Below are 105,357 nucleotides of genomic sequence, written 5' to 3'. Positions count from 1 at the left end.
GGCGATAATATCGGTGTAACTTTGCTGTGTACTGTCCATGCCGTGCCCGTCAATCCGCACTTCCCCCTGATTGACATCAAACCCTTTCAACCGGCCCCGCTCCATCAGGGCTTGTCCGGTGGTGAGCGTGGTGCGATGCGCGTTAATGAACCCGCAACCGTTACAGGTGATGCCCGAAGGATTGGCAATAATCACCTCGGCTTTATGCCCGGCCACTTCAATCCAGCCGTTGAGGTGACTGCGGTTATGGCTGTTGACCTCATTGAGGATAACGCTGGCATCCCCTTTGGCTAACCACGGATTGCCCGCCACCATGCCGCCGAGTTGCGTCTGGGTGGCCTGATGGCTGTTATTGAGGATCACCCCCTGTTTATCCACATCAAACTGGCGATAACGATTGTGGGAAACGCCGTCGGCGCCCGGCGTCTGGATATTAACCTGTGGTGTGCCGTTGGCGCTGCGAATGATCGTCGGTTGCTGGCGCCCCGGCGCCTGTCCATCGGCCACAATCGCCGCCTGTGCGGTGAGTGAAATCCCGCCAAGGGCGAACAACACCCCAAACCGTAGCGCAGTGAGTCGGCAACGACGCTGTGGGGAAGAGGGACGACGCGTGCGGCGTCCGGTTCGTCCCCGTCCGGCCCGCGCTATCTCGGCCACCACCATCCACATCTGACGGGCCTGATTAAAGATAATACGATATAACTGCGTGTTCATGACGTTTGCTCCACACAACACTACCCACGGGCAGCTTTGTTATTTGAATTAATACTGCCAATACAGGTTGAAGCCGGCCGTGACCGGGGAGGTTTGGAAACCGGCGGTTTCCGGTACAGACAGGTGAACCTCCGCGGGCGGCGGGGCTAATTGCGCTTCCAGGGCTTGCTGGCGGGCCTGTTGATGAATGAGTTGTTGATCTGCGATATCGGCGGCTTGACTGCCTGAGACTACGCTATAAAAAACCGTTAATACTAAAATACTGCTTTTCATTGACTTTCTATTCCACAATGTCGAAACAGCATTAACCACGAATTTAACTTAGCGATCAATATTTGTGGTTGATTATCAACCGGGCAACTAAAATAGGGAGTTGGTTAAGATAGCAGCAAAAACAAGAGGTTATATGACAAAGCAAAAAACAGGCCAATGTGATTATTTTGTAACGGTATTGTATAAAAAATAGATTAATATTAACCATTTAATAATCAACATTAATAATTTCAAATTAATTTTATTGTTTTATTTTAATAATGTGATTTACATCACATTTATGATGTTTGATTTCAGTATTAAATAACTTTAAAAGTGAATATTGTCGTAAATCTGTGATGGGATGCTACCTTTTATGATTAGGTTAGAGGGTTGCTTTTAGCTCAGTCGGCAGGACAGGCTATGTTATTGCGGTTGGAAGATAACCATTAGACTCCGTAATTAACTCACAGATTGGAAAAAATCATGAAGCCTAATGAGACAAAGATCTCTAGGGAGGATTTATCCATGCCAGTCTTGTTTTTACCTGCCGCTCGATCTGCCAGAAGATCAATTAACCTAAATCCTTTATAATTATATGGGATAAATAGCATGATTTGTTAGCGTCATTCTCCGTAATTGGAGAGCTAAACGTAGTGGCGATTGGGAAGATGATACTATATTTAGAGTTCGCAGAGCATGAACTAAATTAGAGCCGTAAATTTACTTTTCTCACCCTTATTCACCTTGGGAAAGGAGGGACCAATGAAAATATCAATGGGTTAATCAGGCAGTACTTTCCAAAGGGAACCAATTTTAATGAAATCTCTGAGCAGGAAATAGATTTTGTGGTAAACCGATTAAGTAATCGCTCCTGCAAAACTCGGGGTGGTAAAACACCCAATGAATTATTTAAAGGAATACAGATATATTTACTTCCAGAGTAACGATGTTGCACTTATTATGCGAATTTATCCTACACTATTAATAAGGTCATTCAGACTTAATCGTCTTAATAAAAACCTACTTTTTATTTTAAGAAAAATAACTTCCTCACCAAAGCGATTATATACCCTATGGATTTCAAGATGCATCGCGGCGGCAAGGGAGTAAATCCTCGGGAGCATAGCAAACTATGTGACCGGGGTGAGCGAGTGCAGCCAACAAAGAGGCAACTTGAAAGATGACGGGTATAAATTAACTTATAAATCACACTCAGTAATAATCAGTATAAATAATCCAGTTATTCTCTAACAGAACAATGGACTGAGAAATAATAATAATATGAGATACCGAATTATAGTTATACTCAAGAGGCAATTAACCAAATAGGAGAATGAAAATGTCCATATCCCTTGAGTATTTTCAATCTGCAAAATTTGACGGTAATTTATATCTTAAATGTCACGGTGAAATTAGTAACGATACAGAAATAAAATACACCGTAACCAATTCAAACACAAAAGAGATATATGAATGTTATAGTGAAGATAATCAACTCATCTGTTTGACTTCACTTAAACCCGCAAATTATACAATAGAAACTACCATTAAAAAAGATGGTAAAACAATTGCCGCGCTTACACCAGAAGATATAGAAATAAAAGAATCAGACTTTCTATTTGATATCGATAAAAAAATCGATGAGATAGATAAAAACAAAACTGATAATATCAACATTAACCATATACCACTGAAACAGATACCTTCCAAAGAAAACATTATCTCTTTAAAAGGAAACAATGATATCCCAAATAAGAATTTGAAATATAACCTTGAGATTATGTTTTCCCCTGATGGATTTAAAAAATTTAAAATAGAAAAAGATAATTTATTACCTGCTTTTAATTCATATCAACACTCAATAGAGATAAAACCTGTTTTTAATCAAGAAGATTTAGATAAGAAAACCTGGAAAACACCAGAATTCAGTAAATTAACTCATCTTTATAAGATAGATGCTGATATTAATCATGCTGATTTAGTCAAGTTAGCCAATGAACTGGAGAAACTGGATTACGTCGAATTTTGCTCTCTTACGCCGATTTTGAAAGAACTACCGCCACCGCCTTTACTTCTATCCAAAGAGGAAACGATAATTCCTGAATTTGATACTATTCATATCGTTACACCTGATTTTTCACATCTACAGGGATATTTAGACGAACACAGTGGTATGAATATTAGAAAGGCCTGGGATGAAGGTTATAAAGGCAAAGGCGTCACTGTACACCATCTTGATTTTGGCGTTTATAGAAACCATGAAGATTTAGTTGGTAATATTACGGTTATCAACAGCCGCCCAGAAACACAAGATTGTAATCACGGCACAGCAGCCACCGGCTGTATTGCTGCAAAAGATAATAAATTCGGTGTGACGGGTATTGCTCACGAATGTCAATTCCGTTTTTATGACGTCGATGATTTTGATAGAATAATATATAGCTTTTTACCAGGAGATATTATTAGTTTAAATATTCAAACTGTAGCCAATAATAGATATTATCCTTTTACCTATCTCAAATCTAATTGGCAAAGAATAAAAAGTTGTGCTGATGCAGGGGCAATAATTATTTTCGCTTCTGGTAATAGTGGTATTAATTTAGCCTATGACTTCACTTTCCCTAATTATGGCGATCCTGGCGGTATTATGATCGGTGCCTGTACATCAATTAATGGACACAGGTTAGGCTTTTCCAATCATAATCTTCACACCAGTTTAAATTCTTGGGGTGAGAATGTCACAACTACTGGGTATACAAACTTACAGTACCTACCAGGAAATAATAGAAATTATACACGCAGTTATAATGGAACATCCAGTGCTACACCTTTAGTCTCAGGTGCATTAGCGCTTATTCAGTCCTATGCCAAATTAAAGTATCATAAATATCTTAATTGCACTCAAATAGCAACACTGGTTAAAAGTAGTGGTTTTACAATAGGAGAATTACAAGGAATCGGCACACGACCAAATGTCGCAAATGCTTTCAAATTAGTTGATCGCCTGTTTTCTTAATTAAGGTAAATGATTTCAGATTAAAGTAGTGATGCTTTATCAGGGCCACCCGTTATTCTACGGGTGGCCTTATACCCGTCATCTTTCAAGTTGCCTCTTTGTTGGCCGCACTCCCTCACCCCGGTCACATAGTTATCTATGCTCCCGGGGATTCGCTCCCTTGCCGCCGCGGTGCATCTTGAAATCAATAGGGTATATATCAATTAAATAATTAATGCAGTTTCAATCGTGGACGGATAACACGGTTAATTCCGCCAACAAGCATCATCAAGCCAGTTTTAATATAACCATGTAAAGCCACCTGATGCATACGATATAAAGAGATATAGACAGCACGGGCTATACGCCCTTCGATCATCATTGAACCACGCATCAAATTGCCCATCAAGCTACCCACCGTACTGAATTTAGATAATGATACCAATGAACCATGATCTTTGTAGGTATACTCTTTTAACGGTTTATCATGCAACAAGGCAATAATATTATTGTAACAGCGGCTAGCCATTTGATGAGCCGCCTGTGCCCTTGGCGGAACAAAGCCACCTTCCTTCTTCGAGCATGATGCACAATCACCAATGGCAAAAATATGATCATCAAGTGTCGTTTGCAGAGTTGCCTTTACCACTAGCTGATTAATCCGGTTAGTTTCAAGACCGGCAATATCTTTCATAAAATCAGGTGCTTTAATACCGGCAGCCCATACCATGAGATCAGCTTTAATCAGCTCACCTTCTTTAGTATTCAACCCACGTTCATCAGCGCTGGTCACCATAGTTTTGGTTAATACATGAACGCCAAGTTTTGTGAGTTCCTGATGTGCCGCAGCAGAAATACGTGTCGGCAATGCAGGCAAAATTCGTTCCCCTGCTTCGACTAATGTCACGTTCAACGCTTCTGAATTCAGCCCTTCAAAACCATAACTGTTAAGCTGTTTTACCGCATTGTGCAATTCCGCTGATAACTCAACACCTGTCGCACCACCGCCAACGATAGCAATATTAACCTTATCTTGCTGACCACAGTTTGCAGAATATTTAAGAAATAGATTCAACATTTCATTGTGGAAACGGTGAGCCTGTTGTGGGTTATCCAGGAAGATACAGTGCTCTTTCACACCTTGTGTATTAAAATCATTAGATGTACTTCCCAAGGCCATAACTAAAATGTCATAGCTCAATTCACGTTCAGGAACCAATACTTCGTTATATTCATCCCTGATCTCAGTCAAAGTAATTTTTTTGCTATCACGGTGAATATCAGTCAACGTCCCTAATTGGAAACTGAAATAATGGTTACGGGCATGAGCCAGATAACTCAACGCATCAACCCCATCGTCAAGGGAGCCTGTTGCCACTTCATGTAATAACGGCTTCCATAAATGACTTTGGTTACGATCCACCAGCACAATTTCTGCTTTCTTTTTACGACCTAACTTATGCCCCAGACTGGTTGCCAGTTCCAAACCACCAGCACCTCCACCAATGATAACAATTCTCTTCTTTGGTGTTGTCATGACTACTCCACTAAAATGTAAACCAAATGTTATTTAAGGGCAGTAAAATAATACCTTTAAATAACATTTAGTTTTATACCCGTTATCCTTCAAGTTGCCTCTTTGTTGGCTGCGCTCGCTCACCCCGGTCACATAGTTTGCTATGCTCCCGGGGATTCACTCCCTTGCCGTCGCGATCCATCTTGAAATCCATTGGGTATATACAAATAACTGATGTGATAATTACAGAATATCATGACTGGTTAGTGGGTCATACCAAAATTGAACAACATCAAATTCTTTTGAATAAATAAACATCAATCACAAAATTTGTCAATTTATTTTCAGTTGGTTGGATTCAGCTCTTATTTGTTTCATCTTCTTATTTACATAGGAAATAAAATATGCCTCAAAAAAGAGGCCTTAAAAAACCGGATATCAAAGAAATTTCAGGAATGTGACCATGCTATGTATACAAAAAAGCGGGATATTTTCCCGCACAATTAACGCTAAAGGTCATCTATTTGGCAGTAACACAAACACTTTACAAATTACCGTGCGCAATCCTGCCATTGTTCATACAAAGCCGTTAGTGCTTTATTAGCCTGCTGCCAACGTTTTGAATTCTTTAACTCTTTCAGATTGTATTGACCACCTCGATGGTACAATTCTGATAATTTTTCCACTTTGGTCAACGGCAGATTATCAAGCACGCTAACCGCGCCATCACGGTTATTACATATCAAAATCATGTCACAACCTGCATTGAGTGCAGTCTGCCCGCGTTCAACGTAACTTCCCATCATCGCGGCTCCCTCCATAGAGAGATCATCGGAAAATATCACGCCATTAAAGCCCAATTGCTGACGCAACACTGATTTTAACCAGTATGACGATCCGCTGGCGGGATGCTTATCTACCTGAGGATAGATCACATGAGCCGGCATAATCGCATCCAACAAATTGCGCTGGATAAAATCACGAAAAATAGACATATCATGACGACAAATCATTTCCAGCGGGCGATCATCACAAGGAGTTTCTTTATGAGAATCAGCATTAACAGCCCCATGCCCCGGAAAATGTTTACCTGTCGATTTCATTCCGGCAGAATGCATGCCTTTGATAAAATGCTCTGCCATCATCTTGGCTTGTTCAGGGTCTTCATGGAATGAACGCTCACCAATAGCCGCACACTGGTGACCTAAATCCAAAACCGGCGCAAAGCTGATATCGATATCCATAGCAATCATTTCAGACGCCATCAACCAACCCGCCTCTTCCGCCAATTGAGTGCCATTGAAATTGTCACTCAATCCAGCAAAAGATTGAGCTGCCGGTAAACAAGTGAAATCTTCTCGAAAACGCTGAACTCTGCCGCCTTCTTGATCAACAGCAATCACAAGACGATGACGAGAAGCCTTACGAATCTGACGGACTAATTCTCGTAATTGCTCAACATCATAAAAATTGCGGGTAAACAGAATTAATCCGCCCACTAATGGATGTTGCAAAATTTCCTTTTCTTCATTATCCAATTCATAACCGACAACATCTAACATAACCGGACCCATAACATTCCTCGCTTATACCCGTTATCTTTCAAGTTGCCTCTTTGTTGGCTGCGCTCGTTCACCCCGGTCACATCGTTATCTATGCTCCCGGGGATTCTCTCCCTTGCCGTCGCGATGCATCTTGAAATCCATTGGGTATATATTCATATTACTGCAATCAATGCAGCTTAAAACGTTAAACCAAAAGAGAGACGCAACGGTTGTGCTAGTTCTAAAAAGTGTGGATCACCACTCTGTTCCCAGCGCACTTCAAACCACATTAAAATCATGTAATCGACCCAAGGTTGCCAATGTTTAATCTGACGTTCTAAAAGCTTTCGATTCAAATATCCTGATGGCTGGCTACAATAGTAATTCAAAAAATCCTGCTGCTGCGACTCATCCCAATGATTAGTGCGAAACAGTGTCGCTAGCGCAAACCCAATATCGGTATCAATTGCATATTCCCAATCAATGAGTTTCAGCCCCCGATAAGTATTAAGCAAATTACCGTAATGCACATCCATATGAGCAGGTGATAATTTTAGTATTGAAGGCATCGGAGACAACATAAAACGTTTATGTAGCCGCAACCAACAGGGAGTAAGACGCGCTTTATCAATTTGCAACCAATGGCTTTCTAGCTGATGCCTCAATTGAAGCCGGTAACCAAACAGAGGCTGATGGTGCAAAATAGCTAATAATGCCGCCAATTTTTGCAAAAAGTCAGGCTGAGAAAACTCATTTTGCCCAATAATATGACCGGGCAGCCATTCCAACAACAGCCAGTGAGGAACCATTGCTATGACTTGCGGAGCAATTTTTACCTGGCTGAGATGGCGCAGAATGGCGCTTTCACGCTGACGATTAACGCCAAGCTGTTTCCCCTGCTGCCCCTGCCTGCGGCCGACAATATGATATTCACCATTGGTGGCATAATAACTCTCATTCGTCAGCCCACTTAACGGTCTTATCCTCCAATCGTTTACTGCGGTATGCGGCCATTGTTTGCACAATGCCTGCAATAAACAATTATGATTATTTAACGTCACCGTGCCCTGACCAAAGAATCTCGCCCGTCTTTACCAGCATCAGTTGCATGACGATATCACGCTTATCACTGTTACCTGAAACTATGGAATAGAGAACATAATCCGCATTCAAATAACGCGCCAGACCAATCGCTTTACTACGCAATCCCAAACTATCTTCTTCAGATAAGCCCAGAGATTGACGGGCATTTTGCACCTGATTTTGTGGTACTAATTCAAAAACATGCTCGCTACTGACCGCTTGACGCAAAACATCAGTTGCTTGTGTGGTTTGTAATGCACCGTTAGTATTGTTTTTCACTGTATCAACTAATAGTAACTTCCCGTTTTCCAACCCATGAGCCTTAACGAGTTGCTCTACTAATGGTTGCACTGTACTTTCCCAGTCAATCGCGCTCATTTTAGGAGGCTCTGGTACCTTTTCAGATGGTGGTGTCGGTTTTTCCGATGGGGTCACTGGTACAACCGGAGTCGGAGGTTCAGGCTGCTCTGGTGGCAAGGATGGACATCCCGCCAAAAACATAACCGATAGTGCTACAAAAAGAATTCTTCTCATCAACCTATTCCAATTACAGAGTCTTAAAAAAACAGATAAGTTTTTGCTGTGACACCAGCAACATATTATCGGTTCAACTCCAATGATAAATTTGCAGCATTTATACCCGTTATCTTTCAAGTTGCCTCTTTGTTGGCTGCACTCACTCACCCCGGTCACATCGTTATCTATGCTCCCAGGGATTCGCTCCCTTGCCGTCGCGATCCATCTTGAAATCCATAGGGTATATTACAAAATCGAGATATTCGGAGCCAGTTTAGAATAAACATCCCCCCAAATATCTGCCTATGTCTATGAATTTCAGTACTTCACATTGACTTCATCAACAATGGTCCTAAATGACGACCACCAACCAAATGCATATGAATATGATAAACCTCCTGCCTCGCATGGCGATTACAGTTCACAATCAAACGATATCCATCTTCAGCAATGCCTTCTTGTTCAGCAATTTTTGCTGCAACCGTCATCATTCGACCTAATGCTGCTTCATGCTCCGGTTTAACATCGTTCACTGTTGGGATCAGAACATTGGGAATAATCAAAATATGAGTCGGGGCCTGTGGAGAAATATCGCGGAATGCAGTGACTAGATCATCCTGATAAACAATATCAGAAGGTATTTCACGGCGAATAATTTTACTGAAAATAGTTTCTTCTGCCATTACATTTTCCTTATATTCAAAAAATAACAGATATATGAGCGCCTACAAGCCAAAGATTCAAGTTGATAAATCAAATTTTGTCTACATCAACATGAAATAAATTGCAAAAATTCTGTGTGGTCACTTCTGCCAATGCCTCAATACTCACTCCCTTAAGTACAGCCATATATTCCGCAACATCACGCACATAGGCAGGCTGGTTCTCTTTACCACGATGAGGCACAGGTGCAAGATAAGGAGAATCGGTTTCAATCAGAATACGATCCAATGGTACATATCTTGCCGCTTCACGAATCTGCTCCGCATTACGGAAAGTAACAATACCAGAGAATGAAATATAGAAGCCTAAATCCAGTAATTCTCTCGCTGTATCTTTATCTTCGGTAAAACAGTGCAAAACACCACCACATTCTCGCGCCTGTTCTTCACGTAATACCCTCAAAGTATCATCACGGGCACTACGGGTATGAACGATAACAGGCTTGTTGAGTTTGCGCCCGATACGGATATGTTCACGAAATGAGGTTCGCTGTAATTCAGCATTATCCTGTTGATAATAGTAATCCAGCCCAGTTTCACCTAGTGCAACAACTTCATTCCCGGCCGCTAAACGCGCCAACTCATCAAAATTATAACCTTCATCCAAGTTAAGCGGATGAATACCACAGGAAAATACGATATTTTCCCGTTCACCAATGAGGGTTTTCATTTGCTGGAAACCAGGTAGCGTCGTCGCTACTGCCAGCATAAATTTAACCTCCCGATCTGCCGCTTTCGCAACAACATCATCTACATTTTTATGTAGGTTTTCATAATCGAGACAATCGAGATGACAATGCGAATCAACTAACAACATATTTAAACTCGTATACAAAAAGATTTCAGGGTTATGAAATAAACTGTTTTTCCCAATTGAGCAACTGTTCTGCCAGTAACAATTCCCAATTTACGCCCATGACTGAAAGCAACTGATGACGACAAGACATCCAGTCATCAACGCCTTGCAGTAAAACAGCCAGAGTATGCATGGAACTCAATTGATAAATCAGCGTTTGTTGATCCTGATTGATACAATAACGCTGTAACTGCTGTTGCCACTTCACCGCATCAAATAACAAACTGATAAGCCAATGAAGGCGTTGCGGCGCATTTTCATGATTCAGTTGGGGTAAAAGTGACAAAGCATCACGTTTATCCAAAGCCTGTTTAACAGCCTGGCAAAACTGTTCTCGTATCTGCCATTGCTCTGGTTGCAACAATTGTTCTGCTGCTACAGGTGCTCCCTGAGACAGTTTCAACGCTGTCATTGCATCGACCGAAGAAATTAAAGGCAACTGTTTTTGCAACCAGTAAAGGCTACTTTCCGCCTCAGGTACCGGCAGAAAATAGCAAAAACAGCGGCTGCGTAAAGTAGCCAAAAGACTCGACGGCTGCCGACATTCCAGAAGAAAATAGGTATGTTGCGGCGGCTCTTCCAACGTTTTCAATAATGCATTGGCGGCAGCATCTGTCAGACATTCGGTCAAAGGTAACCAGACAATTTTTACCCCACCTTGCTGAGAACGGCTATAGAGCTTTTCCGTAATTTGCCGTACCGCTTCCACACCAACACTGGTTTTACCCTTCTCCGGTGACATAATATGCCAATCAGGATGAGTTTCTGCCATCATCAAGTGACAACTATGGCACTTCCCACAACTTTTCATCCCCTGTCTATTCCGACACATTAACCATCGGCTTAATCCATAGATCAACACATCGGCCCCAGTACCAGCATTAGCATGAACCAATAAAGCATGATGGCCTCGTCCTTGCTGATGAGATTCCACCAACTGACGATAGGCCTGATTAAGCCAAGGATACCAATTCATTAGCCATTTTCCTGCTGCTTTAGCCATTGCCCAAGTACCTGATAAATATCTGCTTGTACTTGCTCTATTGGTTGAGCTGCATCGACGGTCACAATACTCTTATCCTGTGCGGCAAACTCCAAGTAACGGCTGCGCGTACGATCAAAAAAATCTATCGACTCTTTTTCAATTCGGTCTAACTCTCCACGTTCACGGGCACGCAGTAAACCAATTTGAGGAGGAAGATCGAGATAAATAGTCAGGTCAGGACGAAAATCACCCAGCACAGTATCACGTAGCGAAGTCATCAAGTTTTTATCAATACCACGTCCTCCCCCTTGATATGCCTGGGAAGAGAGGTCATGACGATCACCCACAACCCATGTACCGCGGGCCAAAGCAGGTTTAATCACATTTTCGACTAATTGAACTCTGGCTGCATATAACATTAACACCTCTGCTTTATCCGTCAGAGGTTCACCTTCAACACCTTGTTTGATTAACCCACGTAATTTTTCTGCCAGAGGTGTTCCACCCGGTTCACGGGTAAAAATTAAATTCTGAATACCGTGCTGCTGCAATATTTCAACGACTGTTTTCATCGCTGACGTTTTTCCCGCACCTTCCAGCCCTTCAATAACAATAAATTTGCTGTTCATTTGTCCTGTTTTAACCTCTGACGGTAAATATTTACCGCCTTGTTATGCGCAGCCAGATTGGTTGTAAAAGTATGACCACCTTTGCCATTCGCCACAAAATAGAGCAATTCGGTTTTTGCCGGGTGTGCAGCCGCTTTTATAGAAGCAAGGCCAGGCATTGCAATCGGTGTAGGTGGCAGACCATTAATCATATAAGTATTGTAGGGCGTTAATGTTGTTAAATCTTTACGAAAAATAGTGCCTGTATATTTTTCACCTAAACCATAAATCACTGTCGGATCAGTTTGAAGTCGCATATTCAACCGTAAACGATTAATAAATACAGAAGCAATTTTTGTCCGCTCAGCCTCAACACCGGTCTCTTTTTCAATAATCGACGCCATAATCAACATTTCATAAGCATTCTTATAGGGCAGATTTTTGTCGCGACCTTCCCATTCCTCTTCCAGCGTCATTTTCATCTGTCGATATGCTCGTTTCAGCAATGCTACATCGCTTGTGCCTGCCGTATAGTGATAGGTATCAGGATAAAGCCACCCTTCCAGAGTATCTGTATCTTTAATATCGAGTATTTCAGCCAATTCCTGAGCATCTTTATTATCCAATTCATGTTTAAGATATTCAGATTGCTGTAGTATTTTCCACCAGTCAGATAAACGGCTACCTTCAACAAAACGGACCGTAAATTGCGCTTCTTTACCACTAGAGAATAGTTGCAACATTTCCCGTAAAGTCATTTCTCGTGTTAATGGGTAAGTTCCCGCCTTGAACTCGGCAAGTTTTGGCTCCAACCTTAATAACCAAGGGAAAATATGACTATCTTCAATCAGGTTATCCCGAACCAGTAACGCTTCCAAACCATGACGACCAATACCTGCTGGCAGGGTAAATATTCGATCCTGTTTAATTGTTAGTGTTTGATCTGCAAATTTTTCAACTTTTTCATAGCCAGCATAGAGTAATATTGCTGCCGTAATGACAATCAAAGACAATAGGGCAAAAAGGCGTTTTTTCCATTTCATCAATTAATCTAATCACTTAAACACATTGTTCACTTAAACACAGTTCACTTTAATACATCGTGAATTACAACTTCAAACATTCAGGAAGCAAATACTCATACAGTTCCCTTGACTGATATTTCCATCTGGGCTGATTTTCATGAACTTGAATTTCTCTGACAGGTATCATTGGCATTAAAGAATTACAGACCATCACCTCATCTGCATCAGCCAATGTTTCGGGATAACAGCTTATACAAGAAAAGTGATAATCGCTTTCCGATAATAACGCGATTATTCTTTCCCGCATCACACCTTCGATACCACAGCCTCGTAAGTCAGGAGTATACACATCTTTTCCTTTACGCCAGAAAATGTTTGCAGTACAGCATTCAACCAGCAAGCCATCAGTATCAAGTACCAGAGCTTCATCAGTATTTGATTTTTCGATAAATGTTTTAATCAATATCTGTTCTAATCGATTAAGGTGTTTAATTCCGGCAAGATAGGGATTTATTCCCATCGGTACCGGACTGAGCACCATAGATAAACCTTTCTGACGCTGTTTCAAATATTTATCGGGATAAGGACTCAGAGACAATATCTGATTAGATTGCGTAAACCCCTGAGCACTATAGCCACGCCCTCCGGTTCCACGGGAAATAATAACTTTAAGTACACCTTGTTCAGTCGTGGAGACAATCTGTCTTATATGGCTTTCAAGCTGTTGCCAATCAGGTTGTGGAAGATATAACCTTTCAACGCCCTTTTGTAATCTTTGGATATGTAGCGACAGCAAAGCGGCCTGCCCCTGTTCTATTTTTACTGTTGTGAAGCAACCATCACCGAATTGAACTGAACGATCATTGGCAGGTAAATAGTCGCACCGCTCCCCATTAATCCAATACATATAATTTTGTTCTTAATTACTCAAAAAAGGCATTTCAATGCAATTTATCAACAAACAATATCATAGTATATCGCTGATACGAGTGCAAAAATGTCCATGATTCTTGCCACAAAAAAGCTCCAATAATTATTAACTATTGGAGCTCTCTATACTATCGCCTTAAAGTAGGAATTCAACCGTATTTTTCTGTAATATCAAGCTCTACCTGTTAATCAGGTTTAATCTTACGGAAAATCAGTGAGCCGTTAGTGCCACCGAAACCGAAAGAATTACACAATGCATATTCCATCCCTTCTACCTTACGGGACTCATTTGGCACGAAATCCAGACGGCAGTTCTCATCCTGGTTTTCCAGGTTGATAGTCGGCGGAACAACTTGATCACGTAATGCCAGGATAGTGAAAATAGATTCAACCGCCCCCGCAGCACCCAACAAATGACCCGTCATTGATTTGGTGGAACTCACTAAAACATCAGTACCTTCACCAAATACTGACTCCACTGCATGGGCTTCCGCTAAGTCCCCAGCAAATGTTGAAGTACCGTGAGCATTAATATATCCCACTTGCTTAGTAGTGATACCGGCATCTTTCAGAGCATTTTCCATCGCCAACGCAGCACCTGCACCATTTTCTGGTGGTGACGTCATATGATAAGCATCGCTGCTCATGCCAAAGCCAACGATTTCTGCGTAAATTTTCGCACCACGTCTCTTCGCATGCTCATACTCTTCCAGTACCAAGATACCTGCGCCATCCCCCAGAACAAAGCCATCGCGCTCTTTATCCCACGGACGACTTGCACCTTGTGGATTATCGTTACGGGTAGATAAAGCTCGGGCAGCACCAAAACCACCAACCCCCAGAGGAGTACTGGCTTTTTCTGCACCACCGGCCAGCATAATGTCAGCATCATTATAAGCAATAATACGGGCTGCATGACCAATATTATGTACACCTGACGTACATGCTGTGGCGATAGAAATACTTGGGCCACGCAAACCGTAAATAATACTCAGATGACCTGCTACCATGTTTACGATCGTAGAAGGTACGAAGAATGGGCTGATCTTACGAGGACCACTCGCCACCAACGCCCCGTGATTTTCTTCAATCAGACCCAAACCACCAATACCAGAACCAATAGCAGCACCAAAACGACTAGCATTGGCTTCTGTTACTTCAATTCCAGAATCTTCAATGGCTTGCACACCAGCTGCAATACCATATTGAATGAAATCATCCATTTTTCGTGCATCCTTGCGCGAAATATTGAAATCTTCATGATTAAAATCTTTAACCAGACCAGCAAACTTAGTTGCATGGTGACTGGTGTCAAAATGGTCAATAAGGCTGATACCACTCTGTCCGGCACAAACAGCTTTCCAAGAAGATTCAGCTGTATTACCGACAGGAGATAACATGCCTAGTCCGGTCACAACTACTCGACGCTTAGACACGCTTATCCTCCAGGGAGGGAAATTATTTAGGGCAGAAACATAGGCGGTCGAATGACCGCCTAGGTGTGTTCACTTATTCGCTTTGGTTCTGGACGTAATCAATAGCTGCCTGAACTGTAGTGATCTTTTCTGCTTCTTCATCTGGAATTTCGATATCGAACTCTTCTTCCAGAGCCATTACCAGCTCAACTGTGTCAAGAGAATCAGCGCCCAAGTCATCTACAAAAGAAGCTGAATTAATAACTTCTTCCTCTTTAACACCAAGTTGTTCAACGATGATTTTTTTAACGCGTTCTTCAATAGTGCTCATGCTATTAAATTTCCTATCAAAATTCGCTTTCGCGATGGTTTTCGTAGTTTATAAAATACAGGAAAAGATGCAACCCAATCCCGGCTGGTCGAACCACAAATCTTGCTCTATTTTGCGTTATTTGACACAAAAAATGCAACTGGTTCGCTCATTTTTTAGTTCATATACATGCCGCCATTGACATGTAATGTTTCGCCTGTGATGTAAGCCGCTTCATCAGAAGCAAAGAAAGCCACAGCACTAGCAATTTCTTTCACATCCCCAAGCCGCTTAGCGGGGATATCATTCGAAAAGTTCGCCAACTGCTCCTCTGGCAACGCTTTTAGCATATCAGTTTCAATAAGCCCTGGCGCAACAACGTTAACAGTAATACCACGGGAAATCACTTCGCGAGCCAATGTTTTACTGAAACCAACAAGCCCCGCTTTCGCCGCTGCATAGCTTGCCTGCCCAACGTTCCCCATCGATCCAACAACAGAACCAATAGAGATGATACGACCATAACGTTTTTTTATCATGAAGCGCATTGCCGCTTTTGTCATACGGAAAACGGATGAAAGATTAGTGTCAATAACATGCTGCCACTCATCATCCTTTATGCGCATCACCAGGTTATCACCGGTGATACCTGCATTATTCACTAAAATGTCAAGCCCGCCACACTCTGTTCGGATGGTAGACATAAGCTGTTCAATCGATTCCGGATCAGTGACATTCAGTACAAAACCTTTACCTTTTTCACCGAGGTAAGCACTGATGACTTCAGCGCCTTTATCGCTTGTTGCTGTACCAATGATATAGGCTCCACGCTCTGCTAATAGCTCAGCAGTTGCACGGCCTATCCCACGGCTAGCACCTGTTACTAATGCAATCTTTCCATCTAATCTCATATTGCCCTCAATTATTTTCCAATGCAGTTATTAGTGAAGCTGTGTCATTAACTGCTGCTGCGCTTACGGTATTGACAATTCGTTTAGTTAAACCTGTCAAAACTCTACCTGGCCCTATTTCTAATAGCTGCCCAACACCCTGCCCAGTGATAAATTCGACTGTTTCTCTCCAACGGACAGGGTTATAGAGTTGTCGTACCAGTGCATGACGGATAGCTTCAGCAGACTGTTCTATTTTCACATCAACATTATTTACCACCGGGAACTGAGGATGGCTAAATTCAATTCCTTCCAAAACAGCTGCCAGCCTATCTGCGGCAGGTTTCATCAGTGCACAATGCGACGGTACACTGACTGCCAAAGGCAACGCGCGTTTCGCACCTGCGGCTTTACATGCATCACCAGCACGCTCTACCGCCTCTTTCTCACCCGCAATAACAACCTGACCAGGTGAGTTAAAGTTAACAGGAGAAACAATTTGCCCCTGAGCAACTTCTTTACAGGCACGATCAATGGATTCATTATCTAAACCAATAATGACATACATTGCACCAGTGCCTTCAGGTACAGCTTCTTGCATCAATTTGCCACGCAGTTCAACAAGTCTAATTGCTTGTTTGAAATCAATGACACCGGCACAAACCAGTGCGGAATATTCACCAAGGCTATGTCCAGCCATCAGTGATGGTGCTTTTCCACCTTTTTCCTGCCAAGCCCGCCAAATAGCAACCGATGCGGCCAACAACGCGGGTTGAGTTTGCCATGTTTTGTTCAGTTCTTCTTCTGGCCCCTGTTGAACCAGAGCCCAGAGATCATATCCCAGCACATCAGACGCTTCAGCGAAAGTTTGCTCGACAACCGGGAACGCTGTAGCCAAATCGGCCAACATACCAAGGTCTTGAGAACCCTGACCAGGAAATACCATTGCAAATTCAGACATAGACATGTTCATCTTCCTGTCAAATTAAAAACGTATCAGTGCTGAACCCCAAGTAAGGCCACCACCAAAAGCCTCAATTAAGATTAACTGACCACGCTTAATCCGGCCATCGCGTACTGCTTCATCAAATGCTGTGGGTACCGATGCCGCAGAAGTATTACCGTAACGATCCAGCGTTACTACTACTTTATCCATTGTCATATTTAATTTTTTAGCTGTCGCCGCGATAATACGCAAATTAGCCTGATGAGGTACCAGCCAATCCAACTCACTATATGGTAAGTTATTTGCTTCTAAAGTCTCATCAACTATGTTAGCCAATTCACGGACTGCAATCTTAAATACTTCATTACCGATCATACTAGCATACGCGGGTTCTTTTAGATTCTGACGCTCCTGATAAGGCAATACCAGCAATTCACCATAGCTACCGTTTGCATGAAGGTGAGTTGAAAGAATTCCTGGCTCATTAGAAGCCCCTACCACCATAGCACCCGCACCATCGCCAAACAGGACAAGTGTTCCGCGATCTTCTGGATCAAGTGTTCTGGTAATAGAATCAGAACCAATAACCAATGCATGTTTTGCTACACCGGTTTTAATAAACTTATCAGCAATACTCAGTGCATAAACAAAACCAGAACAAGCAGCAGAAATATCAAAAGCTGCTGAATTTTGGGTACCCAACATGTGCTGAATTTGGCACGCCGAACTGGGGAAAGCATGGGTGGATGAAGCTGTTGCAACAATGATTAAATCAATCTGCTCTTTATCAATGCCCGACATTTCAATTGCTTTCTTTGCAGCCCGGAACCCCATAACCGCAACAGTTTCATCATCAGTAGCAATACGACGTTCGCGGACACCTGTACGGGTAACAATCCACTCATCAGAAGTATCCACCATTTCTTCTAAATCAGCATTAGTACGCACTTGCGCAGGCAGATAACTACCTGTACCTAAAATTTTTGTATACATGTATGTTCAGTCACTCTTGGGTAATGCTGTTTCCAGGCGTGCAGCAATTCTATCAGGAACCTGCCTTTCAACGGCCTGAACAGCCTGTTCGATTGCGGCTTTAAACGCATGCTCATTAGCCGCCCCATGGCTTTTGATTACAATTCCATATAATCCTAACAGACATGCGCCATTATACTGGTCAGGGTTCAGGTGACCGAAGCGTTTTGTCATCCGTTTTTGTAGCCACTTCTTGACTATTTTCAACAACCAGGAAAACTTTTTCTTTTGTCCATCCGATGATTTAAGCAGGGATAAGATAACTCTGATCGCCCCTTCCATCGTTTTTAACGTCACGTTACCTGCGAAGCCGTCACATACCAATACATCACTCTTACCTGTCAGTAATTCGTCACCTTCCAGATAACCAATGTAATTTATCGTCGGAATGTTCTTTAAAATAGTGGCGGCTTCGCGGATATTATCCAGCCCTTTACTCTCTTCCGTACCAATGTTAAGCAATGCTACCGCAGGATTAACCACCCCCACGACTTCCTCGGCCATCACTGAACCCATAATGGCGAATTGTACCAACATGCGGCTATCGCAATTAACATTGGCACCTAAATCCAATACGACAGTTTGCCGCTGTTTCAGGTTTGGCAACACGGTCATCAAAGCAGGTCTTTCAATGCCTTCTATTGATTTTAGCATCACTTTAGATAACCCCATCAATACTCCGGTATTTCCTGCGCTGATACACGCCTGCGCTTCACCTGATTTCACTAAATCCAGGGCAATACGCATTGACGTTCCTCGGCTATTACGAATCGCTTGCGACGGTTTCGCATCATTAGCCACAATCCGTTCAGCAGGAACCAATTGTAAACGACTGAGCAACTCAGTATCACTATTTACAAGTATCGGAGAAATGATATCGGGGATTCCGACCAGCAATAATTTAAGTCTAGGGTTAGACGCCAGTGCCTGCAATGCAGCAGGCACCGTAACGCGAGGACCAAAGTCCCCGCTCATGGCATCTAACGCTAAAGTCAGATTAGTCAAGGTATTAACTTGCTAATGACTGGCGGAGATTATTTGTTGATGACTTTGCGGCCACGGTAGTAGCCATCAGCAGTCACATGATGACGCAGGTGAGTTTCACCAGAAGTTTTATCTACAGATAGTAATGGTGCAGTCAGTGCATCATGAGAACGACGCATACCACGTTTAGAACGAGTTGGTTTATTCTGTTGTACGGCCATTGACCTTACTCCTTAAGTACTTTTCTTTAAGCTGGCTAATACGGCAAATGGGTTTGGTTTTTCAGCCTCTAGAGGTAATTCACCAAACACCATGTCCGCTTCGGACACTTCACAGTGTTCAGAATCATGTACCGGAACCACCGGCAGAGAAAGAATTATTTCATCTTCAATCATTGCCAGCAAATCTATTTCGCCAAATTCGTTAACGTCAATTGGCTCATACTCTTCCGGTAATGCTTCAGCCTGTTCATCATTGACGACCGGGCTAAAACAATATGTTATGTGAACGTGATGGCTGAAATTACCGCCACAACGCTGACATTCAAGCGTAACATCCACCTCGGAATGCCCACGCACAACCGCCAGACGTTGGTTATCTATCTGAAACGATAAAACGCTGTCTACATCATTGTCCACGCTAACCACAGATTCCGCGATACGCAAAACTTGCTCAGGTGAATAACTACCTGCGTAGTCTAATCGTTTCTGAGCTGCGCGAAGCGCATCAATGGTCAGGGGTAATTTTACCTTTTGCATAAGGCGCGCATATTATCTTTGTAATGAGATATAGTCAAAGAAAAAGGCCACACATCTGCACCTTTCCGCCAAATATTCGCTTATTAAGCTGTACCTAGTTTAAAATGCCTGCAATTATTTCGCCATGTCTTTTGGAAAAATTATGACACAAATCATTTTAGCTTCCACATCAGCTTACCGCCGCATGTTACTGGAAAAACTTCGTTTGCCCTTTATATGTGCAGCTCCTAATACTGATGAAACACCTCGAATGAATGAAAATGCAGAACAGCTCGTTATGCGTTTGGCACAAGCCAAGGCACAGGCATTACAAACAAAATATTCTCAGCATTTGATTATTGGTTCTGATCAAGTTTGTGTTATTAATGGCGAAATCACTGGCAAGCCCCACAGTTTCGAAAATGCATTTAAACAATTACGACAAGCCAGTGGTCATTGCGTCACCTTTTATACCGGCATTTCTCTCTTTAACAGCAAAACAGGAATAACCGATACCCGTTGTGAATTATTCAATGTCTATTTTAGAGAGCTGGCTGATGATGAAATCTGGGCTTATTTAACTGCGGAAAACCCGCTTAATTGTGCCGGAAGCTTTAAAAGCGAAGGGTTAGGAATCACTTTATTTGAACGACTTGAAGGGAAAGATCCGAATACGCTGATAGGTTTACCATTAATTACATTGACTGAATTATTAATCCGCCAGGGGGTAAACCCACTGACGGCGATAGGTTAATTACTGTGATTCTGACGTAGCGTGTTTATACAATAGCGCAATTGCTCATCCATCGGTGCTTCAAGACGTAATGTCTCCCCCGTCGAGGGATGAGTAAATTTTATCGCACTGGCATGCAAGAATAGTCGGTTAAGACCCGTATCTGACAGTTGCGAATCAAAAACTTTATCCCCATAGCGATCATCAAAAGCGATCGGATTCCCAGCATATTGAGTATGAACACGGATTTGATGAGTCCGACCCGTTACCGGACTGGCTTTCACTAACGTTGCATTGGCAAAACGCTCTTCTACTTTAAAACGCGTTTCAGAAGGCTTACCACCTTCACTGTTTACTTTAACAATCCGCTCACCACTTTGCAGGATATTTTTCAGCAATGGAGCCTGAACAACCTTACAATGTGATTGCCATTGTCCTCGTACTAAAGCCAGATAATCTTTCTGCATCTGTTTAAGGCGTAATTGCTCGTGCAAGGCCCGTAAAGCTGAGCGTTTTTTAGCAATTAACAAAACGCCAGAGGTATCACGATCTAAACGATGCACTAATTCGAGGAATTTTGCTTCTGGACGCAAAACCCGTAATCCTTCAATAACACCAAAACTTAAACCACTACCGCCATGAACGGCTGTACCAGAAGGTTTATTGAGCACCAGAATATGGTCATCTTCATATAAGATACAATCGTTTAATGCAGCGACTTTATCCAGTTTAGCTGAAACTGGCGCTTCTTGCCGTTCTGCAACCCGAACCGGCGGAATTCTGACAACATCTCCCGCAGACAATTTATACTCAGGTTTTACCCTGCCTTTATTTACCCGGACTTCCCCCTTACGCACAATCCGGTAAATCATACTCTTAGGAACACCCTTCAAACGCGCTAATAAAAAATTATCAACTCGCTGTCCAGCTTCATCGTCATCAATAGTGACAAATTGTACAACTTGATTATTCGTTTTCATGATAGCAATTTTAATTATCACTCAAGCAGAGTGCTACTCATTTTTAAATATGTGTAAAAATCACGCACGCTTTGCGGTTGTTACCTTCCCTACTTTAAGATAAAGATTAAATATTAACTATTTCTTCCTATTTCATCAGAAAAACCGCTTAAAGGCATAAAGTCACCTTGCTATCACCCCAACAGCAATGGAATAATGAGTAGCCACCATCAGTTTTTTAATCCTGAATGGCGAAGTTAAACGTTTGTTCTTCATTTGATTGCACAAAAACGCAGCAATGGCGTAAGACGTACTGGGAAATCAAATAATTAGCGGGCTACGGGTAGCAGATTACTGGAATCGGATCAAATCAGCTTCATTTATATTTGCAGATTATTCCTAGAAAAGGGTACTGTTTTCTAAGTGAAAATTCAGACCTACCGAAAATATGCGTCTCTATACAAACGACAACCGGGAGGTTGGCGGATTTGTAAAAGACACGAGACCATCGGTTACCAGTCGCTCATCTATATTTGCCCGTAGCTCTATAACTAATGTAAAAAATAATGAGTAAGTTACAATGAAAAGAATGCTAATCAACGCAACTCAGCAAGAAGAGTTGCGTGTTGCTCTGGTTGACGGGCAACGTCTTTATGATTTGGATATCGAAAGCCCAGGACACGAGCAAAAAAAAGCAAATATCTACAAAGGTAAAATCACCCGAATTGAACCTAGTCTGGAAGCTGCTTTTGTTGACTACGGCGCTGAACGGCATGGTTTCCTTCCTATTAAAGAAATCGCCCGCGAATATTTTCCCAATAACTACCATCCTCACGGTCGCCCTAATATCAAAGATGTTTTAAGGGAAGGCCAGGAAGTTATCGTTCAAGTCGATAAAGAAGAACGTGGTAATAAAGGGGCCGCCTTAACCACTTTTATCAGTCTGGCGGGCAGTTATCTGGTACTTATGCCTAATAACCCTCGCGCGGGCGGTATTTCCCGCCGTATCGAAGGAGATGACCGCACAGAGCTGAAAGAAGCTTTAGCATCGTTAGAAGTGCCAGAAGGAATGGGACTGATCGTCCGCACTGCGGGTGTCGGTAAGTCCGCAGAAGCCCTACAGTGGGATTTATCATTCCGCCTTAAACACTGGGAAGCGATCAAAAAAGCCGCCGAAAATCGCTCTGCTCCCTTCTTAATCCATCAAGAAAGCAATGTTATCGTCCGTGCTTTCCGCGACTATTTGCGCCCAGACATCGGTGAAATCCTAATCGACAATCCCAAGGTTCTCGATCTGGCACGGCAACATATCACCGCACTTGGCCGCCCGGATTTCACCAGTAAAATTAAGCTGTATAGTGGTGAGGTTCCCCTGTTCAGCCATTATCAGATTGAATCACAGATTGAATCTGCATTTCAGCGTGAAGTTCGCCTGCCATCAGGCGGCTCCGTGGTTATCGATACCACAGAAGCATTAACTGCGATCGATATTAACTCTTCCCGTGCAACACGCGGAGGAGATATCGAAGAGACGGCTTTTAATACCAACCTTGAAGCAGCGGATGAAATTGCCCGTCAATTACGCCTGCGTGACCTTGGTGGTTTGATTGTTATCGATTTTATCGATATGACACCAGTACGTCATCAACGTGAAGTGGAAAACCGCCTACGTGATGCTGTTCGTCAGGATCGTGCTCGTATCCAAATTGGCCGTATTTCCCGCTTTGGTCTATTGGAAATGTCCCGTCAGCGCCTGAGCCCATCACTCGGTGAATCCAGCCACCACGTTTGCCCACGCTGTAGCGGCACAGGGACTATTCGTGACAATGAATCCCTGTCTCTATCCATTTTGCGTCTGATTGAAGAAGAGGCACTGAAAGAGAACACGCATCAAGTCCATGCTATTGTTCCAGTACAAATCGCCTCATATCTACTGAACGAAAAGCGCCAGGCAGTCAGTGCAATTGAGCGCCGTCAGGGAGATGTTGGCGTAGTGATCGTGCCTAACGATCAAATGCAGACGCCTCACTTCTCTGTTCTACGTGTGCGTAAGGGTGAGGAAATTTCTGCACTGAGCTATCTGCTTCCTCAATTTCATGAAGCAGGAGCGATAAATCCTCAAGAAGATGTTCAACCTGAACGTAAGCGTCCTGAGCAGCCCGCTATTTCTGCTTTTGCTTTGCCAGCCGATACTCCAGCACAGCAACCATCACATAAAGCAAAAGAGAAAAAGCCAAACCACACTGCTCAGACTATAACGGAACAACCGGGTCTCTTAAGCCGCTTCTTGACTGCTTTGAAAAAAATGTTCAGTACAGAAGCAGAAGAAGAAAAACCGACACAGAAAAAAGAGAACAAATTATCCGGTCATGATAACCGTCGCTCCTCTGAACGACGCAATCAACGCCGCCAAAATTCACGTAAAGATCGTGATGATAATAATCTGCGTGATGAACAACGTAATAACCGTGATCGTGACGAACAACGGAAAAATCGTAATACTCAACAGAAAAATGGCACTCAAGATAACAACGTGACGATAGACACTGCTGCTCATGAAACCCAACAGCAGCAACGTCGCGAACAACGTGCAGAACGTCAACGCCGTCGTCAGGAAGAAAAACGCCAGCAGCAACTTGAACCCCAGAAGCCAGAAGTCGTTGAAAATGAGGTTGAAGAACGTCTACCGGTTATACCACGTCGCCAACGTCGTCAGCTTGAACAAAAAATTCGCATCATAGATGAAGTGAAAGAAGTGACAACTGTCGCCTCGCTGCCCGTATCTGTTGTTACCGAAGAGCAATTACCAGTACCTGTTGAAATACCGCTAGAAACAGCTCAGCCGCAACAATTGACTGAAAATAAAGAGCAACAAGATAATGTTATGCCACGCCGCTCTCGTCGCTCACCTCGTCATTTGCGCGTTAGTGGTCAGCGCCGCCGCCGTTACCGCGATGAGAGAAATCTACTTCAATCACCGGCACCATTATCTATGGCTGTTGCATCACCAGAAATGGCTTCCGGTAAAGTTTGGGTTCGCTATCCGGTGGTTCCGATTTCCATAGAAATACCTGAGGAAATTTCTATGATCGAACAGCAAGAACAGCAAAATGAGGTATTACCAGCAATAGCAGCAGAAACAGTACCCGCAATCATCGTTGTTGCAGAATCTGAACACACCATCATTGAATCTCCTAAGGTAGCAGAGACGCCAGCAGCTCACCAGAATGGAATCAAATCTGCAATAGGCATTACAGAACAAAATGACATTGTTCTACAGCAAACTGAATCAAGGTCAGCTATTGAACTGGTTGCAATAACACCGATTATTCCTGAATTTGAGCAGCAATCTGAAGCAGAAGAAGACATTGTTGTTTCTGAACACACTGTTATTTCTAAAGAAATTGCAGCAGTGATGATTATTGAAGAGAGTAAAGAGGAAATGGTTAAACAACCTGTTGCTATTATAGCCAAAGTTCATCATTCTTATGCGCCGATGACCAAAGCGCCAGCCCCTGAGATGATTGAAAAACCTATTGTTATCAGCGAATGGCAACGGCCTTTTTCTCATTTTGAAGGGAAAGGGGGAGCTGGGGGCCATTCAGCCACTAATGCAGCTACTTCACCAATGGCTAAACCGCAATTCTTTGAATAAACAACATTATTTAATATTAGCAGAATGGCTCTTTTTAGGGAGCCATTTTTTTTGCTACTAACCCCACAAAAATACTCACCGTTAATTTTATTCTATCCACATAAGGGTTAGTTTAAACAGTCATTACCGTGACCCTGTTCAATTAATTATCATTCGATTTCTTATTTAACCAGGAGCATAACCTATGAAACCGTGGCTTATTTTTGGTGCAGGTAGTGGCATTGGACGTCATCTCGTGACTGTCGCACTGCAACAAAAACGTCCCGTCATTGCGCTTATCCGCAATTTTCAGCAGGCTACTGAACTGAGTGCTTTAGGTGTCAAAGTGATACAAGGTGATGCCTGTAATGCTGAAGATGTTGAAAAAACGGTACAACATGTAAGTTCAGAAGCAATCGTCTTTTCTACTATTGGTGGAATTGATTCAGATCTCTTTGGCAATATGACTATCATTGATACTATTGAGAAAACTGAAATAACACGTATGTTACTCGTTACCTCAATAGGCTGTGGCGAAGGTTGGAAAACCCTGTCACCCAGAGCTAAATCATTGTTTGGTCAATCTGTCAGACGTAAATCAATGGCAGAAAGCTACCTTCAAACAAGTTCCTTGAATTACACAATTATTCGTCCAGGAGGCTTAACGGATAAACCGGGAACAGGCCATTGCCAAAGATATCAGCATGAAATTCATGGTGCGGTTAGTCGCCAAGATGTTGCACATCAACTGGCAACTATGGCAGAAGAAGAATCTTCATATCAGCAGATTTATACCCTAGTTGATCCAGAGCTTAAACCTGATTGGGCTGTTGCGTAGTCGGTAAGAATAACCACGCATTCATGCGTGGTTATCTAATGATGCTATTTGAGTTCACCCATTGTTTTAAGCTTTTTAGACAATTCACGACGCTCTTTAGAAAGATCCGCATTTTTAATTATATGATCATCTATACGGTCTTCATAATCACTTCTCATATTCATAATGATGCTCTGAATATCCTCAATTGACATACCAGGTTTGATGTATTCGCTCAAGTTATCAAGCAATAAAACACGCTTCTGGTTATCACGTATTTTCTTTTCATTGTCTACAATTTCACGCTGCAACTTATTCTTACGACGAAACATACGTACAAACTCCAGCACATTGTGGAATGACGGCTTATTTACGTTGTCCATTTTCATACCTTTCTTTAACTCAAACGTACAGATTATCCAATTGGACTACACAATACAGCTTAAAGACATTAATAGACAAGTTAGTTTCCGTTCTTTATTGATTTTAATTGATTACATAAACCTGCTAGCTTCCTGATGAAGAGTTCGGCATATTGCTTTAATTGCAAGCAATTGATTAATATCTGATTAATGCGGGTGAATAATGCAGAGCCAATCTTTTACCCGCAAAAGCACCGTTTTTACTCCCCTCAGCTCTTCCTTCCAACGCCCAAATACAATGATCGTTGATCACCATAATCTCCGCAGTTATTAAACCCTATGGATTTCAAGATACATCGCGACAGCAAGGGAGTGAATCCCCGGGAGCATAGGTAACTATGTGACCGGGGTGAGCGAGTGCAGCCAACAAAGAGGCAACTTGAAGGATAACGGGTATAAAATAAACTAAACCCATAACTGAAAATACACACAGAGTACCAATTACTGCCTGTATTATATGCACCACGGTGTTCATCAATATGCTTACTATCTTCATTGATCTAACCCTACAGAGAATTCATCAAATATTTCATTAAATAAATTAAATTTGACATATTCACCTCGTTTATTTTCTCAATACTTCAATGCATGCTGCGGTAGGCAGGTCAATATTGTCAAGGGTAAATGGCCTTAAAACACACAATTTTTTATTCCAAGTACCCAAAATGTTAATAATCCGCTTCCAATCGCGGAACAGAAAGTAGGAAAACCTGTAGACAATATTGATTGCAATTACCTAGATTCTCTAAGATAGTAAGCAACGATTATCTCTATTTTATGTTTATGGCAAAAATGTCATCCATTCTTTGAAAAAGCAGAAAAAACAAACAATTAACATCATTGGACATTGAACAACAGTGAAAAATAGTAGCGAACAACCCACTTTCTACATCCACGACTACGAAACTTTTGGTCAACATCCGGCCTTAGACAGACCGGCTCAATTTGCTGGTGTTCGTACTGATATGGATTTCAATATTATTGAAGAGCCATTAGTTATTTACTGTTCACCTGCTGATGATTATCTGCCGCAACCAGAAGCTGTCATGATTACAGGTATTACGCCTCAAATTGCATTAGAAAAAGGGGTCAATGAAGCGGAATTTGCCCGCCAGATTCATAATGTATTCAGTGTACCGAACAGTTGTATCCTCGGTTATAATAATATTCGGTTTGATGATGAAGTCAGCCGGAATATTTTTTACCGCAATTTTTATGATCCATACGCTTATAGTTGGCAAAAAGGTAATTCCCGTTGGGATTTACTTGATGTATTACGTGCCTGTTATGCCTTGCGCCCCGAAGGTATTGTCTGGCCAGAGAATGAAGATGGTCTGCCTAGCTTTAAATTAGAACATCTGACCAAGGCAAATGGCGTTGAACATTCACATGCTCACGATGCTATGTCCGATGTCTACGCCACAATCGCAATGGCAAAATTACTCAAAGAAGTACAGCCAAGGATGTTCAATTATTTCTTTCAGTTAAGAAATAAGCAGAAAATTAGCGCCCTCATCGATATTCCCCAAATGAAACCGCTGGTTCATGTTTCCGGGATGTTTGGCGCTGCTCGCAGTAACCTCAGTTTGGTTGCACCTCTTGCCTGGCATCCAGTAAATCAGAATGCCGTTATTATGTGCGATTTAGCTGGAGATATTTCACCATTATTGGAACTGGATGCAGATGCATTGCGTGAACGTCTATATACCCGCCATGATGAATTGCAGCCAGATCAACCACCAGTCCCGATAAAACTGGTTCATATTAATAAGTGCCCGATAGTCGCCCCCGATAATACTTTGCGAACAGAAGACGCTGAGCGTATCGGTTTGGATCGTAATTATTGTGAAAGAAATCTGGCTATTCTGCGAAATAATCCACAAATCAGAGAAAAAGTTGTAGCGCTATTTGCAGAGGCAGAACCTTTCCCTGAATCCAATAATGTTGATGCTAAGCTGTATGATGGCTTTTTTAGCAGTGCCGATAAAGCAGCAATGAATATTATCCGTGAGACACTGCCCCAAAATTTACCTGCACTCGATCTGACTTTTCAGGACTCTCGGATTAAAACGCTGTTATTCCGCTATAGAGCCAGAAACTACCCTAATACTCTGACCTATGATGAACAACAACACTGGTTACGTCATCGTCAAGATGTCTTAACTCAAGATAAGCTCAGTGAGTATATATTTATCATTGAGCAGTTCTTCATTGAACACCAAGGCAATGAAGAAAAATGTCGTCAGCTTAAAGCACTCATGGAGTATGCAGTGCAACTGGCTGGATAATTAAACGGGTAGTGAATAAATATAAAACGGCGAGTCATATATACTCGCCTTTCTGATAAGAGTAACTTTCTCATCCATTTTTACACTTAGTACTAACATAGCATTGTCACTACTGAGAATATTGACATTAAGATCCTTCGCCCCAATTTTTTAGCTTGGATGTTTTTCCAATTCCTGGGTTGAGAGTATTAGTAGGATCGGACATCCGATAAAAAGCCTTAAGTTGAGGTTTAGCCTGATATAGATGACCCACATTATGCTCTGCGGGATATTCCGCTCCTCGTTTATCAAGCAGCTCTATCATTCTTTCTTTCAATGCCTGTACGTCCACCCCTTTTTTCACAATGTAATCCTGATGAAACACGTAGCACATAAAATGTCCGCAATAAAGTTTATGTACCAATACATCATCAAACTCTGGGGGTAATTGTTCAAACCATTCACGATCATTGCGGCGCAGAGCGATATCAAGTGACAGGATATTCTCTACTTCGTTGCTATGCACCGCTTGATAACGGATCGCTGAACCACCAGCGGAAAAACGATGCAAGAACGCTTTAGCACCTTCCTCCGGCGTACAAGCAAAGCAATCCCCTTCCACCCGGCTAAAATAGTCTTCCAACCAGCTTCTAGCTTCTTCAACCCCATCACCTGACATTTTTAATATCAAATGGTGCTCAAAACGATTACGATATTCTTTCAAACGTTTAGGCAGGTGGGAAGGAAGTAAGCGACTTAATCCCTGCATAATGCGATCGATAAGATTGGTAGGCAAGAATGGAATTCGGTTGAAAATAGCGTCCATTCTCCCTTTCAAGGTAAAATAAGCCGGCATCTTGTCAGTACCAAGCTTATCAATCATGATGAAAGTATCTTTACCGTAAGTTTCCGCAACATCGAAAATATCCCGGTGCATATATTCACCCGCTACAGGTAAATTATGAAAATTTGCTAATATATGACGACGCAATTCCGTCAATACGCCAGTTTGGTTGGTACCGATATAAAATACTTGAGACAAAGGCTCTGCCGGAAAAGTATCGAGCCTGACAGCAAACACAACCAACTTACCCGCACAACCTGAAGCTTCGAATAAACGGCGCTCGTCAGAATTGAAACGAGATGGAGTATCAGCATCTACGTCACGTACTCGTTGGACATAGTCATGATCAGATGCTTTACGCTGACCCCGCTCTATATCCTGATCACTGTAACGCCGTTCTTCCAGACAAGAGAGAATCTCTTCTGGTGTTTCTCCCAAATAGATACCCAGATGATTAATCAATTCTGGCTTACCACACTCATTAACACGTCCATACAATGCCATTTCAGTGTAAGCCGGCCCACGATGAACTAAAGAACCTCCAGAGTTATTACAGATGCCCCCAATCACGGAAGCGCCAATGCAGGAAGAACCGATAACTGAATGAGGTTCACGTCCCAGCGGCTTGAGCGCACGTTCAAGTTGCCATAATGTACTGCCAGGTAACGCAACTACCTGATTACACTGTTTTAACATCTGAATTTTATTCATGCGCAGCGTGCTAATAATCACTATGTCACGATCGTAATCCTTACCATTTGGGGTAGAACCTTCGGTTATACCCGTGTTAGCCGCCTGCATTAAGATGATTTTATCTGCTTCAACGCAGACCTTAAACACACGCCACTGTTCCACCAGCGAGCCGGGAAATACAACAGCTAAAGCGTCTCCCTTGCCGGAGCGAAAGCCTTTACGATAACGTTCAGTTTTATGGGGAGCCGTCAGGATATGAGATTTACCGACAATATTGGTCAGGGTAGTCATGAGTTGCTGATTTTGAGAGGTCTTTGCATCATTCATAGTCTCTTCCTTAATATACAATCACCTCTCAGAGCATAGATTGTTTTTCTCCGTTTACCGTTGAAATTTTGCTTATCTGTAAGCGACCTCGCTGTTTTTTTTCTTAAGCTCCTTTTCCTTAACTATTACGGTAAAATTAGCAACATAGTAAGAATAATGGCGCCAAATTCGGCGCCATTATTCTTTTGCTAAATATTAAACCATTTCAGAACATTGAGGCATCGGCTGACGGAAGCGACGGGTCAGGAATACCATATAAACCAGACCAATTGCTCCCCAAGTTAGCCCCAATTCCATAGAACTTTGCTCCAGATTCATCCATAGTACGCTAACAGTACAAGCACCTATCACAGGTAATATCAAGAAATTAATAGTATCTTTTAATGTACGGTTACGACGTTCACGGATATAGAATTGAGAAATGACTGATAAGTTTACAAAGGTGAACGCTATCAACGCACCAAAGTTAATCAGAGCTGTTGCAGTAACCAGATCAAAGGTAATCGCAGATAACCCTATGGTGCCTACCAGCAATACGTTGATTACCGGAGTCCGCCATTTTGGATGAACATAGCCAAATATTTTCTCAGGAAATACACCATCGCGCCCCATAACATAGAGTAAACGGGAAACCCCCGCGTGAGCCGCCATACCAGAAGCCAAAACAGTGACACAAGAGAACACCAAAATAATAGATTGGAACAGAGTACCTGCTACATACAGCATAATTTCTGGCTGAGATTCATCTGGGTTCTTGAACCGTGAAATATCCGGAAAATAGAGCTGCAAGAAATAAGAAACCGCAATGAAGATAACACCACCGATTAATACTGTCAGGAAAATCGCTTTCGGAATCACCTTACCAGCATTCGGCGTCTCTTCGGACAACGAACTAATGCCATCAAACCCTAGAAATGAAAAGCATAAAATCGTCGCCCCAGTAATCATTGGGATTAAATGGGCATCCTCAGAAACGAATGGTTTCGCATTCCATAACGTTCCTACTCCTTCTCCGTTGTACACACCGTGGATCAGTAAACCCACAAATACAACCATAATGGCCACCTGAACAATAACAATACCCGTGTTGAGATTAGCAACAACGTTAATGCCACGCAGGTTAAAAGCTGTCATCAGTAATGCAAAACCCACAACGAAGATCCACGGATCTACGCTAGGAAAAATGGCCTGAAGATAAATTTTCGCTAATAAGACATTAATCATCGGCATGAACATATAGTCCAATAGCGATGACCAACCCACCATAAAGCCAACATGCGGACTAATGGATTTTTGTGCATAAGTATATGCAGATCCAGCAGATGGGAAACGTTTTACCAACTTCCCGTAGCTTACGGCGGTAAACAGAATTGCGATCAAAGCAATAGCGTAGGATGTCGCTACATGACCGTCAGTCAAACCAGAAACAATGCCGAAAGTATCAAAGATAGTCATAGGTTGCAGATAAGCAAGACCCATCATCACTACCTGAACCAAGGTCAGTGTTTTTCTGAGCTGAACACGATTGTTAGCACCCGTCTGGTTGGTGCCTAGAGTGATTACAGTATTATGAGACATGAGCGAAACCTCCCATAACTCCGATTCGTGTTATAACACTACTAAATCGACAGTTACTGGGAAGACTTCGCTTCTGCCTATAGGCAGTAGAATTAGAGGCTGGATTATATGCAGAGCTCAATGCTCCATAGTCATCGATGCAGCAGCATGTGCCGATTGGCACAAGTGCGAAAGGAAATAATTGCTCCATATTAGCGTTCCTCATTACGGCAACCGACTCTCGTTGCGGTTGATCGTGGGCCAATTATCTATCCGGCTCAGAGTCCGGCCTCTGGTATAGTAAAAAATAAGTCAAGGCAAAAAAAATAACCGACACATATAAACGCATCAGTTATTTTCCAGTGGGCGAATTCTGCACTTGAAGACCTGAAATAGCAATACTCGCCGCACTAAAAGTTCATTATTTTTTACCACACTCATCGATGACGCTATGGAATTTTACGGTGTCATATACATTTCTTTGACATATACCCGTTATCTTTCAAGTTGCCTCTTGGTTGGCTGCACTCGTTCACCCCGGTCACATAGTTACTATGCTCCCGGGGATTCACTCCCTTGCCATCGCGAAGCATCTTGAAATCCATAGGGTATAGTTAGTTAGAACGCATTATCAAAAGTCGTAATTGATACCAATGTTATAACGACGGCCATCCAAGACTATATCATGGGTGTCTTCAGTCACTTGTTTTTCAAAGACATTATATACCCCCCCTACCAAGCGTAAACCTTCAGCCAGATAATAGCTGACACCAATATCCACAAAGGTATAAGACGGTGTTCCCGTCCCCATAGAGGTACGTGATAAATAATTCGACGTTTTACCACGGTAGTTAACACGGGTCCAAGCTTGCATTTCTGGTGAAGCCTGCCAGTTTAAGGTGGCATTCGCCATATGTTTAGGCATCTTATTCAACGGCTTCCCTTTGAAGTTACCGCTCTTTTGCTCAGAATCAGTATACGTATAGTTTGCAGCCAATACCCAGTTATCAACAATATCCCAGTTCATCGTCGCTTCTACACCACGCATATTGGCTTTATCAATGTTCACACGGTCACTGATAAATTTATAAGCAGTGCCATCAATAACACATTTGCCCTGAGATTTACCACTTGGATCGGTACAACGACGTAATTCAGTAATTTTGTCTTTAAATTCGGTGTTGAATATTGTTAAACCGACATTAAAGTTATCCCGATTGTTCCAGATAACACCAATTTCCTGATTGAAGCTCTTCTCCGGTTTCAAATCCGGATTACCGACGATAATCGCTGGATCACCACCGCCACCCGTAATCTGCCCCCAATTAGATGCCGCCTGACGTAATTCTGGTGAACGATATCCTGTAGAAACGCCACCTTTAATCGTCCATTGTTCATCAACATGCCATACACCGTACAAACGTGGAGTCCAGTGGTCACCGAAGTTTTCGTCTTTATCCATACGGATACCACCGGTCAGAGCAAAGTCATTGGTCATTTGCCATTCATCTTCAGCAAATAACGCCCAACTCCAACGGTTCAGCTTATTGATATTTTTAGCAGAAGCTAATTGATTCCCGCCATCGCGTAAATCTTCATAACGATACTGACCACCTATGCTCAATGAATGATCATCCAACATAAATACTGTATGGGTATTGAACAGGTTATCGTAATATTTCATATCACGACCAGGGTTACGTGATTCATCACGCTGGAAGTACGTTGTCGACGTTCCAAAATCGTAAACGCCATTATGAGTGACAGAATAATTATTTCTTTTATATCGACTTTCGCTATTACCTGGAGATCGCCAACTACTTGTTTTTGTTTTCCCTACAGTAGAATCACGATCTTGCTCATAACGTCCCGCTTCAAAATCAAAAGTATTCTGCTCATCGGGAGTGAAAGAGAAAGTGGCTGAACCATTACGCATTTCCTGTTTGTTAAAACCACCGATAAATTTATCTTCATTACGGTGAGAATACAGGCCGCTCACTTTCAGCCCTAATAATCCATCAATAATTGGACCTGAAGTATACACACTACTCTGATGACTATTACCTGATTTAGAACGCTCCTGCAAAGTGCCATCAGCGCGGAAGCTGGTTTTCCACTCTTTCTGTGCCTTACGGGTAATGATGTTAATCACCCCGCCCATCGCATCAGAACCATAAAGAGAAGACATAGGACCACGAACAACCTCGATACGTTCTATCGCGGCCAATGGCGGCAGCCACCCCTGTTCAATCCCCGAATTATCACGGTTTGGACGAGTACCACGGGTATCAACACGCTTACCATCAACCAGAATCATTGTATATTGAGACGCCATACCGCGAATACTGATATCACTGCTGCTAGCACCACCTGTAACAACGACACCCGGTACATCTTTCAGTGCATCAGTCACATCACGATAAGCCTTAGTTTCCAATTGCTCACGGCTCACCACAGAAATAGACGCTGGCGCATCTTCAATTTTCTGTTGAAAACCTGCTGCCGTAGTGACAAGAATAGTGTCATTACTACTACTAGCCGCAAAAACTGAGCCAGATGAGATTGTAGCAATAATACCTAACGCGATTTTTCTTTTATTAAAAACACCCATTCCCGATTCTCCAAGAGATATATACCCGTCATCTTTCAAGTTGCCTCTTTGTTAGCTGCACTCACTCACCCCGGTCACATAGTTATCTATGCTCCCGGGGATTCGCTCCCTTGCCGCCGCGATGCATCTTGAAATCCATAGGGTATAATTACACTTTATTTATCTATAAATTTATCTATAAAAATGGATAATCAACATGTGCTCAAATAACGAGGATAAAATATTTACCTCTGTGTAGTTTTATTATTTTATAAGTTAAAATGAATTCTCACTCACTAGCTTTGAAACCAACCCATCAACTAATACCTGAGGAATGCCCTGAGAACAACGTTCAATTCTGCCTTTGACACCATAAACCTGTGCCAGACTATCTGGCGTAATAACCTGCTCAGGAATTCCCTCGGCAATTAAATGCCCTTTTTGCAACATTAATACATGGTTACCATGACGCAAAGCGATATTAATATCATGCACAACGACCACAGTAATCATATTCCGCCGATAAGTTTCTTGTGCCACCAACGCCATTACGTGATATTGATAATTTAAATCCAGCGCACTAAGTGGTTCATCTAATAATAATAATGTTGGTTTACGAATTAACGACTGTGCCAATCCGACTAATTGTTTTTGACCGCCAGATAACTGATCTAAATAACATAACGCCAGGTGCTCAATCCCCAACTGACGTAACAACAACATCACTTCTTCTTCACTGGTTTCAGAATGACGCCCTCCGGATGCCCGTTGAGCAACGATAATCGACTCCAATACATGCAAATGAACACCAGCAGGTAAGCTCTGTGGTAAATAAACCACATTTTCCGATCGCTGGACAAAACTCATCTTCATCAAATCTTGACCATCAAGCCAAAGCTGACCTCTTGCACGATTTAAGCCCGCCAAAGAACGCAAAAGTGTTGATTTACCGCTACCATTTGGCCCCAACAATACTGTAATTTTCCCACGAGGCAACGGAGCAACATTCAAATTTTCAATAACTGAATGTTTCGGATAACCCGCAAAAAAATTGCTAATGGTTAATCCCGGGCTCATATGTTCCCCCTATGGCGTAAAATTATACTAAGGAAGAATGGAACCCCAACTAACGCAGTAACGATCCCAACAGGAATAACAACACCTGGGATCAGGTTCTTCGAGGCGATGGACGCCATAGAGAGCACCAGTGCACCAATTAGAGCACTGGCTGGCAAATAGAAACGATGATCTTCACCAAACATCATGCGGGCAATATGTGGCGCAATTAAACCGATAAAGGCAATTGGCCCAACAAATGCAACTGCTAAAGCGGCAAGAATACTGATACGCAATAATGTCCCCAAGCGCAGACGACGAACATCAATACCAAAACTGATTGCACGATCCTCACCCAATCGCAGCGCTGTCAGTTTCCAAGAATTCATCATTGAAATAGGAAAAACGGCTGCAAACACCAACAACATAACACCCAGTTTTATCCAGGTTGCTCTGGCAAGACTGCCCATTGTCCAGAGCACCAGCCCCTGAAGGGTATCTTCCGTTGCAATAAACTGCATCATGGAAACCAATGCTTCAAAGGTAAAGACCAATGCAATACCAAATAATACGACCCCAGACGTAGCAACGCGTGTCCAACGAGTGATCGTATCCAGTACCAATGCAGCCAACAAAGCGAAAATGAAAGCATTCGCAGAGATGAACCATTGATCAGGCACGCCTGGAATACCAATACCAGATACAATCGCCAACGCAGCACCAAATGCAGCCGCTTGAGCAACCCCTAAAGTAGAGGGGCTGGCTAGTGGGTTATTTAAGATCGTCTGCATTTCCGCGCCAGCCAGCCCAAGAGACAAGCCAATCACTACCGCCATCAAGGCATAGGGTAAACGGATATCCCAAACAATTACCCGTGTACCCGCATCCACACTCTCTGGCGACACTAAAGTCTGCCAGAGAGAGGACAAAGATAAACCTGATGGCCCTATCGTAAAATCTAATACCAGTGAAATACCAATAATCAGCACGATGAATACCATCATCACAATACGGCGGTGTAAAATATATCGGTAATGAACTTTTACACTGCTGTCATCTAATTGTTGTTTCACCATTGGCATCGGCTCGGTAGTGGCACTCATTATTCCCGTTACCTGACTTACTGATTACTTTTCACTGACCCAATAAACCCCTGATGGATCAACTGCCAGGAATTTACTGTGTAATTCATTCAGTGTCTTCTGTGGATCTAAATCTGCAAATTGCTTAGGATAGAACCATTTAGCAAATACCTGAGTCGCTACCACATTATAGGGAGAGTTGTAGTAGTTATGCCAAATCGCATAATCTCTGCCCTCTTTAACCGCAGTCAACGAGCTAATACCTTTACGTTCAGTCATTTGTTTCAAACTGGCTTTTGCTAGTTCAGGCGTAGATTGCGCTCCCAGTTTTACACCAGGTTCATTACTGTCTGGTGCTTTCGCCCCACTAGCAATGTAAATATAAGGGTCAACTGCAATAATTTTTTCGAGGTTCATATTACCAAGTGCGCCTGGCAGAACACCTTTAGCAATGTTTTTACCACCGGCTAAATCGATAAAGTTACCCATATTGCCATCACCGGCAGTCGCACAGCAGTCTTCAAAAGCACCCGCTCTCAAATCGATAAATACGGTTGGTTTTTTCCCTTCCGGGATTTTATTGGTGATATCAGTCACCAGTTTTACATTTTTCTCGTAAAAATCGGCATATTCTGCCGCTTGTTTTTCACGATTTAATACCTTACCTAACATACGAATGCTCGGCAGCGTGTTCTTTAACGGCTCAGTACGAAAATCGACAAATACAACCGGAACACCAGCCTTTTCAAGTTGGGCGACCAATTCGCTGTCTTTACCAGGGCCATGACCAGACAAGCCAAAAATGGCGATATCCGGGTTGAGAGTTAATACTTTTTCAGAACTGACACTCTCAGCACTGGTGTTACCAATCAAAGGAACCTTATCAATCTCAGGGAATTTAGCTTTATAGACGGCGTAAGACTGTGGGTCCAGTTTGCGGAAATCACCTTGCCAACCCGCAATACGGGCCAGTGGTTTATCACCTTCAAGTAAAGCGATAGCGTGGAACAAACGGCCTTCGCCCAACAAAATACGATTTACATTCTCAGGAACTTCAACAGTACGACCAACGATATCGGTGACCGTTTCAGCCCATGATGCGAAGCTTGCCATAACTGCCGAACCCGCTAACAGGCCGACACTGATACTCTTTGCTATGGATCGAGACATAAATTTCATTTTGTTAGCCCTTTCATATTAATAATTATGGCACTAACAATAGGACAAATGAGAATACTTATCAATATGATCTACACAAATTTTGGTAAATTACGTGATTAATTGTATGAATTAACACTATGAAAAATAAAAAATACCTATTTGATCACAAAACGGAGGTATCCTTTTAATTTCTTATCAAAAATGGCTTATCTACTCAAATAAATAAAACATTAAGATAATAATAAATTAATCGTGAATCGAATTAAAAAAACCATAAAACCAAGCCAGTAGGAATTTTTTCAACGATTTCTACCGGCCTGTTAATCACAATATTAACGTATTTACATTCACTGATCCGCGATATCAGGAAATTTCATCTCGCTATATTTGATAAAGTGAGTTTTCCTAGCTAATTTGTAACCAAACCAAATCAACAGGAAGAGTGGAATACCAATATAAGTTGCAGTTACACCATACCAGTCAATTTTATCTTGTAGAAATGCCTGATAATTCTGTCCTAATGTGATGGTTAGACACAAAACAAACGCAAAGATTGGGCCAACCGGGAAAAATCCTGAAAGATAAGGTAATTTACTTAAATCCAACCCCTGAGCGACATAACCACGGCGGAAACGATAATGGCTAATAGCAATCCCCAACCATGCAATAAAACCAGTCATCCCAGAAGTATTCAACAACCACAGATAGACGTTCTGGTTACCGTACATTGAACTGAGGAAACACAGCGCAGCAACCACCGTTGTTGCATACAAGGCATTACGCGGTACACCACCTTTGGATAATTTGCCAAAAATCCTCGGTGCTTTACCCTCTTTTGCCAATGTGAACAACATACGAGTCGATGCATACATACCTGAATTACCCGCAGACAACACAGCCGTCAAAATAACCGCATTCATCATAGCTGCGGCGGATAACAAACCCGCATTTTCAAATACCAACGTAAACGGACTAACACTGATATCACCGACCTCATTACGCAGTAGGCTTGGATCAGTATAAGGAATAATCAGACTGATAATCAGGATCGCAAAAATATAGAATAGCAGAATACGCCAGAATACCTTACGTACGGCACTGGGAACATTTTTTGCCGGATCTTTTGACTCACCCGCCGCAATGCCAATTAGCTCAGTTCCCTGGAAAGAAAACCCAACTATCATTGCCACGCCAATCATGGCAGAGAAACCACCGGCAAAAGGTGCATCACCAACAGTCCAGTTATGCCATCCAGCACCTTCTGCCCCTTTCATGATGCCGGCTATCATCAGTAATCCGACCACAATAAAAACAATAACCGTGCTGACTTTAATTAAAGAGAACCAGTATTCAGCTTCACCAAATCCTTTCACTGAAATAAAATTCAGTAGGAAAATCAGCGCGAGGAATAGCGCACTCCAGATCCAACCCGGCATATCCGGCAGCCAATAACCCATAACCAATTGGGCAGCAACTAAATCCACCGCGATAGTCACCGCCCAGTTGTACCAGTAGTTCCAACCCAGAGCAAAACCAAACCCTTCTTCAACATATTTGGAACCGTAAGTTGAGAAAGAACCGGAAACCGGCATATAAGCGGCCAGTTCACCCAAACTGGTCATCAGGAAATAAACCATCAAGCCAATTAATGCATAGGAAAGTAATGCTCCGCCAGGCCCTGCCTGTGAAACTGTCGCACCTGAAGCCACGAATAACCCAGTGCCGATTGATCCGCCAACCGCAATCATCGCCAGATGCCGAGCTTTCAATTCACGTCGCAAATGTTGCGTTGCTGGTTTCCGGGAAACACTTTTTTGTTGTTGAGACATTCTGTTCCTATTAGCTGCGAATAAATCTGATGGCGGATTGTAACAAATCCTCACTATCAAAATAGCGAGGAAGCGCTGTTATAAGATACCTTCATAATTTAGAGAAAATTATAAGTAACACAGCTAATTTTGGATTTTAAACAGAACGTCAAATTTACCGGCAGTAACTGAGCAATTTTTGCAGTGCGATAGACATATGCTTTTGCCGATGATGAATCAGGTACAATGTTCTGAAAAGTCTTAATTCTGGCACTTTTAACTCCAGTAAAGTACGATTTTGCAATTGCTCTGCAACGACTCGTCTGGACAAGCAACTGATGCCCATACCAAATTTGACCGCATGTTTTATCGCTTCAGAATTTCCCAATTCCATCAGAATCTTGAACCCAGGTAAATGGACAAACAACAGATGATCCAGCACTTCTCTTGTACCCGATCCCCTCTCCCTTAATATCCATGATGCCTTAACTAAATCATCCAATTTTAGATCCTGTTTAGCTAGCGGATTTTCAGGAGAAGAAAAAACAACCAACTCATCCTCCATCCATAGCTGAGTTATCAACTCAGGACTATGACAGGAACCTTCTATCAAACCAAGATCAACACGGAATTCCAGCACAGAATTGATGACATCCTGCGTATTACTGATATTTAACTCTAGTGGCGTATCAGGAAAATCCTGACGATAATTTGCCAGCATTTCCGGCAACATATAATTACCAATGGTACTACTGGCAGCGATACGTAACGCTCCTAACTCCTGTTTGAATAACTGCTGAATTTCCCCTGCTTGCTCTAGCAATGCCAACGCCTTGGGATAGAGTAGACGGCCATGTTCATTCGTCACCAACCGCTTTCCTACTCGATCAAAAAGCTGTACGCCAAGTTGGCTCTCCAGATCCGTTAATGAAGCACTCACTGCGGACTGAGATAGTGCCAATTGCTGAGAGGCTTGCGTCGTTGAACCGCTTTTCAATACCTCAGTAAAAACTTCCAACTGCCTCAATGTGATGTGCATATTGCCCCGCAAAATATGGTGTCAGTCAAAGTTAGCTTGTTTTAATTTTATACGGCAATAGACAACTTAACAAAAATCCACTTTCTTACCAATTTTTTAGATTATATATAAAAATATTATCAATTTTAATGATAAGACGGTCTGCTATATGCTTATGTTTAAAACATATAAGAAAAGTGAGAAATATCTATGTCTGACATTGGTGCCAAAAAATTCAGCAAACAATCATCTATTCCCGGTATGAAATTAATACTTGGATTAATATTAGCGGCAATACTTACTGCAATTTCAATATATGCCGGAAATATTCCTTGGTTTATTAATATGGGACTGGGCACATTAACACTGGCGATCCTTGCAGGGATCATTGTCGGTAATACTGTCTATCCTTTACTCAAACCTTATTGTGATGAGGGTATTCATTTCTCAAAACATTATCTTCTGCGGGCAGGTATTATTCTTTATGGCTTCCGTTTGACATTTCAACAAATTGCCGATGTTGGCATTACCGGCCTTCTGATTGATGCTGCTATGTTGTCTTCCACTTTCTTTATTGCAATTTGGCTAGGCAAATCACTCTTTGGATTAGATCAGCAAACGGTCATATTGATTGGTGCCGGCAGCAGTATCTGCGGTGCAGCCGCTATTATGGCAACAGCGCCGGTAGTGAATGCCCCTGCCAGTAAAGTTGCTGTTGCGGTATCGACAATTGTCATCTTTGGCACCATCGCTATTTTCATTTATCCGTGGTTTTATCAACTCAATGAGCACTATCAGTGGTTACCACTTACTCAGGAAACTTTCGGCATCTTTACTGGTTCCACCCTTCACGAAGTTGCTCAAGTTGTTGCTGTTGGGCATGCTATTAGCGATCAAACGGAAAACGTAGCCGTTATCAGTAAAATGATCAGGGTTATGATGTTGGCGCCATTCCTGTTGTTATTATCCCGTTACATTAGCTGTGCCTACACTAAAAATGGCAGAAACCATCAGCAAAAAACACCAATGACTATCCCCTGGTTTGCGGTGATTTTTATTGCAATGGCGGGTTTTAATTCTTTCAATTTACTACCTGCCGCAATAGTTAATTCTCTGATTAATATTGATACTATTATGCTTACTATGGCAATGGGGGCGCTGGGTTTAACTACTCATGTGAGTGCCATCCGTCAGGCCGGATTTAAACCCATTTTATTAGCTCTCATTTTGTTTGTATGGCTGATGGCGGGTGGTCTTTTGATAAATCTTGGCATTCAACATCTGTTTGGCTGATCAGAATCCACTCGGAGAAATTTTATTTCAGCAACATATATACCCGATGGAACGGATATAACCTTCCGTTCTTAAGGTGCATTGAATGATTAAACAATGCCATAATGACGTAAAGTAAGTAAGGAGAAAAATATGAAATTTGTTGGAGCACATGTCAGCGCTGCCGGCGGAGTTGATCAAGCGGTTATCCGGGCGCACGAACTAAAAGCTAGCGCCTTTGCCCTATTTACAAAAAATCAGCGCCAGTGGCATGCTCCACATTTAGCCGCTGACGTTATCGATAAATTTAAAGAAAACTGTGAACGTTATGGATATGGTAGCCGACAAATTCTCCCTCACGACAGCTATCTGATTAATCTTGGTCACCCAGAAATTGAAGCACTGGAAAAATCCCGACTGGCTTTTATTGATGAGATGCAACGTTGCGAACAATTAGGGATCGATTTATTGAACTTCCATCCTGGCAGCCATCTTAATAAAGTGGATGTGGATAAATGCCTGGCGCGTATTGCGGAATCTATCAATATTGCTCTCAATAAAACCCAGGGAGTCACTGCTGTTATCGAAAATACGGCAGGTCAAGGCACTAATCTGGGTTTTAAATTTGAACATCTGGCAGCAATTATTGATGGAGTTGAAGATAAAAACCGAGTGGGTGTCTGTATTGATACCTGCCACGCCTTTGCTGCTGGCTACGATTTACGTACAGACGATGTTTGTGAACAAACTTTTCAACAGTTTGAAAAAATTGTTGGCTTTCAATATTTATGCGGAATGCATTTAAACGATGCCAAAAGTGCATTCGCCAGCCGTGTTGACCGACATCATAGCCTGGGAGAAGGAAATATTGGTAAAACACCTTTCAGTTATATTATGAAAGATGCTCGTTTTGATGGTATTCCACTCATCCTTGAAACAATAAACCCAGATATTTGGCCGCAAGAAATTGCCTGGCTGAAATTACAACAAAATTAATGATTCTTTAATTAACGCATTATCTAACGGGTATCAGTTCAACTTTAGCCATCATGGCCGCTAACTCAGGACGATTGCTGATACCCACATTAGGCTGGCTAACGGCAAGTGCAGATACAGCGGTCGCCAATCGCAACGTATGTTCACTGGATTCCCGCATCAGCAAACCATAAACCAAGCCCCCAACCATTGAATCACCAGCCCCAACAGTGCTGACGACTTTACAATGTGGTGGTTTCGCCAACCATGCTCCAGACGCATTAACCCATAATGCCCCCTGCTCACCCAAGGATATGACAACATGAGCAATTCCCTGATCCCTAAGTTGATGTGCCGCTATGATGATATCGGATAACTCAGGTAACAGACGCCCCGCCCATACTTCAAGCTCATGGCGATTCGGCTTCACTAGCCAAGGGGATGCTTTTAACCCTGCAACCAATGCTTCTCGGCTGCTGTCAAAAATAATGCAGGGACAAAGCTGACGTAAACAGGCCATCCAGTTGGTAAACGATTCAGCAGAGACACCCGCCGGTAAGCTACCACTAACAACAACCATATCAAACTGTCCAAGCCATGAAAGCGAATCATTAACAAATCCCGACCATTCAGCTTCACCGACATAAAAACCAGTGAAGTTAAAATCTGTCACTTCACCGCTTTCTTCTGTCAATTTGACATTAATCCGTGTTCTGCCTGGTACTAAATGAAAACGATTTACCATACCATTTTCATTGAAGAATTGTTGAAATCCTTCCTGATTTTCCTTACCCAAAAAACCACTCACCGTGACATCAATACCTAAGTCACGCAAAACTTTAGCAACATTATTGCCTTTCCCAGCAGCGTGTAGTCCTGCGGCTTGTACTCGATTGATCGTCCCCTTCACGATTTCCGGGCACAATCCTACCAAATCATAAGCAGGGTTTAGGGTGATAGTGGCAACTCTACGGCTCATTTTGCCCGATGTCTCCTAAGTAGATAATCATCATTATTATGAATTTTCAGTTCTATTTATATCACTAAAATTGAATCGTTTCAGTTAAATTCCATACTTTATTGATTGTTGTCTTAAATTGATTTCCGAATAAGAATAGCATTGAATTTTTCTCAAAAAGAATTGCTAATTTATTGAAATTTAGATGAAAGGAATAAACCAAATGTCTGTCATTGTGGGTGTTGGCGTGGTTATTGTGAACGAATATGGTCAGGTATTACTCGGAAAACGTAGCAGTAAACATGCTCCATACTGGTCAATCTTTGGTGGTCATGTTGATGCCGGAGAAACTTTTGAACAATGTGCAATCCGTGAAATCGAAGAAGAAACGGGTCTGACGATTCAATCACCAAAGGTCTACGGTATTTGTAATAACCTTCAAACTTACCAACAGGAAGGAAAACATACTATTTCAGTCTGTTTACTGGCAAAACATCCAGGTGGAGAACCAAAATTGATGGAACCAGAAAAATGTGAACAGTTTATGTGGTGCGATCCCGATAATCTTCCTGAACCTCATTTTGAAGCCAGCCGGAATGCAATAAAAATGTGGCAAGAAACTAAATTTTATCTTACCGAATGAACTAACTTATGTTAGTTCAATTTCAAATAATCCTTTTTGACATCTATTTACACTCTATAGACAAAAATGTATCTTTAAGCTAGTACAAAGAAACAATATACCAGCAGGAGTTAATATGTCCACTGAGACACCCCAGAGTTTAAAGCGCCCACCCATACTGGGTGGTGCAATGATCATTGCCGGAACTGCTGTTGGTGCAGGAATGTTCTCTACTCCTGTGGCAACTTCCGGTGTCTGGTTTACTGGCTCAATTATTCTGCTGGTTTACACATGGGTGTGTATGTATTTTTCCGGCTTGATGATACTAGAAACCAACCTGAACTACCCATCAGGTGCAAGCTTCCATACCATGACTAAAGATTTACTCGGTAAAGAATGGAATGCAATCAATGGTATTTCTATTGCATTCGTACTTTATATATTAACCTACGCCTACATTTCAGCGGGTGGCTCAATTATTGCCCACAATTTTAAAAATATTATTTCGATATCACAGGCAAATGCTGGCTTTATTTTCGCTTTTATCGTTGCATTTATTGTCTGGTTATCGACTCAAGCTGTCGATCGTTTGAGCACAATTTTGATCGGCGGTATGGTTATTACTTTTTTTATGTCCGTTGGCGGTATGTTTACCGAAGTTAAATATGTCATTTTGTTTAATCAGACGGATACTACATCAAACGACACGGCAACAAGTTATATATCTTACGCTTTAACCGCTCTGCCCTATTTACTCGTTTCATTCGGATATCACGGTAACATCCCAAGTTTAGTAAAATATTATCATAAAGATAGAAAAGCCGTTATTCGCAGCCTGTTATTAGGTACATTAATCGCATTAACTATTTATATCCTATGGCAATATGTCATTCAGGGAAATATTCCCCGCGAAGCATTCAAACAGATTATTGCTGATGGCGGGAATATCGGTGATTTATTAAAACACATGGATAATACAACAAACAGCAAAACCGTTCACCAGCTTCTAAATGCCTTCTCTTATATGGCATTAGCAAGTTCATTTCTTGGTGTCTCTTTAGGGCTATTTGATTACATAGCCGATTTCTTCGGTTTTAAAGATAACAACACCGGCCGGTTAACATCTGCATTAGTGACATTTATTCCGCCAACAGCGCTAGCTTTACTGTTCCCCAATGGTTTTCTATATGCCATTGGCTTTGCTGGATTCGCTGCAACCATCTGGGCTGTCATTATTCCAGCACTGATGGCTAGGGCAAGTCGCCAGCGCTTCCCTGAAGCCAGTTACCGAGCACCAGGAGGGAAATTCCTCATTGGGTTCGTCATTCTGTTTGGTTTGATAAATGCTATAGCCCATATTTTGTCCTCTCTTGATTTATTACCTGTGTATCATTGACATATAAAACATTCTTACTACAACCCCAATGTAAAAAAACAGTGGGGTTTTTTAATCCCCACTTGCCTAATGTCTTGACTGCGAGTAATTTTGTTGCCGATTATTCTCTTATGGTTTTATGGAAGGTTACATATGGCTAAAGCCAACGAAATTAAACGCGGTAGCGCCGTCAGTTATAATGGTAAGTTACTGCTGGTTAAAGATATTGATATTCAATCACCAAGCGCCCGGGGAGCTAGCACATTATATAAAATGCGCTTTACTGATATCCGAACCGGTCAGAAAGTGGAAGAACGCTTCAAAGGCGATGATATCCTTGATACTATCAGCCTAACTCGTCGTAGCGTTAATTTTTCCTACATTGATGGTGATGAATATGTTTTCATGGATGATGAAGATTTCACACCTTATCACTTTAAAAAAGAACAAATCGAAGAAGAGTTGTTATTTATTCCTGAAGGTGGCCTGCCGGGTATGCAAGTTCTGACAATAGAGGGACAAGTCATTGCCCTTGAACTACCACAAACAGTCGATATGGTTATTGAAGAAACGGCCCCTGGAATTAAAGGCGCTTCAGCCAGTGCACGAACAAAACCAGCCAAAATGAGCACCGGACTTACCGTGCAAGTACCTGAATATATCAGTAGCGGGGAAAAAATCCGTATTCATATTGCAGAACGCCGCTATATGGGGCGTTGCGATTAACAACATTAGCTAATTCTGAGTTGCCCAGTATATACCTTATGGATTTCAAGATGCAACTTGAAAGATGACGGGTATAAAACAGGGTAACTCACTTTTCACCTATTCCATTCATTAAATCAGCTACTTTCCATTAGCATTTGGGCATAATTTAAATTCCTAAATAAAATAAAATATAAATCTGTCACTCATTCATTTTAGCAATGACAGATAAAATCCCGACTCTTCTTCGATTAAACATTGAATAAATAACATGTAAAATTTTTCTTAACATCAATTATAGAAAATTGTAACAACGCCAATTTTCTCTTTTCCTTTTATCCATTTAATCTCTGTTACACCGATTTGGTGTGGTAAATAAAAATAAATATCATTTTGCAAATCGAGCTTTCGTCGTTGGGTAATCTTATGTCCTTTTCGCCAACATGTGGTGTCAGCCCAGTTATCACGCCAATCAAAACGACACGGTGATTCAACGATCGCACCAGAAAAGCGAATAACCCCTGTATTTGATGTTGTTTCTGTCTCACTATTGACAAGACCAGAAATCATCAGAAAAAAACAACCCATTATAACCCGAAACATAGACATAAAGCTCCCACCATAAAACAGCATCATTCGCTGCAATTTCCAAAAATGAAATCAATCTAGAAATCGGAAAAATTTATGATTCTATGTATTGGTAACGGCTATTTTCATTGTTTATTTATAATTTTTAGCGATTAAAACTGATTAAGATATTTATATCTTACAATATTAGAATTATCAGAAGTAATTCTCAATAAATTAAGAATTTACAACCTTAAACACCCCAATATCACTCAATAAAATCCACAGAATTGAACAGGAATAGTTACCAAAGTAAATAAAAAAATGCAGAAAAAGCACAACAAAGTAGATAAAAAAACAACAAATTAACTTATGATTAAGAACTGTGACATTATTACTCAATATTTGTTATATTAACCTACATAATTGTAAGTTTAGTTACCACTTATCTTATTTTTAACAAATAGGTCTCCCATGACACGCAGTCATCCATTTGCCATATTCATACTGAACCTGTTAGGGATCACTTTATTTCTCTCTTGGTATTTACCAGAGCATCATGGTTTTTGGTTCAAGATCGACTCTGCAATCTTCTACTTCTTTAATGAGAAATTAACATCAGGCTCAACATTCACAGAATTTGTAGCATTTGTGAATATCAGGGCCTTCGATGTCATTTCACTTTTATGTATGGGGTTGCTGTATTACAACGCTTTTCGTAAACAGAATTACGATGGCAAACGCAGATTATTTATGATTGGTTTGGTCATGATAATAAGCGCAGTTATACTTAACCAAATCGGTCATCTACTCCCTGTTGTCCGTCCAAGCCCAACATTAACCTTTGATCATATCAATCGTATTAGCGAAATGACCAATCTGGTAACAAAAGATGCATCAAGCGATAGCTTTCCAGGTGATCACGGATTAATGCTCCTAATTTTCAGCTGCTTTATCCTTCGATATATCTCAGGTAAAGCATTCTGTATTGCATTACTCATTATGGTAATATTTGCGTTACCTCGCATCATGGCAGGAGCTCATTGGTTTACTGATATTGCAGTCGGTTCTTTATCTCTGGTGCTAATCGGAACAAGTTGGCTACTATTAACACCATTAAGTAACATAATGATTAACTGGCTGGATAAGAATCTACCGCAAATTGGTCGCCCAATTTAAACTCTTTTTACTGAATCATATTGGGAAGGTATTTAACCTTCCCAATAGTTCATAAAACCCACATAAATTAGCAACACTCCTGATCTCTCCTACTTAGAAATTTAATTTTTTGTAAATTATGTCATTAAATACTCGCCTTTTCCTGATTGTTTCTGTACTCTCGATCTGAATAACATTTATTGTAAATATCGTTATAAAACGTGGCATCAGACGCGTTTTTCCACTAAGCGCGTTGTTTACTCATTGTTTTTTCTAACACCAGGCTTTGAAGCGTTTGATATTTTTCAATAATAGCGACCAACTAAGGTAAGGATAGCAAGGGAAAACAAAAATAATGGTCAAGTCTCAACCGGCACTGAGATACATTACGCGGCTGATACCCGCTCTGTTCGTAGCGATCACCTTATCCGCGTGCAGCTCACCAGATTCATCAAGGTTTCGTAACACACAAACTGATACGCATGCAGTAAACAGTAAGAACGGCTTCTTACTTCAAGCGTCTCAGGATGAATTCGAAGCGCTCGTTCGTAATCTGGACATAAAATCCAAAATTCTTAGTCAATACAATGGCTGGAAAGGGGTTGCCTATCGACTCGGTGGTGATACTAAACGCGGTATAGATTGTTCTGGCTTTGTTCAACGCACTTTCCGTGACCAATTTGGTATGGAACTGCCACGTTCAACATTTGAACAACAAAATATTGGCAAAAAAATCGACCGTTCAAGATTACGCCCTGGCGATTTAGTTCTATTTAGGACAGGTGCCCGTACCAGGCATATTGGTATCTATGTTGGCAATGATCAATTCGTTCATGCCTCTACTAGCAATGGTGTAATCGTTTCCAGGTTAAGCAGTACATACTGGAGCAAACGTTATTATGGCGGTCGCCGAGTCATCAGCAATAGTATGACACCTAACGGTTAAAAATTTTTCCCTTGCCCACAAAAAAGCGCTCCCATCAAAGGAAGCGCTTTTCGCATTTATACCCGTTATCTTTCAAATTACCTCTTTGTTGGCGGTACTCACTCACCCCGGTCACATCGTTATCTATGCTCCCGGGGATTCGCTCCCTTGCCGTCGCGATGCATCTTGAAATCCATAGGGTATATATCAAAATGGATAAAGTGCTGTTATCTTTTCAGCAATGGCAGCGCCAAGTGTCTTCAAACGACACATAACCGCACTTTCATCTTCACTATTAATAAATAAGCACGGCTGACCTTCCAATTCAATCACAGTGCTTCCAATTTGCATATCAGCTAGTGATTGCTGTAATTTTTGCATAACATTCCACGCAGCCCCGCTTTCGTGGCTGAGTAGCTTCAACCCCATCAGGCTGCTTTCTGCATTCACTTCATCAACCGGAAGCGGCTCAACTTTGATACCCACAAAACCGGGTGACCACCTATAACTTTGCGGCAGCCGATGTACTACCGAAAGCTGAATATTATTCACGAATCATTCCTACCTGAAAAAACATAGATACAAAAGTTAAAGTTAGAGGCTATCTTCAGGTGTTCTACTCGCCAAAACCGAATAACTAGCCCCCAAAAAAGTAAACGAAAAGTTAAATTTGTGTTTATAGTATTACATTAATTCCAAATTTCACCTTAGAAAAAGTGGGATCAATCTCTCATTTCTCATATATTTATACTTTTTTTAAAGAAAACTCAACTAATTTTTATGCAAAAACCCAACTTTATGTTTAATGATTGTTTACATATTTTATTTTTTCAACTCAACACTTTAACATAAAAATCAAATAAGAACTGTAAAAACAAATAGATAACAATGTGTTTTATAAGGTATAATTAATGACAACCTAATGATAACGCCATTTAATATTTTTTAATTTAACAAAAATACAACAATGACGTATAATCACTATCAATGCATTAGTAACCATTTATTCACATCGCAAAACCTTTCGGAATTTCCTTACAGTAAAAAGTTATCTTCTCAACTCAACAGGAATATAAAAATCAACAAATTGCCGTCACGATGTATCTTGAAATCCATAGAGTATATTATGCATAACCAATTGTTCAATTTCCCTGAATATTCATAAAAAATATTCTTTTTACTAACATTATCATTTTTAATAATAATGTTAGTGATACAGAAAATGCAGCCAATACCACAAAGCTATTAAAACCTCATTACTTAATGGCAACTCTTAGAATAACAAAAAATAGCACAATTTTCTGTTCTAACTGGTTATTTTTAATAAAAAACATTAAACCTTACCTCTGTCAATCAAGAATATATCAACGAAAGTAGATATATATTTTAGAATAAAAAAACTCCTCAACAATCTCACATAAAATTATAACCAGACAACATCATCAAAAATATTTTTCGCTTACCCTAATTTTCTTTTTAAGAAAAGGCTGCACATGAAAACAGCCTTCTGTGTTTTATTTACCGCCTCTTTTTTGCATATATAATAAGCAACACAGCCAAAATAACAGATAAAACCATAGAACCAACCATTGGCCAGGCATTACGTGCAGGTAACATGGCAAGTAATATACCAACCAAGGCACTGATACCAAAACGAACTGTACCTGCCAATGAAGACACCGTTCCGGCCATATGTGGATAATCATCTAAGACCACGGCCATGACATTGGATGTAATCATTGCAATACCACATACATAAGCTGCAACACCAATGACCAGAGCAGTAAAGCCAAAATCGAGGGCGGTAGACAGTAACAACCAGATCCCCATCATAAATTGCACACTCAAACCAAAATACATCATCTTCAACGCACCAAAGCGCCGGACATAACGGCTATTTATTGTCGTCATCACAAACAGAAATACGATGTTAAGCGCAAAGTAATAACCAAAGTGCTGAGGCGAAACACCATTCAACTCAATATAAACAAATGGCCCTGCACTGAGAAAAGAGAACATTCCCGCAAATGAAAAACCGCTAGCAAGCATGTAGCAAAATACACGACGCTGGCGAAATAACATAATAAACTGGCTTACGGTTGTACGAAGATGAAATTTTTGTCTTTTTTCTTTTGGCAAAGTCTCCCTTATAAAGAAAGCGACAAGAAATACAGCAATAACAGAAGTCGCCGCAATACTCCAGAAAATCGCATGCCATGTGAACCAAATCATTATCATGCCACCAAGAATTGGAGCAATTAATGGGGCAATGGTCATTACCAATATCACAAAAGACATGCTACGCGAAAATTCATCTTTGGTGAACAGATCTCGCATTAGCGCATTAATGACAACACCCGCTGCGGCGGCGGAGAATCCATGCAAAAAGCGCATATAAATAAAATCATCGATATTCTGAACCATCGCACACGCAGCTGAAGCTAGGGCAAATACAGTAACCCCACCCAGAATAACCGGCTTACGCCCCAAACTGTCAGCCATTGGACCATATACCATCTGACCGATAGCAAAACCGAGAATATAACTGCTCAGCGTCATCTGAACCTGTCCGCTATCTACCCCGAAATCCTCGGCAACAGTCGGCAAACTCGGTAAATACATATCAATGGCAAGGGGCATTAACATAGAAAGTAGCCCAAGGATTAAAATCAGTCCCAAATAGGGTGATCGTTGTTGCACGTATATTGCTCCAATAATTTAAAATAATTAACTAAAACTAGGATTAAGGAAGAGTGACACTGGCAATTTCTTGCTCAGTTAAGGATCGGTACTCGCCTGGCTCCAGTTCAGGAGCTAAGATGATTTCACCGATTCGCTCACGATGAAGCGCGGTTACCCGATTACCTACCGCTGCAAACATGCGTTTTACCTGATGGTAACGCCCTTCACTAATCGTCAGACGGGCTACTTGAGGTTCCAGAATTTCTAGCTGGGCGGGTTTTGTCACTGTTTTTTCACCATTAAGTTGCACACCTGCAAGAAATTTATCTGCCGTCTCTGCTGCAATCGGACATTCAAGTGTGACTAGATAGGTTTTTTTACAATGATGTTTCGGGGAAGTAATACGATGAGACCATTGGCCATCATCAGTTAGCAAAACCAGACCGGTGGTATCCATATCCAACCTACCCGCCGTATGTAATTTATGCGCTGCCGGCTCATCAATAAAATAGAGCACCGTTGGATTTATCGGATCATCGGTGGAACAGACATACCCCTGTGGTTTATTTAGCATAAAATAACGAGGCCCTTGCTGCTGTTCCAATAATGAACCATCAAACATGACCTGTTGCTCTGGAGTTAATTTATAAGCTCCGGTTTTTACAATCTCATCATCAACAGTGATACGCCCCGCACGCAACTCGCGCCCTACGTCATTCCGACTGATACCAAGCTGTTGTGACAAAAATTTATCCAATCGCATGGATGAAGACACCTGTATTAATTAATTTAAAAATGAACGTGATCCACTCCTATTTTGGCACTACCTCGGCACTACAACACAGAGCCACCAAAAAAGAAGATATGAAATGAGTCCAAAAGATTTCAAAGCTAATCATAACTATGTTTACTATAAACAACAATTATCTATTTATTATAACCAGTCATAGTTTCACGCAATCAGATAATTATCTGACTTTGACCTCCGTCCACAGAAAATTGATAAGAAAAATGTTACTCTTTTGCGAATATTTTTCGGGTGCGGAACGATTATGACTTTTACTTTACGTCCCTATCAGCAAGAAGCCGTGGATGCCACCATTAATCATTTCCGGCACCATCATGAGCCCGCGGTCATTGTGTTACCAACTGGAGCAGGTAAAAGCCTGGTTATTGCTGAACTGGCAAAATTAGCTCGTGGGAGAGTATTAGTATTGGCTCATGTAAAAGAATTAGTTGCACAGAATTACAGCAAATACTGCGCATACGGTTTACCAGCAGATATTTTTTCCGCCGGATTGCAGCAAAAACAAAGTGCAGGAAAAGTCGTGTTTGGTAGTGTGCAATCTGTTACCCGTAATCTTGAGCATTTTGATAATCAATTCTCTTTGCTAATAATTGATGAATGCCACCGTATCAGTGATGATGAAAACAGCCAGTACCAGCAAATCATTCATCACCTTTGGCAAAATAACCCACAACTACGTATTCTTGGCTTAACAGCAACACCTTACAGACTGGCTATCGGCTGGATATATCAATATCACTATCACGGCATGATCCGTGGTGATGAAAGCTGTTTTTTCCGTGATTGCATCTATGAATTGCCCCTACGTTATATGATTAAACACGGTTTCCTCGTCCCACCAAAACGGCTAGATATGCCCGTTATGCAATATGATTTCAGCCAAGTTCGCTCCAGTCAGCAAGGCATCTTCAATGAAACTGATTTAAACCACGAAATCAAACGACAAAAACGCATCACACCTCATATTATCAGACAAATCATTGAATATTCCGCTGACCGCAAAGGCATTATGCTTTTTGCTGCCACTGTCGAACATGCCAAAGAAATTTTTCAATTACTCCCTTCCAGCCAAGCCGCATTGGTCAGTGCTGATACATCAACCGCTGATCGTGATCTGTTTATCGAAGCCTTTAAAACTCAGCAATTGCGCTATATGGTTAACGTCGCCGTATTGACAACCGGATTTGACGCTCCCCATGTTGATCTGATTGCCATTCTGCGTCCTACTGAATCCGTCAGTCTATATCAGCAAATTATCGGTCGTGGTTTACGATTATTTGCTGGCAAAAAAGATTGCCTGATTCTCGATTATGCAGGAAATCCTCACGATCTCTACACACCAGAAGTTGGCAGCAATAAACCGGATAAACAGAGCCAACCGATTCAAGTATTCTGCCCTATCTGCAACTTTGCCAATATATTTTGGGGAAAATGTACCTCCGACGGTGAAATTATTGAGCATTTTGGCCGCCGCTGTCAGGGCTGGGAAAACGATCAATACGGGAAACGCCATCAATGTGAGTTCCGCTTTCGTTTTAAACTCTGCCCTCATTGCAATGCAGAAAATGACATTGCAGCGCGGCGTTGCCACAGTTGCCAAGAGGTGCTGGTTGATCCCGACGATATGTTGAAAGCCGCATTGAAGCTCAAAGATGCACTGGTACTACGTTGTGGTGGCATGCAACTCATCCCTGAAACTGACAGTAAAGGCGAATGGCTGAAAATCATCTATTACGATGAAGATGGTGCTGATGTTTCGGAACGCTTTCGGCTTACAACACCGGCCCAACGACTAGCCTTTGAGCACCAATTTCTTCGTCAGCACCAACGTGCCCCGGCTATACCTTTTAACTGGAAAACTGCCTCAGATATCGTTCACCAGCAACCTTTATTACGCCATCCAGATTTTGTTGTCGCCCGTAAAAAAGGTCGATTCTGGCAGATTCGTGAAAAAATCTTTGATTACCAAGGACGTTTCCGACGAGCGGACGAATTGTACTAATAGGTTCAGATTGACCTATTCCATTTGCTGTAACCGCCATTTTTCGCTAGAATGCCGCCCGCTTGACACTAGCTCTATGTTAAATGTTAAGCCAAATCTCGAACCTGCTGCTGGGTCGCCTGTAGCAGGATTTATTTTCTTCTTAAAGAGAAAAAATAATGTTTACTATTAATGCAGAAGTACGTAAAGAGCAGGGCAAAGGTGCGAGCCGCCGCCTGCGTAGAGCTAACAAGTTTCCAGCTATCGTATACGGTGGCAACCAAGAGCCAGTTTCAATTGAGCTGGATCACGATCAGGTTATCAACATGGAACACAAAGCTGAATTTTATAGCGACGTTCTGACCCTGGTTATCGATGGTAAAGAGACTAAAGTTAAAGTGCAGGCTGTACAACGCCATCCGTTTAAACCAAAACTGGCACACATTGACTTCCTGCGTGCTTAATTAGCCACAGCCGAGCTTTTCGGGACGCCGAGTAAATAACGCCGCATTTGCGGCGTTATTTATTTTTTAGCCTCAATGACCACTGCTACGGCGCTGTAACTGGTCACGTAAATTTGGTGGCGTGCCTTTAATGGTTAAAGTATCCGTTGCCGGATCCCAGAAAATTCTTTCACCAAATAACATCGCATCAAAATTGATTGTTAATCCGCCGCCACTGCCGGCAAATTTAGTCAACTGACGCAACGTACTGCGATCAGCCGGGAAACTCTCTTCCAGTTCATATTCCTGCTCTTGAGAAAACTGCTGAAAATTCTGCTCTCCAAATGTAGGTAATGCCTGAGACAACGCCTTAATTTCAATTTCCTCTCCCGCCTGCAATTGTTCATTACAATAGCTGTATACTTGCTGACGATACGCTTGACGCTCATTCTTATTAAGCTCACCAGATTCACAATAATCATCAACGGCTTGTAGCAAGCCTTTATTCTGAACTTTAGCATTCATACCTTCACTAGCAGCGAGAAAGTCCATAAAGAAATCTGAAACTTTACGCCCTACTCGCCCTTTCAGGAATGTTAAATAACGGCTTGATTCAGGATTAGTTTCCCACTCCGTCAAATCTATACGAGCAACAATATCTGCATGAGGAATATCCAGATAATGCGTAGTATTTAAATCCAAATTATCGTTAACAGACATACTGTTACAGCTATTAAGCACAGCAATCAATAAATACTCTACCGCCAGATAGCGATACTGACAAAACAGGACCGTCCCTCCCTCAGCAAACGGATATTTCGCCAGTTCATCCCTCAAACGTGCCGTTGCTGCACGGCTGAACCCAAGAAAATCGTCATCACCTTTACGCTGATGTCTGAGTGCTTCTGCCAATTCACTCTCTTCATTAAATAAGCCGTAAGCTTTACTTTTTGCGCTGTATACTCGGTGTAATTCAGCCATCATATCTTCCACCACTTGATCGGTGGCGAGCAAAGAATCACGCAACACAACATCTAATGTCTGTTCATCACGCTTGATTAATTGATGCAAGGCAATCTGGTCTATTTGCAGACTCATTCTTTCTACTCCTTTCGGCTGACTTCATGCATTTTTAAACACGCATTCAAACACCGATAACAAACGACTGCAATAAAAAACCCCCAAAAGAAAATAACGTTTCATCATCTGCCATCAACTATAATTTGCTGACAGATATCAAAAAATTGCCAAAAATAGGCTATTACTGCAACATAATCTTAACCGTGAATTAATTTGCCACAAAAGAGCAGAAAATCACGCATCTATACGGTAAGATAATGTGCTTTGTTAGTTCAGGAAGTTTAAATCTATGCCACAGTCATCTCGTTACAGTGACGAACACGTTGAACGTTTATTAACAGAACTCGTCAGTGTTCTGGAAAGAAACCGTACCCCGACAGACCTTTCTCTAATGGTACTGGGCAATATGGTGACAAATTTAATCAATACGAGTATATCGCCTGCACAGCGCAGACATATTGCTGACTCGTTTGCACATGCGCTTAAATCTTCGGTAAACGAAGATAAAGCCCATTAATTCTTTAACTAAGACTACAACGTAAACAAAATATGGTGACTAGCCGTCAGCGTTATCGTGAAAAAGTTTCCCAAATGATTAGCTGGGGGCATTGGTTTGCCCTATTTAATATTCTGCTTAGTCTTGGATTAGGTAGCCGTTACCTGTTTGTTTCTGACTGGCCGAGCTCACTGTTCGGCCGAGTCTATGCTTTGTCCAGTTGGCTTGGGCACTTTAGTTTTATTGTTTTTGCCGCTTATTTGCTGGTTCTGTTTCCACTGACATTTATTGCCATGTCGCAGCGCCTGCTCAGGTTTCTTTCAGCCATTTTCGCCACAGCCGGGCTGACGCTGTTAATATTCGATATTGCCATATACAACCGTTTCCACCTTCACCTTACACCTTTAGTTTGGGATTTAGTCATCAATCCTGATCAAGGGGAACTGGCGCGAGAATGGCAACTTATGTTCATCTGTATTCCAGTCATTTTTCTGATACAGATGTTATTTGGTACCTGGAGTTGGCAGAAACTACGCAGCCTGAATCGGCAACGGTTTGGTAAGCCGCTGGCTGCTGTCCTTATTTCGGCTTTTTTAGCTTCCCATTTGATGTATATCTGGGCTGATGCTAACTTTTATCGCCCGATTACCATGCAACGTTCTAACCTTCCGCTCTCCTATCCAATGACAGCGCGTAAATTTCTTGAAAAACATGGTCTGCTGGATCAACAAGAATATCAGCGCCGCCTTATGCAACAGGGTGATCCTGCTGCACTGACAGTGGAATATCCACTTAACGATCTGACTTATCAGGATAAAGGACGCGGATACAACCTGTTAATACTGGTAGTGGATAAACTGGATAATAGAGATATTACCGAGAATATGCCTGTACTCTCTCATTTCAGAGAAACAAACATTCGGTTCAATCAGCATTTCAGTACCGGGATTCAAAATGATACCGCTCTATTCGGATTGTTTTATGGCATTTCTTCTGGTTATCTGGATGGAATACTGGCTGGACGTAAATCATCAGCCCTGATTAATGCACTGACCCATCAGGGATATCAATTTGGCCTATTCTCTTCTGTAGGGTTTGGTACTCCGCTTTATCGTCATGCATTACTTTCCGACTATTCACTGCCCACTGAGGTCAACCAAAGCAACCAACTCACGGTAGAACAATGGCAGCAATGGCTAAATTTACCCAATACTCACGCTCCGTGGTTCTCCTTCTTGAGGCTAAGTGGCTTAGATAAAGCAGATTCAGTAGGTAATGCTGCGGCTCTGGATGGTCCGATTAATACCGTACTAGAGACACTAAAAAACAAAAATGCATTGAACAATACTGTCATTGTTATTACCGCTGAACATAGTGAAATCGCCGCTACACATCCCCCTAGATGGATAAACAATGGCAGATTTAATCGTGCTCAGATGCATGTTCCGCTGCTAATTCATTGGCCAGGAACACCATCACAGACAATTAGTAAACTGACAAGTCATCAGGATGTCATGACAACATTAATGCAACGTTTGTTGCATGTCAGCAATACGCCTGCTGATTATTCTCAAGGCCAAGATCTATTTTCAGCACAACGTGATAATCCGTGGGTGATTACCGGTGATGATGGTTCCTTGATCATTACAACCAGCGAAAATACCTTGTTCTTGGATAAAAATGGTGACTATCACCTATATGACCTGGAAGGCAACGAAATCAAAGATGCTAAACCCAATCTGGCACAACTGTTACAGATACTAACCGAGGTTAAACATTTTATAGCCAACTAAATGCTTAAAAATCAATCGGTCACAAAATTCAGTACTTGCTTTTAGATAAAAAATCAGTACTATAATACGAATTATCGGCATGTAGCGCAGCTTGGTAGCGCACCGTCATGGGGTGTCGGGGGTCGTAGGTTCAAATCCTATCATGCCGACCAAATTTCCCCAGAAAAACCAACCTGTTAGGGTTGGTTTTTTTATGGCTGAGGGTTTGGTTGGTGTAAAACTCCGCTTGCCCAACTTCATTCATTTGGGCATCTGCGGCCACTTAGTACTACAGCCGTACTTACTTCTCTCAATAGAAAAGACACTCATAGAAAAGCTTAATTCATGCGGTTTCTCAGAGTTATGAGTATCAAGGAAAATGCAACTTTCTGGTATCTACGGCTGTAGTATTAGAGCCTATCTCAATAGGCGTAATTGTTGCAGGCCGTTCTTATCAATGAACAGTGAACACGGACAGCGCGGAAAAACCGGAGCGTACACGTAGTACGTGAGGATTTTGAGCACTGCCCAGGTTCGCTCTTTATGGCAAAGAAGGGCAAATAAAATAGCCCTATTGGGATAGGCAGTTAATATCAGACGCTTGTAAAATATTTACACAAGTGAGTAATACTCTGTATTTTTTCCAATCCAGCAAAGCGGCTTTTTCTGCTTCGGTAGCCATTTTAAGGTCAACCAAGTCTTGCAGCAATGAGAGCGTTTCATTTGTGACCTCGTCTTTAAAATACAAAAAAACCGCAATTAAGCAGCTAGGATTGGTAGGATAAAACTTAGATTTACTTATTCTGATGAGTTTTCAGCGTGCACTTGTTCAGCGCTAACCATGCCCTTGCATAATGAATGAAACTCTTTGGTACTGATACCAGCTTGTTTCGCCATTGATTTTATCAAGTCTCTGGAAAACGGCGCATGGTGTTTATCGACAGTGACTAGCCATTTCCCGCCCTCAGTTTTCTTGACCCATTGCTCATGAGAAGTCCCCCTTTTAGGTTTCATCTCAAAACCAAGAGCAGTAAGCCCTTTAATGACTTCGGCGTATTTCAACGGCGTTAATTTCTTAAAAAACATAACACCACCCTACATCAAGCGGGTTCACACTGTTCATTAAAAACTTTAGCTAGGCCACTGTCTTTTCTGTTCATGAAAATTCGAAGGGCAATTCGCCAATATTTAAACCACATAGATAGCGGTGCTTTTCGGCTTAACATCTGTTTTTCGTACTGAGGTTCTGATTTCACCTCACTGAGGTAATCTTCAATCTGGGCTTCGAGTTTATTTACTGCTTCATCTATATTGTCACCCTGTGCAGCCAAAGAAAGATCCAAACAGGCAGCTACATACATCCCATCTTGACGATAAGCCATGCAACGTAATCTCATTTCTCTTCTCCTCTGTATCGGGCAACTAGATCTATACAGACCGTATAGAAATGATTGTAATACGTTTAATATTGACTAAGCAAGTTCGGAATGTAATCCATCCCTGGCTTAGGGTTAGAACGGTAGATTTCCAAATCTTAAGCTGTTTAATACTCGCCAGTCACTACCGGTAAACGATGCGCACTCAATATGCGCCGTTTCTCTTTCCAGTAATCGCCGGACTATGTTCATGTTTCGTGGATATTCATGTGACATTGAATAATATTTACCTTCAAGCCTATGTTCCGCAGCTCTCAGAATGGGATAAACATCAGATATTGAACTAATCATCTCGACAGCATCTCGCCATAACCAGCAAAGACTACACAGCTCATCATCAGTGAATTGTTGTTTATATTGTTTAATTTCAAGTGCTGGTAACTCGGCTTTACCAATAGATTCATCTTCGAGCACAAGCTTATGAACATACTCGATAGCTTCAGTGATTTTATCCATTGGCAGTTGATCAATATGAGATATATTAAAACGTTGATGGATGAAACTGTATGCTTCTGAACACATCATCCCACGTTTACCAACAAGCATATTTACAGCATCACGTAATAGAGTGTGTTCATCAGTTATGATTTTAGGAGAGTGATAATTCCCTACTTTCCTAATTGATGGCAAAACTTCATTTGTGACCCACTTACGGAAACGGTGAGGAATAGAGCCTTGCTTAATTGCATCACGACAACGAAGTACTAAAGTATACATTCCAGATTCACTGACAATATTAATATCCCCCTGACGCCCTATATTAAACATAGACCGCTCATCATCATCCAATCTCCCAATGGCTTGCGTGATGCTTCGAATTTCCAGAGTAGAGCAAACATCATGAGCAACAAACCACGGCTCACCATCTTTATTGATAACGTGGATTTCATGAGACCCGAATTTGAATATAGTGAAATTACTCTCAGAATTAATTTTAACTAATGTGCTCATGTAATCACCTCGCTAGCGTCTTGATATTTTCAGTCACAAGAATTTGCTCACAAATGCTCTTTGAACCATTACCTTTGACAACAACTATAATTTTACGTTCAAGTAAATCTTGCTGAAGTTTACCTTGATAACCAATCCAATTCTTTATTACCCGATGGACGATAGAGCCACTTCTTAGCTATTGTCCAGCAAAATACCTGCGTGATTACTTCCAAATTATTTAGCCGCTTCAATTCGTTGAGTTTCAAGCATTATCGGTGTGTGGTGATGTCCAGTAACCGCGTACATAATGGTTCCGGTTACTTTCACGCGGTGTCCGATAAGGCTTCGATACACTGTATAAAATTCCTCCTGAACCACCAATTGCATCAGACTACGATCCCCCCATTCTGGTGCACCCTTGGCACATTTTATCGTCTTATCCGGTTGCAACACCCAATAAGTTTCAGGGCTATCCCCGTTTTCCACGCTTTCATAATTTGGCGGGCCGGGGTAGGTGATCCTTAATAAGGTGCCATCAAGCGTAATTTTTTGTCTTTCTTTATAGCAGTTCTCTGTTGTTTTAATCGCAGCAATTTTTTTGTACATTTCAGATGACCGTTTATACCAATCTTGAAGGCATTCAACTGCCGCGCATTTCTCGCGAAGTTCCCAATTCTGTTTTACCAGAGCCTTAAAGTCTGCATTGTTGCCTGTAGCCAGTTTGGCCTGAAGGTAATTAATATATAGGTTGTCGTCAGCTTGGGATAATGCAGGGGTCGAACAGATTAACTTTTCAGCCTTACTGGTGGCTTTTGCGCAATCAAAACTCGCGCCGAATGATAGGAATGACATACTACACAGTATTAATGCCAAAAAACCTATTAGTGTTTTCATACACTACTCCTATTGGTGATTTTTCAACATTATTTTAAATACATTAAAGTTAAAATTACAACCTATACCCGTCATCTTTCAAGTTGCTTCTTTGTTGGCTGCACTCACTCACCCCGGTCACAGAGTTATCTATGCTCCCGGGGATTCGCTCCCTTGCCGCCGCGATCCATCTTGAAATCCATAGGGTATATATTTTTTCTAACTTACAATCCTCGCCTCAGAAAAATAATGGTATTCATTGACCATGACAACCACCATAAAGCCACATTAAAAAATCCGACTCCTGTTGAGAACAAAACTAGGGCGTCAATAGCCGATTATTAACAACAACTATTATAAGAATGGCCTGTTTATTCAGGCCACTTTTATTATTTTGGTTGTTCCGGCCATTCAATATCAAGAGCCTGTGAAATATCAATCCTGTTCAGCATTACTCTATATTTTTTCCATACCAATAGAGCCGTTTCCTCTTCTTGAGTCGCAATCCCTAAATCAACAGCATCTTGTAATGGTGCTATTTGCTGGCTAGCCTCTACAATATATTGTTGCTTTTTATTTTCAATATACTGCTGCAATTCTTCTTTTGTTGGTGGAGGAATATCAGCCCATTCTGGTAAACCATTTTGGCCTGCTATACGATATTTTCCTTCTGGTACATTATTCGCAGCGTATTCTTGATAAATATCAAGACTAACCTCAATAATATCATCTGGCAATGAACCAGAAGCAATATAATTCTGTTGCAACTCTATGGGATAAAATGCGTTTGTTTTGGCACTATAATAATACATTTTTTCTTCTCCTTAATGACCAATAGAAAAAAAACAGACACTACTTACGTCATTATCGCGGTAATTTGATGAAACAGAAACATGTATCTGAGACTTATTTAATGATTTTCCATAAGCAGAAGTATCAATATTTTTGTTTGGTACTGATGAAATAGCTGTTACATGAAGCGATAATAACTCATTTGGAAATGAAATAGGTAAATTTACAATTTTTCCCTGATTATCATCAATAGGTACATTACCCCATTGATAAATCATTCCAGTATCACCACATCTCCACCATCCATTTACTGATAATATCGCTTTATTACGATCATCTTCCGTTAAAATTCTTTTTTTACCTTTAAACTTACCATCTTTGTCAAATGCGTACGTATGTATTCCAAACCCCTCTTGACCTCCAGATGTACTACCGTATTCAAACGAAATTCCTCTTGAGTGCTGAATCCCCGCACCAGGGTGAGCTACATGAATTGCCAAACCACCTAAGTCCGCCCAACCATTTGGACGCAAGAAACCTGACAATGACAAATCCCGCAGAGATTGATCGTCAGATAAATTTGCTGTCTTAGATAAAATACAACCAGATGTTTTTGTATTCGTATTTAACCGAATAAATCGATTATCAGATTCTACTTCTACTTTGATTTTTTGTTCTAATGCTTTGTTTAATTGCGTAGTAAGTTTCGCTATATTACCATCATCCAAAACATCACTGTTAGATTCTGTCGCAATAAAATCGGCTACAACAGATGATATAGTTGATGCTTGACGTAATGCCTTATTTAATATGTAATTATCAATAACCTGCTTGTCTGGAAACCCTTTCAGCAAATCCGTAGATGCTTCATAGAATGGTTGACTGGGAACATTAGCATTACTAACAATAGCAAAAGCTTTAAAATCATTTTTGGCACTCATATACATTTCCTTAAATTAAATAACATGATTTCATCATAAACATATTTAACTATCACTAAAGATGATTTCTCATAATTCACATCAATAATAGACTATTCATAAAAACAACAATGAAATATTTTTATAACTAAAAAGATTAACTATTTTTATATAATTGGCAACAATCAATAGCCGCCGAATTATAATCAAAATATTCCAAAACTCATTATATTCAATTTCATAAATTAATATTTTTCATTTGTTTAAATTTCACCTTAAGTTATTTTTTAAGTTGCAAATATAAAATCACAGCATTTAAATTATAATACTAATAAAACTGACTGAGTAAAAACCACCTCGCCAAGAGGTGGTCTTAGGATAACAACTGAAAATAAAAAACATTTATTTTCCCACTGTAAACATATATCAACATTCTGTTAAAAACCAAAACGTAGATATTTACTTAGGGCATGTTTAATAATTAAATCCCGTTATAAACAATTGTCTTCCAACAATATTATATACCCGTCATCTTTCAAGTTGCTTCTTTGTTGGCTGCACTCACTCACCCCGGTCACATCGTTATCTATGCTCCCGGGGATTCGCTCCCTTGCCGTCGCGATGCATCTTGAAATCCATAGGGTATATTCTGCCCATTATCGTTATTTTGGTTGTTCCGGCCATTCAATATCAGGAACCTGTGAAATATCAATCCTGTTCAGCATTACTCTATACTTCTTCCATACCAACAGAGCCGTTTCTTCTTCTTTAGTCGCAATCCCTAAATCAACAGCGTCTTGTAATGGTGCTATTTTCTGGCTAGCCTCTACAATAAATTGTTGCTTTTTATTTTCAACATACTGCTGCAATTCTTCTCTTGTTGGTGGCGGAATATCAGCCCATTCCGGTAAACCATTTTGACCAGCTATACGATATTTTCCTTCCGGTGCATTATTCGCGGCGTATTCTTGATAAATATCAAGACTAACCTCAATAACATCATCTGGCAATGAACCAGAAGCAATATAATTCTGTTTCAACTCTATGGGATAGAATGAATTTGTCTTTGCACTATAAAAATACATAATTAATATCCTATCGCCAAATATCTTACAAAATTACCTTCTAACTGGTATGCAGAATTTCTGCATGTCACAAGAAATTGACTTGCGGAAACAGGTAAAGCAGCAACTCCAGCGCCAAAACTATTAAACTCAGAATATGTTGCAACGATCTGGAAACAAGCATTAGGGAATGGAATCGGGAAATATCTGTAATCATTTATAGTCCCGCAGCCGTTTGCCTGGCCCCACTGAATAATTATTCCAGTATCACCGCATTTCCACCAACCATTCACAACCTTATTAGCTGTATTCACATTAAGATTACAGCACTTGGCAATTTTTTTGTCTAATACGCTTTTGAATTGTGCGGAGATTTTAGTTACATTGCCATCATCCAAAACATCAGTGCCAGATTCTGTCACAATAAAATCAGCTATAGCAGATGATATAGTTGATGCTTGACGTAATGCCTTATTTAATATGTAATTATCAATAACCTGCTTGTCTGGAAACCCACTCAGCAAATCCGTAGATGCTTCATAGAGTGGTTGACTGGGAACATTAGCATTACTATCAATAGCAAAAGCTTTAAAATCATTTTTGGCACTCATATACATCTCCTTAAATTAAATAACATGATTTCATAATAAACATATTTAACTATCACTAAAGATGATTTCTCACAATTCACATCGATAATAGTCTAGTTTAGAAAAACAATAATGAAATATTTTTATAACTAAAAGGAGCAACTATTTTTATATAATTTTAAATAATAAATACTCCGCTGGCACGAACAATAATCCCATCATTCCATAATCCTGAATGACTTGTTTATTCCGACCATTTTTTCATTATTTCGGCTGCTCCGGCCACTCAACATCAGGAGCCAATGAAATATCAACTTTGCTCAACATTACTCTATATTTCTTCCATTCCAGTAGAGCTGCTTTTTCTGCTTCGGAAGCAACGCCTAAATCAACAGCGTCTTGTAGTGGAGCGACAAGATTATTAATTTTAGTCAATAACTGAGATTTATCATATTCTGCTTGCTGTATTAACTCCTCTTTGGTTGCAGCATAAATACTATCAGATGCTGCTTCCATATTCTCCCCAACAGCCTTGTCAGAGGGTTTATTCAACGAGTTATATTCTTGCGCCCAAGGCGTCCACGGACTATCGTGGAATTGGCTACGCGTATATACTCGACTGCTGTTATAAACAAAATAACGCTGAATAACGCCTGCCGCTTTCAACACAATAAGCGAACCTGCGAACGGTTCAGGGTAATTCGCACCATTTTTGGCATGAGCATTATACTCTTGATAATAAATCCCAGGTGTTTTATAACTATTTAAATCCGCGTTATCACCTAAATTAATCGACTGCCCGGCGAAAATATCTTGAGAAGTAATATTAATATCCGCAGCCAAAGCTTTTCCATTAATTTTACGGAGCCCTGTGATATATCGAGCATCAGACTCTGCTTTTGCATATGCTCCAACTTCTCCGGCAGTAGGTCTATTCAGTGTGTTATATTCTCTCGTCCAAGGCGTCCACGGGCTTTCATGAAATTGACTACGTGTATATACCCGACTGCTGTTATAGACAAAATAACGTTGAATAACTCCGGCCGCTTTCAATACAACCAGCGAACCGGCGAACGGCTCAGGGTAATTATTACCATTTTTGGCATGAGCATTATACTCTTGGTGATAAATCCCCGGTATTTTATAATTATCCAAATTGGCATTGTCACCTAAACTATGAGCCTGTCCAGCAAGGATATCCTGAGACGTAATATTAATATCCTCAGTTAATACTTTCCCATTAATTTTTCGTATGTTTGGTATTCTGGTATTAATACTTTCACGTAATGAATTTACTATTTCCTGAACCAGCTTTTGCGTAACCGCTAATGTATCACTATTACCCACTACATCGGTAAGCTGAACAATACCTTTTCGTGTTAATGAGGCATTTGGAACTTCTGCTGCAATCTTTTGTTCTAAGGCCCTATTTAGTTGATCGGTAAGTTTAGCTATATTACCATCATCCAAAATATCATTACCAGATTGCGTTGCGATAAAATTAGCAACCACAGATGATATTGTTGACGATTGACGTAATACCTTATTTAACAGATTAACAGGAATATTATCTGGTGGAAATCCAATCTGTAAGCTCTGGTTTTCTTCATACTTTACTTGACTCACTACATTAGCATTATCACTAATAGAAAAAGCCTTAAAATCATTTTTGGCACTCATATACAATCCTCAAATTGAATCATATTATTTTGAGAGGAAATTCAAAAATAAAAAAATCTATTTTTGCATTGCAAATTACATATCAATATCCTATTGCAAACCAAAATGCAGAGCTTTCAGTCTCGTATGCCCAATAACTAAATCCTGTTACAGACAATTGTCTTGCAACAATATTATATGATGATTCCAGGTTAGATTTATCACCTAATGTCAACGAAACATTTACACAAGCATTAGGAAACTGAATAGGAAAATTAACTGGTGTATCATATGCTGCCCAATTCACAATCCCCCATTGATAAATTACCCCTGTATCCCCACATTTCCACCAACCATTCACTGATTTCAACGCTGTATTTTTATTTCCTTTAGCATTAACGAGGTTATCGACTTCTGCTTTTGTATACCCGCTAATAACCCTGTCAGCAGGTTTATTCAATGTGTTATATTCTTGGGCCCAAGGTGTCCATGCATTATCATGGAATTGGCTACGTGTATATACTCGGCTACTATTATAGACAAAATAACGTTGGATAATTCCAGCCGCTTTCAATACAATAAGCGAACCCGAAAGCGGTTCAGGGTAATTGACACCATTTTTAGCATGAGCATTATAATCCTGATAATAAATCCCGGGTGTTTTACAGTGATCCAAATTTACATTATCACCTAAACTAATTGCCTGCCCATTCAAAATATCCTGAGAAGTAATAGTGACATCCGTAGCTAAAGATTTTCCATTCACCCTGCGAATTCCCGCAATATATCGAGAATCAGATTCTATTCTTGTATATGCGCCAATCTCATCAGCAGTCGGTTTATTCAGCGTATTATATTCTCTCGTCCAAGGTGTCCACGGATTATCATGAAACTGGCTACGTGTATATACTCGACTACTATTATAGACAAAATAACGCTGAACCGTCCCAGCCGATTTCAATACAACAAGAGCGCCGGCGAGAAATTCAGGATAATTAAGGCCATTTTTGGCATGAGCATCATACTCTTGATGATAAATTCCCGGTGTTTTGTAGCTATTCAAATCTGCCTTATCACCTAAACTAATCGCCTGCCCACCCAAAATATCCTGAGAAGTAATGGTGATATCTTCAGACAGTAATTTTCCATTAATTTTTCGGGTATTGGGTACTTTAGCATTAATACTTTCACGCAATGAGTTTACTATTTCCTGAGCAAGCTTTTGCGTAACCGCTAATGTGTCACTATCGCCCAGCACATTAGTAAGCTGAACAATGCCTTTTTGTGTTAATGAAGCATTAGGAACTTCTGTTGTGATTTTTTGTTTTAAAGCCTTACTTAATTGCTCGGTAAGTTTAGCTACATCTCCATCATCCAGAACATCACCGCCAGATTGTGTCGCAATAAAATTAGCCACGACAGATGCGATTGTTGACGATTGACGTAATACTTTGTTTAGCAGATTGCTAGTAATATTATCTGGTGGAAACCCAGCCTGCAAACTCTGATCTTTTTCATACTTCTCTTGACTCACTACATTAGCATTATTATTAATAGAAAAAGCTTTAAAATCATTTTTAGTACTCATATACACCCCTTAGATTAAATATCACAATCAATATATTGAATTATTATTAAAGTAATCATTCATAATTTACAGCAGCCATAGTTTAATTCATAAAAATAATAATAAAATGTTCTTCTAACTTAGAAGAATAATTATTTTTATATCATTGACGGCAAGAAAAAAATCAACAAATTTCAACTGATAATATATTCAATCCATTCATATTAAACATCTAAAATTATTTCACCTTGTCATTACTTGTTTTATATTTCATATTCAAAACTAAATTTTTTAGTATTATAACTCCAGCATAAATAAAACCACTGTATATACCCGTTATCTTTCAAGTTGCCTCTTTGTTGGCTGCACTCGCTCACCCCGGTCACATAGTTATCTATGCTCCCGGGGATTCACTCCTTTGCCGTCGCGATGCATCTTGAAATCCATAGGGTATAATGTTTAGCAATTCCTTCAATCTCAAATCCAAATTTTTTATGTAATGCGATAGCAGCATCATTAAACCCTTTCAATACGGTTTTGTCTCACTAGATTGATGCCAAACCGATAACGACTGCTTAGCTATCATGTTCCATTGTCCTCCCATGTAACAACTGCCAACTGAATTTGTAATCTTAAAAGCAATTGTCAGTCATATCGCTTGGTATCCTCTCCTCACAAGATACGCTCACTTCATCACCTAAAACACCCGATACAAAATTATTTTAATCTTTAAAATAATTTTTAAAAACTGCTTGACTATGAAGTTTTTCTGATTAAAATCTCAGCCACAATTTAGATTTTCGTGAAACAAATCACACTTTACCAATAAAGAGAATTCATCATGAAATCTGTTACATCTTTCATATCAAGTGTTCATAGCGTTGTTGTCTACTTGTCAACGCCTTGTTTTATCTAAATTTTTACCGATCGCGTAAAAAGCCAGTTTTAAGCTGGCTTTTATGAAGATAAGATTGAGCACTGTCTGCTATAGAACGAGTTCTCACAATTTTAGCCCGAACCTTTAGTAGCCATAAGATTACATGTACTTATGTCACTCAAAACCAGAATATTAAATCGCCCTAATTTATTGCGTTGCAATTTCATAGGATACCTGCCCTTTGAGCAATGCCTGAACTGAACTGCTATCTCCTCCTCCCCCAGCTAAACCCCACGTCACCACGCGACCATCCGCAGTTAACGCGGTAAACGCTGTACTACTCCCGTAGATAGCACGAACATTTTTCAACTGCTCTGCTACAGCACGGCTATCTCCTCCCCATTCGCTATCACCCCAAGTGACGACAGTTCCATCACGGCGCAACGCAGCAAACGCAGCCTTCGAGCTTGTGACTTGAATAATATCTTGCAGATTTGAGATAGATTCTGGAACTTTTCCTCCCCTATCAACATCCCCCCACGCGACCACAGAGCCATTCGCACGACGGGCTGCAAATGCATGCACTGTTGCGGTCACTTCAACAATATCATTTAATCCTGCTATATCTTTTGGTACCACTCCCCCATAACTGTCTCTTCCCCAAGCCACCACTGAACCATTCGACCGTAGAGCCGCAAAAGCATTGTTCGAACTGCTTAACTTAATAATATCCCTCAATGCACTGATTTCACTCGGAACGACACTACCAAAATCACTACCATATCCCCATGCAACAACAGAATGATTGGCACGTCTCACAGCAAAGGCCCAAGCAGCCTCCGCAACTTCCACAATATCTGTCATTGCCGCAATTTCCGGCGGCAATGTTCCTCCCTTATCACCGCTTCCCCAAGCGACTAAGTGACCCGTGGCTCTCCGGGCCACAAAAGCACTACCTCCTCCCCACACATCCACAATATCTGTCATTGCCGCAATTGCCGGTGACACTAATCCACCATGAGCGTGACTTCCCCAAGCAACAACTTGCCCGGTAGCCCGACGAGCCGCAAATGCTCCTGCCGATCCCACAATATCGACAATATCACTTAATCCAGCAACTTCCGTTGGAACAACCCCACCATATTCTGAATTCCCCCAAGCAACGACATGACCATTGCTTAACCGTGCTGCAAAGGCATTTACTGTACTCACTATCTGAACAATATTATTTAAAGTTGCCAAAGGAGCCGGGATGTTGCCGCCAAACCCAGCGTCTCCCCAGGCAACCATATAACCGCTATCCCGCCGGGCAACAAAAGCAGCGGTATAATCTCTACCCAACCCATTTCCAATCGCGTGCCAGCCATTACCTGCAATATTACACGGGTTCAAAGTCACTAATTGATTAGCCAAACGCACACGCAAAGGACGATACGGCAAAATATCTTGAAAATTGCTGCCAACAACCCACTTCTGTTCCCCTGCATATTGCCATTCGGCTAGCACAGGTCGCAAAGTGTTGGCATTCAGCGCACTAATATAGCAAGGAGGAGTAGCCCCAAAGTTATAAAACCCCTCTCGCGAATAACGAGCGCCTATTACCAACAATTTAGCCCTTTCCCCAATTATGTAATAATCCACTGGCTGTGATCGAGCCAATTCTCCCGTTGCCCGAGTAATATTGTAATTCAACCGGACATAGCTCCCAGAATATTGTTCTAATACAGGAAAAGGCACGATGAAAGTTAGAATCTTCCCTCTTTTTTCGCGTGTCACCGTATCCTGTAATATATAGGGGCTACCAAATTCTCCTTGCCAAGATAAAGTAATCTTATCCCCTGTCATCATATTTGGGTACGGATTAACATAGATCGTCGCACCATTGATATCAATCACCTGACTTATATCTAATTGCCATTTATTATTAGCCTCTGCTATCCACGGCGCAGGCAAAAGCTCATATACTTGTTTGAGTTCATTCTGAGAAACACTATATGATGTTGACATATATTATATTCCTTTCATAATTAAAGGTGATAAAAATTTAACGCTGGAATGGAACAAACTAATAATCAACCATCTAAATAAACATTTAGACAAATTGATTAGCAGAGATTCAATCATTTAGCTTTCGTTATTCATTTAAATATTAACTTGAATCTAACCCCCTACTCATATTATCTGGAATATATTCTTATCCTGATATTCAAGGATAAGAATATATGAAATAACAACCAACAGATATTAATAATTCAATGCATCGAGAAGTCGTTTTTTCAATGATGCAACATCATCCACATTATTTTGAACCAGTAGAGTAAGATTAGCTATATCACTTTCCAGAGATTGAACCTTCTCTTCCAACTCCTTATTCTTTGCATCTAATAATATATCAATCCTTGCCGATTCAGCATGTAACTGCTGACCATTAACCGCCTCAGTACTGTGATTTGAAATATCCCCAGCCGCAACATGTATAATCTTACGTTCATGGCCGGTTTTTCCTACAGAAACAACATTCGGTTTATTCGCAATAGAATCTGCACCTAATGCAATGCTCCCTTTTTCTGTTGCAGAAGCGTGTTGACCAATCGCCACGGCCTGAGCCGCACTCGCAGTCACCTTTTGTCCCAAAGCGATAGAAGCCAAGCCGTTGGATACAGAATCAGCACCAATCGCAATGGGCCAAACGACTTTCGTATCACCCTGTTTACCCGCAATTTGATTTTGCCCAATGGCAATAGCCGCTTCACTGATGGTTTTAGAATTTCGGGGTGAAGCACCAATTGCAATAGAATGTACTGCCGGTGCTTCTGCATGTCCAAGTACAACTGAATCTTTACCAGTTGTTTGTTCAGCTATATCGGTATTTTCAATAGACATATTAAACCTCTTAATTTATAAATTAAATAACCATGCGTTGTTTGAAACTTAATAAAATGTGCAACAGAATATGATATGGATTACGTGAGCTAGTTTCACATATCAAAGCTTAAATTAACGTTATATTTATTCCGCCGACAATATTAGATATAAATCCCAGCTTGTAAATAAACTAAAATTATTGGATGGTGGAATATATTGTATGGAATTTATTTCATGTATTATCAAACTTTATGGAATATATATCCGATAAAGTTCATCATAACCAATTAATTAATCACCTCAATATTAATTGGTTTTTATATACTTAATCCAAGTAAACATATGAGAAAGCTTTATTATTAACCTTAAATTATTTGAAAAATAATTATCCAGTATACTTTTAACACCCAAAAAATATAATTACATTTGGCTAATTATAATTTTAATAATAAATACTCTCAATGAAAATTTTTACCACTGATGATTTCTCAGCCTTCATGGATGGCAATTCACCAACTCAAGACATTCCCAGGAAGTTGTTGAAAGTTTATGATCTATTAGCCAAAAATTTTGTTAATATCAATGACAAGAATCTTGAAGGCAACTTATACCCTATGGATTTCAAGATGCATCGCGGCGGCAAGGGAGCGAATCCCCGGGAGCATAGATAACGATGTGACCGGGGTGAGAGAGTGCAGCCAACAAAGAGGCAACTTGAAAGATAACGGGTATATCATCTGATTTATTAATCGAGGTAACATGTAATGAGTGATAATCGACTCATCAAAATGCAGAAAATGGCTGAGCGTTTTCATCAATCGGGCACAGTATCAAATATCACCATGAGAGAAATTAATGCATTGGTTAAACAAGATAAAAACATGAATCACTCTTCATCTAATGTGATGACCGGAAAACACATAATTAAGTGAAAACATATTTTACCGGCCGCATTTCACTAACCGTATCAGCCAGTTCAATTAATTCAATAGGGTAATCTTGTCCGGTAATGATTACCGTCTGATTAATTGGCCGTTCGCTTAATGCCTTGATAATTTCGTCGAAAAATAGATAACCGTTATTTATCGCGCAAGCCAATTCACTAAGCACGACCAATGATAATTCAGGATCACGCATCATGCGCAGCGCATGCCGCCAAACCTCAGTACAAGCGGCAATATCCTTAGCACGATTCTGCATTTCTCCAGTCAAGTTCATTGATATTAGTTGAAATTCTACCCCATGCGGCTGCAACAAAGTACGCTCGCCGACTGACCATTCATCCCTAATAAACTGGATAACGCCAGCCTTTAATCCATGACCCAACGCTCGTGTAACCGTTCCCATTGCTGCGGTGGTTCTTCCTCTGCCATTACCGGTATAGATAATGACAATCCCCCGGTTTTCTTGAGCGGCTGCAACTTGTGCCATAAATCTCTCTTTTTGCCGCTGTTTTCTCTGTTTATATCGCTCCTCACTCATTTATCCGGCTCCAATATATTAGTCAACTGTTTGTTTTGTCTGTATTCGCTTGAGATGACTCAGAGAATAATGTTTCTACCACCCGATCAACTTGTTGATGATCTTGACTGACCAACGATTGCATTAATCGCTCATTAGTGAAAAACCGTTCCCAAAAGTGACGACGGGCCGCCAAATGATGAAAATGTCGTTTTACTCGTTGACGCAGTGTTCCACCGTGAGCGGCCAGACGACCAAGATGCATCGGTAACAACTGTTCGAGTTTTTCACGCCATAATCTGACCAATACCGGCGCATTTCCCCCGGAAGAGATCGCAATCACCAATGGCGAACGATCAATCACTGACGGTGTGATAAAACTGGCTTGCTGTGGCTCATCCACCACATTGCAAAAAATGCGGCGTACCGTCGCACAATCACACACATAGCCATTCACCGCCGCATCATTAGTAGCAGCAATCACCAGCCAACAATGCTCAAGCCAGTGAGGCTCAAACTCACCGCGAATGAGTGTCACTTGGCCGTTATCCTCCCATAGCTTAAATTGCGGGGTAAATTCCCGTGCGTTAACTAATAGATGTGCACCAGCATCTAATAACAGACGCGCTTTACGCTCAGCTACCTGACCTCCTCCAACCAGCAGACAGGTTTTATCCCGGATCTGACAAAACATCGGCAAATAATCCAACATAAGTCTCCTCCCACCGTTAACGCACACCACCCGGAATCATGGTCAACAAGTGCTGACGGGGATAAAAACGAATTATGCCCCTCTGTTTCAGCCACCAGCATAGATATTCAACATCATGATGGTGACGATCGCACAATAATCCGACAACACTGCCACTATGAGCAACATTCAGCCCGTAGATCCCACTCCGTTCTACCAGTTCCAACAAACTGTCAAACGCCGGTTTGACCAACAACTTTTGACTGGCCAGTGCACTGAGCGTCGTGGCTTCTCCCAACCGCCAGTAATTCCGAGTAGTCACAGCCTGACAAAATAGTTTCCAAGCACGCTCTAGCACTGCGGCATTTTCCAGTAATACCGGATGGCGATCTAAGCGGTGATAATCAGCCGTGATCACGATTTCCGGGCTTTCCAATAACAAAATGTCTATAGCTGGCTGCCAGTCACAAGCAATTTGCGTGCTACCTGTTTGATGATCGAACAAGGTAAGTCGGCTGAATAACGTGCTATCCGTCGGCTCAAGCTGTACGCAAAAGCTAGCCAGTGTCGTTTCATCAAGTGTTTTCCCCAAATAACGCGCCGTCGCCAGCGCTGTAGCGGCAATATCAGCGGTACTACTTGCCAGCCCTTTTGCCATCGGGATCGTAGAACTCAAGGAGATCCGTAAACCTCGCGCCATCTCCACCGACAAACCAAAATACGCCAGAACAGTTTTCATCACTTGGCGCATACGGGGACGTTCATCTTTTCCCGGCACGCCATCTGCAACAGACACCTCGCTGAACCAATTCACCGGACAAGAGATCAATTTCTCACCACCAAGAATCCACCCTTGGATAAGTTCACCACACGATGCAGGACAACGCGCTTCAGCCATAACCGAATACCTGATGTAACGCCGATACCAGACGGCGATTATCATGCTCGCCCTTGATGGCGACCCGATAATGATCCACGTTCAAGCCCGGATAATTAGCACAATGGCGAATCAATATTCTCTGTTTCAGCAATGCGTGTTGAAGATCGATTTCTGGGCGCAGGCAACGCAGGAAGATATAATTTGCCGAGGGAGGCCAAACACGTAATGCCGGTAATGCAGCCAATGCCTGATAAAGCCAGCGTTGTTGCTCAGCTAACCAGCGGTGTGTTGCTTGAATGTAAGCGTTATCATTAAGCACCATTTCACCCGCCAACGCCGCGAAAGCATTAATGGTCCACGGCTCCCGCCAGCGCTTCATTGCCCGAATCCCCATTACATCACTGCTGACCAGATAACCAAGGCGCAACCCCGGAATAGCAAAAAATTTCGTGAGTGAACGTAGAATATAAAGACGAGGAAAATGCGCTATCTGAGGAATAAATCCAGCAATATCCGGGAGAAAATCGATAAACGCCTCATCAACAATCAACGCAATATTATGCTGACGGCAACGTTCAAATATTGCCTGCAATAGCACAGCATCTGGCATCAACCCCGTCGGATTGTTCGGTGTCGCGAGAAACAAACAGTCAGGCCGATGGCGCTCTAATGCCATCAACACGCGTTCATCAGGTTGATAGCTATCCGCTTCACTCATCACATACTCATCAATCTGACAATCCACTCGCTGCAAGGCGCGCCGATATTCAGCAAATCCCGGTATCAACAACATGGCTCGGCGCGGCTTAAGATAATTCACCACCGCATAAATCAATTCAGTCGCACCATTACCCGCCATCAGGTTTTCGGCAGTGCAATGATGAGCCTGCGCTAACGCTGCATGTAACCGGCGATATTCTGTATCAGGATAGTATTCTGCGCATTGCAATTGGTCGATAATGGCTGTTTTCAGGGATTCCGGCATTCCTAACGGATTGATATTCGCGCTGAAATCAATCATCTCTTCGACTGTAACACCGATTTTCAGCGCCATTTCCAGCACATTACCGCCATGTTCGCTCATCAAATATTATCCCCAAATGTTAAACAGAGAATCAGAGTGCCATCAGTGATGGAACAGCAGACAACAATAGATGCTCCCGGCTAAAAGCCAGTGTTTCCCGCAAACGCACCACATCACCAATCACAATCAATGCTGGTGCAGTCAATCCCTGAGCGGCTACCTGCTGAGCCAGCGTTAGCAGGGTTGCGCTGGCAACCTGCTGTTGCTGATGGCTAGCATACATCACAACCGCCGCCGGCGTTGTCGGCGCTTTACCGCCTGCGATCAGTTGCTCACAGATGCTCGCCAGTTGAGTCATTCCCATTAAGATCACCAACGTACCTTCCAACTTTGCCAGCGTCGCCCAATCCTGTGATTCATTTTCCTGACGCAGATGGCCGGTAACAACATGAAAACCTGAGGCATAATCACGATGGGTGACCGGGATCCCGGCACAAGCCAGACCACCAATGGATGAACTGATGCCCGGTACCACTTCAAAAGGGATCTTCGCCAGTGCTAAAGCTTCCGCTTCTTCACCACCACGCCCAAACACATAAGGATCGCCTCCTTTTAGCCGGACAACATTTAACCCTTGTTGCGCACACTCTACCAAGATCTGATTAATTTGCCGTTGCGGCACTGGGTGATAGCTCGGCGTTTTGCCGACATTAATCATTTTGCAATCATCAGGTGCTTCGGATAACAGGTCCGGGCTGACTAATCGATCATACACCAGCGCCTCAGCCTGACGGATACAGTGTAATCCTCTGACCGTAATTAGCGCCGCATCGCCGGGACCAGCACCGACCAACCAAACTTTTCCGCTATTCATCATATTTTTCACCCTGTAACGAAAGTCTGTTGGAAGATATATAACCGATAGCCAGCAACATGATCTGGTGTAAGATCAATAATTCTTCATTTTTATTAATGTATTGACGATAACCCTCTGTTCTGACGCATTGTTACTTTATCTGCTTGTTTCTCTTAGCAACTTCGCCCTGCATCTTGTATCTACACCCTATGGATTTCAAGATACATCGCGGCGGCAAGGGAGCGAATCCCCGGGAGCATAGAAAACTATGTGACCGGGGTGAGGGAGTGCAGCCAACAAAGAGGCAACTTGAAAGATGACGGGTATACGCCATTTTTATTATGACCCCTAATATTTTTGTGACCACAGTTGATTTTCCAACCAAATTGCCGATATTTAATACTGATTGATAAAAAAAAATGCCAACATACGCCTTATTGCAGACAAGAGGCGTAGCGATGGAAGCCAAGGAGTTATTCAGTGTCGGTATTGACATCGGCACCACCACCACACAAGTGATCTTTTCGCGTCTGTCACTGGTGAATCGTGCAGCGGTATCACAAGTGCCACGCTACGAGTTTGTTAGCCGCGAGATCATCTGGCAAAGCCCGGTGTTATTTACCCCCGTAGACTTCGCCGGACAATTGCGTGAAGACGAACTGTTCAGTCTGATCCAAGCACAATATCAGGCCGCAAACATCGCGCCGGAAAGTGTCGATTCCGGTGCAGTTATCATTACCGGCGAAACCGCGAAAACATGCAATGCACGCCCTGCAATTATGACGCTGGCACAAAAATTAGGGGATTTTGTTGTGGCAACAGCGGGGCCACATTTGGAATCGGTGATTGCCGGTTTGGGCTCCGGCGCTCAAGCGCTTTCACAGCAGAAAATGGCCAGAGTGCTCAACATTGACATCGGCGGCGGTACAGCCAACTATGCACTATTCGATGCCGGGCGACTTATCGCCTCCGCTTGCTTAAATGTCGGCGGCCGCTTATTGGAAACCGATCCTCACGGGAACGTTTTACGGGCACATCCGCCCGGAGTACGCATCGTTGATTCACTGTTTGGCGAAAATACAGATATTCAACATCTGACAGCCACGCAATTACAGCAAATTGCTACGCGGATGTCGCAATTGCTCTGGGAAATCGTTACCGGGCAACTCACACCTCTGGCGCAACAATTACTGATGACCGAGCCGCTGCCAAGCTGTGATGAACTAAATTGTGATGAACTCTACGCAGTCACCCTCTCCGGCGGGGTAGGAGAATGTTATCGTGAAGCATCGGATCATGACCTATTCCGTTTTCACGATTTAGGACCATTGCTGGCACAAGCTATCCATCGTGATAATGATTTCGCCAAACTGCCGCTGCAAATGCCAAAGCAAACCGTGCGCGCTACCGTCATTGGCGCTGGCGCTCATACATTATCGTTATCCGGCAGCACTATCTGGCTCGATGCACTATCGCTACCCCTGCGCAATATTCCCGTCGTCCATCCTGACACAGAAGCCACTGAATCACTGGCAGAAGCCTGGCAACAGGCACTGACACAAATGGATCTGCATGCCGAGCAGGATCTATATGCATTGGCCTTACCCGACGCCCTGCCAGTGAATTATGCCGCCGTGCAGACATGCATTACCGCTTTACAGAACTTTGCCGCACGCTATCCCTCTTCTCACCCGCTGCTCATCGTTGCAGGCCAAGACTTTGGTAAGGCATTGGGTATGCTGTTACATCCTCTGATGGGAGAACGGCCGCTGGCAGTTATTGATGAAGTGATCACCCGCACCGGGGATTATATCGACATTGGCACGCCACTATTTAATGGCACTGTGGTTCCCGTCACTATCAAATCACTGGCTTTTCCTTCCTGAGAGAGCATAAACATGAAATTGAAAACTCAGCTTTTTGGTAAGACCTATCAGTTTAAAGATGTCAAACAGGTGCTGGCAATGGCTAACGAATTGCGTTCTGGGGATATGCTAGCCGGGGTAGCGGCCGGAAATTCCCAACAACGCGTAGCGGCTAAACATGTCCTCTCGGAAATGACGATTGCGGATATTCGCATGAATCCGATCATTCCTTATGAAGAGGATTGCGTAACTCGCATTATTCAGGATGACATTAACGAAATTGCCTACGCCCGCATAAAAAACTGGAGCATTGGTGAACTACGTGAATACATAATCAGCGACGATACCCGCGTGGATGATATCGCCTTTCTGCGTAAAGGAATCAGTTCCGAAGTCGTTGCCGCCGTGGCAAAAATCAGCTCCAATGCGGATCTGATCTATGGCGCGAAAAAAATGCCGGTGATCAAAAAAGCCAACACCACCATTGGAACGCCGGGAACATTCAGTGCCCGGCTGCAACCTAACGATACCCGCGACGATGTACAAAGCATTTTGGCCCAAATTTACGAAGGACTATCGTTTGGCGTGGGTGATGCAGTTATCGGCGTCAACCCGGTAACCGACGATGTAGAAAACCTCACCCGTGTACTAGATACCCTCTATGAGGTAATCGACAAATTTTCCATCCCAACACAGGGCTGTGTCTTAGCTCATGTCACGACCCAGATAGAAGCCATTAAGCGTGGTGCACCGGGCGGTTTGATTTTCCAAAGTATTTGCGGTAGTGAAAAAGGGCTAAAAGAGTTTGGCGTAGAATTGGCTATGTTAGATGAAGCACGTGCCGTTGGCGCGGAATATTGCCGTCTTGCTGGCGATAACTGCCTCTATCTTGAAACCGGACAAGGTTCTGCTCTCTCCGCCGGTGCTCACTTTGGCGCTGATCAAGTGACAATGGAGGCACGAAACTACGGCTTAGCACGCCACTATGACCCATTTCTGGTCAATACCGTTGTCGGTTTCATCGGGCCGGAATACCTCTACAATGATCGCCAGATTATCCGTGCTGGATTAGAAGATCACTTTATGGGAAAACTCAGCGGTGTCTCAATGGGATGTGACTGCTGCTATACCAACCACGCAGATTCCGATCAAAACCAGAATGAAAACCTGATGATCCTGCTGGCAACCGCAGGATGTAATTTCATCATGGGAATGCCACTCGGTGATGACATTATGCTCAATTACCAGACATCTGCTTTCCATGATACCGCCACTATCCGCCATCTGCTCAATCTGCGCCCATCACCCGAGTTTGAACGCTGGCTGGAACAGATGGGGCTGATGGCAAATGGTCGCTTAACATCACGTGCGGGCGATGCATCGTTCTTTTTCTGATTCTTTGCTGAGATAAATCATCATGAACCAAAAAACAATTGAAAAGAATGTAAGCGAGCGGGTATCTGACCTGAAACCCGATACATCCCCTGAACTCATTGACGAAACGGAAAGTTGTACGCCGGATTTAGGCTCCTTAGAAGCCAAACAGTGGATCGGTGTCCAAAACCCGAACCGGATAGAAGTCTTACAGGAATTACGCCGCAGCACGGTGGCGAGAGTCGGTACCGGCCGCAGTGGTCCACGCCCTCGTACTCAGGCATTGCTGCGTTTTCAGGCTGATCACTCCCGTTCTAAAGATACGGTGTTAAAAGAGGTCCCGACTGAATGGATAGAAAAACAAGGATTGCTAGAAGTGCAATCTCAAGTCAGCGACAAAAACCTCTATCTGACTCGCCCGGACCTGGGAAGAAAACTCAGTGCGAATGCGGTAGAAACTTTACTGACACAGTGTAAAACAGCGCCCGATGTACAAGTTGTTATCTCCGATGGCCTGTCTACTGATGCCATTATCACCAACTATGAAGATCTTGTGCCACCCCTGTTAAAAGGGTTGGAACAAGCAGGAATGTGCATCGGTACGCCGTTTTTTGTACGCTATGGTCGCGTTAAAATCGAAGATCAAATTGGCGAGTTACTCAAAGCTAAGGTAGTTGTCTTATTGATTGGAGAACGCCCCGGATTAGGGCAATCGGAAAGTCTTTCCTGCTATGCTGTTTACCAACCCACTGTAGAAAAAACGGTTGAAGCTGACCGCACTTGTATTTCTAATATTCATCGTGGCGGCACGCCCCCAATCGAAGCCGCGGCAATTATTGTCGATTTAGCTAAAAACATGCTGGAACAGCAAGCTTCCGGCATTGCTCTTAGTCGTTGATGGAAGGGTATATACCCCTTTTACCTCGTTAAGAAAATCATCAATATAAAGATAAAAAATAGGATGGCAGGCCAGAACCTGCCCCCTGATTTATTAATCATAGCCCGACAATAAATGCGATATAACTTCAAGTTCTACATTTTGAACATAGTTACTCATGTTGGTGAATACAATTTTATAGTAATTAATCATATTAGGAGGTGATGCAAGTATTTCAGTCTTACCGGGGGAAATATCAACATAGCTATACATATTATAATTCCCAAGTGGACCAGCCCAAAAATTTACAGCCCTAATATATGCCACGCTATTGTTTTTTATAATTGCGTCAGCGAAATCAGTGGGGAATATTGCATTACCCTTACTATAAAATTCAAATGGCTCGTTAGAATTCATATATACCATTTTTGTTGGCATTCCATATTTTTTCCACAAAGAGTCCATTACAAATTCAATTTCTGCATTTTCGGTATTGCTAAGATTGGAGACTACAACTTTATAGCGGTAAAAAAGTTCTTTTGGTCCTACGAATATTTTAAGTTCGCTAGGATAAACATCAACATGACTATACTGCTGATAATCTCCAATCAAACCAGCCCAGTAATTGATAGCCCTGATTGGTACCATACTCTTGTTTTTTATAATTGCCGTTGGGGCAACACTTGGCATTACAATATCGCTATTACTATAAATCTCAACGGTTCCAAGAGGAGCTATAGAGATAGTTTTTTTCAATGACATTATTTTTTCCCTTATTATTTCTGTTGTTTAGTAATATATATAATAGGTAGTTTTACCTGTAAAATTTAACTTAACACTTCCCACGAACAGTTAAATATTGAAATTTGTCAGTGAAGTAAAAGGAATACGATAAACAAATTTATCGTATATAATTTTTCATTCAATCATGTAATAGCCAAAATCAGATACTGTTTTTTCCTCATTATCTATTCTGATAACATTTTTTTCTCTCATTTCTATTACAATGGCAGTACCATACTACTGAGTACAACAAATTTTCTAAAAACAGATCTAAAGAAAGCATTTATTAGGTATAATAGTTATGTTACACTAATTCATTATATCAACAAAATATTATGGGATTGAATAGATGGATTTGGAAAAATTAAGAAAATTAACCCTCAGTAGCGGATTCACATTTAAAGAGCTTCTTATGATGCAAAGGATCTTTAAAAATCTTGACGATGATGAAAGAAGGTATCTTATAAAAACTTATACAAAAAGCGATAATATTTACAACGTTATAATATTATTTGCTGGAGAAGTAGGTTTTCCTGTGTTATATATAACTGCTTGGTATATAGTGTTCATATTAATAGAACTGTATGATAATGCATGGTTTATGGTTCCATTTACATCACTTATTTATGTTATTGTGACGATGACATGTTTATGTTATAAACGTTTTTGTCAGAATTATCCTTTCACCCTATGCATAAAATTAATCATTTTCTATACTCGCCTAAAAATAAAAGAACAACTCAAACAGTTATAAGAAATAAGCATGTTATGGTAAAAAATTTATAGAGTTAGAAAACGAGTTTAAAAAAATGGATTTAATTGACTTAAGAAAATTAATATTAAATAGCGGATTCACCTTAAAAGAATTACTTAAGATAAAGCGAAACTTTATTATCTTATATAAAGACAAACCTGATATTTATGATAAATACCAAAGTAAAACAGATTGCTTTTATCGTTATCTGTTACTTATAGGTGAAGAAATCGCCATACCATTGATATATTCAACACTAATTAACTTATTTATAATATCAGGAATGTTTTTCAGTGGAAAAGCATATGGAATTCCATTGATGTTTTTTGTTTACTTATCAATAACGACATCAGCTTTATTCTATTTCAGCTACTCCGTTAACTGTAATTTCATAACAGGATTAAAATTAGCAATATTCTATATTCGTTTTAAAATAAAAAACAAATTTAATCCTTGAGTTAACCAATAAAATATGATAAAAACAACTAATTATAAAACCAAATAAAATCGAGCATGAATAAATGAACCTAATTGACTTAAGAAAATTAATATTAAATAGTGGATTCACCTTAAAAGAATTACTTAAGATAAAGCGAAACTTTATTATCTTATATAAAGACGAACCTGATATTTATGATAAATACCAGAGCAAAACAGATTGTTTTTGTCAGTATCTATTACTTATAGGTGAAGAAATCGCCATACCTTTAATATATTTAACCACAATTTATTTATTTATGATATTAGGTATGTTTTTCAGTGATATGGCATATGGAGTGCCATTAATGTTTTCAATTTACTTATTCTTTGCGATCTCTGCTTTTATTTATTACAGCTTCTCCGTTAGCTGTAATTTAATTACAGGTTCAAAATTGTTAATTTTCTATATTCGTTTTAAAATAAAAAATAAATTTCAATCGTCATGAAGTTTATTTATGTCATCTATCAAAAGTTTGACTTTATATCCACTACTTAATACTTGAATGGTTAACATAGGCTTTGGTGTTAGCTGCCATTTTCTGGCAAGATCCGAATTAATATATCTGAACAATTTCCCTGTCCCCGGCTTGACAGAATAGCCTCCTGATATATTATTCTTGGATTTAACCGGTTTAAGCTTGAGCACTCCATAAGTCCCATATAAACTTGCTACGAGATCAACTGAACTATAAGCAACATCAGCTACATCATCACCATAACCTAAAGCATGAGAGGCATATCGATAACCTTTCCTAACCAAACCTATTTTTTGATTCTCATAAAGGATCGGACTAATAGCCTCATAAAAATTACTACCTCCATGAGCAACTAGCACAGCACCCATTAATTGAACCCTTTTAGATCTTACAATTCTCCCTGAATTAATTACAGCAATACCAGCAGCTGTTTGAGCAATACCAGCAACAACCCCACCGCCTATTTTTGCGTATTTAACTACGCCCTGATCTTCAAATATATCGGTTACAATATATTTGGTATAATCCTTACGCCTTAAAGCCTGATATTCTTTTTCCGTTATTTCATATTCATCTTTTACTGCATAAACCAATCTCTTTTTTTCATTTACATCAAATGTATTTTTAAATTCACGTGTTTTTATATTAACAAAGTCATCAATTTCTTTTAAATATGACATTCTCAATTGGCTATCTTCTATAAAAAAGCTGGCAGCCAAGTGTGCTTTACGCTTCAATGACGAAGCGTAATTATTTAAATCATAAGAAAGATGAGATATCCCTTTCATAAAATCCTCAGTAAACGTTGTCTTCCCATATGCTATATGCACTGGTGCCGGACATAATATGTTCCCACGTTATTGATTTATACATCAAAGATAAACTCTCCTGTGGCTGACATTCATTATGCGTAGATGAATTTGGATAAAATCCATTCAATGCACATATATATGCGCCGGTGAGTTTTATCTTATAATAGAGCTCTAAACCACCTTTAGTGGATGTTCTGTAAAAATAAAAAATACATTGCAACGATTCTTTATTCGTTATAGCCAACCCCAAAAGAGGAGAAGATTTATCTATTGGCTTTCTTATCTCAACTGGCTGATGGTTAACATGTTGACCTCTGGTTATATTGGAAGTCAATTCATAAACAAATATATGGTCTTCATGACCAAGCTGACATGTGTTACCAATAGAATCAACCGTTGAACATCCTTGTGATATCAAACCTTGCTTATCACCCTTAATTTCCAAATAGATTATATTCGCCATAGAAAACCATCAATTAGTCAATATTCAAAAACATGAATATATATTATCTTGAGAAGAAATATAATATAAATATTGGCTTCATTTCCAAAGAATGTGATAAAACTCATGACAAGGAAAATTTCGTTAATCCTTTAGTGTTAGAAATAACATTTAAACACTGTAAATATTCTACTTAAATCAACCTTGAAACCCAAAACAACTACGTATGATGGAAGTCATTGGCAAGAAAATATTACGAGATATATTTACCTGAAATACTTAAAGTTATTATTCAAGACAGGTCTGAATATAACGATTTTATTTTTTTATTAATGCGGGTTATCAAATTATCCTGACAACTAAAACGGCAACACAATATTACTTTCAGCAAGTAGCCCCATATTGTTATACATCGCACAAGCCGCATCCACCAGATGCATAGCCAACGCAGCGCCACTCCCCTCCCCTAAACGCATGTCCAAATGCAAATAAGGCTCTAATTGCAGGTGTTGCAACGCAATAATTGAGCCTTTCTCTGCCGATAAATGCGAAGGGATCAGGTAATGACGCACATCGGGTGCAATTCGACAAGCGGCCAGCGCCGCCGCATAAGAAGGAAAACCATCCAGAATCACTGGCAGCCCGACAGAGGCAGCACCAAGCATTACGCCCGCCATACCCACCAAATCATAACCACCAACCTTTGCCAATACATCAATGCTATCTCTGGCATCAGGCCGATTGATTTCAATCGCTTGTCGCACAACCGCCACTTTATGATGCAGGCGTTCACTTGGGAAGTTAGCCCCAATGCCGACAATCTGTTGTGGATCGTTGTCCGTAAAGACGCTGACCACAGCCGCCGCCGGTGTGGTATTCGCCATACCCAATTCGCCCACACCAAACAGTTGCACGCCATTTGTAATCTGTTCCAGCGTTAAACATGCGCTTGCCAATAACAAATCTTCGGCTTGCTGGCGGCTCATTGCCGGCCCTTGAGCAATGTTGCCACTGCCACGCTCCACCTTCATGTTCACTAATCCCGGCACAGGATCACTGTCAATGCCCACATCCACAACTTTTACATCAGCTCCCGCATTTGCCGCCAACACGCAAACACCGGTAATCCCTTTCATCATATTCTGCGCATGAATAGCCGTTGCTGATTTGGGCGATATGGTCACGCCTTCGTCATAAACCCCATGATCAGCAACCATCACAATAATCTGCTTACGATCAATATGATGACCCGATAATCCCCGCATGCCAGCGAGCTGAATCGCCAGATGCTCCAGACGTCCGAAGCTGCCTGTTGGTTTAACCAGCCCATCTAACCAGGCAGCAGTATGCGCCATAGCAATGTTATCCAACGGCACAATCGCATTAATGATCGATGAAAGTGTTTGCATGATGTTATTTCCGTGTCTCAAGCTGCCAGTCAGTCCGGTTATTAAATGTTCGCAAGGTAGTAAATCCATGTTGGATTTCCACGACACTGTATGTTCCTTGTTCAAAATGAAAGTGCCACATAGCAGCAGGCGGCATAGCCAGCAGACGCGCCAGTAATAAGCCCAATACTCCCTGATGAGCAACCAGCAACAGATTATTCTGACTTTCTGGTGTCAACAGTTGCTGAACCACGTTCTCTATCCGGGCCGCAAATGCTGAGAAAGTTTCACCGCCAGTCGGGGATGCCTGTTGCCAATCGGCTAACCAAGCAGCCCAAGCTTCTGCGTCTTCATGTTGCAAATCGCGGTGATGGCGCATTTCCCATGCGCCGAAATGCATCTCATTGAGTTGCGTATCAATGGTAGCTGATAACGAATGACCGGCCAGAATAATCTCCGCAGTATGACGCGCCCGCCGTAACGCGCTGCTTATCGCTTGCGAAAATGTCACTGCCGATAGATAACGGGCAACTTGCCGAGCCTGATTGATCCCCGTTTCAGTCAACTCCACATCTGTCATCCCACAGAAAACACCGCTCAGATTCGCTTCTGTTTGACCGTGCCGAACCAGAAATAGTCGCATTGTTGTTACTCTACCTCAGATGTTTTTTAGAGCAGTTAATTCAGAAACACGTAGATTCAGACTCGTTTTTTAGCATGTTACCCCCATTCATCATAAAATGACTTGCGAATGTGTGTCGTAGTACATGTCTCGCCAGCCTTTTTGCTAGATTAGGAATCATTGATTTAATACCGTTTTGGGTAGCGATTACCCAACGTTCATACTGTTGCGCTTCGGACTTTGTGCCGAAGCACTTACGAATATGCTTGCCCTTGCGGGCGAACATCAGCAAGGTACTACCCGCTATCCAGTTTGGATACACTCACAAAATGTCTACCAGAAATTTCACCCAAACAAATAACGAGCCACAGCTAATGCCAACCCAGCGGTACCAATTATGGTTGCAGCTAACCACTTCGTCCGTGCACTGATTTCTTTATGTAGATCGCCTTTTGTCGCAAACTCTTCAGATCGAGTTGTTAGCTTGGTTAACTCTATCTTTATTTGCATGACATCTGATTCAAGACGCGCCACTCTTGGTTCTAAACTGCCGCCATCACCGCCATCATTACGGGTAGTATCCATATCATCACCCCCTTTACGTTTGGTACTATTCATATAAGATATATTACTCATCATGAGATTCCTTCTCTTGCTGACTCAACCAATGAAGCACAGATCTGACTTCATGAGTGGTAATATAGCCACAATTATCACAGCTGAGTTTATAATAATAATTAGCATCACTGTCGGTAGGTTGTTCTGGTGCGTGTCTGAAAAAAGTAACAAATGTTTTGCTAACCGATTGCCCATGAAGCAAGTCAGCAACCGCAGCTTTGCTTGTCTCAGCAATAACTTGCTCACCAACACTGTGGCACATCGGGCATATTCGAGTTACTTTCTTCGCGTCCAAGAACTTGAAGAAAGTATCAGCATTTATTGTTTCCAACTTCTTAATAAGTTTGTTTTTGTCTTTCATTTAATCACTATTATAAATGTTTTCGTTTAATGGGTTTCTTAACTTATAAACAAAGGGGAACCACGCTCCCAACGTATGTATATCTTTATACCCGTCATCTTTCAAATTGCTTCTTTGTTGGCTGCGCTCACTCACCCCGGTCACATAGTTTTCTATGCTCCCGGGGATTCGCTCCCTTGCCGTCGCGATGCATCTTGAAATCCATAGGGTATATACCCGTCATCTTTCAAATTGCTTCTTTGTTGGCTGCACTTAGCGAGAATAGGGGTTGGGTATTTTGCCAGGCAATTACTCACAGTAGCGCCAGTAAAAACACCAACTCCCCAACTTCCACCGATGCACCAAGGGTATCACCGGTCTGACCGCCTAAACGGCGGTGCAGATACACCGCCAGCAACCCGATAACCAACAGCGTAATCGCCAATGCCAACACACCAGACCAGCGCATCAGTAGAGCAATCAATATTGCCCCACCTAACAATGTCAACAGTGCCTGATAACCGTTAACCCGACCGATATAGAGATTCCCCAAGCCACGCCCTTCACGAGCACAACGCTGGCGGTACATTAACAAGATAATCGCACTCCTGCCGGCAACAGATGCCGCAGTCAAAGCCATTAGCATGGGAGCGCCACGCAGAGATAATTCGCTCACCACCAGCACTTTCGCCAAAATAAGCAAGATCAACGCCAATCCACCATTTGTTCCCAAACGGCTATCACGCATAATCTCTAGCATTCTTTCCCGCTTACGGGCAGAAAATACGCCATCACAGGTATCCGCTAAACCATCAAGATGAAGAGCCCCGGTTAACAGCGCCAGCGCTAATACGTAACCCAGTGCCGCCAAGGGTGCGCCACTCCAGGGAGCCAGCAAGGTAAAAACCGCCGACGCCAGCACACCGACGATTAATCCAACCAGTGGGAAACTCGCTATACCTCGCACGTACTGATCGATTTCCACTCCCTGTGTCCAGCGTGATGGTACTGGAATGCGGGTCATAAATTGTAAGGTGGCAAGAAACAAACGCAGGCTCATTTAATTTTTACCTCAATGCCCGATACCATCAAAAATACTTCACTGGCAGCCGCCGCCAGCCGCTGGTTAACCCTTCCGGCAATGTCGCGGAAATGGCGGGCCAGACGGTTCTCCGGCACAATACCCATTCCCAATTCGTTAGTAACCAGATATATCGGGGAAGTCATGCGGGCACAAGCCGCTAACAGATCGCTAATTTGTTGCTGAATCCCCACCTCTAATACAGCAAAGTCCATTTGTTCAGGTGGCGTCTCTCCAGCTTGCTCAAATAATAGGTTGGTAATTAAGGTGGTGATACATTCCAAGATAACCGCTTCTCCCGGTCGGGTTTGCGTCGTGATAACTGCACCGAGATCGCGATAACCTTCCCATGTACGCCAATGAGCCGGCCGATTTTCGCGGTGCAGTTGTATACGTTCGGCCATTTCACTGTCTGTCACTACGGCAGTCGCAATATATAACACCTGTTCACTCGCTTGTGCCACCAGTCTCTCTGCCAGCACACTTTTACCACTTCGAACCCCGCCAGTGATTAAGATCACGGAACCGAACCTTGTCGATGAGTTTTCATACATTGATAAATCCGTTCTATATCCAGATGTTCGCGCATGGCTTTCGCCAGAAGGTCAAACTGAGTCTGTTTGTAGTGGGTATAATCCAGTATTTCCCCTTGATAATCCGCCAATCCTTTGCGCTGACGCAAAGCGTTAAGCAGAGCTCGGGTAAAATTAGCGCTATCAAATAAGCCATGAATATAACTGCCCATCACACTGCCTGCTCGATTAACCGCGCCATCACACCAACCACCCGATTGGCCGTTACGCTCGGTAATACAGGCAAACGGGGTTGCATCCGCTCCCAGTATCGAGTTGCCCATATGAATTTCATAACCGCGAATAGGCTGCTCAACGCAGTCTGACAGCAAGCCCGGCAATGCTGACAAGCTGTTACCGTTTACCCTAGTCGTTACTTTTTCATGGGCAAAACAGGTTTCCATATCCAACAATCCAAGGCCATCCATCTGTTCAATACCCGACTCCACCCCATCAATGATCCGTTTCCCCAGCATTTGATAACCACCGCAGATACCGATAACAGGAACACCAGCCTGATGTGCCGTTAACAAGGCATCCGCTAACCCGTTCTGTCTCAGCCATTGCAAATCTCCCAATGTGTTTTTGCTACCGGGCAAGATGATCAAATCCGACGGCTGCAACGCGGATGGTTGAGTCACATAACGCAAGCGAACATCCGGTTGCACCGCCAGCGCATTAAAGTCAGTAAAATTAGCAATATGAGGCAAACGAATCACGGCAATATCCAGCGCCTTTTCTGTCGCGCCATCATATTTGCCCGTTTGTAGCGCTACGCCGTCTTCATCTTCCAGATCAATATCCAACCAAGGCATGACGCCCAATACAGGCACGCCAGTTAAAACTTCAATCTGTTCAATACCCGGCTGGAGCAGGCTGATATCACCTCGGAATTTATTGATGATCACCCCTTTTACCCGCGCTCTCTCCGCCGGGCGTAGCAGTGCCAATGTGCCATAAATGGCCGCAAATACGCCGCCGCGATCGATATCCGCGACCAACAACACAGGGGCATCAACCATCTCCGCCATCCCCATATTGACAATATCTCGATCTCGCAGATTGATCTCCGCCGGACTGCCAGCCCCTTCCAACACAATGACGTCATATTCACTCGCCAGACTGTGAAAAACTTCGCAAATTTGCTGCTGTAAACTGGGCTTATACTGGTGATACTCCACCGCATTCATGCTACAAGCCACTTTTCCCATTAACACCACTTGCGCTTTACGCTCGCTGGTGGGTTTAAGCAATACTGGATTCATCCGTACATCCGGTTCAATACCCGCTGCCTCTGCTTGAAAAATCTGCGCCCTTCCCATCTCTTCACCGTTAATAGTGATACCAGAATTCAGCGCCATATTCTGTGATTTAAACGGTGCGCAGCGATAACCATCTTGAACAAAGATACGGCACAATCCCGCAACCAATACACTTTTTCCAACATCAGATGCCGTACCCTGCAACATTAAAGACAAGCCCATCATGCTATCTCCTTCAATTATTGGTGTAGCAGAGCAAAAAGCTGCTCCTCAGTTTTATAGAGCAGCGATCTTAGTTCGCAATCACGCCTTACCTGATGGAAAGGGTTGACCCGGCGATCAATGTATCCAATTTGTCAATATTCGCCACCATTGCCAACCCAATGAATATTTTTGCTACCATACCAGCACTTATTTCTCAGTATGCCATTGTTTATTCACTAAAATGGTGGAGAAATAAGGTAATTTTTGATCAGCATCCACCTGATCCAAACGGCACCAGCACTGCTCACTTGGCAATGTCGCATCCGCCATCAATAAAGCATGTTCAAACAGATTCAGGCGTGCCAACAATGTACTCACGGCGGCAAAACGGCTATAGACTTTCATCAGTACCACGCAATCATGCGTTTGCAATGCCTGCTCCAGCTCAGCTTCTGGCGCAGTACAAGACATTATCGCCATTGATTGCTGTTCCATCGCCAGTGGTAATACGCTACGCGCGGCAATCGCAGCAAAAGAGGTGATACCTGGGACAATTTCCAGCCACTCTTGCCGACCAATTCGCGCCAGCAAAAAGACCCAAGTACTGAATAACATGGCATCACCAAGGGTGATAAAACCCACTTGCCGCCCTTTGGCGACTTCATCTTGCAGTTGTTGCGCCACTTCATCCCATACCACCTGTTTCTCGTCACCATTACTGTTCATCGGAAAATGGCAGGTACGAATTTCCGTGTGGGGTAACAGGTATTCACGCACAATGGAGAGCGCCAGACTATCCCCCCCTTTACGTCCAGCGGGTGCATAAAGCACATCAAGGCGAGCAAGTATTCGAGCTGCACGTACGGTAACTAAATCACTGGCTCCCGGACCAACACCTATCGCATAAAGTCTTCCATTCATCACACCACCTCCTGTTGTTCTGCCTGTATTGCTTCCGCCAGATGTTGAACGAACATTTCGCGGATCAGCGGATTTTCACCTAACCCCTGTAACCAAGACTGGGTTTTTATCCCAACAGCTTCTAATTGAGAACGCCACGAATCCGGTTCGTCCGATGCCATATCGTTAATCGCATGATCACCGGCCACCAGCATTAATGGCATTAAATGTACCTTACGTATCGCCTGCCGCCGCAAGCGGATGATGATATGGTCGATTTCCGGGTAGCTTTCCACCGCGCCAACCAACGCCGGGAAATCATGTGAATTCATCAGGTGATCAAGACACGCGTAGGCAGAAAAGGCATGGTGACTGGCACCGTGTCCCATAAACACCACCCGCTCATCTTCGGCTAACGGCGGCATCTGACTTTTTAAGGCAATAAGCAGTTGTTGATAATCAGCAAAACGGTTAAGCAGCGGCGTACCCACCACTAATCGTTGGAAATGATCACTAAAGGTACGCACTTCACTGACAATCTTTTCATATTCGTCACCGTTGATGACATGGAGGGATTGAATAGCCACATCCTGATACCCCTCGTTGACCAAACGCTCCAACGCCTGACGTGGGTTATCCACCTGTAGACCATCACGTTTTTTTAATTTACGGATGATCATCTCTGAGGTGAATGCACGATACAGATCGCGATCACGGTAAGCTGCGGCCAATTGTTGTTCACAGACATCAATATTCTTTTGTCGGGTTTGATGATAGCTGGTACCAAAGCTGATGATTAATAGTGCTTTTTTCATTTTATTGCCCTCATTATTCCTGCCAACTGGCTAGGTGTTGGACAAACTCATCCAGCGAACTAATCTGCTCTCCTTCATCTCCCTGTAAAGTCTGTGTAGGACGGCACACCACAATACAGGGAATATTGAGTGCCAAGCAGGGCGCGACTTTCTGTTGATATCCCCCCTCGGCCCCGGACTCTTTTGTGATCACCACATCAGGGTGACAAAATTCATACACTGCATGATTGAATTCCGCCGTAAATGGCCCACGCAACGCGATAATATGATCGACCCCCAATCCTAACGCTTCACACTGAATCAATACCTCGGCGGTCGGCAATACCCGTACCAACAACGTTTTTCCCGGTAGTAAACGCTGATACAGCGCCAATTGCTTACTGCCGGTGGTGAGCAAGATCCGTTGCCCTAGTGTCCGGGCAACGTCGCAAGCCGCCTCGATACTATTTACTTTGTGCAACAGTGGATGGCTCAGTAAGTCAATCTCACTGGGACGCTGATAACGAGTCAGCCGCAGTGACAAACGACGACACGCTGTGAGCACGTTGTGGCTTAGTGCATCTGCGTAAGGATGAGAAGCATCAATCACCCAACGTACCTTATGCTGATCAAAGTAATCCACCATCGCCTCGGCATCCATTCGCCCCACCACCACCTCTCCCTGAATATCACCCGCCAGTTGTTTGCCTGCATCAGTCGCAACAGAGAGACGATAACCTGCTCCTGCTGCGTCTAATGCCTGGCAGAGCAACCGGGCATCGCTGGTACCACCGAAAACATGGATAGCCGGATGGCTCATAATTCATACCCCCGTGGCGTGATCATCAATCCATCACGGCAATAGGTTGTTTGATTGCCAACGATCACCAGACTGGTCATATCCACCGGGGAGAAATCCATCTCGCCGAAAGTAGTGATCCATTTATCCTGTTTTTTACGTCCCGCCGCTTTTACTACGCCAACCGGTGTCTGTGCCGCTTTCCACGGCCGCATAAGTTCAAACGCTTTGGCAAGATGTCCTTCCCGGCCACGGCTACGTGGGTTATAAAAACAGATAACAAAATCGGCTTGTGCGGCGGCAATAATACGTTTCTCAATCATCGGCCACGGCGTTAGCAGATCACTTAAACTAATATGACAAAAATCGTGCATCAACGGCGCGCCTAATAACGACGCCGCAGCAATACTGGCGGTGATCCCGGCGACCAATTTAACTTCAAGATCACACTGTTGCTGGCAAACCAATTCCAGTACTAAGCCGGCCATGCCATAAATTCCCGCATCACCGCTGCTGATCAACGCGACTTTACGGCCGGACAATGCCAGATCGATCGCTTTCTGGCAGCGTTCAATCTCCTTGCACATACCGGTCTTAATCACTTCTTTATCCATCGTTAGATGTTTAACTAAATGGGTGTAGGTTTTATAGCCGACAATAATTTCCGCTTCTTGGATCGCTGCAATCGCGTCCTGCGTCATCATGGATTCATTGCCTGGTCCAATACCGATTACTGTTAACATGATTGTGATACCCCCAAAGTGATAGTGACGCCCTGCTGACGCAAGGTCCGACCAACCAATTTTCCTTCACTCATCAACCAAGCGACGGGTTGTGAAACACTGCCAACCCCCACGGTCTGGCGGACAAAATCGGATGCAGGAAAACGTTGCTCATGAAGACTTAATTCATTAACACTGAACAACTCAAATGGCACACCCCAGCGCTGTGCAAGCTGATTTAGCGCGGGTTCATCCTTTTTAATCACAACACTGCCGATGGCACGTAACGCCATCAGATCGAAATGGTTTTCCGCCATCTGCTGCTGCAATAGCTCAATCACTGTTTGCAATGGCGTATCCCGGCGACAACCGATCCCGGCCACCACACGCTTCGGCACCAGTTTGTAAACCGGTAGAGACAACTCCGGCAATGCATCTCGCAATGTGATACACACCAGCGTATCCAGCGCGGGCAATTCCTCCAGACACGCTACCGAGACAAACCCTCGGGTATCACACCGCTCGCGTTCACTCAGTAGTGGCTCATCCCACCACAGCCCCACTTTCTGACCACTGACCAGCATTTGATTTATCACCTTCACCACATGGCGAAAATCCTGCATATCGGCATCTAATTGCGTGGCAAGAGTGTCCAACGCCGCCATCCCGTTAACGTCTGTAGCTGTCGTAATCACCGGGTCAGCTCCTAGCAACTCCGCCAAATGGTGAGTCAATGCATTAGCGCCACCCACATGACCGGATAACAGGCTAATCACATGCTGACCCCCTTCATCAATCACCACCACGGCGGGATCATGCATTTTGTCGTTTATGAGTGGCGCAAGCAGGCGTACCGTGATGCCAAGCGCCGCCACCACAACCAACGCTGAATAGTGTTTAAATGCCTCGCGCAACGTGTCGCCAAAGCTGCCATTAAAAGGCGTAAACCCCGGCTCCAACAACTTTTCGCTGGTAAAACAGGTCAGAGGAAGATGCGTTTTCAACCGACGTACCAGTCTGACCCCGCCCGGCGTCAGACAGAACACCGCAATCGACTCATGCCCGGCGATATTCATGGCTAAACCCCGCATCATAAAGCTTGGAATAGTGGTACTCCTCCCCCAAAAAAGCACCGACCAGAATCAACGCGGTTTTACGAATACCCGCTGCCTGTACTTTTTCAGCGATATCCGCCAACGTACCGCGCACGGTTAAGCTTTCATCCCAAGTCGCTTTGTAGATCACCGCGACCGGCGTCGTTGCCGGATAGCCACCAGCTTGAAGACGCGCAGCCACATGTCTCATTTTCTGTACAGAAAGATAAATCGCCATTGACGTTTGATGGGCCGCGAAGGATTCCAGTTGTTCGAGCGGCGGCACTGGCGTGCGCCCTTCAATCCGGGTAATGATCAAGCTTTGCGCCACTTCCGGTACGGTATACTCCACCCCTAATTGCGCGGCAGCCCCAAGGAACGCACTGACACCCGGTATCGAGACAAAGCCAATGCCCGCATCGGTCAAAGCTTCCCCTTGTTCACGTATGGAACCGTATAACGAGAGATCGCCGGTTTGCAGTCGCACCACCAATTTACCCGCACGAACACCATCAACCATCAGTGCAACAATCTGTTCCAACGTCAGGCCGGCGCTGTCATGACACTCAGCCTCCGGCGGGCAATAATCCAGCAGTTCGGTATTAATCAGTGAACCGGCATAAATCACCACCTGCGCCTGTTGCAGCAAACGGTAACCTTTCAGGGTGATTAGCTCTTTGTCACCCGGTCCGGCCCCGACAAACCACACTTTTCGAGGATCAAAATATTCAGACATCGATCTTCTCCTTGTAACAGGAAATCAGATAAGTCGGATTATTCGGTTTGAAATAGTGACCGGTACCCAAGGTCGCCAGAGTAGATGCTTGTAATTGTATGCACTCCAATTGACTTATCTGACAGGTCCGCAAATGTTCCAATGCATCATTCAAGTTATTCAACAAAATGAAAGTCAGTACCAGACGGCCACCGGGGTACATGTGATCCAGCGCCCAATCGATCAAGGCAGTCAATTGCCCGCCACTGCCGCCAATAAACACGGCATCCGCCATCACATCCAATGCTAACGGAGCTTCTCCTGCAATAATCTCCACATTATGACAACCCAGTCGTTGACGATTCTCCTCAATCAAGGCCAGTGCCGCCGGGTTGCGTTCAATGGCAGTAACGGTCAGCGCCGGGAAGCATAACGCCGCCTCCAATGCCACACTGCCCGTACCCGCGCCCACATCAATCAATTGGCTGGCATCATTGAGTTCCAGCCGCTCCAGCGCCAATGCACGTACAGGTTCTTTGGTCATCGGCACTTTCTGTCCGCGTAAAAATTCATCATCTCTCATTTAGGATCACCACCACATTCATGTCATAGTCAATCGCCACCGCTTCCGGCCGCAGACGGTGAATACGCTCATTAGGCAAAGAGAGGTTTTCACCAATAATCAATGTACGGCTCAGGCCACGCTCAATAATGGCCTCCGCAATTGCCCGCGGACCGACGCGCCCATCAGTTACCATGCCTACTTTGTCGTGTTGCAAAAGCCAGTCAAAATCCGGGGTACGCCCGTGACTGCTGGTCAGATAGATATCGTTCATATCCAGCGCAGCTTTGGCACACAGATACTGAATTGAACTGATACCCGGAATGATGCGCAGATCATCTGCGGTAAAATATTCAGACAATAATTTGCCAATGCCATATAACAGCGGGTCACCAGACGCTAATACCACAATCCGGCGTGTACTGTTGTTCTGTAGCCAAACAAGCAAACTGGCAAGATCAGCATCCAGTACGCGGGTTTCGTGGGTAATGCCGCTAAATATCTCCAGATGGCGTCTACCGCCGACCAATACCTCCGCCTCAGTGATAGAGTGCTGTGCCTGCGGTATCAGATACGCAGTATCGCCGGGACCAATTCCCACTACGGTGATCATCGCATTGCCTCCAAAATGTCATTTAATGGGCGACTGGTGCCAAGTATCTGATTATCAAAGGAGAACATGATGGCATCACAGCGCGGCGGGTTAACCGCAAAACGCAACATTTCACTCATTCGTTCACAAATGCGTTCGGCAATGCGGTCATAAACCGCTTGCAAGCCGTGTTCTGCAATCAATTCCATTGCAGCTTCCGTGGTATCGCAGTGACTCACCTCCAACAGTAATTCCTGCGACGCTCCCATCAGTGCCAGATAAGCAATCAACGTTTCCATGCGGCCATCAGCAATATGACTGTGGGTATGGAAAATGCCGGCGGCCACTTTCACCAGTTTGCCGGGATGTCCCACCAACATGATATGGCGGAACCCAAGCCGCACCGCTTCCTGCAACATGTAACCCACGAAGTTACTCATGGTGACCACTAGCTGACCGTCAAGCCCCAATTGTTCACGCACAAAACGCTCACCGTGATTGCCCGGCACCAGAATGACCTTTTCAGCACCCGCCGAACGTTTCATTTCCAGCTCTATCGCCAACGAACGTTTCCAACTCTCTTCCGACATTGGCGTGACGATGCCGGTAGTACCAATGATAGAAATGCCGCCCAGTATCCCCAATCGCCCGTTGTAAGTTTTCTTTGCCCGCTCTTCCCCTTCCGGCGCGAAAATTTCCACCTCCGCGCCCCGTAAAGGGCCGATAGCTTCCCGTACCGCGGCCTCAATGGTCTGACGCGGTGTACGATTAATGGCCGCGCTGCCTACCGGCAATCCCACACCTTTACGGGTAACCGTGCCAACACCTTCCCCGCCCCGCAGATGGATCTCACCGTGATCGCACAAGGTGACACGAGCAAAAATCAACATGCCATGAGTGGCATCTACATCGTCGCCACCGTCTTTACGGATAGCGGCGGTCGCCTGCTGTCCTTCAATCAGCGGCTGCTCAACGTTAAGGCGTAATGTCACACCAGAAGGGGTAACAATAGAAACGTGATCGATAACTTGCTGACGCAGCACCATTAATGCGGCAACCTTGGCGGCAGCGGTAGCACAGGAACCCGTGGTATAACCTTTGCGATACTGCTTACCGTTATGCCAGATGCTGTCTAGTTGCATGGTGTCACTCATTGTGCCTCCTGCAATCGGTACAGAATGGCATTGATAATCGCCGCCGCGATATTACTTCCCCCTTTACGACCTGCGGCGGCGATACAAGGCAGTTCACTTTGCATCAAAGCAGCTTTCGATTCCGCCGCACCGACAAAACCGACAGGCACTCCAACCACCGCCAATGGTGAAGCCTTCCTTTCCAGCAAGCGGAACAGGGCGGTTGGCGCGTTACCGAACACGAAGATTTTGTCCCCTGCTTCCGCCAGTGCGACGTCTACCGCGGCCATAGAACGCGTGATACTCTGCGCTTTCGCCATCTCGACCACGCGCGGATCACTGATATAGCAGCGGCATTCACACCCCATCTGATGTAACAGTGCTTTGTTGATACCGGACTGAACCATCGTCGTATCGGTATACAAAGTGCATCCCCGACTCAATGCCTCTGTCATGCGGGCCAGCACACCCGGCGAGAACCATAAAATATCCAACCAGTCAAAATCTGCGGTGGTGTGGATCACCCGTTTAATCACCGCTTCTTGCATCTCATCAACAAAACGATAATCGGGGCGCTCACTGGCAATAATATCGCCAATGATTGCGAAGCTATTTTGTTCAATTTGCTGAGGTTTCTGGAGGTAGTTCATATTGTTGCCCTTTTTTAAGCCATACCGACCAACAGTAAGCGCAACAGCGCAAACAACAGTAAGGCCAGTTGCGAAGCTATCATCATCAAATAGATGCTGAGCGGGATATCCGTCAGCGCAATTTTACGGCGTTCATCACCCATCCAGGGTTTATCTACTCGTTCACCAAAATAACAACTCGGACCACCAAGGCGGATACCCAACGCTCCCGCAACCGTCGCTTCCGACCAGCCACAATTAGGACTGGTATGCTGATAACGATCACGCCAGCCAATACGCAGTGCCTGACGAAAATCAAGCCGAATGAACCAAGCCGCCGCACTTAACAACAGCCAACTCAGCCGCGCCGGTAACCAATTCGCCAGATCATCCATGCGAGCAGAAACATACCCAATGGCGCGATATTCCTGAGTTTTGTACCCCACCATTGAATCAAGGGTGTTAATCGCTTTATAAGCCATTGCCAACGGCGCACCACCAATCATCAGGAAAAACAGTGGAGCGATAACCCCATCAACGCTGTTTTCCGCCACCGTCTCCACGACTGCGCGCGTGATTTGCGGTGCATCCAGTTGAGAAGTATCGCGCCCGACAATCCATGACAATTGCTGGCGACTCTCATCCAATAAGCCCTGTTGCAATACACCATGTACCTCTAGCGCGGTGTCACTCAGACAACGGCCAGCCAACAGGGTATAAATCATCCACACTTCGACCAGCCAGCCGACCCAAGGATGAATGGCGTTCATCAGCCACAAGCATCCCCAACTCACCAACCAAGTCAGCCCAACAACCACTATCCATAGCCCTGCTCCACCAACTTTCAATGCTCGTTCACTGTGACAACAGCGCCGAACCGCCCGCTGTACCAAAGAAATCAGCTTACCAATCCAACGCACCGGATGAGGCCAATGCGGCGGATCACCTAACCAGCTATCGAGCAAGAAAGCAGCAAACCAGGCAGCAAGTGTCACAATAACCTCCTCGCAGACCTCAGCCAGCGATCAAGCAGACTAGGACGCTGAGCAAAATGGATATGAAGATAACTAGCCAGTGTCTGCTGTACCTGATAGCCTCCGGCCCATTGCTGTATTGCCATCCCGTCACGCCATTTAGTACAGTCAAAGACTGAAGGCACTGAGCTGATAAAATCAGAATAATGAAACTCGTGGCCCCGTAAAATCTCACCTTCCGCGGCCAGCAAAGTGTCAAAACGGGCCTGTGCCTGACAGTAACCAAAACGCATCAACCGCGTACCCATATGGCTTTCCCCCGGCAAAATACCGGCCATCTGGTGGCGCTCCCCCTCCCCATCAGTCAACGATTTGCCAAGGTACATCAGGCCACCGCATTCAGCATAAATGGGAACTTGACGACAATGCGCATCCTGTAAAGCTTCCCGCATGGCACTATTGGCGGCCAACTTAGCGGCATATATTTCCGGGTAGCCCCCACCGAGATAAATCATCTGACAATCGGGTAAACGGCGATCATGCAGCGGACTAAAACGGTGAATACGTACCCCCACCCGCTCCAACATCTCCAGATTATCTGGGTAATAAAAATTAAAGGCTTCATCATCTGCCAACGCTAGCGTCAACCCGTCTGCCAATGCGGGATCAGGCAATGATGGTGCCTCACCCTCGGGTAAAGTAGGACAATCACAAAGCGCCAACAGACGATCAAGATTGATATGCGCCTCCACTTGCTGAGCCAGCCGCTGCCAGCGAGCATCATTGTCAACCTGCTCTTGGGCTGGAATAAGGCCAAGATGACGAGACGGCAACGACACATCCTTCATCACGGGTAAACGCCCTAACACCGGCACACCACAATAATGTTCAATCGCGTGACGAATAAGTTCGAAATGATTTTCAGAATTGACGCGGTTCACAATGACGCCCGCAATCGTTAAAGAGGGATCAAAACGACAAAAACCCAGAACAGTGGCGGCAACAGACGTCGATACGGCCTTGCCGTCCACCAACAAAATCACCGGGCATCCCAACTGCTTAGCCATTGCAGCGCTACTGCAATAATTTGGGTTAGTACCATAACCATCATACAACCCCATCACACCTTCAATGACCGCGACATCAGCATGACGCATATGCTGATTATAAAGACCATTAAGCGTCGCGGTTGGCAGCATAAATGCATCAAGATTACGAGATGCTACGCCACACACAGAGCTGTGCCAGCCGCTATCCAGATAATCCGGCCCCACTTTAAACGGCTGGACAGTCAACCCTCTCAACATCAATGCCCGCAAAATGCCAAGGGTAACCGTAGTCTTACCACAGCCACTACCCGTACCCGCGATAACAAATGCCTTCCTACCTGACCATTGCATAGAAAATTCCCGATATGTCGATCGGAAAAGGAGCGCCAATAAGACGTGCCAACACCGCGCACACCACTTGGATGACAACTCGCTTCCCACCGAAGGAGTTAATGTCTCGTGCCTGTCAGGTCGGTCTTCTGGCTTAGCTTCACCCTTCCCCGCAACCTTCCCAGTCTTTCCGACCAGTGGCATCAGCGGAGTTGTCAGCATCACAGCAGCGGGGGCTGCGGAGGACTTTCACCTCCTTCCCAACCACACCATTAAGGTGTGGTATTAACCTAACGGCGGTTTATACCCGTCATCTTTCAAGTTGCCTCTTTGTTGGCTGCACTCACTCACCCCGGTCACATAGTTCTCTATGCTCCCGGGGATTCGCTCCCTTGCCGCCGCGACGCATCTTGAAATCCATAGGGTTTATTTATTTTTAACGTGGTCTACTTTTCAAGTTATTAATTATTAGATAACTAATGATATTCATTTTTACCATAATAACCTTATTAAATTCATTGAATTTAAATGCAGATTAAATATATATTTCTCACACCAATAAAGCGGCTAATTTTATTATTTTCGGCGATAAACTTATGCGCTTTATAACAAAAATCACCATCAATCTGGTGATAAAGATGGTAACAACATAGCAACAGATTAATCATTGATCATAATCAACTATCTATTCATATCACATAAGCTTATGATGTTTCTTATCATAAAATCGTTCCTTACATCATCTGTATAACCACAAATCACAATGAGAACTACCTATGTTATTATATACCTCCATACCTCGTATTCTTGGCGCCTGTTTTTATTACTCACCGAAATCAGAACAAGTCCGCCCACTAATTCCATTGCTTATCGACATTGATAAATTATTTCCCTGGTCAAATAATCGCAAAATAGGAAACCTGACGAAAAAGCTCGCGACCTTCTCAGCCGAATCTCTACAATATGACTACTCCATCTTGTTAGAAGGGCAAGGTGTTATGCCAGCCCCACCTTGGGGATCGGTTTATCTGGACAGAGAAAACGCGTTATCAGGTGAAAGCACGCTGGCTTATCGAGAATTTCTGACAAAACAAAATATCGTCATGTCCAGTGAACAACGGGAACCCGAAGATCAATTCGGTTTGATGCTGCTGGCCTTAGTTTATATTTTAGAACAAGGGCATAAACCTGCTGCACGTACATTATTAGAACAGCACTTACTACCTTGGGCTTACCGTTATCTGGAATTGATGCAGACAACCAAACTAGAAAATGATTTTTATCCCATTTTAGCCACTATTGCTATTGACTATTTAAAAACACTGCAAACTGAATTAAAACTCATTCCGACAAGATTAGAATTATTTTGCTAACACTTTTATTATTCCACAACAAATGCTCCGGGTGATAAATTTAATAACAACTAATAAATATACACTCTCCCGGCGTTCAACTCTCATTTAATCAACTCATCCTTTATAACAACGAATTTATACCAGAAAAATCTTTATAACCCTTTCTCGTTCCATTGAACGTTATAGCTCTATTGTCGTATATAAAACTATTTAGCTGATTTTTATGTTATTTATAATTGGCTATGGATAACAGGCAGCCAATAGAATGATTTTATGCGCTAAAAAAACTGTCTATTAATTCATAAATTAGTAAACATTAAATACTCATATAGAGGATTTATTAAATTTCTAAAAAAAACTTAGCCATAAACTTTATTTCATTGAATGTCTGTTTCCATTACATGGAAAGATTAACAATGTAAACAACACGAGGTAAAAATATGAAGAAAATTTTTTTAGCTACACTTATTACAGGGATTGTGTCAGCAAGTTATTTCGCACACGCACTTCCCGAAAATAACAGCGAGCATCTTGCTGATCTGCAAGACAATACCAGCAACGAAGCTCCACTATTAAAATCTACCGATCCGGGCGCTGAGCGATTTAAGCATGTCGGAAAACTGAGCGGTCGCGGCCAATGTACCGCAACACTTATTGCCGGTTCAGAAACCCCTGATGCCAATCAACAAGCACTTATTCTTTCCGCGGGCCATTGTTTTGATTCTTCATTAGATACCAATGAAGTCATTATTGATCAACCTGTAGGCCCAGGTTGGACATACACGCCAAACTACTTCATTGACTTAATTAATGAACACCAACCTGTTGATGTTGATAGAGTTTTATACGCAACAATGAAAGGCGGCGACCTTGCGGTTTTCAGACTTAAAGCAACGTATGGTGAGTTGGCAAAGCGCGGAATAGTGCCGGTAACCTTACAAAAAGATCACGAACCATCAGAAAGTCAGCCGATTGAACTTGCTCACATTCCGGTCAATGGCATAGATGGTGATAAACGCTATCTACGCTATTCAGCTTGCAACATTACTGGAAAAGCCTCGCTTGTGTATGAAGGTATATGGGCTTGGTCTCCGGCCGCTGCGGTTAATTGCGCCGGTGTTGCGGGAGGAACTTCGGGTTCACCGGTTATGTTAAAAGATCAATCCAAGATAATTGGTGTATTAAATACCACCGTCGATCGAAGTTACTGGGGTTGCGGTCTTAACCGGCCTTGTGAATTTATTATCGATCACAGTTCCTCTCGTGCAGGTGCCAGCTATTATATGCCTATTGATAAAATTGCACGTGCATTTACTCCTGATGGAAAACTGGATTTAAGTCAATTTGATGATGGCAAAGGGATCACTATTAACGCCAGCGGCCCATTAATTACAAAGGGTACCGTTAACAACAAACCTGTCACCTGGAATTTACGCCTTGCAGAGAAGGGTTTTGATAATATTCGCTATAAAAGAGGACTTGCGAGTAATGTTGACTGTACCGATCCTAAAGGATACAGCAAACCTATTCCAGTCACGACACAACCGCTGGAAAAACTTACCGTTCCTTCCAAAGAAGGGATATATACCATGTGTGTCATTGGGCAACATTCTGCAAATAAACGCTGGCAGAGTACATCTAACGCATCAATAAAATTACGTGAAATTGATAACACCCTTCCGGGAATAAGACCGGATTCAACATTACTTTTTGAAACAAATGATAGCTGGGTTATCGACCTCAGATTTAGACCTTGGGAAGTTGTTGATATACGTTATAAAGCAGGCCCAAGAAAATCGACAAAATGCGATGATTATAAAAATTACTCTACTTATAGAAGAGTACCGATTACGATTAAAAAGAAAGACTCTCCAATACGCTTTTGTATGTATGGCTTAGATCAAGCAGGCAACATAGGTGCAATATTTTTTGAGGATTTTGGAGAACAAAAATAAATTTTTAAAATGGGCCTGCATTTGCGCTGAGAAATCCCCACAAACTCAGCGCTAATAAATCAAAGCCCTATTTCGATAGATTTTGACGAAATGGTTTAATACATTGTCGAAAGCTATCACTAGTAAAGTTAGCGGAGAATGTCGTAAGACATTCTCCGCCAGACCGCTGACAAACCTCGTTGAAAATAACGGGGTTTGTTTCTTTTATTATGAATCATAATGCCATCCATTTTCCTCATTAACCCGATGTAATCCTCCACCAAGGCGTTATTTTCGCTTATCCTGCAATAAAATGCTCGCTCTCCTGAGATAAAAACAACACAGCATTGCGACCAGCAAGGCTATCTTCTTAATATTTCCTGATTACCATCGAATCTCAGCTAGCTTGAGTAAATACTCAGGTATAGGTGCTGCCCGGATACATGAATAAATAAGCTGTTCGAATGTTTTTTTAAGGTTAAAGCGC

Annotated in this window: 101 protein-coding genes, 1 tRNA gene, 3 pseudogenes and 1 riboswitch; of the genes and pseudogenes, 28 read left to right on the top strand and 77 right to left on the bottom strand. The window is 42.5% G+C overall.

Features of this window, described 5'->3' with window-relative positions:
* A partial coding sequence (locus tag SLS51_RS11905; RefSeq protein ID WP_323838555.1) for a two-partner secretion domain-containing protein occupies window positions 1–714 on the bottom strand: 714 nt, incomplete at its 3' end.
* 48 nt (window positions 715–762) lie between these two features.
* Entirely contained in the window at window positions 763–987 is a 225-nt protein-coding gene (locus tag SLS51_RS11900; RefSeq protein ID WP_439126857.1) for a hemolysin secretion/activation protein, read from the bottom strand.
* Between the two features lie 700 nt (window positions 988–1,687).
* On the opposite strand from SLS51_RS11900, the pseudogene SLS51_RS11895 reads away from it, so the two are divergent.
* Together SLS51_RS11895 and SLS51_RS11890 are read left to right on the top strand one after the other, a co-directional pair.
* Window positions 1,688–1,913, top strand: a pseudogene (locus tag SLS51_RS11895) (transposase); the annotation flags it as partial.
* Window positions 1,914–2,308: 395 nt separating this feature from the next.
* The gene (locus SLS51_RS11890; protein WP_323838553.1) at window positions 2,309–3,985 is read left to right on the top strand and encodes a S8 family peptidase; all 1,677 of its coding nucleotides are present in this window, start codon (window positions 2,309–2,311) and stop codon (window positions 3,983–3,985) included.
* A gap of 211 nt (window positions 3,986–4,196) precedes the next feature.
* On the opposite strand, the gene SLS51_RS11885 is transcribed toward SLS51_RS11890, so the two are convergent.
* From SLS51_RS11885 to yceD, 18 genes are all read right to left on the bottom strand, one after another.
* Complete coding sequence (locus SLS51_RS11885) at window positions 4,197–5,501, bottom strand: NAD(P)/FAD-dependent oxidoreductase (RefSeq protein WP_323838552.1); 1,305 nt, start codon at window positions 5,499–5,501, stop codon at window positions 4,197–4,199.
* A gap of 530 nt (window positions 5,502–6,031) precedes the next feature.
* Window positions 6,032–7,054 carry a beta-N-acetylhexosaminidase gene (gene nagZ / locus SLS51_RS11880; RefSeq protein WP_323838550.1) on the bottom strand — a complete coding sequence of 341 codons (1,023 nt, stop codon included), beginning with the start codon at window positions 7,052–7,054 and terminating at the stop codon, window positions 6,032–6,034.
* A gap of 167 nt (window positions 7,055–7,221) precedes the next feature.
* Window positions 7,222–8,085, bottom strand: coding sequence for a thiamine kinase (gene thiK / locus SLS51_RS11875; RefSeq protein ID WP_323838549.1), 864 nt, complete (start codon window positions 8,083–8,085; stop codon window positions 7,222–7,224).
* On the bottom strand, window positions 8,072–8,641 hold the full coding sequence (gene lpoB, locus SLS51_RS11870; protein WP_323838548.1) for a penicillin-binding protein activator LpoB: 570 nt from the start codon (window positions 8,639–8,641) through the stop codon (window positions 8,072–8,074). Before lpoB ends, thiK begins: the two co-directional genes overlap by 14 nt.
* 308 nt (window positions 8,642–8,949) lie before the next feature.
* Window positions 8,950–9,306 (bottom strand): purine nucleoside phosphoramidase, encoded by a 357-nt coding sequence (gene hinT, locus SLS51_RS11865; protein WP_323838547.1) that lies wholly within the window; start codon window positions 9,304–9,306, stop codon window positions 8,950–8,952.
* Between the two features lie 70 nt (window positions 9,307–9,376).
* The gene (locus SLS51_RS11860; RefSeq protein WP_323838545.1) at window positions 9,377–10,162 is read right to left on the bottom strand and encodes a metal-dependent hydrolase; all 786 of its coding nucleotides are present in this window, start codon (window positions 10,160–10,162) and stop codon (window positions 9,377–9,379) included.
* 31 nt (window positions 10,163–10,193) lie between these two features.
* Window positions 10,194–11,177, bottom strand: a complete 984-nt coding sequence (gene holB / locus SLS51_RS11855; protein WP_323838567.1) for a DNA polymerase III subunit delta' — start codon at window positions 11,175–11,177, stop codon at window positions 10,194–10,196.
* Complete coding sequence (gene tmk / locus SLS51_RS11850; protein WP_323838543.1) at window positions 11,177–11,815, bottom strand: dTMP kinase; 639 nt, start codon at window positions 11,813–11,815, stop codon at window positions 11,177–11,179. The genes holB and tmk overlap by 1 nt, the downstream gene beginning before the upstream one ends.
* Entirely contained in the window at window positions 11,812–12,837 is a 1,026-nt protein-coding gene (mltG, locus tag SLS51_RS11845; RefSeq protein WP_323838542.1) for an endolytic transglycosylase MltG, read from the bottom strand. The genes tmk and mltG overlap by 4 nt, the downstream gene beginning before the upstream one ends.
* 64 nt (window positions 12,838–12,901) lie before the next feature.
* Window positions 12,902–13,726, bottom strand: coding sequence for an aminodeoxychorismate lyase (pabC, locus tag SLS51_RS11840; protein ID WP_323838540.1), 825 nt, complete (start codon window positions 13,724–13,726; stop codon window positions 12,902–12,904).
* Between the two features lie 208 nt (window positions 13,727–13,934).
* Window positions 13,935–15,185 carry a beta-ketoacyl-ACP synthase II gene (gene fabF, locus SLS51_RS11835; protein ID WP_323838538.1) on the bottom strand — a complete coding sequence of 417 codons (1,251 nt, stop codon included), beginning with the start codon at window positions 15,183–15,185 and terminating at the stop codon, window positions 13,935–13,937.
* Between the two features lie 73 nt (window positions 15,186–15,258).
* Entirely contained in the window at window positions 15,259–15,495 is a 237-nt protein-coding gene (gene acpP / locus SLS51_RS11830; RefSeq protein ID WP_112894165.1) for an acyl carrier protein, read from the bottom strand.
* A 155-nt stretch (window positions 15,496–15,650) separates the two neighbouring features.
* On the bottom strand, window positions 15,651–16,385 hold the full coding sequence (gene fabG, locus SLS51_RS11825; protein WP_323838534.1) for a 3-oxoacyl-ACP reductase FabG: 735 nt from the start codon (window positions 16,383–16,385) through the stop codon (window positions 15,651–15,653).
* A 7-nt stretch (window positions 16,386–16,392) separates the two neighbouring features.
* Window positions 16,393–17,325, bottom strand: coding sequence for an ACP S-malonyltransferase (gene fabD, locus SLS51_RS11820; protein ID WP_323838565.1), 933 nt, complete (start codon window positions 17,323–17,325; stop codon window positions 16,393–16,395).
* 24 nt (window positions 17,326–17,349) lie between these two features.
* The gene (locus tag SLS51_RS11815) at window positions 17,350–18,303 is read right to left on the bottom strand and encodes a beta-ketoacyl-ACP synthase III (protein ID WP_323838532.1); all 954 of its coding nucleotides are present in this window, start codon (window positions 18,301–18,303) and stop codon (window positions 17,350–17,352) included.
* Between the two features lie 6 nt (window positions 18,304–18,309).
* Window positions 18,310–19,347: a phosphate acyltransferase PlsX gene (plsX, locus tag SLS51_RS11810; protein ID WP_323838530.1), complete on the bottom strand. Its 1,038-nt coding sequence runs from the start codon at window positions 19,345–19,347 to the stop codon at window positions 18,310–18,312.
* Window positions 19,348–19,376: 29 nt separating this feature from the next.
* The gene (gene rpmF / locus SLS51_RS11805) at window positions 19,377–19,547 is read right to left on the bottom strand and encodes a 50S ribosomal protein L32 (RefSeq protein ID WP_011147057.1); all 171 of its coding nucleotides are present in this window, start codon (window positions 19,545–19,547) and stop codon (window positions 19,377–19,379) included.
* 12 nt (window positions 19,548–19,559) lie between these two features.
* A complete protein-coding gene (gene yceD / locus SLS51_RS11800; RefSeq protein WP_323838522.1) occupies window positions 19,560–20,084 on the bottom strand; it encodes a 23S rRNA accumulation protein YceD in 525 nt (174 codons plus the stop codon).
* Between the two features lie 142 nt (window positions 20,085–20,226).
* Between yceD and SLS51_RS11795 the strand changes: the two genes are divergently transcribed.
* Complete coding sequence (locus tag SLS51_RS11795) at window positions 20,227–20,817, top strand: Maf family protein (protein ID WP_323838520.1); 591 nt, start codon at window positions 20,227–20,229, stop codon at window positions 20,815–20,817.
* Here the strand turns inward: SLS51_RS11795 and rluC are convergent.
* Window positions 20,814–21,776: a 23S rRNA pseudouridine(955/2504/2580) synthase RluC gene (gene rluC / locus SLS51_RS11790; protein WP_323838518.1), complete on the bottom strand. Its 963-nt coding sequence runs from the start codon at window positions 21,774–21,776 to the stop codon at window positions 20,814–20,816. The two genes, SLS51_RS11795 and rluC, sit on opposite strands and share 4 nt — an antisense overlap.
* A gap of 559 nt (window positions 21,777–22,335) precedes the next feature.
* Between rluC and rne the strand changes: the two genes are divergently transcribed.
* Both rne and SLS51_RS11780 read left to right on the top strand, forming a co-directional pair.
* Complete coding sequence (rne, locus tag SLS51_RS11785; RefSeq protein WP_323838516.1) at window positions 22,336–25,410, top strand: ribonuclease E; 3,075 nt, start codon at window positions 22,336–22,338, stop codon at window positions 25,408–25,410.
* 184 nt (window positions 25,411–25,594) lie between these two features.
* Window positions 25,595–26,227, top strand: a complete 633-nt coding sequence (locus tag SLS51_RS11780; RefSeq protein ID WP_323838514.1) for an SDR family oxidoreductase — start codon at window positions 25,595–25,597, stop codon at window positions 26,225–26,227.
* 44 nt (window positions 26,228–26,271) lie between these two features.
* Here the strand turns inward: SLS51_RS11780 and tmaR are convergent, their stop codons facing one another.
* Window positions 26,272–26,589, bottom strand: coding sequence for a PTS system regulator TmaR (tmaR, locus tag SLS51_RS11775; RefSeq protein ID WP_323838512.1), 318 nt, complete (start codon window positions 26,587–26,589; stop codon window positions 26,272–26,274).
* A gap of 896 nt (window positions 26,590–27,485) precedes the next feature.
* Between tmaR and sbcB the strand changes: the two genes are divergently transcribed.
* On the top strand, window positions 27,486–28,916 hold the full coding sequence (sbcB, locus tag SLS51_RS11770; RefSeq protein ID WP_323838510.1) for an exodeoxyribonuclease I: 1,431 nt from the start codon (window positions 27,486–27,488) through the stop codon (window positions 28,914–28,916).
* A gap of 127 nt (window positions 28,917–29,043) precedes the next feature.
* On the opposite strand, the gene dld is transcribed toward sbcB, so the two are convergent.
* The 8 genes from dld to yieE form a co-directional block, all read right to left on the bottom strand.
* Window positions 29,044–30,759 (bottom strand): D-lactate dehydrogenase, encoded by a 1,716-nt coding sequence (dld, locus tag SLS51_RS11765; RefSeq protein WP_323838507.1) that lies wholly within the window; start codon window positions 30,757–30,759, stop codon window positions 29,044–29,046.
* Window positions 30,760–30,954: 195 nt separating this feature from the next.
* Window positions 30,955–32,337, bottom strand: coding sequence for an APC family permease (locus tag SLS51_RS11760; RefSeq protein ID WP_323838505.1), 1,383 nt, complete (start codon window positions 32,335–32,337; stop codon window positions 30,955–30,957).
* 610 nt (window positions 32,338–32,947) lie between these two features.
* Window positions 32,948–34,927 carry a ligand-gated channel protein gene (locus tag SLS51_RS11755; RefSeq protein ID WP_323838504.1) on the bottom strand — a complete coding sequence of 660 codons (1,980 nt, stop codon included), beginning with the start codon at window positions 34,925–34,927 and terminating at the stop codon, window positions 32,948–32,950.
* Window positions 34,928–35,182: 255 nt separating this feature from the next.
* A complete protein-coding gene (locus SLS51_RS11750; protein WP_323838503.1) occupies window positions 35,183–35,983 on the bottom strand; it encodes an ABC transporter ATP-binding protein in 801 nt (266 codons plus the stop codon).
* Window positions 35,980–37,065: a FecCD family ABC transporter permease gene (locus SLS51_RS11745; protein WP_323838502.1), complete on the bottom strand. Its 1,086-nt coding sequence runs from the start codon at window positions 37,063–37,065 to the stop codon at window positions 35,980–35,982. The genes SLS51_RS11750 and SLS51_RS11745 overlap by 4 nt, the downstream gene beginning before the upstream one ends.
* Window positions 37,066–37,089: 24 nt before the next feature.
* Complete coding sequence (locus SLS51_RS11740; protein WP_323838501.1) at window positions 37,090–38,223, bottom strand: ABC transporter substrate-binding protein; 1,134 nt, start codon at window positions 38,221–38,223, stop codon at window positions 37,090–37,092.
* Between the two features lie 329 nt (window positions 38,224–38,552).
* Window positions 38,553–40,034: an amino acid permease gene (locus SLS51_RS11735; RefSeq protein WP_323838500.1), complete on the bottom strand. Its 1,482-nt coding sequence runs from the start codon at window positions 40,032–40,034 to the stop codon at window positions 38,553–38,555.
* A 154-nt stretch (window positions 40,035–40,188) separates the two neighbouring features.
* Window positions 40,189–41,052: a DNA-binding transcriptional regulator YeiE gene (yieE, locus tag SLS51_RS11730; RefSeq protein ID WP_323838498.1), complete on the bottom strand. Its 864-nt coding sequence runs from the start codon at window positions 41,050–41,052 to the stop codon at window positions 40,189–40,191.
* A 189-nt stretch (window positions 41,053–41,241) separates the two neighbouring features.
* Here yieE and SLS51_RS11725 point away from each other — a divergent pair, with 189 nt between their 5' ends.
* Together SLS51_RS11725 and nfo are read left to right on the top strand one after the other, a co-directional pair.
* Window positions 41,242–42,324 carry a YeiH family protein gene (locus tag SLS51_RS11725; protein ID WP_323838496.1) on the top strand — a complete coding sequence of 361 codons (1,083 nt, stop codon included), beginning with the start codon at window positions 41,242–41,244 and terminating at the stop codon, window positions 42,322–42,324.
* 132 nt (window positions 42,325–42,456) lie between these two features.
* Window positions 42,457–43,299: a deoxyribonuclease IV gene (gene nfo, locus SLS51_RS11720; protein WP_323838494.1), complete on the top strand. Its 843-nt coding sequence runs from the start codon at window positions 42,457–42,459 to the stop codon at window positions 43,297–43,299.
* A gap of 19 nt (window positions 43,300–43,318) precedes the next feature.
* Here the strand turns inward: nfo and fruK are convergent, their stop codons facing one another.
* A complete protein-coding gene (gene fruK / locus SLS51_RS11715; protein ID WP_323838492.1) occupies window positions 43,319–44,257 on the bottom strand; it encodes a 1-phosphofructokinase in 939 nt (312 codons plus the stop codon).
* Window positions 44,258–44,459: 202 nt separating this feature from the next.
* On the opposite strand from fruK, the gene SLS51_RS11710 reads away from it, so the two are divergent.
* From SLS51_RS11710 to yeiP, 3 genes are all read left to right on the top strand, one after another.
* Entirely contained in the window at window positions 44,460–44,879 is a 420-nt protein-coding gene (locus SLS51_RS11710; protein ID WP_323838490.1) for a nucleotide triphosphate diphosphatase NUDT15, read from the top strand.
* Window positions 44,880–44,994: 115 nt separating this feature from the next.
* A complete protein-coding gene (gene mtr, locus SLS51_RS11705; RefSeq protein WP_323838488.1) occupies window positions 44,995–46,254 on the top strand; it encodes a tryptophan permease in 1,260 nt (419 codons plus the stop codon).
* A 132-nt stretch (window positions 46,255–46,386) separates the two neighbouring features.
* Window positions 46,387–46,959 (top strand): elongation factor P-like protein YeiP, encoded by a 573-nt coding sequence (gene yeiP / locus SLS51_RS11700; protein WP_323838486.1) that lies wholly within the window; start codon window positions 46,387–46,389, stop codon window positions 46,957–46,959.
* Between the two features lie 270 nt (window positions 46,960–47,229).
* Here the strand turns inward: yeiP and SLS51_RS11695 are convergent, their stop codons facing one another.
* A complete protein-coding gene (locus tag SLS51_RS11695; RefSeq protein WP_323838484.1) occupies window positions 47,230–47,574 on the bottom strand; it encodes a YmdA family protein in 345 nt (114 codons plus the stop codon).
* A 405-nt stretch (window positions 47,575–47,979) separates the two neighbouring features.
* Between SLS51_RS11695 and SLS51_RS11690 the strand changes: the two genes are divergently transcribed.
* Together SLS51_RS11690 and mepS are read left to right on the top strand one after the other, a co-directional pair.
* Complete coding sequence (locus SLS51_RS11690) at window positions 47,980–48,684, top strand: phosphatase PAP2 family protein (protein ID WP_323838482.1); 705 nt, start codon at window positions 47,980–47,982, stop codon at window positions 48,682–48,684.
* A 334-nt stretch (window positions 48,685–49,018) separates the two neighbouring features.
* Window positions 49,019–49,609 carry a bifunctional murein DD-endopeptidase/murein LD-carboxypeptidase gene (gene mepS, locus SLS51_RS11685; RefSeq protein WP_323838480.1) on the top strand — a complete coding sequence of 197 codons (591 nt, stop codon included), beginning with the start codon at window positions 49,019–49,021 and terminating at the stop codon, window positions 49,607–49,609.
* 186 nt (window positions 49,610–49,795) lie between these two features.
* Here the strand turns inward: mepS and SLS51_RS11680 are convergent, their stop codons facing one another.
* The 3 genes from SLS51_RS11680 to rsuA form a co-directional block, all read right to left on the bottom strand.
* Complete coding sequence (locus SLS51_RS11680) at window positions 49,796–50,140, bottom strand: YejG family protein (protein WP_323838478.1); 345 nt, start codon at window positions 50,138–50,140, stop codon at window positions 49,796–49,798.
* A 966-nt stretch (window positions 50,141–51,106) separates the two neighbouring features.
* Window positions 51,107–52,288: a Bcr/CflA family multidrug efflux MFS transporter gene (locus tag SLS51_RS11675; RefSeq protein WP_439126876.1), complete on the bottom strand. Its 1,182-nt coding sequence runs from the start codon at window positions 52,286–52,288 to the stop codon at window positions 51,107–51,109.
* Window positions 52,289–52,331: 43 nt separating this feature from the next.
* A complete protein-coding gene (rsuA, locus tag SLS51_RS11670) occupies window positions 52,332–53,033 on the bottom strand; it encodes a 16S rRNA pseudouridine(516) synthase RsuA (RefSeq protein ID WP_323838476.1) in 702 nt (233 codons plus the stop codon).
* A gap of 289 nt (window positions 53,034–53,322) precedes the next feature.
* On the opposite strand from rsuA, the gene radD reads away from it, so the two are divergent.
* Both radD and rplY read left to right on the top strand, forming a co-directional pair.
* Window positions 53,323–55,080, top strand: coding sequence for a DNA repair helicase RadD (radD, locus tag SLS51_RS11665; protein WP_323838474.1), 1,758 nt, complete (start codon window positions 53,323–53,325; stop codon window positions 55,078–55,080).
* 158 nt (window positions 55,081–55,238) lie between these two features.
* Entirely contained in the window at window positions 55,239–55,523 is a 285-nt protein-coding gene (gene rplY, locus SLS51_RS11660) for a 50S ribosomal protein L25 (protein WP_323838472.1), read from the top strand.
* Between the two features lie 72 nt (window positions 55,524–55,595).
* On the opposite strand, the gene yejK is transcribed toward rplY, so the two are convergent.
* On the bottom strand, window positions 55,596–56,600 hold the full coding sequence (gene yejK, locus SLS51_RS11655) for a nucleoid-associated protein YejK (RefSeq protein WP_323838470.1): 1,005 nt from the start codon (window positions 56,598–56,600) through the stop codon (window positions 55,596–55,598).
* A 271-nt stretch (window positions 56,601–56,871) separates the two neighbouring features.
* Here yejK and SLS51_RS11650 point away from each other — a divergent pair, with 271 nt between their 5' ends.
* The 3 genes from SLS51_RS11650 (at window position 56,872) to SLS51_RS11640 (ending at window position 59,023) form a co-directional block, all read left to right on the top strand.
* A complete protein-coding gene (locus SLS51_RS11650; RefSeq protein ID WP_011147091.1) occupies window positions 56,872–57,099 on the top strand; it encodes a YejL family protein in 228 nt (75 codons plus the stop codon).
* 32 nt (window positions 57,100–57,131) lie between these two features.
* Window positions 57,132–58,871 carry an LPS biosynthesis-modulating metalloenzyme YejM gene (yejM, locus tag SLS51_RS11645; protein WP_323838466.1) on the top strand — a complete coding sequence of 580 codons (1,740 nt, stop codon included), beginning with the start codon at window positions 57,132–57,134 and terminating at the stop codon, window positions 58,869–58,871.
* Between the two features lie 75 nt (window positions 58,872–58,946).
* A tRNA-Pro gene (locus SLS51_RS11640) sits at window positions 58,947–59,023 on the top strand.
* Between the two features lie 398 nt (window positions 59,024–59,421).
* Here the strand turns inward: SLS51_RS11640 and SLS51_RS11635 are convergent.
* The 13 genes from SLS51_RS11635 to SLS51_RS11575 form a co-directional block, all read right to left on the bottom strand.
* Complete coding sequence (locus tag SLS51_RS11635; protein WP_323838464.1) at window positions 59,422–59,598, bottom strand: tail fiber assembly protein; 177 nt, start codon at window positions 59,596–59,598, stop codon at window positions 59,422–59,424.
* A gap of 50 nt (window positions 59,599–59,648) precedes the next feature.
* Complete coding sequence (locus tag SLS51_RS11630; RefSeq protein ID WP_109791659.1) at window positions 59,649–59,936, bottom strand: type II toxin-antitoxin system HicA family toxin; 288 nt, start codon at window positions 59,934–59,936, stop codon at window positions 59,649–59,651.
* Between the two features lie 14 nt (window positions 59,937–59,950).
* The gene (locus SLS51_RS11625) at window positions 59,951–60,247 is read right to left on the bottom strand and encodes a type II toxin-antitoxin system HicB family antitoxin (RefSeq protein WP_323838461.1); all 297 of its coding nucleotides are present in this window, start codon (window positions 60,245–60,247) and stop codon (window positions 59,951–59,953) included.
* 114 nt (window positions 60,248–60,361) lie between these two features.
* The gene (locus SLS51_RS11620; RefSeq protein ID WP_323838459.1) at window positions 60,362–61,237 is read right to left on the bottom strand and encodes a P22AR C-terminal domain-containing protein; all 876 of its coding nucleotides are present in this window, start codon (window positions 61,235–61,237) and stop codon (window positions 60,362–60,364) included.
* Between the two features lie 216 nt (window positions 61,238–61,453).
* Window positions 61,454–62,113, bottom strand: coding sequence for a DUF4431 domain-containing protein (locus SLS51_RS11615; protein WP_323838456.1), 660 nt, complete (start codon window positions 62,111–62,113; stop codon window positions 61,454–61,456).
* 368 nt (window positions 62,114–62,481) lie between these two features.
* Window positions 62,482–62,904: a tail fiber assembly protein gene (locus tag SLS51_RS11610; protein WP_323838454.1), complete on the bottom strand. Its 423-nt coding sequence runs from the start codon at window positions 62,902–62,904 to the stop codon at window positions 62,482–62,484.
* Between the two features lie 12 nt (window positions 62,905–62,916).
* On the bottom strand, window positions 62,917–63,825 hold the full coding sequence (locus tag SLS51_RS11605) for a gp53-like domain-containing protein (protein ID WP_323838452.1): 909 nt from the start codon (window positions 63,823–63,825) through the stop codon (window positions 62,917–62,919).
* A gap of 641 nt (window positions 63,826–64,466) precedes the next feature.
* Window positions 64,467–64,889 (bottom strand): tail fiber assembly protein, encoded by a 423-nt coding sequence (locus tag SLS51_RS11600; protein WP_323838450.1) that lies wholly within the window; start codon window positions 64,887–64,889, stop codon window positions 64,467–64,469.
* Between the two features lie 2 nt (window positions 64,890–64,891).
* Window positions 64,892–65,479, bottom strand: a complete 588-nt coding sequence (locus SLS51_RS11595) for a gp53-like domain-containing protein (RefSeq protein WP_323838448.1) — start codon at window positions 65,477–65,479, stop codon at window positions 64,892–64,894.
* Window positions 65,480–65,722: 243 nt separating this feature from the next.
* A complete protein-coding gene (locus SLS51_RS11590; RefSeq protein WP_323838446.1) occupies window positions 65,723–67,138 on the bottom strand; it encodes a tail fiber assembly protein in 1,416 nt (471 codons plus the stop codon).
* An 82-nt stretch (window positions 67,139–67,220) separates the two neighbouring features.
* A complete protein-coding gene (locus tag SLS51_RS11585) occupies window positions 67,221–68,705 on the bottom strand; it encodes a pyocin knob domain-containing protein (protein ID WP_323838444.1) in 1,485 nt (494 codons plus the stop codon).
* 1,063 nt (window positions 68,706–69,768) lie between these two features.
* Window positions 69,769–71,568: an RCC1 domain-containing protein gene (locus SLS51_RS11580; RefSeq protein WP_323838442.1), complete on the bottom strand. Its 1,800-nt coding sequence runs from the start codon at window positions 71,566–71,568 to the stop codon at window positions 69,769–69,771.
* A 237-nt stretch (window positions 71,569–71,805) separates the two neighbouring features.
* A complete protein-coding gene (locus SLS51_RS11575; RefSeq protein ID WP_323838440.1) occupies window positions 71,806–72,444 on the bottom strand; it encodes a hypothetical protein in 639 nt (212 codons plus the stop codon).
* A gap of 746 nt (window positions 72,445–73,190) precedes the next feature.
* On the opposite strand from SLS51_RS11575, the gene SLS51_RS11570 reads away from it, so the two are divergent.
* Window positions 73,191–73,358, top strand: coding sequence for a hypothetical protein (locus SLS51_RS11570; RefSeq protein ID WP_323838438.1), 168 nt, complete (start codon window positions 73,191–73,193; stop codon window positions 73,356–73,358).
* Here SLS51_RS11570 and cobO read toward each other — a convergent pair.
* The 5 genes and pseudogenes from cobO to cobA form a co-directional block, all read right to left on the bottom strand.
* Window positions 73,351–73,908 carry a cob(I)yrinic acid a,c-diamide adenosyltransferase gene (gene cobO, locus SLS51_RS11565; RefSeq protein ID WP_323838436.1) on the bottom strand — a complete coding sequence of 186 codons (558 nt, stop codon included), beginning with the start codon at window positions 73,906–73,908 and terminating at the stop codon, window positions 73,351–73,353. The two genes, SLS51_RS11570 and cobO, sit on opposite strands and share 8 nt — an antisense overlap.
* A gap of 58 nt (window positions 73,909–73,966) precedes the next feature.
* Window positions 73,967–74,596: pseudogene (locus SLS51_RS11560) on the bottom strand (NAD(P)-dependent oxidoreductase); the annotation flags it as partial.
* Window positions 74,597–74,615: 19 nt separating this feature from the next.
* A complete protein-coding gene (locus SLS51_RS11555; protein ID WP_323838434.1) occupies window positions 74,616–75,476 on the bottom strand; it encodes a GHMP family kinase ATP-binding protein in 861 nt (286 codons plus the stop codon).
* Complete coding sequence (gene cobD / locus SLS51_RS11550) at window positions 75,469–76,542, bottom strand: threonine-phosphate decarboxylase CobD (RefSeq protein WP_323838432.1); 1,074 nt, start codon at window positions 76,540–76,542, stop codon at window positions 75,469–75,471. Before cobD ends, SLS51_RS11555 begins: the two co-directional genes overlap by 8 nt.
* Before the next feature lie 31 nt (window positions 76,543–76,573).
* Window positions 76,574–77,356 (bottom strand): uroporphyrinogen-III C-methyltransferase, encoded by a 783-nt coding sequence (gene cobA, locus SLS51_RS11545; RefSeq protein WP_323838561.1) that lies wholly within the window; start codon window positions 77,354–77,356, stop codon window positions 76,574–76,576.
* A gap of 440 nt (window positions 77,357–77,796) precedes the next feature.
* Here cobA and eutA point away from each other — a divergent pair, with 440 nt between their 5' ends.
* From eutA to eutC, 3 genes are read left to right on the top strand one after another with little or no spacing between them, the layout of a single operon-like run.
* Entirely contained in the window at window positions 77,797–79,224 is a 1,428-nt protein-coding gene (gene eutA / locus SLS51_RS11540; RefSeq protein WP_323838559.1) for an ethanolamine ammonia-lyase reactivating factor EutA, read from the top strand.
* 12 nt (window positions 79,225–79,236) lie between these two features.
* Window positions 79,237–80,598 (top strand): ethanolamine ammonia-lyase subunit EutB, encoded by a 1,362-nt coding sequence (locus SLS51_RS11535; RefSeq protein WP_323838430.1) that lies wholly within the window; start codon window positions 79,237–79,239, stop codon window positions 80,596–80,598.
* 22 nt (window positions 80,599–80,620) lie between these two features.
* Window positions 80,621–81,475 carry an ethanolamine ammonia-lyase subunit EutC gene (gene eutC, locus SLS51_RS11530; RefSeq protein ID WP_323838428.1) on the top strand — a complete coding sequence of 285 codons (855 nt, stop codon included), beginning with the start codon at window positions 80,621–80,623 and terminating at the stop codon, window positions 81,473–81,475.
* A gap of 93 nt (window positions 81,476–81,568) precedes the next feature.
* On the opposite strand, the gene SLS51_RS11525 is transcribed toward eutC, so the two are convergent.
* Window positions 81,569–82,216, bottom strand: coding sequence for a hypothetical protein (locus SLS51_RS11525; protein WP_323838426.1), 648 nt, complete (start codon window positions 82,214–82,216; stop codon window positions 81,569–81,571).
* 370 nt (window positions 82,217–82,586) lie between these two features.
* On the opposite strand from SLS51_RS11525, the gene SLS51_RS11520 reads away from it, so the two are divergent.
* The 3 genes from SLS51_RS11520 to SLS51_RS11510 all read left to right on the top strand — a co-directional run bounded on the left by SLS51_RS11520 (window position 82,587) and on the right by SLS51_RS11510 (window position 83,917).
* Window positions 82,587–82,991 carry a hypothetical protein gene (locus tag SLS51_RS11520; protein ID WP_323838424.1) on the top strand — a complete coding sequence of 135 codons (405 nt, stop codon included), beginning with the start codon at window positions 82,587–82,589 and terminating at the stop codon, window positions 82,989–82,991.
* 55 nt (window positions 82,992–83,046) lie between these two features.
* Window positions 83,047–83,448, top strand: a complete 402-nt coding sequence (locus SLS51_RS11515) for a hypothetical protein (RefSeq protein WP_323838423.1) — start codon at window positions 83,047–83,049, stop codon at window positions 83,446–83,448.
* A gap of 64 nt (window positions 83,449–83,512) precedes the next feature.
* A complete protein-coding gene (locus SLS51_RS11510; protein ID WP_323838421.1) occupies window positions 83,513–83,917 on the top strand; it encodes a hypothetical protein in 405 nt (134 codons plus the stop codon).
* Here SLS51_RS11510 and SLS51_RS11505 read toward each other — a convergent pair.
* From SLS51_RS11505 to SLS51_RS11405, 21 genes are all read right to left on the bottom strand, one after another.
* The gene (locus tag SLS51_RS11505) at window positions 83,905–84,735 is read right to left on the bottom strand and encodes a DUF4225 domain-containing protein (protein WP_323838419.1); all 831 of its coding nucleotides are present in this window, start codon (window positions 84,733–84,735) and stop codon (window positions 83,905–83,907) included. The two genes, SLS51_RS11510 and SLS51_RS11505, sit on opposite strands and share 13 nt — an antisense overlap.
* Window positions 84,736–84,742: 7 nt before the next feature.
* On the bottom strand, window positions 84,743–85,222 hold the full coding sequence (locus SLS51_RS11500; RefSeq protein WP_011147197.1) for an Hcp family type VI secretion system effector: 480 nt from the start codon (window positions 85,220–85,222) through the stop codon (window positions 84,743–84,745).
* Window positions 85,223–85,560: 338 nt separating this feature from the next.
* Window positions 85,561–86,610: a nicotinate-nucleotide--dimethylbenzimidazole phosphoribosyltransferase gene (gene cobT / locus SLS51_RS11495; RefSeq protein ID WP_323838417.1), complete on the bottom strand. Its 1,050-nt coding sequence runs from the start codon at window positions 86,608–86,610 to the stop codon at window positions 85,561–85,563.
* 4 nt (window positions 86,611–86,614) lie between these two features.
* The gene (locus SLS51_RS11490; RefSeq protein WP_323838416.1) at window positions 86,615–87,232 is read right to left on the bottom strand and encodes an adenosylcobalamin/alpha-ribazole phosphatase; all 618 of its coding nucleotides are present in this window, start codon (window positions 87,230–87,232) and stop codon (window positions 86,615–86,617) included.
* Between the two features lie 324 nt (window positions 87,233–87,556).
* Entirely contained in the window at window positions 87,557–87,850 is a 294-nt protein-coding gene (locus SLS51_RS11485; RefSeq protein ID WP_323838414.1) for a hemolysin XhlA, read from the bottom strand.
* Complete coding sequence (locus SLS51_RS11480; protein ID WP_011147202.1) at window positions 87,840–88,190, bottom strand: hypothetical protein; 351 nt, start codon at window positions 88,188–88,190, stop codon at window positions 87,840–87,842. The genes SLS51_RS11485 and SLS51_RS11480 overlap by 11 nt, the downstream gene beginning before the upstream one ends.
* A 292-nt stretch (window positions 88,191–88,482) precedes the next feature.
* Window positions 88,483–89,229, bottom strand: coding sequence for an adenosylcobinamide-GDP ribazoletransferase (cobS, locus tag SLS51_RS11475; RefSeq protein WP_323838411.1), 747 nt, complete (start codon window positions 89,227–89,229; stop codon window positions 88,483–88,485).
* Window positions 89,226–89,771 carry a bifunctional adenosylcobinamide kinase/adenosylcobinamide-phosphate guanylyltransferase gene (gene cobU, locus SLS51_RS11470; RefSeq protein WP_323838409.1) on the bottom strand — a complete coding sequence of 182 codons (546 nt, stop codon included), beginning with the start codon at window positions 89,769–89,771 and terminating at the stop codon, window positions 89,226–89,228. Before cobU ends, cobS begins: the two co-directional genes overlap by 4 nt.
* Window positions 89,768–91,306 (bottom strand): cobyric acid synthase, encoded by a 1,539-nt coding sequence (locus tag SLS51_RS11465; RefSeq protein WP_323838557.1) that lies wholly within the window; start codon window positions 91,304–91,306, stop codon window positions 89,768–89,770. The genes cobU and SLS51_RS11465 overlap by 4 nt, the downstream gene beginning before the upstream one ends.
* Window positions 91,307–91,495: 189 nt before the next feature.
* Window positions 91,496–92,209, bottom strand: coding sequence for a cobalt-factor II C(20)-methyltransferase (locus tag SLS51_RS11460; RefSeq protein ID WP_323838407.1), 714 nt, complete (start codon window positions 92,207–92,209; stop codon window positions 91,496–91,498).
* Window positions 92,209–93,003, bottom strand: coding sequence for a sirohydrochlorin cobaltochelatase (gene cbiK, locus SLS51_RS11455; protein WP_323838405.1), 795 nt, complete (start codon window positions 93,001–93,003; stop codon window positions 92,209–92,211). The genes SLS51_RS11460 and cbiK overlap by 1 nt, the downstream gene beginning before the upstream one ends.
* Before the next feature lie 13 nt (window positions 93,004–93,016).
* On the bottom strand, window positions 93,017–93,802 hold the full coding sequence (locus SLS51_RS11450) for a cobalt-precorrin-6A reductase (RefSeq protein WP_323838403.1): 786 nt from the start codon (window positions 93,800–93,802) through the stop codon (window positions 93,017–93,019).
* Window positions 93,799–94,524 carry a precorrin-3B C(17)-methyltransferase gene (locus tag SLS51_RS11445; RefSeq protein ID WP_323838402.1) on the bottom strand — a complete coding sequence of 242 codons (726 nt, stop codon included), beginning with the start codon at window positions 94,522–94,524 and terminating at the stop codon, window positions 93,799–93,801. The genes SLS51_RS11450 and SLS51_RS11445 overlap by 4 nt, the downstream gene beginning before the upstream one ends.
* Window positions 94,518–95,579 carry a cobalt-precorrin 5A hydrolase gene (gene cbiG / locus SLS51_RS11440; protein WP_323838400.1) on the bottom strand — a complete coding sequence of 354 codons (1,062 nt, stop codon included), beginning with the start codon at window positions 95,577–95,579 and terminating at the stop codon, window positions 94,518–94,520. The genes SLS51_RS11445 and cbiG overlap by 7 nt, the downstream gene beginning before the upstream one ends.
* A complete protein-coding gene (locus SLS51_RS11435; protein WP_323838398.1) occupies window positions 95,560–96,333 on the bottom strand; it encodes a cobalt-precorrin-4 methyltransferase in 774 nt (257 codons plus the stop codon). Before SLS51_RS11435 ends, cbiG begins: the two co-directional genes overlap by 20 nt.
* Window positions 96,326–96,895: a decarboxylating cobalt-precorrin-6B (C(15))-methyltransferase gene (locus SLS51_RS11430; RefSeq protein WP_323838396.1), complete on the bottom strand. Its 570-nt coding sequence runs from the start codon at window positions 96,893–96,895 to the stop codon at window positions 96,326–96,328. Before SLS51_RS11430 ends, SLS51_RS11435 begins: the two co-directional genes overlap by 8 nt.
* Window positions 96,885–97,487 (bottom strand): cobalt-precorrin-7 (C(5))-methyltransferase, encoded by a 603-nt coding sequence (locus SLS51_RS11425; protein ID WP_323838394.1) that lies wholly within the window; start codon window positions 97,485–97,487, stop codon window positions 96,885–96,887. The genes SLS51_RS11430 and SLS51_RS11425 overlap by 11 nt, the downstream gene beginning before the upstream one ends.
* On the bottom strand, window positions 97,484–98,620 hold the full coding sequence (gene cbiD / locus SLS51_RS11420; protein WP_323838392.1) for a cobalt-precorrin-5B (C(1))-methyltransferase CbiD: 1,137 nt from the start codon (window positions 98,618–98,620) through the stop codon (window positions 97,484–97,486). Before cbiD ends, SLS51_RS11425 begins: the two co-directional genes overlap by 4 nt.
* Window positions 98,617–99,249, bottom strand: coding sequence for a cobalt-precorrin-8 methylmutase (locus SLS51_RS11415; protein ID WP_323838390.1), 633 nt, complete (start codon window positions 99,247–99,249; stop codon window positions 98,617–98,619). Before SLS51_RS11415 ends, cbiD begins: the two co-directional genes overlap by 4 nt.
* Window positions 99,250–99,263: 14 nt before the next feature.
* Window positions 99,264–100,223, bottom strand: coding sequence for an adenosylcobinamide-phosphate synthase CbiB (cbiB, locus tag SLS51_RS11410; protein WP_323838388.1), 960 nt, complete (start codon window positions 100,221–100,223; stop codon window positions 99,264–99,266).
* The gene (locus tag SLS51_RS11405; protein ID WP_323838386.1) at window positions 100,220–101,602 is read right to left on the bottom strand and encodes a cobyrinic acid a,c-diamide synthase CobB; all 1,383 of its coding nucleotides are present in this window, start codon (window positions 101,600–101,602) and stop codon (window positions 100,220–100,222) included. The genes cbiB and SLS51_RS11405 overlap by 4 nt, the downstream gene beginning before the upstream one ends.
* A 14-nt stretch (window positions 101,603–101,616) precedes the next feature.
* On the opposite strand from SLS51_RS11405, the gene SLS51_RS11400 reads away from it, so the two are divergent.
* The 3 genes from SLS51_RS11400 to SLS51_RS11390 all read left to right on the top strand — a co-directional run bounded on the left by SLS51_RS11400 (window position 101,617) and on the right by SLS51_RS11390 (window position 104,891).
* Window positions 101,617–101,739 carry a hypothetical protein gene (locus tag SLS51_RS11400; protein ID WP_255562387.1) on the top strand — a complete coding sequence of 41 codons (123 nt, stop codon included), beginning with the start codon at window positions 101,617–101,619 and terminating at the stop codon, window positions 101,737–101,739.
* A riboswitch (cobalamin riboswitch) is annotated at window positions 101,704–101,889 on the bottom strand. (Overlaps the previous gene by 36 nt.)
* Window positions 101,890–102,357: 468 nt before the next feature.
* Window positions 102,358–102,954: a molecular chaperone TorD family protein gene (locus tag SLS51_RS11395; RefSeq protein ID WP_323838384.1), complete on the top strand. Its 597-nt coding sequence runs from the start codon at window positions 102,358–102,360 to the stop codon at window positions 102,952–102,954.
* 422 nt (window positions 102,955–103,376) lie between these two features.
* Complete coding sequence (locus SLS51_RS11390) at window positions 103,377–104,891, top strand: trypsin-like peptidase domain-containing protein (protein WP_323838382.1); 1,515 nt, start codon at window positions 103,377–103,379, stop codon at window positions 104,889–104,891.
* A 363-nt stretch (window positions 104,892–105,254) separates the two neighbouring features.
* Here the strand turns inward: SLS51_RS11390 and SLS51_RS11385 are convergent.
* Window positions 105,255–105,357: pseudogene (locus SLS51_RS11385) on the bottom strand (IS1595 family transposase); the annotation flags it as partial.

The organism is Photorhabdus africana, assembly GCF_035181445.1.
Lineage (GTDB): Bacteria > Pseudomonadota > Gammaproteobacteria > Enterobacterales > Enterobacteriaceae > Photorhabdus > Photorhabdus laumondii.
Note: the sequence above shows the minus strand (reverse complement) of the source record. Positions and strands in the feature narration are given on the sequence as shown.

Excerpts from the sequence above, each read along its gene's own strand:
- cobD (WP_323838432.1), bottom strand. The coding sequence starts at position 76,542 with ATGAGCGAACATGGCGGTAATGTGCTGGAAATGGCGCTGAAAATCGGT.
- SLS51_RS11690 (WP_323838482.1), top strand. The coding sequence starts at position 47,980 with ATGACACGCAGTCATCCATTTGCCATATTCATACTGAACCTGTTAGGG.
- SLS51_RS11525 (WP_323838426.1), bottom strand. The coding sequence starts at position 82,216 with ATGTCATTGAAAAAAACTATCTCTATAGCTCCTCTTGGAACCGTTGAG.
- radD (WP_323838474.1), top strand. The coding sequence starts at position 53,323 with ATGACTTTTACTTTACGTCCCTATCAGCAAGAAGCCGTGGATGCCACC.
- SLS51_RS11425 (WP_323838394.1), bottom strand. The coding sequence starts at position 97,487 with ATGATCACCGTAGTGGGAATTGGTCCCGGCGATACTGCGTATCTGATA.
- cbiK (WP_323838405.1), bottom strand. The coding sequence starts at position 93,003 with ATGAAAAAAGCACTATTAATCATCAGCTTTGGTACCAGCTATCATCAA.
- holB (WP_323838567.1), bottom strand. The coding sequence starts at position 11,177 with ATGAATTGGTATCCTTGGCTTAATCAGGCCTATCGTCAGTTGGTGGAA.
- SLS51_RS11620 (WP_323838459.1), bottom strand. The coding sequence starts at position 61,237 with ATGAGCACATTAGTTAAAATTAATTCTGAGAGTAATTTCACTATATTC.
- SLS51_RS11535 (WP_323838430.1), top strand. The coding sequence starts at position 79,237 with ATGAAATTGAAAACTCAGCTTTTTGGTAAGACCTATCAGTTTAAAGAT.
- SLS51_RS11515 (WP_323838423.1), top strand. The coding sequence starts at position 83,047 with ATGGATTTAATTGACTTAAGAAAATTAATATTAAATAGCGGATTCACC.
- hinT (WP_323838547.1), bottom strand. The coding sequence starts at position 9,306 with ATGGCAGAAGAAACTATTTTCAGTAAAATTATTCGCCGTGAAATACCT.
- SLS51_RS11390 (WP_323838382.1), top strand. The coding sequence starts at position 103,377 with ATGAAGAAAATTTTTTTAGCTACACTTATTACAGGGATTGTGTCAGCA.
- nagZ (WP_323838550.1), bottom strand. The coding sequence starts at position 7,054 with ATGGGTCCGGTTATGTTAGATGTTGTCGGTTATGAATTGGATAATGAA.
- mltG (WP_323838542.1), bottom strand. The coding sequence starts at position 12,837 with ATGAAATGGAAAAAACGCCTTTTTGCCCTATTGTCTTTGATTGTCATT.
- SLS51_RS11555 (WP_323838434.1), bottom strand. The coding sequence starts at position 75,476 with ATGGCTGAAGCGCGTTGTCCTGCATCGTGTGGTGAACTTATCCAAGGG.
- SLS51_RS11450 (WP_323838403.1), bottom strand. The coding sequence starts at position 93,802 with ATGAGCCATCCGGCTATCCATGTTTTCGGTGGTACCAGCGATGCCCGG.
- SLS51_RS11815 (WP_323838532.1), bottom strand. The coding sequence starts at position 18,303 with ATGTATACAAAAATTTTAGGTACAGGTAGTTATCTGCCTGCGCAAGTG.
- SLS51_RS11595 (WP_323838448.1), bottom strand. The coding sequence starts at position 65,479 with ATGAGTGCCAAAAATGATTTTAAAGCTTTTGCTATTGATAGTAATGCT.
- lpoB (WP_323838548.1), bottom strand. The coding sequence starts at position 8,641 with ATGAGAAGAATTCTTTTTGTAGCACTATCGGTTATGTTTTTGGCGGGA.
- SLS51_RS11890 (WP_323838553.1), top strand. The coding sequence starts at position 2,309 with ATGTCCATATCCCTTGAGTATTTTCAATCTGCAAAATTTGACGGTAAT.
- rsuA (WP_323838476.1), bottom strand. The coding sequence starts at position 53,033 with ATGCGATTGGATAAATTTTTGTCACAACAGCTTGGTATCAGTCGGAAT.
- rplY (WP_323838472.1), top strand. The coding sequence starts at position 55,239 with ATGTTTACTATTAATGCAGAAGTACGTAAAGAGCAGGGCAAAGGTGCG.
- tmk (WP_323838543.1), bottom strand. The coding sequence starts at position 11,815 with ATGAACAGCAAATTTATTGTTATTGAAGGGCTGGAAGGTGCGGGAAAA.
- SLS51_RS11625 (WP_323838461.1), bottom strand. The coding sequence starts at position 60,247 with ATGAGATTACGTTGCATGGCTTATCGTCAAGATGGGATGTATGTAGCT.
- fabD (WP_323838565.1), bottom strand. The coding sequence starts at position 17,325 with ATGTCTGAATTTGCAATGGTATTTCCTGGTCAGGGTTCTCAAGACCTT.
- SLS51_RS11780 (WP_323838514.1), top strand. The coding sequence starts at position 25,595 with ATGAAACCGTGGCTTATTTTTGGTGCAGGTAGTGGCATTGGACGTCAT.
- SLS51_RS11395 (WP_323838384.1), top strand. The coding sequence starts at position 102,358 with ATGTTATTATATACCTCCATACCTCGTATTCTTGGCGCCTGTTTTTAT.
- rne (WP_323838516.1), top strand. The coding sequence starts at position 22,336 with ATGAAAAGAATGCTAATCAACGCAACTCAGCAAGAAGAGTTGCGTGTT.
- eutC (WP_323838428.1), top strand. The coding sequence starts at position 80,621 with ATGAACCAAAAAACAATTGAAAAGAATGTAAGCGAGCGGGTATCTGAC.
- mepS (WP_323838480.1), top strand. The coding sequence starts at position 49,019 with ATGGTCAAGTCTCAACCGGCACTGAGATACATTACGCGGCTGATACCC.
- SLS51_RS11740 (WP_323838501.1), bottom strand. The coding sequence starts at position 38,223 with ATGAAATTTATGTCTCGATCCATAGCAAAGAGTATCAGTGTCGGCCTG.
- SLS51_RS11900 (WP_439126857.1), bottom strand. The coding sequence starts at position 987 with ATGAAAAGCAGTATTTTAGTATTAACGGTTTTTTATAGCGTAGTCTCA.
- SLS51_RS11710 (WP_323838490.1), top strand. The coding sequence starts at position 44,460 with ATGTCTGTCATTGTGGGTGTTGGCGTGGTTATTGTGAACGAATATGGT.
- SLS51_RS11610 (WP_323838454.1), bottom strand. The coding sequence starts at position 62,904 with ATGTATTATTATAGTGCCAAAACAAACGCATTTTATCCCATAGAGTTG.
- SLS51_RS11430 (WP_323838396.1), bottom strand. The coding sequence starts at position 96,895 with ATGAGAGATGATGAATTTTTACGCGGACAGAAAGTGCCGATGACCAAA.
- SLS51_RS11435 (WP_323838398.1), bottom strand. The coding sequence starts at position 96,333 with ATGTCTGAATATTTTGATCCTCGAAAAGTGTGGTTTGTCGGGGCCGGA.
- rpmF (WP_011147057.1), bottom strand. The coding sequence starts at position 19,547 with ATGGCCGTACAACAGAATAAACCAACTCGTTCTAAACGTGGTATGCGT.
- SLS51_RS11630 (WP_109791659.1), bottom strand. The coding sequence starts at position 59,936 with ATGTTTTTTAAGAAATTAACGCCGTTGAAATACGCCGAAGTCATTAAA.
- SLS51_RS11485 (WP_323838414.1), bottom strand. The coding sequence starts at position 87,850 with ATGATGAGTAATATATCTTATATGAATAGTACCAAACGTAAAGGGGGT.
- SLS51_RS11505 (WP_323838419.1), bottom strand. The coding sequence starts at position 84,735 with ATGAAAGGGATATCTCATCTTTCTTATGATTTAAATAATTACGCTTCG.
- SLS51_RS11795 (WP_323838520.1), top strand. The coding sequence starts at position 20,227 with ATGACACAAATCATTTTAGCTTCCACATCAGCTTACCGCCGCATGTTA.
- cobT (WP_323838417.1), bottom strand. The coding sequence starts at position 86,610 with ATGCAAACACTTTCATCGATCATTAATGCGATTGTGCCGTTGGATAAC.
- yceD (WP_323838522.1), bottom strand. The coding sequence starts at position 20,084 with ATGCAAAAGGTAAAATTACCCCTGACCATTGATGCGCTTCGCGCAGCT.
- yejM (WP_323838466.1), top strand. The coding sequence starts at position 57,132 with ATGGTGACTAGCCGTCAGCGTTATCGTGAAAAAGTTTCCCAAATGATT.
- SLS51_RS11490 (WP_323838416.1), bottom strand. The coding sequence starts at position 87,232 with ATGCGACTATTTCTGGTTCGGCACGGTCAAACAGAAGCGAATCTGAGC.
- SLS51_RS11695 (WP_323838484.1), bottom strand. The coding sequence starts at position 47,574 with ATGATGCTGTTTTATGGTGGGAGCTTTATGTCTATGTTTCGGGTTATA.
- SLS51_RS11575 (WP_323838440.1), bottom strand. The coding sequence starts at position 72,444 with ATGTCTATTGAAAATACCGATATAGCTGAACAAACAACTGGTAAAGAT.
- yeiP (WP_323838486.1), top strand. The coding sequence starts at position 46,387 with ATGGCTAAAGCCAACGAAATTAAACGCGGTAGCGCCGTCAGTTATAAT.
- eutA (WP_323838559.1), top strand. The coding sequence starts at position 77,797 with ATGGAAGCCAAGGAGTTATTCAGTGTCGGTATTGACATCGGCACCACC.
- SLS51_RS11480 (WP_011147202.1), bottom strand. The coding sequence starts at position 88,190 with ATGAAAGACAAAAACAAACTTATTAAGAAGTTGGAAACAATAAATGCT.
- SLS51_RS11405 (WP_323838386.1), bottom strand. The coding sequence starts at position 101,602 with ATGCAATGGTCAGGTAGGAAGGCATTTGTTATCGCGGGTACGGGTAGT.
- cbiD (WP_323838392.1), bottom strand. The coding sequence starts at position 98,620 with ATGAGTGACACCATGCAACTAGACAGCATCTGGCATAACGGTAAGCAG.
- cobA (WP_323838561.1), bottom strand. The coding sequence starts at position 77,356 with ATGAATAGCGGAAAAGTTTGGTTGGTCGGTGCTGGTCCCGGCGATGCG.
- acpP (WP_112894165.1), bottom strand. The coding sequence starts at position 15,495 with ATGAGCACTATTGAAGAACGCGTTAAAAAAATCATCGTTGAACAACTT.
- mtr (WP_323838488.1), top strand. The coding sequence starts at position 44,995 with ATGTCCACTGAGACACCCCAGAGTTTAAAGCGCCCACCCATACTGGGT.
- SLS51_RS11510 (WP_323838421.1), top strand. The coding sequence starts at position 83,513 with ATGAACCTAATTGACTTAAGAAAATTAATATTAAATAGTGGATTCACC.
- cobS (WP_323838411.1), bottom strand. The coding sequence starts at position 89,229 with ATGAGCCTGCGTTTGTTTCTTGCCACCTTACAATTTATGACCCGCATT.
- SLS51_RS11650 (WP_011147091.1), top strand. The coding sequence starts at position 56,872 with ATGCCACAGTCATCTCGTTACAGTGACGAACACGTTGAACGTTTATTA.
- SLS51_RS11415 (WP_323838390.1), bottom strand. The coding sequence starts at position 99,249 with ATGAACTACCTCCAGAAACCTCAGCAAATTGAACAAAATAGCTTCGCA.
- SLS51_RS11585 (WP_323838444.1), bottom strand. The coding sequence starts at position 68,705 with ATGAGTACTAAAAATGATTTTAAAGCTTTTTCTATTAATAATAATGCT.
- cobO (WP_323838436.1), bottom strand. The coding sequence starts at position 73,908 with ATGAGTGAGGAGCGATATAAACAGAGAAAACAGCGGCAAAAAGAGAGA.
- SLS51_RS11615 (WP_323838456.1), bottom strand. The coding sequence starts at position 62,113 with ATGAAAACACTAATAGGTTTTTTGGCATTAATACTGTGTAGTATGTCA.
- SLS51_RS11400 (WP_255562387.1), top strand. The coding sequence starts at position 101,617 with ATGTCGATCGGAAAAGGAGCGCCAATAAGACGTGCCAACACCGCGCAC.
- tmaR (WP_323838512.1), bottom strand. The coding sequence starts at position 26,589 with ATGGACAACGTAAATAAGCCGTCATTCCACAATGTGCTGGAGTTTGTA.
- SLS51_RS11750 (WP_323838503.1), bottom strand. The coding sequence starts at position 35,983 with ATGAGCCCGGGATTAACCATTAGCAATTTTTTTGCGGGTTATCCGAAA.
- SLS51_RS11600 (WP_323838450.1), bottom strand. The coding sequence starts at position 64,889 with ATGTATTTTTATAGTGCAAAGACAAATTCATTCTATCCCATAGAGTTG.
- SLS51_RS11500 (WP_011147197.1), bottom strand. The coding sequence starts at position 85,222 with ATGGCGAATATAATCTATTTGGAAATTAAGGGTGATAAGCAAGGTTTG.
- SLS51_RS11745 (WP_323838502.1), bottom strand. The coding sequence starts at position 37,065 with ATGAGTGCCACTACCGAGCCGATGCCAATGGTGAAACAACAATTAGAT.
- SLS51_RS11735 (WP_323838500.1), bottom strand. The coding sequence starts at position 40,034 with ATGTCTCAACAACAAAAAAGTGTTTCCCGGAAACCAGCAACGCAACAT.
- SLS51_RS11860 (WP_323838545.1), bottom strand. The coding sequence starts at position 10,162 with ATGTTGTTAGTTGATTCGCATTGTCATCTCGATTGTCTCGATTATGAA.
- nfo (WP_323838494.1), top strand. The coding sequence starts at position 42,457 with ATGAAATTTGTTGGAGCACATGTCAGCGCTGCCGGCGGAGTTGATCAA.
- fruK (WP_323838492.1), bottom strand. The coding sequence starts at position 44,257 with ATGAGCCGTAGAGTTGCCACTATCACCCTAAACCCTGCTTATGATTTG.
- SLS51_RS11465 (WP_323838557.1), bottom strand. The coding sequence starts at position 91,306 with ATGGGCTTGTCTTTAATGTTGCAGGGTACGGCATCTGATGTTGGAAAA.
- rluC (WP_323838518.1), bottom strand. The coding sequence starts at position 21,776 with ATGAAAACGAATAATCAAGTTGTACAATTTGTCACTATTGATGACGAT.
- dld (WP_323838507.1), bottom strand. The coding sequence starts at position 30,759 with ATGAATGATGCAAAGACCTCTCAAAATCAGCAACTCATGACTACCCTG.
- yieE (WP_323838498.1), bottom strand. The coding sequence starts at position 41,052 with ATGCACATCACATTGAGGCAGTTGGAAGTTTTTACTGAGGTATTGAAA.
- pabC (WP_323838540.1), bottom strand. The coding sequence starts at position 13,726 with ATGTATTGGATTAATGGGGAGCGGTGCGACTATTTACCTGCCAATGAT.
- SLS51_RS11460 (WP_323838407.1), bottom strand. The coding sequence starts at position 92,209 with ATGAATGGAAGACTTTATGCGATAGGTGTTGGTCCGGGAGCCAGTGAT.
- cbiG (WP_323838400.1), bottom strand. The coding sequence starts at position 95,579 with ATGAATATCGCCGGGCATGAGTCGATTGCGGTGTTCTGTCTGACGCCG.
- SLS51_RS11755 (WP_323838504.1), bottom strand. The coding sequence starts at position 34,927 with ATGGGTGTTTTTAATAAAAGAAAAATCGCGTTAGGTATTATTGCTACA.
- fabG (WP_323838534.1), bottom strand. The coding sequence starts at position 16,385 with ATGAGATTAGATGGAAAGATTGCATTAGTAACAGGTGCTAGCCGTGGG.
- SLS51_RS11885 (WP_323838552.1), bottom strand. The coding sequence starts at position 5,501 with ATGACAACACCAAAGAAGAGAATTGTTATCATTGGTGGAGGTGCTGGT.
- SLS51_RS11580 (WP_323838442.1), bottom strand. The coding sequence starts at position 71,568 with ATGTCAACATCATATAGTGTTTCTCAGAATGAACTCAAACAAGTATAT.
- SLS51_RS11590 (WP_323838446.1), bottom strand. The coding sequence starts at position 67,138 with ATGAGTGCCAAAAATGATTTTAAGGCTTTTTCTATTAGTGATAATGCT.
- SLS51_RS11520 (WP_323838424.1), top strand. The coding sequence starts at position 82,587 with ATGGATTTGGAAAAATTAAGAAAATTAACCCTCAGTAGCGGATTCACA.
- SLS51_RS11570 (WP_323838438.1), top strand. The coding sequence starts at position 73,191 with ATGAGTGATAATCGACTCATCAAAATGCAGAAAATGGCTGAGCGTTTT.
- SLS51_RS11760 (WP_323838505.1), bottom strand. The coding sequence starts at position 32,337 with ATGTCTCATAATACTGTAATCACTCTAGGCACCAACCAGACGGGTGCT.
- yejK (WP_323838470.1), bottom strand. The coding sequence starts at position 56,600 with ATGAGTCTGCAAATAGACCAGATTGCCTTGCATCAATTAATCAAGCGT.
- SLS51_RS11605 (WP_323838452.1), bottom strand. The coding sequence starts at position 63,825 with ATGAGTGCCAAAAATGATTTTAAAGCTTTTGCTATTGTTAGTAATGCT.
- SLS51_RS11445 (WP_323838402.1), bottom strand. The coding sequence starts at position 94,524 with ATGTTAACAGTAATCGGTATTGGACCAGGCAATGAATCCATGATGACG.
- SLS51_RS11725 (WP_323838496.1), top strand. The coding sequence starts at position 41,242 with ATGTCTGACATTGGTGCCAAAAAATTCAGCAAACAATCATCTATTCCC.